This window comes from Streptomyces sp. NPDC002566 (assembly GCF_042889585.1).
Taxonomy (GTDB): Bacteria; Actinomycetota; Actinomycetes; order Streptomycetales; family Streptomycetaceae; genus Streptomyces.
In genome coordinates this window covers 849,853-964,349 of the sequence record NZ_JBIARD010000001.1, presented here as the reverse complement: position 1 = coordinate 964,349, position 114,497 = coordinate 849,853, and the positions used below count along the sequence as shown (strand labels likewise).

The 114,497-nt window shown below is 71.8% G+C and carries 96 protein-coding genes, 1 tRNA gene, 4 pseudogenes and 1 riboswitch; of the genes and pseudogenes, 38 read left to right on the top strand and 63 right to left on the bottom strand.

Annotated elements, in window-relative coordinates:
• Positions 1 to 137 precede the first annotated feature (137 nt).
• Entirely contained in the window at positions 138 to 1,028 is an 891-nt protein-coding gene (locus tag ACFYXA_RS04145; protein ID WP_389027986.1) for a Cof-type HAD-IIB family hydrolase, read from the bottom strand.
• Positions 1,029 to 1,207: 179 nt separating this feature from the next.
• Between ACFYXA_RS04145 and ACFYXA_RS04140 the strand changes: the two genes are divergently transcribed.
• The 6 genes from ACFYXA_RS04140 to ACFYXA_RS04115 all read left to right on the top strand — a co-directional run bounded on the left by ACFYXA_RS04140 (position 1,208) and on the right by ACFYXA_RS04115 (position 6,095).
• Complete coding sequence (locus tag ACFYXA_RS04140; protein ID WP_352253504.1) at positions 1,208 to 2,023, top strand: SAM-dependent methyltransferase; 816 nt, start codon at positions 1,208 to 1,210, stop codon at positions 2,021 to 2,023.
• 89 nt (positions 2,024 to 2,112) lie between these two features.
• A complete protein-coding gene (locus ACFYXA_RS04135) occupies positions 2,113 to 3,516 on the top strand; it encodes a glutamine synthetase family protein (RefSeq protein ID WP_352253502.1) in 1,404 nt (467 codons plus the stop codon).
• 1 nt (position 3,517) lies between these two features.
• Positions 3,518 to 4,651, top strand: a complete 1,134-nt coding sequence (locus tag ACFYXA_RS04130) for an amidohydrolase family protein (protein WP_389027983.1) — start codon at positions 3,518 to 3,520, stop codon at positions 4,649 to 4,651.
• A gap of 15 nt (positions 4,652 to 4,666) precedes the next feature.
• Positions 4,667 to 5,206 (top strand): NUDIX hydrolase family protein, encoded by a 540-nt coding sequence (locus ACFYXA_RS04125; RefSeq protein ID WP_130442979.1) that lies wholly within the window; start codon positions 4,667 to 4,669, stop codon positions 5,204 to 5,206.
• A 23-nt stretch (positions 5,207 to 5,229) separates the two neighbouring features.
• Positions 5,230 to 5,643, top strand: coding sequence for a (2Fe-2S) ferredoxin domain-containing protein (locus ACFYXA_RS04120; protein WP_389027981.1), 414 nt, complete (start codon positions 5,230 to 5,232; stop codon positions 5,641 to 5,643).
• 17 nt (positions 5,644 to 5,660) lie between these two features.
• Entirely contained in the window at positions 5,661 to 6,095 is a 435-nt protein-coding gene (locus tag ACFYXA_RS04115; protein ID WP_352253495.1) for a VOC family protein, read from the top strand.
• A gap of 31 nt (positions 6,096 to 6,126) precedes the next feature.
• Here the strand turns inward: ACFYXA_RS04115 and ACFYXA_RS04110 are convergent.
• From ACFYXA_RS04110 to ACFYXA_RS03990, 25 genes are all read right to left on the bottom strand, one after another.
• Positions 6,127 to 6,203, bottom strand: a tRNA-Pro gene (locus ACFYXA_RS04110).
• 91 nt (positions 6,204 to 6,294) lie between these two features.
• Positions 6,295 to 6,654 (bottom strand): MmcQ/YjbR family DNA-binding protein, encoded by a 360-nt coding sequence (locus tag ACFYXA_RS04105; protein WP_352253493.1) that lies wholly within the window; start codon positions 6,652 to 6,654, stop codon positions 6,295 to 6,297.
• 38 nt (positions 6,655 to 6,692) lie between these two features.
• Complete coding sequence (locus tag ACFYXA_RS04100) at positions 6,693 to 7,604, bottom strand: LysR family transcriptional regulator (protein WP_389027978.1); 912 nt, start codon at positions 7,602 to 7,604, stop codon at positions 6,693 to 6,695.
• A gap of 39 nt (positions 7,605 to 7,643) precedes the next feature.
• Complete coding sequence (locus ACFYXA_RS04095) at positions 7,644 to 8,861, bottom strand: glycine C-acetyltransferase (RefSeq protein WP_389027976.1); 1,218 nt, start codon at positions 8,859 to 8,861, stop codon at positions 7,644 to 7,646.
• Between the two features lie 37 nt (positions 8,862 to 8,898).
• Complete coding sequence (gene tdh, locus ACFYXA_RS04090; RefSeq protein WP_352253487.1) at positions 8,899 to 9,927, bottom strand: L-threonine 3-dehydrogenase; 1,029 nt, start codon at positions 9,925 to 9,927, stop codon at positions 8,899 to 8,901.
• 221 nt (positions 9,928 to 10,148) lie between these two features.
• Complete coding sequence (locus ACFYXA_RS04085; protein WP_389027973.1) at positions 10,149 to 10,718, bottom strand: GAF domain-containing protein; 570 nt, start codon at positions 10,716 to 10,718, stop codon at positions 10,149 to 10,151.
• Entirely contained in the window at positions 10,715 to 11,440 is a 726-nt protein-coding gene (locus ACFYXA_RS04080) for an ATP/GTP-binding protein (protein ID WP_389027971.1), read from the bottom strand. Before ACFYXA_RS04080 ends, ACFYXA_RS04085 begins: the two co-directional genes overlap by 4 nt.
• Entirely contained in the window at positions 11,418 to 11,789 is a 372-nt protein-coding gene (locus ACFYXA_RS04075; protein ID WP_130443121.1) for a DUF742 domain-containing protein, read from the bottom strand. The genes ACFYXA_RS04080 and ACFYXA_RS04075 overlap by 23 nt, the downstream gene beginning before the upstream one ends.
• Positions 11,790 to 11,791: 2 nt before the next feature.
• Positions 11,792 to 12,226, bottom strand: coding sequence for a roadblock/LC7 domain-containing protein (locus ACFYXA_RS04070; protein WP_351096144.1), 435 nt, complete (start codon positions 12,224 to 12,226; stop codon positions 11,792 to 11,794).
• A 71-nt stretch (positions 12,227 to 12,297) separates the two neighbouring features.
• Positions 12,298 to 14,472, bottom strand: a complete 2,175-nt coding sequence (locus tag ACFYXA_RS04065; RefSeq protein WP_389027969.1) for an ATP-binding protein — start codon at positions 14,470 to 14,472, stop codon at positions 12,298 to 12,300.
• Positions 14,473 to 14,794: 322 nt separating this feature from the next.
• Positions 14,795 to 15,013, bottom strand: coding sequence for an acyl-CoA carboxylase epsilon subunit (locus ACFYXA_RS04060; RefSeq protein WP_389027967.1), 219 nt, complete (start codon positions 15,011 to 15,013; stop codon positions 14,795 to 14,797).
• Between the two features lie 9 nt (positions 15,014 to 15,022).
• Positions 15,023 to 16,624: an acyl-CoA carboxylase subunit beta gene (locus ACFYXA_RS04055; protein WP_352253408.1), complete on the bottom strand. Its 1,602-nt coding sequence runs from the start codon at positions 16,622 to 16,624 to the stop codon at positions 15,023 to 15,025.
• Complete coding sequence (locus ACFYXA_RS04050; RefSeq protein WP_352253410.1) at positions 16,621 to 17,487, bottom strand: 4'-phosphopantetheinyl transferase superfamily protein; 867 nt, start codon at positions 17,485 to 17,487, stop codon at positions 16,621 to 16,623. Before ACFYXA_RS04050 ends, ACFYXA_RS04055 begins: the two co-directional genes overlap by 4 nt.
• Before the next feature lie 129 nt (positions 17,488 to 17,616).
• The gene (locus tag ACFYXA_RS04045; protein ID WP_351096134.1) at positions 17,617 to 18,495 is read right to left on the bottom strand and encodes an alpha/beta fold hydrolase; all 879 of its coding nucleotides are present in this window, start codon (positions 18,493 to 18,495) and stop codon (positions 17,617 to 17,619) included.
• 4 nt (positions 18,496 to 18,499) lie between these two features.
• On the bottom strand, positions 18,500 to 20,242 hold the full coding sequence (locus ACFYXA_RS04040) for an FAD-dependent monooxygenase (protein ID WP_389027964.1): 1,743 nt from the start codon (positions 20,240 to 20,242) through the stop codon (positions 18,500 to 18,502).
• Positions 20,160 to 21,656 carry an FAD-dependent monooxygenase gene (locus tag ACFYXA_RS04035; protein WP_352253414.1) on the bottom strand — a complete coding sequence of 499 codons (1,497 nt, stop codon included), beginning with the start codon at positions 21,654 to 21,656 and terminating at the stop codon, positions 20,160 to 20,162. The genes ACFYXA_RS04040 and ACFYXA_RS04035 overlap by 83 nt, the downstream gene beginning before the upstream one ends.
• A 2-nt stretch (positions 21,657 to 21,658) precedes the next feature.
• Entirely contained in the window at positions 21,659 to 22,609 is a 951-nt protein-coding gene (locus tag ACFYXA_RS04030; RefSeq protein ID WP_389027961.1) for an aromatase/cyclase, read from the bottom strand.
• 63 nt (positions 22,610 to 22,672) lie between these two features.
• Entirely contained in the window at positions 22,673 to 23,461 is a 789-nt protein-coding gene (fabG, locus tag ACFYXA_RS04025; RefSeq protein ID WP_351096128.1) for a 3-oxoacyl-ACP reductase FabG, read from the bottom strand.
• A gap of 199 nt (positions 23,462 to 23,660) precedes the next feature.
• Positions 23,661 to 23,936 (bottom strand): acyl carrier protein, encoded by a 276-nt coding sequence (locus ACFYXA_RS04020; RefSeq protein WP_351096126.1) that lies wholly within the window; start codon positions 23,934 to 23,936, stop codon positions 23,661 to 23,663.
• A 70-nt stretch (positions 23,937 to 24,006) separates the two neighbouring features.
• A complete protein-coding gene (locus ACFYXA_RS04015; protein ID WP_352253419.1) occupies positions 24,007 to 25,218 on the bottom strand; it encodes a ketosynthase chain-length factor in 1,212 nt (403 codons plus the stop codon).
• Positions 25,215 to 26,486: a beta-ketoacyl-[acyl-carrier-protein] synthase family protein gene (locus ACFYXA_RS04010; RefSeq protein ID WP_389027958.1), complete on the bottom strand. Its 1,272-nt coding sequence runs from the start codon at positions 26,484 to 26,486 to the stop codon at positions 25,215 to 25,217. Before ACFYXA_RS04010 ends, ACFYXA_RS04015 begins: the two co-directional genes overlap by 4 nt.
• A complete protein-coding gene (locus ACFYXA_RS04005; RefSeq protein WP_130443015.1) occupies positions 26,483 to 26,812 on the bottom strand; it encodes a TcmI family type II polyketide cyclase in 330 nt (109 codons plus the stop codon). Before ACFYXA_RS04005 ends, ACFYXA_RS04010 begins: the two co-directional genes overlap by 4 nt.
• 107 nt (positions 26,813 to 26,919) lie before the next feature.
• Complete coding sequence (locus tag ACFYXA_RS04000; RefSeq protein WP_352253423.1) at positions 26,920 to 27,093, bottom strand: hypothetical protein; 174 nt, start codon at positions 27,091 to 27,093, stop codon at positions 26,920 to 26,922.
• Positions 27,094 to 27,116: 23 nt separating this feature from the next.
• Positions 27,117 to 28,889, bottom strand: a complete 1,773-nt coding sequence (locus ACFYXA_RS03995) for an acetyl/propionyl/methylcrotonyl-CoA carboxylase subunit alpha (RefSeq protein WP_389027955.1) — start codon at positions 28,887 to 28,889, stop codon at positions 27,117 to 27,119.
• Between the two features lie 377 nt (positions 28,890 to 29,266).
• The gene (locus ACFYXA_RS03990) at positions 29,267 to 29,998 is read right to left on the bottom strand and encodes a response regulator transcription factor (RefSeq protein WP_389027953.1); all 732 of its coding nucleotides are present in this window, start codon (positions 29,996 to 29,998) and stop codon (positions 29,267 to 29,269) included.
• A 549-nt stretch (positions 29,999 to 30,547) separates the two neighbouring features.
• Between ACFYXA_RS03990 and ACFYXA_RS03985 the strand changes: the two genes are divergently transcribed.
• Entirely contained in the window at positions 30,548 to 31,264 is a 717-nt protein-coding gene (locus ACFYXA_RS03985; RefSeq protein WP_352248293.1) for a ScbR family autoregulator-binding transcription factor, read from the top strand.
• Here the strand turns inward: ACFYXA_RS03985 and ACFYXA_RS03980 are convergent.
• Both ACFYXA_RS03980 and ACFYXA_RS03975 read right to left on the bottom strand, forming a co-directional pair.
• Entirely contained in the window at positions 31,210 to 32,268 is a 1,059-nt protein-coding gene (locus ACFYXA_RS03980) for an NAD-dependent epimerase/dehydratase family protein (protein ID WP_389027950.1), read from the bottom strand. The two genes, ACFYXA_RS03985 and ACFYXA_RS03980, sit on opposite strands and share 55 nt — an antisense overlap.
• On the bottom strand, positions 32,265 to 33,356 hold the full coding sequence (locus ACFYXA_RS03975) for a ScbA/BarX family gamma-butyrolactone biosynthesis protein (protein WP_389027948.1): 1,092 nt from the start codon (positions 33,354 to 33,356) through the stop codon (positions 32,265 to 32,267). The genes ACFYXA_RS03980 and ACFYXA_RS03975 overlap by 4 nt, the downstream gene beginning before the upstream one ends.
• Before the next feature lie 119 nt (positions 33,357 to 33,475).
• Here ACFYXA_RS03975 and ACFYXA_RS03970 point away from each other — a divergent pair, with 119 nt between their 5' ends.
• The gene (locus ACFYXA_RS03970) at positions 33,476 to 34,204 is read left to right on the top strand and encodes a ScbR family autoregulator-binding transcription factor (protein WP_389027946.1); all 729 of its coding nucleotides are present in this window, start codon (positions 33,476 to 33,478) and stop codon (positions 34,202 to 34,204) included.
• Between the two features lie 273 nt (positions 34,205 to 34,477).
• Here ACFYXA_RS03970 and ACFYXA_RS03965 read toward each other — a convergent pair whose 3' ends face one another.
• Positions 34,478 to 35,212: a response regulator transcription factor gene (locus tag ACFYXA_RS03965; RefSeq protein ID WP_351100162.1), complete on the bottom strand. Its 735-nt coding sequence runs from the start codon at positions 35,210 to 35,212 to the stop codon at positions 34,478 to 34,480.
• Positions 35,213 to 35,275: 63 nt separating this feature from the next.
• Positions 35,276 to 35,968 (bottom strand): antibiotic biosynthesis monooxygenase family protein, encoded by a 693-nt coding sequence (locus ACFYXA_RS03960; protein ID WP_352248285.1) that lies wholly within the window; start codon positions 35,966 to 35,968, stop codon positions 35,276 to 35,278.
• A 230-nt stretch (positions 35,969 to 36,198) separates the two neighbouring features.
• Here ACFYXA_RS03960 and ACFYXA_RS03955 point away from each other — a divergent pair, with 230 nt between their 5' ends.
• From ACFYXA_RS03955 to ACFYXA_RS03945, 3 genes are read left to right on the top strand one after another with little or no spacing between them, the layout of a single operon-like run.
• The gene (locus tag ACFYXA_RS03955; protein ID WP_389027944.1) at positions 36,199 to 36,642 is read left to right on the top strand and encodes a nuclear transport factor 2 family protein; all 444 of its coding nucleotides are present in this window, start codon (positions 36,199 to 36,201) and stop codon (positions 36,640 to 36,642) included.
• A complete protein-coding gene (locus ACFYXA_RS03950; protein ID WP_352248281.1) occupies positions 36,639 to 37,949 on the top strand; it encodes a cation:proton antiporter in 1,311 nt (436 codons plus the stop codon). Before ACFYXA_RS03955 ends, ACFYXA_RS03950 begins: the two co-directional genes overlap by 4 nt.
• A 13-nt stretch (positions 37,950 to 37,962) precedes the next feature.
• Positions 37,963 to 38,514 (top strand): flavin reductase family protein, encoded by a 552-nt coding sequence (locus ACFYXA_RS03945; RefSeq protein ID WP_352248279.1) that lies wholly within the window; start codon positions 37,963 to 37,965, stop codon positions 38,512 to 38,514.
• A 19-nt stretch (positions 38,515 to 38,533) separates the two neighbouring features.
• On the opposite strand, the gene ACFYXA_RS03940 is transcribed toward ACFYXA_RS03945, so the two are convergent.
• Positions 38,534 to 38,953 (bottom strand): helix-turn-helix domain-containing protein, encoded by a 420-nt coding sequence (locus ACFYXA_RS03940; RefSeq protein WP_352248277.1) that lies wholly within the window; start codon positions 38,951 to 38,953, stop codon positions 38,534 to 38,536.
• 188 nt (positions 38,954 to 39,141) lie between these two features.
• On the opposite strand from ACFYXA_RS03940, the gene ACFYXA_RS03935 reads away from it, so the two are divergent.
• The 5 genes from ACFYXA_RS03935 to ACFYXA_RS03915 all read left to right on the top strand — a co-directional run bounded on the left by ACFYXA_RS03935 (position 39,142) and on the right by ACFYXA_RS03915 (position 46,310).
• On the top strand, positions 39,142 to 40,632 hold the full coding sequence (locus tag ACFYXA_RS03935; RefSeq protein WP_389027940.1) for an MFS transporter: 1,491 nt from the start codon (positions 39,142 to 39,144) through the stop codon (positions 40,630 to 40,632).
• Between the two features lie 16 nt (positions 40,633 to 40,648).
• On the top strand, positions 40,649 to 41,044 hold the full coding sequence (locus tag ACFYXA_RS03930) for a TIGR03618 family F420-dependent PPOX class oxidoreductase (RefSeq protein WP_351100178.1): 396 nt from the start codon (positions 40,649 to 40,651) through the stop codon (positions 41,042 to 41,044).
• Positions 41,045 to 41,233: 189 nt separating this feature from the next.
• A complete protein-coding gene (locus tag ACFYXA_RS03925; RefSeq protein ID WP_352248273.1) occupies positions 41,234 to 42,694 on the top strand; it encodes an FAD-dependent monooxygenase in 1,461 nt (486 codons plus the stop codon).
• Positions 42,695 to 42,901: 207 nt separating this feature from the next.
• Positions 42,902 to 44,629: an NAD(P)/FAD-dependent oxidoreductase gene (locus ACFYXA_RS03920; protein ID WP_389027937.1), complete on the top strand. Its 1,728-nt coding sequence runs from the start codon at positions 42,902 to 42,904 to the stop codon at positions 44,627 to 44,629.
• Between the two features lie 163 nt (positions 44,630 to 44,792).
• Positions 44,793 to 46,310, top strand: coding sequence for an FAD-binding oxidoreductase (locus ACFYXA_RS03915; protein ID WP_389027935.1), 1,518 nt, complete (start codon positions 44,793 to 44,795; stop codon positions 46,308 to 46,310).
• Between the two features lie 163 nt (positions 46,311 to 46,473).
• Here the strand turns inward: ACFYXA_RS03915 and ACFYXA_RS03910 are convergent, their stop codons facing one another.
• Entirely contained in the window at positions 46,474 to 47,079 is a 606-nt protein-coding gene (locus ACFYXA_RS03910) for a TIGR03086 family metal-binding protein (RefSeq protein WP_130443049.1), read from the bottom strand.
• A gap of 65 nt (positions 47,080 to 47,144) precedes the next feature.
• Between ACFYXA_RS03910 and ACFYXA_RS03905 the strand changes: the two genes are divergently transcribed.
• The 4 genes from ACFYXA_RS03905 (at position 47,145) to ACFYXA_RS03890 (ending at position 50,598) form a co-directional block, all read left to right on the top strand.
• Positions 47,145 to 48,110, top strand: a complete 966-nt coding sequence (locus tag ACFYXA_RS03905; RefSeq protein WP_389027933.1) for a helix-turn-helix transcriptional regulator — start codon at positions 47,145 to 47,147, stop codon at positions 48,108 to 48,110.
• Between the two features lie 100 nt (positions 48,111 to 48,210).
• Positions 48,211 to 49,056: an SDR family oxidoreductase gene (locus ACFYXA_RS03900; protein ID WP_389027931.1), complete on the top strand. Its 846-nt coding sequence runs from the start codon at positions 48,211 to 48,213 to the stop codon at positions 49,054 to 49,056.
• A gap of 138 nt (positions 49,057 to 49,194) precedes the next feature.
• A complete protein-coding gene (locus tag ACFYXA_RS03895) occupies positions 49,195 to 49,962 on the top strand; it encodes a hypothetical protein (RefSeq protein WP_389027929.1) in 768 nt (255 codons plus the stop codon).
• Between the two features lie 99 nt (positions 49,963 to 50,061).
• Positions 50,062 to 50,598 carry an AAA family ATPase gene (locus ACFYXA_RS03890; protein ID WP_389027927.1) on the top strand — a complete coding sequence of 179 codons (537 nt, stop codon included), beginning with the start codon at positions 50,062 to 50,064 and terminating at the stop codon, positions 50,596 to 50,598.
• Between the two features lie 34 nt (positions 50,599 to 50,632).
• On the opposite strand, the gene ACFYXA_RS03885 is transcribed toward ACFYXA_RS03890, so the two are convergent.
• Entirely contained in the window at positions 50,633 to 51,481 is an 849-nt protein-coding gene (locus ACFYXA_RS03885; protein WP_389027925.1) for a LysR family transcriptional regulator, read from the bottom strand.
• Positions 51,482 to 51,585: 104 nt separating this feature from the next.
• On the opposite strand from ACFYXA_RS03885, the gene ACFYXA_RS03880 reads away from it, so the two are divergent.
• The 6 genes and pseudogenes from ACFYXA_RS03880 to ACFYXA_RS03855 all read left to right on the top strand — a co-directional run bounded on the left by ACFYXA_RS03880 (position 51,586) and on the right by ACFYXA_RS03855 (position 57,033).
• Complete coding sequence (locus ACFYXA_RS03880; RefSeq protein WP_389027923.1) at positions 51,586 to 52,329, top strand: SDR family oxidoreductase; 744 nt, start codon at positions 51,586 to 51,588, stop codon at positions 52,327 to 52,329.
• 118 nt (positions 52,330 to 52,447) lie between these two features.
• A pseudogene (locus ACFYXA_RS03875) lies at positions 52,448 to 52,756 on the top strand (HAD family hydrolase); the annotation flags it as partial.
• A gap of 310 nt (positions 52,757 to 53,066) precedes the next feature.
• Positions 53,067 to 53,666, top strand: coding sequence for a GNAT family N-acetyltransferase (locus tag ACFYXA_RS03870; RefSeq protein WP_389027921.1), 600 nt, complete (start codon positions 53,067 to 53,069; stop codon positions 53,664 to 53,666).
• A gap of 8 nt (positions 53,667 to 53,674) precedes the next feature.
• On the top strand, positions 53,675 to 54,004 hold the full coding sequence (locus ACFYXA_RS03865) for a YciI family protein (RefSeq protein ID WP_389027919.1): 330 nt from the start codon (positions 53,675 to 53,677) through the stop codon (positions 54,002 to 54,004).
• A 253-nt stretch (positions 54,005 to 54,257) separates the two neighbouring features.
• A complete protein-coding gene (locus tag ACFYXA_RS03860; RefSeq protein WP_389027917.1) occupies positions 54,258 to 55,049 on the top strand; it encodes a hypothetical protein in 792 nt (263 codons plus the stop codon).
• 67 nt (positions 55,050 to 55,116) lie between these two features.
• Positions 55,117 to 57,033, top strand: a complete 1,917-nt coding sequence (locus ACFYXA_RS03855) for a TerD family protein (RefSeq protein ID WP_389027915.1) — start codon at positions 55,117 to 55,119, stop codon at positions 57,031 to 57,033.
• 186 nt (positions 57,034 to 57,219) lie between these two features.
• Here the strand turns inward: ACFYXA_RS03855 and ACFYXA_RS03850 are convergent, their stop codons facing one another.
• Positions 57,220 to 69,573, bottom strand: coding sequence for an amino acid adenylation domain-containing protein (locus ACFYXA_RS03850; protein ID WP_389027913.1), 12,354 nt, complete (start codon positions 69,571 to 69,573; stop codon positions 57,220 to 57,222).
• 329 nt (positions 69,574 to 69,902) lie between these two features.
• Between ACFYXA_RS03850 and ACFYXA_RS03845 the strand changes: the two genes are divergently transcribed.
• The 6 genes from ACFYXA_RS03845 (at position 69,903) to alr (ending at position 76,343) form a co-directional block, all read left to right on the top strand.
• Positions 69,903 to 70,139: an MbtH family protein gene (locus ACFYXA_RS03845; RefSeq protein ID WP_352248242.1), complete on the top strand. Its 237-nt coding sequence runs from the start codon at positions 69,903 to 69,905 to the stop codon at positions 70,137 to 70,139.
• A 100-nt stretch (positions 70,140 to 70,239) separates the two neighbouring features.
• Positions 70,240 to 71,277: a TauD/TfdA family dioxygenase gene (locus ACFYXA_RS03840; RefSeq protein WP_389027910.1), complete on the top strand. Its 1,038-nt coding sequence runs from the start codon at positions 70,240 to 70,242 to the stop codon at positions 71,275 to 71,277.
• 1 nt (position 71,278) lies between these two features.
• Positions 71,279 to 73,012 carry an amino acid adenylation domain-containing protein gene (locus tag ACFYXA_RS03835; protein WP_389027908.1) on the top strand — a complete coding sequence of 578 codons (1,734 nt, stop codon included), beginning with the start codon at positions 71,279 to 71,281 and terminating at the stop codon, positions 73,010 to 73,012.
• Between the two features lie 12 nt (positions 73,013 to 73,024).
• Positions 73,025 to 73,795, top strand: a complete 771-nt coding sequence (locus tag ACFYXA_RS03830) for a thioesterase II family protein (RefSeq protein ID WP_389027906.1) — start codon at positions 73,025 to 73,027, stop codon at positions 73,793 to 73,795.
• A gap of 40 nt (positions 73,796 to 73,835) precedes the next feature.
• A complete protein-coding gene (locus tag ACFYXA_RS03825; protein WP_389027904.1) occupies positions 73,836 to 75,089 on the top strand; it encodes an MFS transporter in 1,254 nt (417 codons plus the stop codon).
• Positions 75,090 to 75,131: 42 nt separating this feature from the next.
• Positions 75,132 to 76,343, top strand: a complete 1,212-nt coding sequence (gene alr, locus ACFYXA_RS03820) for an alanine racemase (RefSeq protein WP_389027902.1) — start codon at positions 75,132 to 75,134, stop codon at positions 76,341 to 76,343.
• On the opposite strand, the pseudogene ACFYXA_RS03815 reads toward alr, so the two are convergent.
• Positions 76,340 to 76,539 (bottom strand): annotated as a pseudogene (locus tag ACFYXA_RS03815) (IS5/IS1182 family transposase); the annotation flags it as partial. The gene alr and the pseudogene ACFYXA_RS03815 sit on opposite strands and share 4 nt — an antisense overlap.
• Before the next feature lie 513 nt (positions 76,540 to 77,052).
• On the bottom strand, positions 77,053 to 77,796 hold the full coding sequence (locus tag ACFYXA_RS03810) for a 2OG-Fe(II) oxygenase (RefSeq protein WP_389027900.1): 744 nt from the start codon (positions 77,794 to 77,796) through the stop codon (positions 77,053 to 77,055).
• Positions 77,797 to 78,253: 457 nt separating this feature from the next.
• Between ACFYXA_RS03810 and ACFYXA_RS03805 the strand changes: the two genes are divergently transcribed.
• Positions 78,254 to 78,481, top strand: a complete 228-nt coding sequence (locus ACFYXA_RS03805) for a hypothetical protein (protein ID WP_389027898.1) — start codon at positions 78,254 to 78,256, stop codon at positions 78,479 to 78,481.
• On the opposite strand, the pseudogene ACFYXA_RS03800 reads toward ACFYXA_RS03805, so the two are convergent.
• Positions 78,478 to 78,782, bottom strand: a pseudogene (locus ACFYXA_RS03800) (hypothetical protein); the annotation flags it as partial. The gene ACFYXA_RS03805 and the pseudogene ACFYXA_RS03800 sit on opposite strands and share 4 nt — an antisense overlap.
• A 403-nt stretch (positions 78,783 to 79,185) precedes the next feature.
• Here ACFYXA_RS03800 and ACFYXA_RS03795 point away from each other — a divergent pair.
• A complete protein-coding gene (locus tag ACFYXA_RS03795; protein ID WP_352248228.1) occupies positions 79,186 to 80,073 on the top strand; it encodes a YceI family protein in 888 nt (295 codons plus the stop codon).
• Positions 80,074 to 80,260: 187 nt separating this feature from the next.
• A pseudogene (locus ACFYXA_RS03790) lies at positions 80,261 to 80,873 on the top strand (HEAT repeat domain-containing protein); the annotation flags it as partial.
• A gap of 605 nt (positions 80,874 to 81,478) precedes the next feature.
• Here the strand turns inward: ACFYXA_RS03790 and ACFYXA_RS03785 are convergent.
• The 3 genes from ACFYXA_RS03785 to ACFYXA_RS03775 form a co-directional block, all read right to left on the bottom strand.
• Positions 81,479 to 81,757 carry a hypothetical protein gene (locus ACFYXA_RS03785; protein ID WP_389027895.1) on the bottom strand — a complete coding sequence of 93 codons (279 nt, stop codon included), beginning with the start codon at positions 81,755 to 81,757 and terminating at the stop codon, positions 81,479 to 81,481.
• A gap of 104 nt (positions 81,758 to 81,861) precedes the next feature.
• On the bottom strand, positions 81,862 to 83,415 hold the full coding sequence (locus tag ACFYXA_RS03780; RefSeq protein WP_389027893.1) for an alpha/beta hydrolase: 1,554 nt from the start codon (positions 83,413 to 83,415) through the stop codon (positions 81,862 to 81,864).
• Positions 83,416 to 83,670: 255 nt separating this feature from the next.
• Entirely contained in the window at positions 83,671 to 84,864 is a 1,194-nt protein-coding gene (locus ACFYXA_RS03775; RefSeq protein ID WP_389027891.1) for an MBL fold metallo-hydrolase, read from the bottom strand.
• Between the two features lie 233 nt (positions 84,865 to 85,097).
• Between ACFYXA_RS03775 and ACFYXA_RS03770 the strand changes: the two genes are divergently transcribed.
• Entirely contained in the window at positions 85,098 to 86,276 is a 1,179-nt protein-coding gene (locus ACFYXA_RS03770; RefSeq protein WP_389027889.1) for a Glu/Leu/Phe/Val dehydrogenase dimerization domain-containing protein, read from the top strand.
• An 89-nt stretch (positions 86,277 to 86,365) separates the two neighbouring features.
• On the top strand, positions 86,366 to 86,968 hold the full coding sequence (locus tag ACFYXA_RS03765; protein WP_352248218.1) for a TetR/AcrR family transcriptional regulator: 603 nt from the start codon (positions 86,366 to 86,368) through the stop codon (positions 86,966 to 86,968).
• A 93-nt stretch (positions 86,969 to 87,061) separates the two neighbouring features.
• Here ACFYXA_RS03765 and ACFYXA_RS03760 read toward each other — a convergent pair whose 3' ends face one another.
• The 4 genes from ACFYXA_RS03760 to ACFYXA_RS03745 form a co-directional block, all read right to left on the bottom strand.
• The gene (locus tag ACFYXA_RS03760) at positions 87,062 to 87,847 is read right to left on the bottom strand and encodes an SGNH/GDSL hydrolase family protein (RefSeq protein WP_389027887.1); all 786 of its coding nucleotides are present in this window, start codon (positions 87,845 to 87,847) and stop codon (positions 87,062 to 87,064) included.
• 126 nt (positions 87,848 to 87,973) lie between these two features.
• Positions 87,974 to 88,696, bottom strand: coding sequence for a DUF6250 domain-containing protein (locus ACFYXA_RS03755; RefSeq protein ID WP_389027885.1), 723 nt, complete (start codon positions 88,694 to 88,696; stop codon positions 87,974 to 87,976).
• A 175-nt stretch (positions 88,697 to 88,871) separates the two neighbouring features.
• Entirely contained in the window at positions 88,872 to 89,885 is a 1,014-nt protein-coding gene (locus ACFYXA_RS03750) for a peptidoglycan DD-metalloendopeptidase family protein (protein WP_389027884.1), read from the bottom strand.
• Positions 89,886 to 89,889: 4 nt separating this feature from the next.
• Positions 89,890 to 90,048, bottom strand: a riboswitch (cyclic di-AMP (ydaO/yuaA leader).
• A 306-nt stretch (positions 90,049 to 90,354) separates the two neighbouring features.
• Complete coding sequence (locus ACFYXA_RS03745; RefSeq protein WP_389027882.1) at positions 90,355 to 92,448, bottom strand: alpha-galactosidase; 2,094 nt, start codon at positions 92,446 to 92,448, stop codon at positions 90,355 to 90,357.
• A 719-nt stretch (positions 92,449 to 93,167) separates the two neighbouring features.
• Here ACFYXA_RS03745 and ACFYXA_RS03740 point away from each other — a divergent pair.
• Positions 93,168 to 93,965 (top strand): tyrosine-protein phosphatase, encoded by a 798-nt coding sequence (locus ACFYXA_RS03740; RefSeq protein ID WP_352248208.1) that lies wholly within the window; start codon positions 93,168 to 93,170, stop codon positions 93,963 to 93,965.
• A gap of 33 nt (positions 93,966 to 93,998) precedes the next feature.
• Here ACFYXA_RS03740 and ACFYXA_RS03735 read toward each other — a convergent pair whose 3' ends face one another.
• From ACFYXA_RS03735 to ACFYXA_RS03645, 19 genes are all read right to left on the bottom strand, one after another.
• On the bottom strand, positions 93,999 to 94,118 hold the full coding sequence (locus tag ACFYXA_RS03735; RefSeq protein WP_352248206.1) for a DUF6126 family protein: 120 nt from the start codon (positions 94,116 to 94,118) through the stop codon (positions 93,999 to 94,001).
• On the bottom strand, positions 94,115 to 94,738 hold the full coding sequence (locus tag ACFYXA_RS03730) for an XRE family transcriptional regulator (RefSeq protein ID WP_352248204.1): 624 nt from the start codon (positions 94,736 to 94,738) through the stop codon (positions 94,115 to 94,117). The genes ACFYXA_RS03735 and ACFYXA_RS03730 overlap by 4 nt, the downstream gene beginning before the upstream one ends.
• A gap of 59 nt (positions 94,739 to 94,797) precedes the next feature.
• Positions 94,798 to 96,183: an aspartate aminotransferase family protein gene (locus ACFYXA_RS03725; RefSeq protein WP_389027879.1), complete on the bottom strand. Its 1,386-nt coding sequence runs from the start codon at positions 96,181 to 96,183 to the stop codon at positions 94,798 to 94,800.
• On the bottom strand, positions 96,180 to 98,078 hold the full coding sequence (gene dxs / locus ACFYXA_RS03720) for a 1-deoxy-D-xylulose-5-phosphate synthase (protein ID WP_389027877.1): 1,899 nt from the start codon (positions 98,076 to 98,078) through the stop codon (positions 96,180 to 96,182). Before dxs ends, ACFYXA_RS03725 begins: the two co-directional genes overlap by 4 nt.
• Positions 98,079 to 98,134: 56 nt before the next feature.
• Positions 98,135 to 99,157 (bottom strand): adenosyl-hopene transferase HpnH, encoded by a 1,023-nt coding sequence (hpnH, locus tag ACFYXA_RS03715; RefSeq protein ID WP_352248197.1) that lies wholly within the window; start codon positions 99,155 to 99,157, stop codon positions 98,135 to 98,137.
• A gap of 5 nt (positions 99,158 to 99,162) precedes the next feature.
• Positions 99,163 to 99,804: a 1-hydroxy-2-methyl-2-butenyl 4-diphosphate reductase gene (locus ACFYXA_RS03710; protein ID WP_352248195.1), complete on the bottom strand. Its 642-nt coding sequence runs from the start codon at positions 99,802 to 99,804 to the stop codon at positions 99,163 to 99,165.
• Positions 99,804 to 101,846, bottom strand: coding sequence for a squalene--hopene cyclase (shc, locus tag ACFYXA_RS03705; RefSeq protein ID WP_352248193.1), 2,043 nt, complete (start codon positions 101,844 to 101,846; stop codon positions 99,804 to 99,806). Before shc ends, ACFYXA_RS03710 begins: the two co-directional genes overlap by 1 nt.
• Before the next feature lie 119 nt (positions 101,847 to 101,965).
• Positions 101,966 to 103,030 carry a polyprenyl synthetase family protein gene (locus tag ACFYXA_RS03700; protein WP_389029046.1) on the bottom strand — a complete coding sequence of 355 codons (1,065 nt, stop codon included), beginning with the start codon at positions 103,028 to 103,030 and terminating at the stop codon, positions 101,966 to 101,968.
• Positions 103,031 to 103,110: 80 nt separating this feature from the next.
• Positions 103,111 to 104,523 (bottom strand): hydroxysqualene dehydroxylase HpnE, encoded by a 1,413-nt coding sequence (gene hpnE / locus ACFYXA_RS03695; RefSeq protein ID WP_389027873.1) that lies wholly within the window; start codon positions 104,521 to 104,523, stop codon positions 103,111 to 103,113.
• Positions 104,520 to 104,624: a DUF6380 family protein gene (locus ACFYXA_RS03690; RefSeq protein ID WP_389029043.1), complete on the bottom strand. Its 105-nt coding sequence runs from the start codon at positions 104,622 to 104,624 to the stop codon at positions 104,520 to 104,522. The genes hpnE and ACFYXA_RS03690 overlap by 4 nt, the downstream gene beginning before the upstream one ends.
• 35 nt (positions 104,625 to 104,659) lie before the next feature.
• Entirely contained in the window at positions 104,660 to 105,610 is a 951-nt protein-coding gene (gene hpnD / locus ACFYXA_RS03685) for a presqualene diphosphate synthase HpnD (protein ID WP_389027871.1), read from the bottom strand.
• A complete protein-coding gene (gene hpnC / locus ACFYXA_RS03680; RefSeq protein WP_352248187.1) occupies positions 105,607 to 106,509 on the bottom strand; it encodes a squalene synthase HpnC in 903 nt (300 codons plus the stop codon). The genes hpnD and hpnC overlap by 4 nt, the downstream gene beginning before the upstream one ends.
• Before the next feature lie 360 nt (positions 106,510 to 106,869).
• Positions 106,870 to 107,655, bottom strand: a complete 786-nt coding sequence (locus ACFYXA_RS03675) for an ABC transporter ATP-binding protein (protein ID WP_388483091.1) — start codon at positions 107,653 to 107,655, stop codon at positions 106,870 to 106,872.
• On the bottom strand, positions 107,642 to 108,571 hold the full coding sequence (locus tag ACFYXA_RS03670; RefSeq protein ID WP_351097143.1) for an ABC transporter permease: 930 nt from the start codon (positions 108,569 to 108,571) through the stop codon (positions 107,642 to 107,644). Before ACFYXA_RS03670 ends, ACFYXA_RS03675 begins: the two co-directional genes overlap by 14 nt.
• A gap of 196 nt (positions 108,572 to 108,767) precedes the next feature.
• Positions 108,768 to 109,652, bottom strand: a complete 885-nt coding sequence (locus ACFYXA_RS03665) for a glycosyltransferase family 2 protein (RefSeq protein WP_130437614.1) — start codon at positions 109,650 to 109,652, stop codon at positions 108,768 to 108,770.
• On the bottom strand, positions 109,649 to 110,428 hold the full coding sequence (locus ACFYXA_RS03660) for a CDP-alcohol phosphatidyltransferase family protein (protein ID WP_352248184.1): 780 nt from the start codon (positions 110,426 to 110,428) through the stop codon (positions 109,649 to 109,651). Before ACFYXA_RS03660 ends, ACFYXA_RS03665 begins: the two co-directional genes overlap by 4 nt.
• Positions 110,406 to 111,467 (bottom strand): iron-containing alcohol dehydrogenase family protein, encoded by a 1,062-nt coding sequence (locus tag ACFYXA_RS03655; RefSeq protein ID WP_351097139.1) that lies wholly within the window; start codon positions 111,465 to 111,467, stop codon positions 110,406 to 110,408. Before ACFYXA_RS03655 ends, ACFYXA_RS03660 begins: the two co-directional genes overlap by 23 nt.
• Complete coding sequence (locus ACFYXA_RS03650; protein ID WP_130437617.1) at positions 111,455 to 112,207, bottom strand: sugar phosphate nucleotidyltransferase; 753 nt, start codon at positions 112,205 to 112,207, stop codon at positions 111,455 to 111,457. The genes ACFYXA_RS03655 and ACFYXA_RS03650 overlap by 13 nt, the downstream gene beginning before the upstream one ends.
• Positions 112,204 to 114,084, bottom strand: a complete 1,881-nt coding sequence (locus tag ACFYXA_RS03645) for a DUF5941 domain-containing protein (RefSeq protein ID WP_389027866.1) — start codon at positions 114,082 to 114,084, stop codon at positions 112,204 to 112,206. Before ACFYXA_RS03645 ends, ACFYXA_RS03650 begins: the two co-directional genes overlap by 4 nt.
• Positions 114,085 to 114,497: the final 413 nt, after the last annotated feature.

Here is a 114,497-nt window from a genome sequence, read left to right as displayed (position 1 = left end):
GCCCCCCCAACCCCCCGGGGGGCCCCCCGTTTCGACGCCGCCCCCCCCCCCCCCCCCCCCCCCCCCCCGGGGGCCCCCCCCCCCCCCCCCGGGCGGGGGGGGGCCCCCCGCCGCCCCCCCCCCACCCCTCGTCGTCGTCAGCGCAGGTCGCTCACCGGCAGGTCGAGCAGCCGGGCGATCGTGCGCAGCACGCCGTTGTCGTTGTTGGACGGGGCCACATGGCGGGCCCTGCCGACGACCTCCGGGTGGGCGTTGGCCATGGCGAAGGACCAGTCGGCGGCGTCCAGCATCTCCAGGTCGTTGAGGTAGTCGCCGAAGACCATGGTCTGCGCGGGCGTGATGCCCAGCTCCCCCTGGAGCCGGCGCAGCGCGGCGCCCTTGGTGGCGGTGCGGTTCATGACGTCCACCCAGTGCTCGCCGGAGACGACGACGTTGTGGGTGCCCGTGAACGCGGCGAGGGCCGGGGCGGTGATGCGCTCGGCGGAACCGAAGTCGTAGAGGGCCACCTTGAGGACGTCGTCGTCGACGGCGGCTATGTCGTCGACGACCACGTTGCGCCGGTAGTAGCGGCGGACCTCGGCCAGGAACGCCTCGTCGGTGCGCTCCACGTACGCGGACCGCTTCCCGCAGACGACGGCGCCGACGTCCGCGCCGCCCGCGACGAGCCGCCGTACGCACTCCACGACCTGGGCGACGACGTCCGGGTCCATCGGGTCGGAGCTCAGCTCCTCGCCGTCGCGGACCACGTACGTGCCGTTCTCGGCGATGAAGACCATGCCGTCGGCGAAGCCCTCGAACTCGTGCGCCAGCGTCGCGTACTGCCGGCCGCTCGCCGGGCTGAACAGCACCCCGCGCTCCCCCAGCAGCCCGAGCACCTCCCGCAGCCCCGCCGGCGGCCGCTTGTGGTCGTCGAGCAGGGTTCCGTCCATGTCGGTGACGATCAGGCGGACGCCGGCCGTCGCGGCCGACGGCTCCGGGACGGACGCAGGCTCCGGGACGGGCAGAGGGGCGGCTTCGGAGTAGGGCATGTCCTGCTTCCTGTACGAGGGCGACCGGGTCGTCACCCTACCGGGGGACCCCGCGCGGCCCTCGAACACGGACCCGGCCGTCCGAATCCCGGGACACCGGTGATCACCCGGCGGCACAATGACGGCTGACGGGCTGGATGCGACGAGTACGCGACAAGAGCGCGGGAGGGAGCGGTCACGTGAGCGAGGTCCACACGCCGACGGGCGGACCGGCGGCGCCGCTGAACACCGGGGTGGCGCACAACGCGCGGGTGTGGAACTACTGGGTCGGCGGCAAGGACAACTACGAGGTCGACCAGCGGGTCGGCGAGCACGTCGCCGGGATGTTCCCGCTGATCCGGGAGATCGCCCGCGCGGACCGCTGGTTCCTGGGCCGGGCGGTGCGCTTCCTGGCCGAGGAGCGCGGCGTCCGGCAGTTCCTCGACATCGGCACCGGGCTGCCGACGGCCGACAACACCCACGAGATCGCCCAGCGCGTCGCCCCCGACGCGCGGATCGTGTACGTCGACAACGACCCGATCGTGCTGGTGCACGCGCGCACCCTGCTGACCGGCACCTCAGCCGGCGTCACCGACTACGTCGACGCCGACGTCCACGACCCCGACGCGATCCTGCGGCGCGCCGCCGGCACCCTGGACTTCACCCGGCCCGTCGCGGTGATGATGCTGGGCATCCTGAACTTCGTGCTGGACATGGAGGCGGCGCGGGACATCGTGCGCCGGGTCATGGCGGCGGTCCCCTCGGGGAGTTTCCTGGTGCTGACGCATCCCACCCACGACAGCGAGGTGGGCGGCGAGGGCCAGATCCCCGCCATGAGGTTCTGGAACGAGAACGCGACCCCGCCGATCACCGCCCGCAGCGGCGAGGAGATCGCCGCGTTCTTCGACGGCCTCGAGCTCCTCGAGCCGGGCCTGGTGTCCTGCTCGCGGTGGCGTCCCGAGCCGGGCGCTCCGGCCGTGGTGCCGCAGTACGGCGGGGTGGCCGTGAAACCCTGACGGCGCGCGCCGCCCGCGGGCACCGGCGGGGCGGACCACCGACGACGCCACTGACCTGGAGGCCGTATGAGCACCCTTGCGGAGGCCCTGTGAGCGCCCTCGACGACCCCGTGCCCGGCGGCCGCCCCGGCGACGTGGAGCGGGCGAGAGCCCTGGCCGGCGAGCTGTCCGGGCGCGGTGTGCACGGGGTCGTGCTGGCCTACGTCGACACCGCGGGCGTGGGCCGGGTGAAGACGGTCCCGGTGGCGCGGCTGGCGTCGGCCGCGGCCTGGGGCGTCGGCATGTCCCCGGTGTTCGACACGTTCCTCGCCGACGACCGGATCGTCTCCACGGACGTGCTGGGCTCCCCCGACGGCGACCTGCGGCTGTACCCCGACCTGGACCGGCTGGTGGTCCTCGCCGCGCAGCCGGGCTGGGCGTGGGCGCCGGTCGACCGGATCACCCAGGACGGCGAACGGCATCCGGGCTGCTCGCGCACGTTCCTGCGCGGCGTCGTCGCCGACGCCGCCCGGACGCACGGCCTGACCTTCCGGGCGGCCGTCGAGATCGAGTGGTCGTTCGGCCTGGACTCCGCGCCCGCCGGCGAGTTCGTCCCGGCGACCACCGGGCCCGCGTACGGCGCGATCCGGCAGGTCGAGCTGAGCGACTGCACCGCCGACCTGCTCGCGGCGTGCGCGGCGCAGGGCGTGGACGTCGAGCAGGTCCATCCCGAGTACGCGCCCGGCCAGTTCGAGATCTCGGTGGGCGCCCTGGACCCGGTGGCCGCCGCCGACCGCAGCGTCCTGGTGCGCCAGACCGTGCGCGCGGTGGCCCGGCGGCACGGGCTGCGGGTGTCGTTCTCCCCCGCCGTCACCGCCCAGGGCGTCGGAAACGGCGGTCACCTCCATCTGTCCGCCTGGCGGGACGGGGTCAACCTGCACACGGGAGGGGACCGCCGGCACGGGATGACGGCCGACGCGGAGGCCTTCGCGGCCGGTGTGCTGGCCCGGCTGCCCGCCCTGACCGCGGTGACCGCGCCGAGCCCGGCCGGCTATCTGCGGCTCAAGCCCTCCCAGTGGGCGGGGGTGTTCACCGCGTGGGGCCTGGAGACCCGCGAGGCGGCGGTACGGCTGGTGCGGGGCACCGCGGGCCGGCGCGCGGAGCTGGCGAACCTGGAGGTCAAGCCGGTCGACCTGGCCGCCAACCCCTACCTCGCGCTCGGCTGTGTGATCGCCGCCGGCCTGGACGGGATCGCGTCGGGAGCGACCCTGCCGGAGGAGACCGCGGGCGACCCGGCCGCGCTGGACGCGCCCACGGCCGAGGCCAGGGGCGTGCGCCGGCTGCCGGCCTCGCTGGCCGAGGCCGTGGAGCGGTTCCAGGAGGACGAGGTGCTGCGGGCCGCGCTGGGCCCGGTCCTCGCCGACGCGGTGACCGCCGTACGCCGGGGCGAGATCGAGGCGGTCGCCGGGCTGGACGACGAGCAGGTGGCGGCGGCCTACCGCTGGGCGTACTGACATGCGCGCCGGGCCGGTCCACGAGGCGCTCGCCGCGCTGGCGCTGGTGGACCACCACTGTCACGGGGTGGTCGCGGGCCCGCTGGACCGGGCGGGGTTCGAGGAACTGCTCACCGAGGGCGACCGGTGGCCCGGCAGCTCGTCGTTCGACACCCCGGCCGGTGTGGCCGTACGGCGGTACTGCGCGCCGCTGCTGGACCTGGACCGGCACGCCCCGCCCGAGGAGTACCTGGCGCGGCGGGCCGAACTGGGGCCGCGGGAGGTGAACCGGCGGTTCCTGACGGCGGCGGGGACGGGCCGGTTCTTCGTGGACACCGGATTCGACGCGGACCGTCTCACCCCGCCCGCCGAACTGGCCGCGCTGGCGGGCGCGAGCGCCCACGAGGTCGTACGGCTGGAGACCGTCGCGGAGGCGGTGGCCGCGCGGGGCGTGGACGCGAGCGGGTACGCGGACGCGTTCCGGGCGGCGGCGCTGGACGCCGTGCGGGCGCCGGGGGTGGTGGCGGTGAAGTCGGTGGCCGCCTACCGCACGGGCTTCGGCCTCGACCCGGCCCGGCCCTCGGACGCCGAGGTGAGCCGGGCGGCCCGGACCTGGCTTTCGGCCGGCGGCAGGCTGGCGGATCCGGTGCTCGTACGCCATGTGCTGTGGACGGCCGTGGACCTGGGGCTGCCGCTGCAACTCCACACGGGCTTCGGCGACCGGGACATCCGGCTGCACCGCGCGGATCCCGCACTTCTGACGGACTGGTTGCACAGAATCGCGGGCACGATCCCGGTGCTGCTCCTGCACTGCTGGCCCTACCAGCGGCAGGCCGCCTTCCTGGCGGCCGTGTTCGAGCAGGTGTACCTGGACGTGGGACTCACCCTGCACCATGTGGGTCCCGTACGAGCGCGGGCGGTCCTGGAGGAGGCCTTGGAGATCACACCGTTCCGCAAACTGCTGTACAGCTCCGACGCCTACGGTGTCGCCGAGTTCCACGCACTCGGCGCGCTGGCGTTCCGCCGGGGGCTGGGGGACCTCCTCCAGGACCGGGTAGACGCCGGCGAACTCAGTCTGGCCGACGCGCTGCGCCTGGCGCGGTGGGCCGGGGCGGACAACGCCCTCGGGGTCTACCGGCTTCCCGACGGACACTGAAAGTATGATCAAGCAATGTCTGACCTGACCGATACCACGCCCGGTTGGCTGAGCGCCGACGAGCTCGAGATGGCCCGCGCACGGATGCCGATCCTGTATGTCGAGGCCGTCCCCGTGCGCGTCGACGACAGCGGTGAAGTCACCAGCATCGGCCTGTTGCTGCGGATCGGACCGGACGGCAACGTCAACCGGACCCTGGTCTCGGGCCGGGTCCTGCACCACGAGCGGGTCCGCGACGCGCTGCTGCGCCACCTGGAGAAGGACCTCGGCCCGGTGGCCCTGCCGCGGGTGCCGACCTCGCTGCAGCCCTTCACCGTCGCCGAGTACTTCCCGACGCAGGGCATCACCCCGTACCACGACCCCCGCCAGCACGCGGTGTCCCTCGCCTACATCGTGCCGGTGACCGGTGACTGCCGGCCCCGGCAGGACGCGCTGGACCTGGTGTGGTTCGACCCGCAGGAGGCGGCGTCGCCCGCGGTGCAGAGCGAGATGCCGGGCGGGCACGGGTTCCTGCTGCGGCAGGCCCTGGCCCACGTCGGCCTGTCGGCCTCCTGACCGGGGTGGGACCGCGTCGCACGGTGCCCGGTCAGCGCGCGGTGGCGATCGGCGCCGCCGCGCGCCGGCCCTGCACCCTCGTCGTGTGCCGGGGCTGCTGCTGCGGGGACGCCCGCAAGCATCCCGGCTTCGACCACGCCTGGCAGCTCGACCGGCTGCGCGCGGCCGCCGCGTCCGACGGGGGCTTCGCGGTCCGTACGACGGACTGTCTCGGCCCGTGCGACCAGGCCAACGTGGTCGTCGTCCAGCCCTCGGCGGCCGGGCGGCGGGCGGGCGGCCGGGCCACCTGGGTGGGGTTCGCCATGGACGACGACTGCACGGAGGAGCTGATCGGCTGGGCGGCCGCGGGCGGCCCCGGTGTCGCCGAGCCGCCGCTCACCCTGGAGCTGCAGTTCATCGCCGCACCGAGGGGCGCGCGGACGCGCGGCCGACGGTAGAGACAGGGGTGGCGGACATGCGCGGACGACCCGGCCCCGACTCGGGCACCCCTCGCACGGCCAGGCACGACTGGTGGGGCGTGGTGCTGGAGGCCCCCGACCCTCGGGCGCTCGCCCGCTTCTACGCGGAGCTGCTCGGCTGGGAGATCGTCAAGGAGGACGCGGACGGAGCGGCCGTCGTGCCGCCCGAAGGCGTGGGCTACCTGGGCTTCCAGTTCTCGGAGGGCTATGTCCCGCCGGTCTGGCCGGCCCTGGAGGGCGCCCAGCGGATGACGATGCACCTGGACTTCGAGGTGGTCGATCTGCGGGCCGCCGTGGCGCACGCGCGGGAGCTCGGGGCGCGGGAGGCGGACCACCAGCCGCAGGCGAACGTCCGCGTGCTGCTCGACCCGGCGGGCCACCCGTTCTGCCTCTACGTCGACACCGACACCGGACAGGCCGCCTCCTCGTAGTCGAGAAGACGGCCTGCGACCTGCGTGAAGCTGGTCGGGACGACAGGATTTGAACCTGCGACCCCTTGACCCCCAGTCAAGTGCGCTACCAAGCTGCGCCACGTCCCGGTGCCCGTCTGACCTGGGGTTTCCCCCGGCAGAACGTGCATGGAAACCATACCGCACTCGCGTCGGTGGTCGCGCATCCGTTTCGGCGCGCTCAGCGCTCCCCGGGGAGCCCCAGCCCGGGGTGGGCCTCCAGCAGGCGCGGTGGGGCCGCCTGGCGCCAGGAGTCGGCGAGGATGTCGCGCAGCTCGCCCTCGTCCTCCAGGGCGGCCAGCCGGACGCGCACCCAGGCGAACTGGGCCTCGTGGCCGGCGATCCAGAACTTGCCGGGCTCGGCGAGGACCAGCTCGTCGCGCTCCTCCTTGGGGCAGCGCACGGCGAGGGAGGTCTCGTCCTCGGGCAGGGTGGCGAACATCTTCGTCCCGACCCGGAACGTGGGCATGCTCCAGGCGATCTTCTCCGTGGTGTCCGGCAGGGACAGGGCGATACGGCGTACGTCTTCGGCGTCCGGCATGCTCCGCACGGTAGCCGCTGCCACTGACAACGCGGGTGTCACGCCGTCTGCGCCCGTGCCGCCTGACCGAGCGCCTCCAACACCGGCCGGATCAGAGGGTGTTCCTCCGCGCCCCGCCGTACGGCCGCGAAGACGCGCCGCGTGGGGGCCGCCCCGTCGACCGGGCGGACGACCACGCCGGCGAGGTCCATGCCGCGCAGCGCCGAGCGCGGGACGAGGGCCACGCCGACGTCCGCCGAGGCCAGCGCGACGACCGCGCGGAAGTCGTCGGAGGAGTGCTCCAGGCGGGGCTGGAAGCCGGCGTGCTCGCACGCCAGGACCACCACGTCGTGGCAGGGGTTGCCGGGGTACGGGCCGATCCAGGGGTCCTTGGCCAGCTCGGCGAGCGGCACCTCCGGGAGGTCCGCGAGCCGGTGGGTGACGGGGACGACCGCGTCGAAGGGCTCGGCGTACAGCGGGAGGTGCGCAAGACGGGGGTCGTCGGCGGCCGGCGCCCCCCGGTACTCGACGGCGACGGCCACGTCGACCTGCCGGTCCAGGACCATCCGCAGGCTGGCGTCGCCCTCGGCGTCCTGGACGCGGATCCTTATCCCCGGGGCGGCGCCGGCGAGCCGGGCCACGGCGGGCGCGACGACCAGGGCGATGCCGGTCGCGAACGCGGCGACCGTGACCGTGCCGGCCGCCCCGGAGCCGTAGGCGGCGAGTTCGGCCTCCGCCCGCTCCAGCTGGGCGAGGACCGCGTGGGTGTGGGCGAGCAGGATCTCCCCGGCGGGGGTCAGCCGCACGCCCTTGGCGCCCCGCTCGACCAGCCGGTGCCCGGTCTCCTGCTCCAGCGCCGTGAGCTGCTGGGACACCGCGGACGGCGTGAGGTACAACGCGGCGGCGGCCGCCGTCACCGTACGGTGGTCGGCCACCGCCCGAAGGATGTGCAGCCGCCGAGCTTCGATCACCCCACGATTATCGCAGGCCACGGGGCCGGGGCGGGCCCATCAGGCGGAGGCCGGTTCCGCGTCCCCCAGCTCGGCCCGGGCCGCGACGAAGGCGTCCACCGCGCGGTCGACGTCCTCCGTGGAGTGCGCCGCGGACAGCTGGACGCGGATCCGGGCCTGGCCCTGGGGGACGACCGGGTAGGAGAAGCCGATCACGTACACCCCGCGCTCCAGCAGGAGTTCCGCCATCCGGCCGGCCCGCGCCGCGTCGCCGATCATGACGGGCGCGATGGCGTGGTCGCCGGGGAGGACGTCGAAGCCCTCCGCCGTCATCCGCCGGCGGAACAGGGCCGTGTTCTCGGCGAGCCGCACGCGCAGGTCGTCGGCCGACTCCAGCAGGTCGAGGACCTTGAGGGAGGCCGCGGCGATGACCGGGGCGAGGGTGTTGGAGAACAGGTACGGGCGGGAGCGCTGGCGCAGCAGGGCGACGATCTCGGCGCGGGCGGCGACGTACCCGCCGGAGGCGCCGCCGAGCGCCTTGCCCAGCGTGCCGGTGATGACGTCGACGCGGTCCATGACGCCGTGCAGCTCGGGTGTGCCGCGGCCGCCGGGGCCGACGAAGCCGACGGCGTGCGAGTCGTCGACCATGACCATGGCGTCGTAGCGGTCGGCGAGGTCGCAGATCTCGCGCAGGGGCGCGACATAGCCGTCCATGGAGAAGACGCCGTCGGTGACGATCAGCTTGCGGCGGGCGCCGCCCTCGGTCGCCTCCTTCAACCGGGCTTCCAGGTCGGCCATATCGCGGTTGGCGTAGCGGAAGCGGCGCGCCTTGCACAGCCGGATGCCGTCGATGATCGACGCGTGGTTGAGGGCGTCGGAGATCACGGCGTCCTCGGGGCCGAGCAGGGTCTCGAAGACGCCGCCGTTGGCGTCGAAGCAGGAGGAGTAGAGGATCGTGTCCTCCTGGCCGAGGAACGCCGACAGCCTGGCCTCCAGCTCCTTGTGCACCTCCTGGGTGCCGCAGATGAAGCGCACGGAGGCCATGCCGTAGCCCCAGCGGTCCAGGGCCTCGTGGGCGGCGGCGATCACCTCGGGGTGGTCGGCGAGCCCGAGGTAGTTGTTGGCGCAGAAGTTGAGGACCTCGCCTGGGCGGCCGCCCGCGGTCACGGCGACGGTCGCGGACTGCGGGGTGCCGATGACGCGCTCGGGCTTGTGCAGTCCGGCGGCGCGGATCTCGTCGAGGGTGGCGCGCAGGTCGTCGCGCACGGAGTCGAACATGGGGGAAGCTCCTGAAAGTGTCTCGCCGGTGAGGGAGTTACGCGGTCCAGTCGAGGATGACCTTGCCGCCGCGGCCGCTCGCCGCGTCCGCGAAGGCCGCCTCGAAGTCGCGGTGGCCGTAGCGGCCGGTGATCACGGGGGCGAGGTCGAGCCCGCCCTCCAGCAGCACCGACATCGCGTACCAGGTCTCGAACATCTCACGGCCGTAGATGCCCTTGATCGTGATCATCGAGGTGACGATCCGGGCCCAGTCGACGGGGAACTCCTCGGCGGGCAGGCCGAGCATGGCGATACGGCCGCCGTGCGTCATGTTGGCGATCATGTCGCGCAGGGCCTCGGCGCGGCCGGACATCTCCAGTCCGATGTCGAAGCCCTCGCGCAGGCCCAGCTCCCGCTGCCCGTCGGCGATGGACTCCCGCGAGACGTCGAGGGCGAGGCTCGCGCCGATCTTGCGGGCCAGTTCCAGCCGCTCCTCGCTGACGTCGGTGACGACGACGTTGCGGGCGCCGGCGTGCCGGGCGACGGCGGCGGCCATCAGGCCGATCGGTCCCGCGCCGGTGATCAGGACGTCCTCGCCGACCAGCGGGAAGGACAGCGCGGTGTGGACGGCGTTGCCGAACGGGTCGAAGATCGCCGCCACGTCGAGGTCCACCGGCACCCGGTGCACCCACACGTTGGACGCGGGCAGCGCGACGTACTCCGCGAAGGCCCCGTCGCGGCCGACGCCGAGGCCGACGGTGGCCCGGCACAGATGGCGGCGGCCGGCCAGGCAGTTGCGGCACTTCCCGCACACGAGGTGCCCTTCGCCGCTGACCCGGTCGCCGACGGCGATCTCCGTGACGTCACGCCCGGTCTCGACGACCTCGCCGACGAACTCGTGTCCGACCACCAGCGGGGTGCGGATCGCCTGGCGCGCCCAGCCGTCCCAGGCCCGGATGTGCAGGTCGGTGCCGCAGATGCCGGTGCGGAGCACCTTGATCAGCACATCGCCCGGTCCGACGGCGGGCTCCGGCACGTCCGCGAGCCACAGCCCGGGCTCCGCCTTCTCCTTGACCAGCGCCTTCACGCTACGGCTCCTGTGGTTCGGTCCCCCGGGTCCGGGCACGCCGAAGGGGCCGCCGGTAGCCGGGGAAGGGGTGGAATCCCGTAGCAATCTGCCGTACGGCGCGGGTGCGGTCCATCGAGAGTTTCTTAAGCGGCTCCACAGTTCCGCTTCACACGCCGGCGCTCACCGGGCCGACGCCTCTCACCGCGCCTCGCAAAAAGGCCGACGCCTCTCACCGCGCCTCACAGAAAGCTTCCCTCGGCGTTCCGCCGTTCCAGCCGGCCGGCGAGGTCGGCGGCGGTCGCCTTGATCGTGTCCAGACCGGTCCGGCCCCAGGCGCGGGGCGCGAGGTCGGCGACGCACACCGTGCCGAGCGCCATTCCGGTCGAGTCGATGAGCGGGGCTCCCAGGTAGGAGCGGACGCCGTACGCGTCGACGACGGGGTTGCCCGCGAACCGCGGGTAGTCGCTCACGTCCTCCAGGACCAGCGCCTTGCGCCGGACGACGACGTGCGGGCAGTAGCCGTGGTCGCGGGGCAGGGTGCGGCCGATCTCGGGCTTGCCGCCGCGGGCCTCCCGGCCGCCGGGCGGGGTGTGCAGCCCGGCGAAGAACTGCCGTTCCCCGTCAGGGAAGTTGACCATGGCGTACGGCGCCCCGGCCAGCTCGGCGAGACGGTCCGCGAAGACGTCGAGGGCGGGCTCCGGCCACACCCCGAGGCCCAGCCGGCGCAGTCTGCGGGTGCGGGCGGGGGCGTCCCTGTCCTCGGGGGTGAGCAGCAGTCGACCGGCCGGGCGCGGCGGGTCGTAGCTCATGAGCGGGCTCCGTCCCCGTGGACGCTCGGCTGGGGTGTCGCCGAGGCGTGGGTGATGAGGTGCCGGACGAGGGTGAGCAGGGTCTGGATGCCGGAGGCGGAGATCCGGGCGTCGCAGCGCACGACCGGGACCTGCGGGTCCAGGTCGATGGCCGCGCGGACCTCCTCGGGGTCGTAGCGGTGGGCGCCGTCGAACTCGTTGACGGCGATGATGAATCCCAGGCCGCGTTCCTCGAAGAAGTCGACGGCGGCGAAGCACTCCTCCAGCCGGCGGGTGTCGGCGAGGATGACCGCGCCGAGGGCGCCCTCGGAGAGTTCGTCCCACATGAACCAGAACCGCTCCTGGCCCGGGGTGCCGAACAGGTACAGGACGTGGTCGGCGTCGAGGGTGATGCGGCCGAAGTCCATGGCGACGGTCGTCTCGACCTTGTTCTCGATGCCGTCGAGGTTGTCGGTCGCGGCGCTGACCGTGGTGAGCAGTTCCTCGGTGCTCAGCGGCGCGATCTCGCTGACGGTGCCGACGAACGTGGTCTTGCCGACCCCGAACCCGCCCGCGACGAGGATCTTGAGCGCGGTGGGGAAGGGCTCGGGGCGGTCGCGGCGTTCGTCGTAGGGGGCGGCGTGGGCGGCGCGGGCACCCTGGCCGGCGCGGTTCGGGTCGGGTGCGTCGCGCCCTTCTCGGGCGGCGCGGGCGTCGCTCTCAGAGCTGTCGTCGTAGTCCATCGAGCACTGCCTCCAGTAGGGCCCGGTCGGTGGGGATGTGGTGGTACTCGGGTGGCTTGGTGGTCAGTGCCCCGCAGTCGACGAGGTCCGACAGCAGCACCTTGGTGACCGCGGCCGGCAGCTTCAGGCAGGCGGCGACCTCGGCGACCGGGACGGGTCCCCGGCACAGGTCCAGCGCCTGCGCGTGCTCGGGGCCGAGATAGCCGAGGGGGGTCGACCCGGTGGCTCTCACCTGTGACATCAGATCGAGGGCGACACTGGGCTCGGTCCGGCCGTTGCTGACCGTGAAGGGGCGCACCAGCCGGCCGGCCGCGTCGTCGAGCCACGGGCCGTCGCCGGCCGCCGCCACGCTCAAGGTCCCGTCACCGACGGTTCGACGGCGTGCCGGCGGGGCGCGGTCTCCAGGTAGGGGCGGACGCTCTTGACGAGCATCGCCATCTCGTAGCCGAGGACGGCGGCGTCGGCCTCGCGGCCGGCGAGGACGGCGAGGCAGGTGCCGGAGCCCGCGGTGGTGACGAACAGCAGCGTCGAGGCGAGCTCGACGACGACCTGGCGCACCTCGCCGCCGTCGCCGAAGCGGACGCCGGCGCTGCGGCCGAGCGAGTACAGGCCGGAGGCCAGGGCGGCCATGTGGTCGGCGCTGTCGTGGTCGAGGCCGTGGACCGACTTCACCAGGCCGTCGCAGGAGAGGAGGACCGCGCTGGTGGTGTGCGGTACGCGCTGCACGAGACCGCTCATCAGCCAGTCGAGGTCGGATACATGGCCGGTCGGCGCTTCGCTCGCCATGGTGGATCGACTCCTTGGGGTACGCGGGTCCGCGGGAGCGGCGGGGGTGGGGGTGGTGAGGGCGGTGCTGCTCATCCGGCCGGCGGGCTCCCGTCGTACGGGCCGGTGGGGTACGACACCCGCCCCGGGGGTGGGGTCGGGGTGGAGTACCGGGGCGTTTCCAGGTCTTCCGGCTCCAGGCTCTGCTGGGCCTCGGCGAGGCCCATGCCGCGCTGGAAGGCGGCCATGAGGCCGGGGTCGTGCGCGACGGGCCGCTCCGTGTCCTGCCGGGGGGCGGGGCCGCCGCGCAACTGGGGCGCGATGTGCTCCTGGGCGCGGCGGCGGGGCAGCTGCGGCTTGCCCATGGTGCCGCGGACCGCCCCGGCGCGGGGGGTGGGTGCGATGCCCGAGTGCTCCTCCAGCACGGGCCGGTCGGCGGGCCGGATGCCGGGTACCGCCTCCGCAGGGGTGGGCCGTTCCTCGTGCGCCCCGCGCACGGGCAGCGGAGCCAGACCGTGACCGTCCGGGCGGGGGGCGTCGTGCCGGGCGCCCTGGCCCCGGGGCCGCGCACGCGGCGAACCGGGCGGGACGGGGGCGGACACGGTGGCGGGACCGGCCGGCCCGCCGGGGGGAACGGGACCGGGGCGAACGGGATCGGGGGGAACGGGCCCGTGGGCCATGGCCGCGTCCAGGGCGGAGGGCGGGGCCGGCGGTGGTGCCGGCGTCCGGGGCGGACCGGGCGGGTGGGGCGTGCCCGGCGGACGCGGTGGCAGGGCGGGTGGCCTTTGTCGGCTCTGCGCCCCCGCCGCCGAGGGCGCCGGGCCACGCCCCTGCCCGCCGCCCTCCGACGGCACTCCTCCCCCGCCGGCCACGCCCCCGAGAGACGGAGTCCCGCCTCGCGTGACCGCGCCTGCCCCCGACGGCACCTCGCCCAGGCCGACCGCGCCTGCCCCCGGCAGCACCTCGCCCAGGCCGACCGCGCCTGCCCCCGTCGGCGAAGCCCCGGGCTGCTCCCCGGTGGCTCCCGCGGCGCCCTCCTCCCCGGCCTGCGGCAGCCCCTGCGCCGAGCCCAACAGGGCCTGCGGTACGACGAGTACGGCCTGTACGCCGCCGTAGATGTTGCCCTGGAGGCGGACGTGGATGCCGTGGCGGCGGGCGAGTTGGGAGACGACGTAGAGGCCGATGCGGCCGTCGGCGAGCAGGCGGCCGACGTTGACCTGGTCGGGGTCGGTGAGCAGGGCGTTCATCCGGCTCTGCTCCTCGGCGGGCATGCCGAGTCCGCGGTCCTCGACCTCGACGGCGAGCCCGGAGGTGACGAGGTTGGCGCGCAGCAGGACGTGGGTGTGCGGGGCGGAGAACACCGTGGCGTTCTCGACGAGTTCGGCGAGGAGGTGGATGACGTCGGCGACGGCGTGCCCGCGCAGGTCCCCGGCGATGGGCGGGACGAGCTTGACCCGCGAGTACTGCTCGACCTCGGCGATGGCGGAGCGCAGCACCTCGGTCATGGAGACGGGATTGCTCCACTGCCGCCGGGAGACGGCGCCGCCGAGCACGGCGAGGTTCTCGGCGTGGCGGCGGATGCGGGTGGCGAGGTGGTCGACGTGGAAGAGGCCCTTCAGCAGGTCGGGGTCCTCGATCTCGTTCTCCAGCTCGTCCAGGATGGAGATCTCGCGGTGCACGAGGGACTGAAGGCGCCGCGCGAGGTTGACGAACACCTCCAGTTTCTGTTCGTTGCCGGCCTGGCTGGAGAGCTGGGCGGCCTGGACGACGGCGGTGACGGCCCCGTCGTGGGCGCGGGCGAGGTCGGCGGCGAGGAGCTCGAAGTCGTCGGCGTCGCCGGGCGGTCCGCCGCGTGTCCTGCGGGGCGGCGGGGCCTCGCCGCGGCGCAGGGTGTCGAGCAGCGCGCGCAGGTCGGCCTCGCCGCGCGCGGTGCCGGCGCGCAGGGCGGCGATGCGGTCGCTGACGGAGCGGGCGGCGCGGTCGGCGGCCACGGCTGCGACGAGGATGCCGACGGCGGTGACGCCGACCGCGCCGGTGAGGACGGCCCACAGGGTGGGGCTGGGCCGGGCGCCGGTGGAGCGCACGGTGAACAGCACGGCCGCGCAGGCGCTGAGGGCGACGGCGGTGGGCGGGAGCACGGCGAGCCGGACGAGCTGTGGCCGTATGTGTGTCTCGGCCGGCGCGGGTGCGGGTCGGGCGACCGGTCGTCCGTGCCGTCCGCCCTCGCGGCGGTCTGCGCGTGGGGCGGGTGCGCCAAGGTGAGACATCGGTGTCCTCGTACTGTCGGTCCGTCGGGCGTACTCGGCCGCGCGGGTGCGCGTCCCGGGCATGCGCCATCGCGGTGTCGGTCGAGAGGGCCGGGAATTCGGCCGCGCGTCGTCCGACGGACACTCACAGTAGTCGCCAACGCATCATGTGCGGTGGGCAGTTGACAAACTCCCCCGGAGAGGGTCCCGCTCTGGTATGAGGCTTCGCACGACAGACCGATAAGGACCGCAATGCCCCCGTTCGCAGAGCGCCCCGAAACAGCGAAGGAACGGTCGACGTCGATCAGAATCGGTCACTGTCGGTGAACACCCCGGGGCCGCCTCAACCGTGCCAGGCCCTCGGGGAGCTGTAGGTCCCGAGGCGGTCCGGGCGGGTCCAGCCGGCTGTGGGGGGCCGCTGCGGAGCGGGTTCGTCGGGGCTCGTCAGGAGCAGCGTCAGGACGACCGTCACCGCCGCGAGTTCCTCGGCGCTCGGCTCGCCCCGCAGGACCCGCAAGGACGTGGCGGCGAGCAGGTCGGAGGGTGTCGGCGTCGCTGTCATGCGGTCTCCTCACTGGGGCGGGTTGCCGTGCTTGCGGGTGGGCAGGGCGGCGGACTTGGCGGCGAGCATCGCCACGGCGCGGCTGAGGACCAGCCGGGTGTCGCGGGGGTCGATCACGTCGTCGACGAGTCCGCGCTCGGCCGCGTAGTAGGGGTGGACCAGTTCGTTCTTGTACTCCTTGATCTTCTGGCGGCGCATCGCCTCGGGGTCGTCGGCGGCCGCGATCTCACGGCGGAAGACGACGTTGGCTGCGCCCTCCGCGCCCATCACCGCGATCTCGTTGGTGGGCCAGGCGAGGGCCACGTCGGCGCCGATGGAGCGGGAGTCCATGACGATGTAGGCGCCGCCGTAGGCCTTGCGCAGGACCACCGAGACACGCGGCACGGTGGCGTTGCAGTAGGCGTAGAGCAGTTTGGCCCCGCGCCGGATGATGCCCTCGTGCTCCTGGTCGACGCCGGGCAGGAACCCGGGCACGTCCACCAGGGTGAGCAGAGGGATGTTGAAGGCGTCGCAGAACTGCACGAACCGCGCGCCCTTCTCACTGGCCCTGATGTCGAGCACACCGGCCATGGACGCGGGCTGGTTGGCGACGATGCCCACGACGTGGCCGTCGAGACGGGCCAGCGTGCAGACGATGTTGGTGGCGAAGGCGGCGTGGACCTCCAGGTGGTCGCCGTCGTCGACGATCTCCTCGATCACCTTGCGTATGTCGTAGGAGCGGTTGCCGTCCTCGGGGACCAGGTCGAGCAGGGCGTCGCCGGGGCGGTCGGCCGGGTCGCCCGTGGGGTGGGCGGGCGGCAGTTCGCGGTTGTTGGAGGGGAGCAGGGTGAGGAGGTAGCGGACCTCTTCGAGGCAGGTGCGCTCGTCGTCGTAGACGAAGTGGGCGACTCCGGAGGTGCCGCCGTGCACGTCCGCGCCGCCCAGGCCGTTGTGGCTGATCTCCTCGCCGGTGACCGCCTTCACCACGTCCGGGCCGGTGATGAACATCTGGGAGATGTCGCGTACCGCGAAGACGAAGTCGGTGAGGGCGGGCGAGTAGGCCGCGCCTCCCGCGCACGGGCCCAGCATGACCGAGATCTGCGGGATCACCCCGCTCGCCTTGGTGTTGCGCTGGAAGATGCCGCCGTAGCCGGCCAGGGCCGAGACGCCCTCCTGGATGCGGGCGCCCGCGCCGTCGTTGAGGGAGACCAGGGGCGCGCCGGCCGCGATCGCCATGTCCATCAGCTTGTGGATCTTCTGGGCGTGGGCCTCTCCGAGGGCGCCGCCGAAGATGCGGAAGTCATGGGCGTACACGAAGACCGTACGGCCCTCCACCGTGCCCCAGCCGGTGACGACGCCGTCGGTGTACGGCTTCTTCGCCTCCAGGCCGAAGCCCTGGGCCCGGTGCCTGCGCAGGGCCTCGACCTCGGTGAACGAGCCGGGATCGAGGAGGAGTTCGATGCGTTCGCGGGCGGTGAGTTTGCCCTTGGCGTGCTGGCGCTCGGTGGCCTTGGGGTCGGGGCCCGTGCGGACGAGCTCCTTGATGGTGTGCAGTTCCGTGAGACGGTCCACCTCGTCGAGGGTGTCCGGGGCGGTGTCGAGCACGATGGCTTCGGGATCGGTGAGGGTCATGATGCCTGGGCCCTTTCCTTCCTGTTCCTTGTGTCGATGAGGGCGTGCGGGCGCACGGAGAACGGGTCGTGGGCGCGCAGCATGGTGCGCAGGCCCGGTTCGACGGCGGAGATCCGCTCGACGGCGTCCCGGGCGTACAGCGACTCGGCGGGCACCGGGTACATGGCGGCCCGCCAGTCCTTGCCGCCGGCCAGCGCCGCGGCGCCGACATGGCCGTCGCACAGGGGCGCGTTGCGCACCGTCCAGCCGGCCGGGCGCCAGGACTCGGCGGCCTCGCCGAGGTAGTCGAGGTCGGCGGCGCGGGCGAGCCCGGTGCCGAGCCCCTTCAGGTAGGCCTCCTTCCGGGACCACAGCCGGGCGAAGGCCGTCTGCCGCCCGTCGGTGGGGAGTCGGGCGATCTCCTGGCGCTCGGCCGGGTGCAGCAGGGGCAGGCAGGCGTCGACGGTCTCCTGCGACGGCAGCGCCTGGACGTCGACGCCGACCCGGGCGCGGGCCACCGCGACCAGGGCGAGGCCGTGGCTGTGGGAGAGCGAGAACTGCGGGGCGCCCGGCAGGTCGACCAGCACCGGCCGGCCGTGCCGTTCCCCGCACTCCTCGCACCACTCCCGGCCGATGTTCAGCCGCCGGGGCTCCACGCCGGTGTACACCGACAGCACCCGGCGCAACCCCACATGGGCGGCGATGTACGTCTGCCGGTCGCCGGGCCGACGGTAGGCGGCCGCGCGCCGCCGCTCGTCGGGGGCGAGTTCGCCGACCGGTACGTCACGCGGCGAGGCGGGGGACGGGAGCAGCCAGAGGTGCAGGTTCGACGGGCCCAGCTCCCTTGCAGGGTGCGGGCTGTTCGGTACGAGGGGGACGTTCACGTACGGCTCCTGGTTCCGGTCGTGGGTGCCTGCGGTCGCTCTGCGGGAGCCGCCGGCCGCGTGGCCCGGTCCCGCGACCGCCGGCGTGAACCGGGGCGCGGTCCCCGTGGCGAGTGCGGTGCCGAAGTCTCATGGCCCGTCCCGCTCCGGCAGGCACTCCTCGAAGAAGGCGAGTGCGCGCAGGTGGTAGGCACGGGCCGTGCGGCCCAGGCTGATGTTGTGCCCGGCGTCCGGCTGCCGGTCGACGACGACCCGCGGCGCGGCGCTCAGCCTCGCGCGCAGGTCGTCGAGGGTCTCGGTGTCGTGCCGCCACCACAGTTCGTGCTCGGCGAACGTCAGGCGCACGGGGACGCGTACACGCGGGGCGAGCGCGTCGAACGCCTCCGGCCAGCCCGAGGCGCCGCGCAGCTCCTGTTCCGGGATGGGTTTCACCAGGTCGGCGCTGCGCTGGAAGGTGGCGGGCGGGTAGAGGCCGAGCCGGCCCCAGTTGTGGCGCCACCGGGCCCGGTCGGGGCCGGCGAGCAGTTCCGCGGAGCGCGGGGCGTAGCGGTGGCCGCAGCCGGAGATGTCCAGGCCCAGCAGATCGTCCGGCGGGGCTTCGGCGGCCAGGGTCAGGGCGAGTTTGCCGCCGAAGGAGTGCGCGAGCAGGAACGTGCCCGTGCCGACGGCATGCTCGGCGTGGAAGTGGTCGAGCCCGGCCCGCAGGACGCGGGCCTGTCCGGCGAGGTCCAGGCCTTCGGGGAGCCCGACGGCCGAGTCGCCGTAGCCGGGCCGGTCGACGGCGAGGACCGCGAACCCCAGGTGCGCTCCCAACGCGCACATGGAGGCGTCCGGCTGGGCCCCGCCGTCGAAGTACCCCGCGCTCATCCCGGCCCCGTGCAGCGCGACGACGGTGGCCCGCGGAGGCGTGTCCTGGGGCGCGCTGAGCAGGGCGGACAGGGTGTGCCCGGCGGCATTCAGGGTGATCCGCCGCACGCGGGGGCCGACGGTCGAGGGCGCGGTGGTCATGGTGCTACGCCACCTCCGGAGTGCCGAACCAGCGGTGGAGGGCGGTGACGAGACCGTCGATGCCGGCGGCCACCTCGGCCTCGGTCGGCTGGGGGACTTCGGGGGTCGCCGCGGCCGGTGCCTGCGGGGCTGTGTCGTGCGGGTCGGCCATCGTGCGGGAGTCCTTTCCTCCGGCGGCCCAGGCCACGTGGCCGTCCGGGCGTACGAGCAGGGCGGTCGCGCCCGAGAAGACCTCGGGGCTCTCGGGGGTGGCCGTGACGACCGTGACCCGGTCGTTCCACCCGGCGGCGTTCGCACGGAGGTCGGGGTCCTCGGCGAGATCGAGCAGGACGCCCCGGGCCGGGTGCAGCAGGTCCGTCGTGGTGGTCCGCGTGCCGTCGGCGAGCGTCAGCGGGCGTGGGGGCAGGCGCCGGCCGAGGAGGGGGTGGGCGCCGGGGGCGGGGCCGTAGGCGATGTCGAGGTGGCTGACGACGCCGGCCAGCAGGCGGCGGACCTCCTCCAGTTCCATCAGCTCGCCGAAGACCTTGCGCACCGGGTCGGCCTCGGCTCCCCCGAGGAAGATCATGCCCTGGGCGCGGGTGTTCATCAGCAGCCGGGCGCCGACGGGGTGCCGTTCGTCGTGGTAGGTGTCGAGGAGCTCGTCGGGCAGGTCCCCGCGGACCACCGCGGCCAGTTTCCAGCCGAGGTTGACCGCGTCCTGTACGCCTGTGCTGAGCCCCTGGCCGCCGGCCGGGAGATGGACGTGTGCGGCGTCCCCGGCGAGCAGCACCCGGCCCCTGCGGTAGGCGGAGACCTGCCGGGTGGCGTCCGTGAAGGTGCTGACCCAGTCGGCGCCGCCGCCGGCCAGCGACTCTCCGGTGATGCGTTCCCAGGCGGCCGCGACCTCGTCGAACCCGACCGTGCGCGGCCGGTCGTCGGCGGGCGTGCCGTCCTCGCACACGATGATCCGGTCGACGCCCGGCGCCAGCGGCGCGGCCATCACCATGCCGTTCTCCAGCCGCTCCCCCAGGAAGCGGGGGCGGATCTCGCAGCCGGTGACGTCGGCCAGGTACATCAGGCGCGTGGCCGGCAGCCCGGGGAAGTCGAAGCCGGCCGCCTTGCGCACGACGCTCTGCCCGCCGTCGCAGCCCACCAGGTACGCGGCGCGCACCCGCTGTTCGCCCTCGGGCGTGGCCACCACGATCTCGACGCCGTCCCCGTCGTCGGCGAGTTTGGTCAGCTCCCAGCCCCGCCGTATGTCCGCGCCCAGCTCGCCGGCCCACTGCTCCAGGACGGCCTCGGTCTGCGACTGCGGGATGCCGCGCGCGCCGAAGTGGGCGTCCTGGAGGACGGTGTAGTCGAACTGCACGCCGCCGAAGTGGCCCATCGGGCTCTTCTCCGGCGTGCCGAACCGCGGCAGCAGCCCGCGCTGGTCGAACACCTCCATCGCGCGGGCCGTGAATCCGAGCCCCCGGGACTGCCCGGTCGGCTCCGCCAGTCTCTCCACGACGACGACCCGGGCGCCGCCCAGCCGCAGTTCCCCGGCGAGCATGAGGCCCGTCGGCCCCGCGCCGACGACGATCACATCCGTGTCCACAGCGCTTCCCTCTCTGAGCCTCGCTGAAAAATTTCGAGTCCTGTGGCGGCAGGACCGGCCGCTCGCGGCGTCCTGCCGTGCGTGTCCCTCACAGCCCGGGGTCGGGCCGCCCGAACCAGTGGCGGAACGCCGCCGTCGCCGCCCACGGGTCCGAGCCCGCCCAGGCGACATGGCCGTCGGGGCGGACCAGCAGCCCCTCGGCGCCGTGCAGCGGCTCGGCGCTGTCCGGTCGTACCGCCACCGAGGTGACCCGGTCCGACCAGACCTTGCCGAGCCAGCGCAGTTCGGCCCGGGCCGAGTCGGAGACGATCAGCAGCCCCCGGCCGTCCCGCAGCGACTTCGCGACCTCCACCGGGCCGTCCGGCGCGGGCAGAGTGCCGAGCGGGAGCCGTGCGCCGAGCAGGGGATGGGCGCCGCCGCCCGTGGGGTACCGGACGTCGAGCCCGGTGATCATCGCCGCGAGGTGGTCCCGCGCGGGTCCCGCGGCGATGAGTTCGGCGAGCAGGGTGCGCGCCGCGTCCACCTCCGGTCCGCCGAGCAGCAGGAGCGCCTGGGCCCTGATGTTGGCGAGCACCCGGCGTCCCACCTCGCGCCGCTCGTCGTCATAGGTGTCGAGCAGCCCCTCCGGGCTCCGGCCGCGAGCCACCGCGGCCAGCTTCCAGCCGAGGTTGGCGGCGTCCTGGAGGCCCAGGTTGAGGGCCTGCCCGCCGCTCGGCATCTGGCGGTGGGCGGCGTCCCCGGCGAACAGCACCCGCCCGTGGCGGTACCGCTCCAGCTGCTGGTTGGCGTCGCCGAAGGCGTTGAGCCACACCGGGCGCCCGGCGCCGAGGTCCTCGCCGGTGACCTGCCGCCACGCGTCGAGGACCTCGGTGAACGCCGGCGGTCCCGTCCGTCGCCGGGCCGGGCGGCCGAACACGTGCACCATCACCCGGGTCACCCCGCCGGGCATCCGCGCGGCGATCGCCAGTCCGTGCTCCCGGCGCTCGAAGCGCCGGTTCGGGATGTCGATGCCGGCGATGTCCGCCCGCAGCAGCTCCCGCCCCGCCGGGGCGCCGGGGAAGGCCGCTCCGGTCAGCCGCCGTACGGTGCTGTCCTCGCCGTCGCAGGCGACGACGTACGCCGCGCGCAGCCGCCGTACGCCGTCCGGGGTGTCGGCCGTGATCTCCACGTGCCCGTCCTCACGGCCGTCCTGCGGGCCGAGTTCGCGCACCTCCCAGCCGCGCCGGATGTCGGCCCCGAGGGCTGTGGCCCAGTCCTGGAGGAGTTCCTCGGTCCTGGTCTGGGGCACCTTCCACTGGCCCGAGTACGGGCCGGGCATGGTCAGGTCCATCGGTACGCCGCCGAAGTGGCCGCGTGGCTCGCGCGGCGGGTCGCCGAGCGCGTCCAGCAGCCCGCGGCAGTCGAACAGCTCCACCGTGCGGGCGTGCAGCGTGGAGGCGCGGGACTCCGTGGTGGGGGTGCGCAGCCGTTCCAGTACGACGACGTCGGCGCCGCCGAGGCGGAGCTCGCCGGCGAGGAACAGGCCGACGGGGCCCGCCCCCACCACGACGACCCGGGCGGCGGCCTGGGAGGTGTCGGTGGCCATGGTCAGCGGCTCTTCTCCGCGTGATCCCTGGCGTGGCCCAGCGTGGCACGGCTGTTGGTGCTCAGTGCGCCCTGGACGTACTCGCGGGCGTCCTCCACGGTCGCGTCGGGGCCGAGGATCCGCTGGATGTTGTCCGGGTTGAGCACGACCGTGTGCTGCGAGGTGGCGGCGACCCCGCGCGGGTACTCCTCGAACGTCCACAGTCCGGTGTGCAGGGTCATCAGGGCCGGCAGGGTGACCTGCTTGTAGGCGATCGCGCGGTGCGGGAAGGTCACCCGGTACGACTTCGTGGTGTGCGTCGAGCCGTCCTTGGCCCGGGTGTCCATCTCCAGCTCCTGGAGGCCGGGCGTGGGCTCCTCGAACCGGACGCGGGCCACGTGCGGCAGCCGGTCCACCCAGCGGTCGGCCTCGTTGACGAAGTCGTAGACGTCCTTCGCCGAGCCCTCGATCAGAACGGTGTCCTCGAAGGAGAAGGTCAGCTCACGCGTCGCGTGGGCCCGCTCGACGTTCTCCTTCAGGGCGGCCAGCTCCGAACGGGAGTTGCGGTCGACGGCCTCGTCGATCCAGGCGAGGCCCTCGGGGTCGTCGTCGATCGCGCGGTAGTCGTGCAGCAGCCGTACCAGCGAGTCGCCGTCCGGCAGCTCCTCGATCACCCAGGTGCCGCCCATGGCGGCGACCGGGGGCGCGGAGACCTCCTGGCGGAAGGTGATCCGGCGGTTGTCGGGGTCCAGGGTGCGGTGCGAGGTCCAGCTCTTGGGGGCGCCGCCCGCGGTGGCCCAGATGCGGATGCGCTCCTCGCGCTCGCCCTTCTCCAGGTGGTCCACGTGGATGGTGGGCGGGAAGATCCGCGGCCAGTTCTCCACTTCCGCGATCAGGCGGTAGACGGCGTCGGCGGGGGCCGAGACGGTGATCTCGTGCGCCACCTCGCGGGTCGTTGCTTCCGTCGTGGTCACGTCCTTGTCCTCTTCTTCGTCGGGTGCTTGCCGGGGTGCGCCGCGGGAGGGGTGCGGGCGGGGTCAGAAGTTGCCGAGGCCGCCGCAGACGTTGATCGCCTGAGCGGTGACGGAGGCGGCGGTGTCGGAGGCGAGGTAGCCGACCATCCCGGCGACCTCCTCGGGCGTGGAGTAGCGGCCGAGCGGGATCTTGGCCTGGAACTTCTCGAGGATCGCGTCCTCGGTGGTGTCGTAGGCGGCGGCGTAGCCCTGGCGGACCCGCTGGGCCATGGGGGTCTCGACGTAACCCGGGCAGACGGCGTTGACCGTGACACCGGTCGGCGCGAGCTCGTTGCCGAGCGCCTTGGTGAAGCCGACGACGCCGTGCTTGGAGGCGGAGTACGGGGCGCCGAGGACCACGCCCTGCTTGCCGGCGGTGGACGCGATGTTGATGACCCGTCCCCAGCCGCGCTCGCGCATGCCGCCGGTGGTGAGCACCTCCCGGGTCATCCGGAAGACGCTGTTCAGGTTGGTGTCGATGACGTCGTCCCACAGCTCGTCCGCGAGGTCGGCGGTCACCCCGCCGCCGCTGCGGCCGGCGTTGTTGACGAGGACGTCGACGGGGCCGAAGCGGTCGACGGCGGCCTGCACGAAGGCACGGACCGCGTCCCGCGAACGCACGTCCACGACGGCGCCGTCGGCCTCGATGCCTTCTTCCTGGAGCTGCTTGACCGTCGCGGCCACGTTGTCGGCGTCGCGCGCGCCGATGAACACGCGGTGCCCGTCGGAGCCCAGCCGGCGGGCGGCCGCCAGGCCGATGCCACTGGTGGCTCCGGTGATCAGCGCGACCCGCTGCGTCTGCTGCTGCGGCATGCTCTTTCAACTCCTCTGCGTGAAGGACTGCGTGGAGCGTGGGGGGACAAGGGGGAAGGGGGCGTGGGGGGGGTTTGGTGTGCGTGGGGGGGGTGGTGTGTGTGGGGGGGGCGTGGGGGGGTGCCGCCGCCGGTCCGGTGGGGGTCCGGCGGCGGATCACAGGCGCGTGGGGAGCCGATGCCCCGGGTGTGACGGAGTGTCAGGCTGCGGCCTGCGTCCCGTCCCCCAAGTGGGCGTTGACCGCGTCGATGAGGGAGCGCGGGGTGTTGCTCTCCGACAGGACGTCGTCGTCCAGGACGATGCCGTACTCGCGCTCGATGCGGCCGCCGGTCTCGAGCAGCGCCAGCGACTCGTAGCCGAGGTGCTCGAAGTCCTCGTCGAGGATGTCGCCGTCGAGGTCGACGGTCTCCTCGGCGCCGGCGCCCTCGATCAGGATGCGCTTGAGGTCGTCGAGGGTGAAGGCTTGCGTTTCCACGTGTGTTCCTCTCACGTCGTGTTCGTGTTCGTGTTCGTGTTCGTGTTCGGTGGTGCGGTGGTCCGGTCGGTCAGGCCGTCGCCCGTACGACAGCTGCCGAGTTGAAGCCGCCGTGGCCGCGGGCGAGCACGAGCGCCGTCCGCAGCGTGGCCGTGCGCGGCCGGTCGACGACCAGGTCGAGTCGGTAGTCGGGGGACGGCGTCACGTGCACCGTCGGCGGGATCACCCCGTCGCGCATGGACAGGAACGCGGTGGCCAGGTCCAGCGCCGCAGCGCCCGAGTAGAGCCGGCCCGTCATCGTCTTCGGCGCGGTGACCGGGACGCCCATCGGTCCGAACAGTGCCGTGATCGCCTCCGCCTCGATCCGGTCGCGCTCGGGATCGGCCGCCGCGTCGCAGAACACGACGTCCACCTGCTCGGCCCCCAACCCGGCGTCCGCCAGGGCGAGTTCGATCGCCCGGCGCAGCCCCGGCGGCCGCTCACTGCCCGGCGCGGGGTCGAACGTCGCGGCGTACCCGGCGATCTCGCCGTAGATCCGCGCGTCGCGCGAGCGCGCCGACTCCTCCGACTCCATGACGAGCAGCGCACCGCCCTCACCGGGCACGTAGCCGTCGGCCGCCCGGTCGAAGGGCAGGTACGCCTGGCTGGGCTCCTCGCGTGTGCTCAGCCGCTGCGCGGCGAGCTGGGCGACCCAGCCCCACGGGCAGATGGAGGCGTCCACGGCCCCGGAGACCACGACCGCGGTCCCCTTGCGGATCTGCCGGCGTGCCTGCGCCACCGCGTCCAGACCGCCGGCCTGGTCGCTGACGACCACGCTGCTCGGGCCCTTCATGCCGTGCCGGATGGAGATCTGGCCGCTGTTGACCGCGTAGAACCAGGCGAACGACTGGTAGGCGCTGACGTACTGACTGCCCTGGCTCCACAGCGCCTGCAGCTCGCCCTGGCCGAACTCGAAGCCGCCGGACGAACTCGCCGTGACCACGCCCATGCTGGACTCGGGCAGCTCCTGCGGCCGTATCCCGGCGTCCTCGAGCGCCCAGTCGGCGGCGACCAGCGCCAGCCGGGTCATCCGGTCGGTCTGCGGCAGCAGCCGGCTCGGCAGGTGTTCCTCGGCCGCGAAGCCGGGGATCTCACCGGCCAGCCGCGCCGGGTACTGCGACGGGTCGAAGCGGGTGATCCGCCCGATGCCGCTCTTGCCGGCGAGCGTGGCCTCCCAGTAGTCCTGGACGCCGAGGCCGTTGGGGGCCGTGATGCCCAGCCCTGTCACCACCACCGCGGTCATGCCGCACTCCTCTCGGGACGGGCGAGCACCATCGCGCTCTGGAAGCCGCCGAACCCGCTGCCCACCGTCAGCACCGCGTCGGTCAGCTGCTCGCGCGCGGTGACCGGCACGTAGTCGAGGTCGCACTCGGGGTCGGGGGTGTGCAGGTTCGCCGTGGGCGGCACCACGTGGTGCTCCATCGCCAGCGCGGATGCGGCGATCTCGATCGAGCCGATGGCGCCGAGCGAGTGCCCCACCATCGACTTGATGGAGCTCACGGGGGTGCGGTAGGCGTGCTCGCCCAGGCTCTTCTTGAAGGCGGCCGTCTCGTGCCGGTCGTTCTGCTTGGTGCCGGAGCCGTGGGCGTTGATGTAGTCGATCTGGTCCACGTTCATCCGGGCCTCGTCGAGGGCCACGGTGATGGCCTCGGCCATCTCCGCGCCGTCCGGTCGCAGCCCCGTCATGTGGTAGGCGTTGCTGCGGGTGGCGTAGCCGGCGATCTCGGCGTAGACGTGCGCCCCGCGCCGCCGGGCGCTCTCCAGCTCCTCCAGGACGAAAACCGCGCAGCCTTCGCCGAGCACGAACCCGTTGCGGGTGCCGTCGAAGGGGCGCGAGGCCTGCTCGGGGTCCTGCCTGCGCGGGGTCGTCGCCTTGATGGCGTCGAAGCAGGCCATGGTGATCGGTGAGATCGGCGCGTCGGACGACCCGGCGATCATCAGGTCCGTCGAGCCCTCGCGGATCAGCTCGACCGCGTACCCGACCGAGTCGATGCCGGAGGTGCAGCCGGTGGACACCACGGAGTTGGGGCCCTCCGCGCCGACCGTCCAGGCGACCTCGGCCGAGAAGGAGCTGGGGACGAAGTAGTTGTACAGGTGCGGTACCGCGTACTCGTGGTCGACCAGGTGCAGCCGGCCGCCGTCGCTGACGATCCGGTACTCCTCGTCCAGACCCATCGTGGCGCCGACCGCGCTGCCGATGGTGACGCCCACCCGGTGCGGCTCGTGGGCGGCGAGGTCGATCCCGCTGTCGGCGACCGCGCCGCGCGCCGCGACCACCGCGAACTGGGCGGCCCGGTCCATCCGGCGGACCTCCTGCGGGGTGAGCCCGTGCTCCTCGGGGTCGAAGTCCATCTCCGCGGCGACCTGCGAGCGGAACGGGCTCGGGTCGAAGAAGGTGATCCCGCGCGTGGCCGTACGGCCTTCGCTCAGCATGTCCCAGAACCGGTCCTTGCCGACGCCGCCGGGCGCGAGCACCTCGATCCCGGTGATGACGACTCGGCGGCCGCTCATCGGGAGGCCTCCCAGGAGTAGAAGCGCGTGGCCATCGCGTCGGCGGGAGACCGCCAGGTGGCCGGGTCGTACGCCTGTATGTAGGGCTTCAGGTCCTCGCTGATGCGCACGAAGCGCTCGTCGGACTTGGCCTTCTCGATCAGCTCGCCGCCGTTGTCCGCGTCGAAGTCCTGGAGGTGGAAGTACAGACCCCGGTACTGGAAGAGCTGGCGGCGCCGGGTGCCCATCAGATGCGGCATCTCGGACTCGTCGAACGCGCCGAACAGTTTCGCGACGTCGGCCGCCGAGCCCGGTTCCATCCGAGCCACGATCAAGGTGCTGTGCATGATCTTTCTCCTTGAAAAAGGGTGCGTGGGACCTGGGGGCGAAAGGGAATGTGTGCACGGAAGGGAATACGAGGGGGGATGGAAAAGCGGGGGGAATCCGCATTCGGTCAGTCGATGCCCCGGCAGATGTGCGGATGGTCGCTGACGTTCTCGTCGTCCTCGCCGGCCAGGAGCCAGGCGGGGGCCTGGGGCATGGGCGCGTCGCGCCCGTCGCGGGAGTCGGAACAGATCTCGGAATAATACGTCCGCGTGAACGGCTGGGAATGCGTCTTCGAGTACATCTGGGTCACACCTCCCCGGGAATTCAGTCCTTGATTTCGCAGATGGGTGCGCCGGAGGAGACGGAGCCGCCGACCTGGGCCGACAAGTCCTTGACGGTGCCGGACTTGTGGGCGTTGAGGGGCTGCTCCATCTTCATGGCCTCCAGGACGACGATGAGGTCGCCTTCCTGGACTTCCTGGCCTTCCTCGACGGCGATCTTGACGATGGTGCCCTGCATCGGGGAGGCGAGGGTGTCGCCGGAGGCGACGGGGCCGGACTTCTTCGCCGCGCGCCGCTTGGGCTTGGCGCCGGCGGCCAGGCCGGTGCGGGCCAGGGACATGCCCAGCGAGGAGGGCAGCGAGACCTCCAGACGCTTGCCGCCGACCTCGACGACGACCGTCTCCCGGCCGGGCTCCTCGTCGGTCTCCGCGTCCGCGGGCGCGGTGAACGGCTTGATCTCGTTGACGAACTCCGTCTCGATCCACCGGGTGTGGACCGTGAACGGGTCGGTGGAGCCGGTCAGCTCCGGCGCGAACGCCGGGTCCTGGACCACCGCCCGGTGGAAGGGGATCGCCGTCGCCATGCCCTCGACGCGGAACTCCTCCAGCGCACGCGAGGCCCGCTCCAGCGCCTCCTTGCGGGTGCGGCCGGTCACGATCAGCTTCGCCAGCAGCGAGTCCCACGCCGGGCCGATCACACTGCCCGACTCCACGCCCGCGTCCAGACGCACCCCCGGACCCGACGGCGCGTCGAAGAGGGTGACCGTGCCCGGAGCCGGCAGGAAGCCCCGGCCCGGGTCCTCACCGTTGATCCGGAACTCGAAGGAGTGACCGCGCAGCACCGGGTCGCCGTAGCCGAGCTCCTCACCGTCCGCGATCCGGAACATCTCCCGCACCAGGTCGATGCCGGCGACCTCCTCGGTGACCGGGTGCTCCACCTGCAGACGGGTGTTGACCTCCAGGAAGGAGATCGTGCCGTCCAGGCCGACGAGGAACTCCACCGTGCCGGCGCCGACGTAGCCGGCCTCCTTCAAGATGGCCTTCGAGCTGGAGTACAGCTCGGCGAGCTGCGCCTCGGACAGGAACGGCGCGGGCGCCTCCTCGACCAGCTTCTGGTGGCGGCGCTGCAGCGAGCAGTCCCGGGTGGAGACCACGACCACGTTGCCGTGCCGGTCGGCCAGGCACTGCGTCTCCACATGCCGCGGCTTGTCCAGGTAGCGCTCCACGAAGCACTCGCCCCGGCCGAACGCGGCGACCGCCTCACGCACCGCCGACTCATACAGCTCCGGCACTTCCTCCAGCGTCCGGGCGACCTTCAGACCGCGGCCGCCGCCGCCGAAGGCGGCCTTGATCGCGATCGGCAGGCCGTGCTCCTCGGCGAACGCCACGACCTCGTCGGCGCCCGAGACCGGATCCGGCGTGCCGGCCACCAGCGGCGCCCCGGCCCGCTGGGCGATGTGCCGGGCGGCCACCTTGTCACCCAGGTCACGGATGGCCTGCGGCGGCGGGCCGATCCAGATCAGACCCGCGTCCAGCACCGCCTGGGCGAAGTCGGCGTTCTCCGAGAGGAAGCCGTACCCCGGATGGACGGCGTCCGCACCCGACTCCCGCGCGGCGTTCAACACCTTGCCGATGTCCAGATAGCTGCTCGCCGGTGTGTCACCGCCCAGGGCGAACGCCTCATCCGCGGCGCGGACATGCAGAGCGTCCCGGTCCGGGTCCGCGTAGACGGCCACGCTCGCGATACCGGCATCCCGGCACGCCCGGGCCACGCGGACAGCGATTTCGCCACGGTTGGCGATGAGCACCTTGCGCACGGACGGCCCTCTCCTCGATCGGCGGGAATTGGCGGGATGATCAGGCGGGCCCGGGGTAATTCTGGTTTCGGGACCGGCGCCTGAACACTCGTCCATCCTCCGAGGAGAACAACGGTCCTTTCAACAGATGGCGATTAAGCCTTCGGACCAGAACCTCAGAAGGGATACGGCTTTGTTGGCGCAGCGCCAGGCAGATGTCAGAGAATCGTCAGAACGGCTGGAGGAATGCTCCCGGCTCGACAACAGGGCTGAGCAAGCGGGAAGCTTGCCGGCTCCGGGATCGTCGGGCGAACCCGGCCGCCCACGCGAAACGCCCGGCTGGGAAACCCAGCCGGGCGTCTGCGTGAACTGTTCACGGCACTGATCAACGGTGAGTGTCAGCCGTTTCCGAAGCGGAACCCCACTCCGCGCACGGTGACGATCCAGTCGCTGGCCCCTAACTTTCCTCTCAGACTGCTGACATGGGTGTCCACGGTCCGCCGGGACCAGGAACCGCCCCAGACCTGCTGCATGATGCGCTTGCGGGAGATCACGGTCTCCGGATGGCAGGCGAGCATGTAGAGCAGGTCGAACTCCTTGCGCGTGACCTCCACGACCCGGCCGTGCAGACTGACCTCGCGCGAGGCGGCGTCGATGCGCAACGGCCCGTGCAACACGACCTGTTCGATGTGCGTCTGCGGACGTGAGCGGCGCATGACGGCGTCCATACGGGCCATCAGTTCCCTGAAGCCGTAGGGCTTGACGATGTAGTCGTCCGCGCCGGCCTGGAGGCCGAGGACGCGGTCCAGCTCGGTTCCCCACCCCGTGACGGCGATGAGGGGCACGTCGCTCAGGGACCGGATGGAGCGGCACACCTCCAGGCCGTCCACGTCGGGCAGTTCGAGATCCAGCAGAACGATGTCCGCCCGCTGGTAGGCCTGCAGAGCGGCGTTCCCCGTGCCCACTCCCTCGACCTGATGACCGTGCCGGCGCAACGCGGTGGCCAGAGCCTCCATGTCGCCGGGGTTGTTCTCGACGACCAGGACCCGCCAGGTCGTCGACGTCTTACGGGCCTGCGGCGGGACGGGCCTTCGCGACTCCAGAGTGCCGCTCGTTGCGTGTTGGCTCACTGCTCTCCCCCTGAACACGTAGTTCCCGCTCGAGCACCTTGGCTCGTCGAGCCTAAAAACCTACTCCTCGGTTTGTCAAAAAAAGGTTAGGTAAACTCACCCACCGTGATATTTGCAGTCACTTTTGCCGGAATTGTGGACTCATGAAGGATCAATTCCGCTCCGAAGCGTGACCGGCAGGGAAGCCCTCGGTCGAAATATCGACCCTGCCTCCGGCACAAACAGCCACTGACGGGCACTGCGGTCTGCTCTGGGCGGCCGGCGCCGCCCACGCCGGCTGGTTGACAGGGGCACACCGGTCACCTTTGTCCGATGCATTGCGCATCCCTCAGGGCGGTGGTAGACCGTCCAGCACGTCCCCAGCTGGCTGATTCCCTGCTTCCACTTTGCCCTTGCCCTGGTCACGAGGTGGGAAAGTGTGATCTTCTGGGCAGTATTGACGGAGCGTCAAAGCCGACGAGGGTGATCGACGGGACCGACTCCCCCCGGGGCGGGCACCCGTGATCCACAAACAAACCATCAAGTCCGTTTTTGGACGGGGGAGGATTCATGCCGGTGGGACTGCAACAGGAGCGGGCGATCCGCACACGACGGCTGCTGCTCAGGTCGGCGGCAGAGATCTTCGACCGGGAGGACTACTCCTCCGCGAGGCTCTGCGACGTCAGTGCGCGGGCCAACATGAGCACGGGCGCGCTGCACTTCCACTTCGCGAACAAGGAGGATCTGGCCCAGGCGGTCGTGAGCGAGGCGCGCGGCATCCTGTGGCGCGCCGCGCGCCTCGCGTACGAAAGGAACTCCAAGCCGCTGCAGGCCCTCACCGACATCTCGCACACACTGGGTCAGTTGCTGGCCTGGGACGTGGTGTCGAGGGCGGGGCTGCGTCTGGACAACGACCGCTCCCGCAAGGGGCGGTCGCAGTTCATCCATCCATGGCACGCCTGTGTCCAGCGCCTGCTGGACCGCGCGCGCCAGGAGAACGGGCTCGCGGGACACGTCCAGTTACGAGGGCTGACCTGCGCCGTCGTCGCCGCCACGACGGGCATGGGCGTACTGATCAAGGGCGGAGAGGGCGATCGGATCCGGACGGCGTTCACCGGGTTCTGGCAGGGCTTCCTGCCGGGGATCGCAGCGCCTGACACGCTCGGCGGGCTGAACCCCGGCGGGACGGACGACGTCGTCGACCACGCGGTGACCGCCTCGCGTTACCTGCCCTACGTCCCGGAGGACGGTGTCCGCAGGGAGGTGGTGGCCTCCCGGGCGAGGTGAGCCGGGCCCGCTGACGGATCCGGGACCGGCCGCGGGTCCCGGTACGGGCCGGCGTGGCGGCGGAACCGCTCGGCGAACCCCGCTCCGGGGTCGCAGCCGAGCTCGGTCCAGACCGTGTCGTCCGTGAACCAGTGGTCCGCCGCCAGCAGTTCGAAGTGATGCCGGGCGAGCGGGTGGTCGCGGAGCCGGGCTCGGGCGAGGTCGGCCGGGACGCCGGGCAGGGACTCCGGATGGAGACCGTGCGCCTCGGCGACCGCCGCGAGCAGGTGCTCACCGGGCACGGGATCCGGGTGGTTGATGAAGTGGACACGCCCCGCACGCCCCGCACCTCCCGCGCGGGCCGCCGGCGCCAGCGCGGCCGCGAGCAGCACGTCCCCCAGACTCGCGGCGTCGATCATCGACTGCCGTCCGAGCCGGCCGTGCGGCCGGCCCCCGAGCGCCCGCAGCACAGTCAGCACGCCGGGCGCCACCCAGCGGTCCCCCGCGCCGTACACCAGGTGGGGGCGCAGCACCGTGCCGCCCGCCGCGAGCACGTGGCGCTCGGCCGCCGCCCTCGTCCGGCTGGTGTCCGAGCCCGGCACGATCGGCGCCTGACCGGGCCGCACCCCGCTGAAGGGGCCCCGGCCGTGCACCGCCGCCGTGCTCAGGTGCACGAACCGTTCGACGCCGGCCCGCCGGGCCTCCTCGACCAGGGCGGCCGTGCCCAGGTCGTTGACCCGCCGCAGCTGCCGGGGGTCGCCGCCGACCTGGGCGGCGCAGTGGACGACCGCATCGACGCCGTCGCAGACACCCCGCAGGGAGGCGGGGTCGGCGAGGTCGGCCCGCACGTACTCGACCGGGACGTCGCCCTGGAGCGGCGGGCCGTGGGCCGGCGGCGGGTCGGCCGCGGGCGGCAGGGCACGGACCAGCAGGCGCAACCGGACGCCCGCCGCGGCGCGGGCCGCGGCGACCACGTGTCCGCCGACGAAACCGCCGGAGCCGGTCACCAGGAGGTGCCGGCTCACCTGCTTCCCCGTACGGCGCCGCCCAGGGTGGCGGTGAAGACGGGTTCCTCGTCCTGGACGCCCTGTACGCGCAGCACCGCCCCCTGCTCCGGGCACAGGTCGTGCCGGGCCAGGATCCAGCAGGGCTCGGCCAGTTCGCAGTACTTGTCGAAGGAGATCCGCATCGACGCGGGGTGGAAGTCGTGCCCGGGGGTGAGCGCGGTGGCGGCCTGGCGGGCGGCTTCCAGCAGCACCATGCCGGGGACGTGGTCGTTCGGGCGGGCGAAGAGGGTGGGGTGCGTGGTGTCGAGGCGGAGCCGCCAGCCGGGGCGGTGCTTGGACAGTGCGAGGACGACGTCCTTGCGGTCGTCGCGGCCGGCCTCGTGCGGGGCGACCGCGGGGAGCAGCGGCACCGGACGGCTCGGCACGGACATCTGCTCCCCGCGCAGTCTGCGGTAGACGCGGGCCGAGGTGCAGATCAGGATGCCCATGCTGGTGGCGAGCACGCGGCCCAGCCGCTGGAAGGTCAGGTCGACCCGCATGCCGACGAGGCGGCCGGCGCGCAGCCGGACGTCGGAGCACTCGACCACGACGTCGATCGTGCCCGAGGCGCTGTCCACGGTGAAGTCCGGCGTCTCGAGCCGGTATCCGATCTCGCGCATCACGAACTGGTCGTCGAGGGGGACGCCGAACTCGGCGTGGGCCAGCATCATCGTCGCCTGCCGGGTGGTCTCGGCGACGAGCAGCGGATCCTGGCGGCCGTCGGGCAGCGGGGCGAAGAAGCGGTGTGCGGCGGGCCAGTCGACCGAGACGAGGAAGCGGTGCTCGGCGAGGCGCAGCCAGTCGACGGGGAAGCGGTCCTCCGGGTCCGGGCGGTGGCAGAGCGGGCCGGTGGCCAGGCCGCCCGGCGTAAGAACCGGGGAGTCGGTTCGGTTTGTGGGCTGCGCGGCGGTGAGGTCGGAGGGGATCGTCGCGGATTGCCCGGCGAGCAGACCGGTCTGGGGTGCGGGGTGGGCCACGGTGGTGCGGTCGGAGCGCTCCGGGGCCGGGTCCAGAACGGGGTGAACACCGGCAAAACGGTTGACCACGGATATGACGCCATCAGACATGGTTTGCCCCCTGAGTCGATACATGCGGGGATCGCTCCCCTCTCGACAAAAGACTGGCAGTCCGGTTCTCTTTGCGCGGGGACCTGACCAAGCTCTGACATAGAAACAGGCACGGTGGCATGGCACGTCAAGCACGAGCAATCCAGACCCGCACGTCGATCCTGCTCGCGGCGGCCGAGGTGTTCGACGAACGGGGCTACAGCACAGCCACGATCACGGAGATCATCGCGCGGGCCGACGTCACCAAGGGGGCGTTGTACTTCCACTTCACCTCCAAGGAGGATCTGGCCCTCGGGGTGATAGCGGCACAGCTGGAGCTGGGGCCGTTGCCTCCGCAGCGGACGAAGCTGCAGGAACTGGTCGACCAGGGCCTGCTGTTCGCGCACCGGCTGCAGCACGACCCGCTGACCCGGGCCAGCGTGGGTCTGGCCATGGACCAGTGGAGCGAGAGCGCCGAGGGCAACAACCCGTTCCACGGCAGACCGTTCCAGTCCTGGGTGGAGCGGCTGACCGAGGTACTCGTCGAGGCGCGTGCGCGCGGGGAGTTGCTGCCGCACGTCGACCCGGCGGAGACGGCGGAGTTGCTCTCCGGGTCCTTCACCGGCATCCAGTGGACGTCCCAGGTGCTGTGTCAGCGCAAGGATCTGACGGGCCGGGTGATCGCCATGTTCCGCCACCTGCTGCCGAGCATCGCGTTGCCGCAGATCCTCCCGACGCTGGAGCTGACCCCCGACCGGGCCGCCTCGCTCCTCGCGTCCCGCGCCGCAGACCCGGAGGACGAGGAGCACGACTGCACCCCGGAAGGGGACGGCGGCGCCTCCCCGGAAGGGGAGGACAACGCCTCCTGACCGCCCCGCCGGGCGGTCGGCCGGCTGCACGGCAGGCTCGGTACGACGCGGCGGAACACGTCGGGGCACGGCGAACCGGCGCCCCGCCCCGCCGATCGGACTCCTGGCCGGGCCGGCGGCGGGCCGGCCAGGAGCCCGGCGGTGTGACGCAGGCGCCGGGTGAGTGCGAGCCGGACCGGTGCCCGCCGGCCGCCGCTCTTCGTGGAACCGCCTGCGAGACGCGGACGCCCGGCCTGTCCTGAGGCCGGGCTCCCGCGACAGCGCTGCCATCCCTCAACCCGCCATCCCCGCAAGGGGATCCGGCCGGCCGCCCCTCTCGCCGGGCCCCGCACGGCCCGGCAGCGAGGTGGTGCGGGACGCGTCCTCCAAGCGGTAGCCCACGCCTCGGACCGTGGTGATCCAGCCCTCGCCGAGTTTGGCGCGCAGGGCGCTGACATGGGTGTCCACCGTGCGGGTGGAGATGGCCCAGTCGTCCGCCCAGACCGCCGCGATCAGGTCCCGGCGTGAGATCACCGTCTCGGGCACCGAGGCCAGCAGCAGGAGGATGTCGAACTCCTTGCGGGTCAGCTCCAGGGGCTGCTCCGCCAGCCATGCCTCCCGCGCGCCGGGGTCCAGGCGCAGCGCCCCGCAGGACACGCCGGCCGGACCACCGCCCGTGGCGACGCGTCGCGTCACCGCGTTCATCCGGGCGATCAGCTCCCGGAACCCGTAGGGCTTCACCAGACAGTCGTCCGCACCCGACCGCAGACTGAGCACCCGGTCCAGTTCGGAGTCCCGGCTGGTGAAGGTGATCAGCGGTGTGTTGCCCCGGGCCCGGATCTCGGCGCACATCTCGAGTCCGTCGAGATCCGGCAACTCCAGGTCGAGCAGGACGACTTCGGCCTGCTCCCAGGCCATCAGGCCCGCCCGCCCGGTGCGGGCCCGCCGGACCTGGTGGCCGTTGCGCACCAGGCGGCAGACCAGCGGTTCGGCGGTCCTGTCATCGGGATCGATCACCAGTACGCGCATGTGCACCCCACACCGGGCCGTGCCCCGTCGGCGCCGCGCACCTCGGGCCGACGGCCCGGGCCGTCACTCGCCCGCCGAGCGGGTGTGCACCACGCGGTAGGTGTTGGAGTCCCGCCAGATGGCCAGCGCGTCCACCCGGGCGTCGGTCTTCTGCCGCTCCGCCGACCGCTCGGCGCCCGGCTGATCGAGGAACGCGTCGTAGGCCTCCTTGCTGTCCCACTGCGAGTAGACGACGACCCACTTGCCTTCGATGCCACGCCCGCGCAGGCCGCGCAGCACCGTGTGGCTGCGGTACCCCGGGACCTTCTGCAGCCAGTCCTGGGCGGGGCCGAGGGCCTCGACCAGGTCGTCCTGGTGCTTCTCGGTGACGCCGTACAGGTCGATGACCGTGTAGTCGTCGCGGTCAGGACCGATCTCGGTCTCGCCGGCGCCGGGCTTCTGCTGGGTGAAGACCGCCTCGTTCTGCAGCAGCCGGATCGCCGTGGTGATCTCACCGAACAGCGGCAGCGTGCGGTGCTTGAACTCCTCGCCGGCGTAACGGGCCTCCAGGTCCTCGGTGGAGCGCCACTGGATGAAGTTGGCGGTGCCGAACTTGGTCTGCCCGCTGTGCACGGTGCTGGACTGCCAGCCCTCGTAGGCCGCGGCGTCGACGATCTCGCGCATCGCGGCGAGCAGGCTGTCCTGCTTCTCGGCGGAGTCGGTCGAGAACAGGTTGAGGACGGTCAGGTTCTTACCATCGGCTGCGATCTTCGGCATTCTCTCTTCTCTTCCGGTCGATCGGTTGGTGAAAGAAGCAGAACTCGTAATTGCCGGGTCGGTGCTTCCCGATCAGCATGACAAGCCGACAAGTCGGGTTGAAGACCGTTGTGTTCAGGACTGCGCGTGGATTGTCAGGTCTTTGCCGCCCGCGTCAGATCTTCGGCAGCTACGTCAGGTCTTCGACAAGTGCCCTGGGCAACCAATGGCCCTCGGGCGATGATCGAGCGATGAATTCCGTCACGTCAGCAGCCGAAATCAGCACCCTGCTGGACCGATATCTCATCGATCTCGACGAGGAGAAACTCGATGACGCGTGGGCGCGGGCGCTGTTCAGCGACGACGCCCGCGTCGAGTTCCCGATGGCCCGGCACGAGGGCGTCGAGGGACTCGCCGACTGGCACCGCAAGGCGCTGGAGGCCTTCGCGCGCACCCAGCACCTCAACTCCCCCGCGGTCGTCGCCCTCACCGGCGAGGACAGTGCGGTCCTGCGCGCCAACCTGGTCTCCACCCACGTACACCACCCGGACACACCCGGCGATCCGCTGTTCGTCGCCGGCACCCTCGTGCACGGCGCGGCCCGGCGCACCGAGCGGGGCTGGCGGCTGACGGAGCTGTCGTTCCGGCTGGTGTGGTCGACGGGCAGCCCGCCCCTTCCGGGTGGCACCGGATGACCGCGCTGGCGGCCGGGATCAAGGAGCAGCAGATCGCGACCATGCTGCTGGACATCGGCGTGATCCTGCTGGTCGGCGCCGCTCTCGGGGCCCTGGCCCGGAAGCTGGGGCAGCCCAAGGTGATCGGCGAGATCACCGCGGGCATCGTCCTGGGCCCGAGCCTCCTCGGCCTGCTGCCCGGCGATCCGACGGGAGCGCTGTTCCCGGCCGACGTCCGTCCGTTGCTGTCGGCGGTCTCCCAGGTCGGTCTGGTCCTGTTCATGTTCGTGGTGGGCTGGGAGTTCGAGCGGCGGGTGATACGCCCGTACGCGCGCCTCGCGGCCGGCGTGTCGCTGTCGTCCATCGTGCTCGCCTTCGGGCTGGGCGTCGCCGCGGCGGTCGTCCTGTATCCGCATCACGACACGGTGGCCGGACACCACATCTCCTTCATCGCGTTCTCCACCTTCATGGGCACCGCGATGTCCGTGACGGCGTTCCCCGTGCTGGCGCGGATCCTGTCCGAGAACCGGCTGATGGAGACCCGGGTCGGCGCGCTGTCGCTGGCCAGCGCCGCGATCGACGACGTCCTCGCCTGGTGTCTGCTGGCGTATGTGTCGGCGCTGGTCAGCTCGGACGGCGACTACGCGGGCCTGGCCAGGATCGGGGCGCTCAGCGTCGTCTATGTGGCGCTGATGTTCCTGGTGGTGCGGCCGCTGGTGTCCCGGCTGGTGTGGCGGTGGGCCGCCATGGAGCGCTGGAACGTGCTGCTCGCGGTGCTGTGCGCCGGGGTGTTCGCCTCGTCGTGGCTGACCTCGTGGATCGGCATCCACCAGATCTTCGGCGCGTTCCTGTTCGGCTTCGTCATGCCGCGCGAACCCCGGCGGGTGCTCGCGGCGCACCTGCGCCGGCCGCTGGACGACGTCAGCGTCGTGCTCCTGCCGGTGTTCTTCATCGTCACCGGCCTCGGTGTCGACCTCGGCGCGCTGACGGCGACCGACTACCTGGCCCTGTTCCTGGTCGTCGGCGTGGCCTGCGCGGGCAAGCTGCTGGGCGCGATCGTCCCGGCCCGGCTCTTCGGTCTGTCCTGGCGCGAGGCCAAGGACCTGGGCGTGCTGATGAACACCCGTGGCCTGACCGAACTCATCATCCTCAACGCCGCCGTGAGCCTCGGAGTGCTGGACGGCCGGATGTTCACCATGCTGGTGATCATGGCCCTCGTGACGACGGCGATGGCGGCCCCGCTGCTGTCCCGGCGCGAGCACCTCACGGCCGGCGAGACCCGGAAGGTTCGTACGACCGCCGCGGACGCGACCGCGCCGCACACCTGACGAGGGGGCTCTCGTGACATCCGTCCAGCCATTGTCCCAGCACGGCAGACACCTGCCGCAACCGCCGGTCGACGGCCGTGCGCTGCGCACGGTGTGCGGCAACTTCGCCACCGGCGTCACCGTCATCACCACCGGCGGCCCCGAGGGCAGCGCCGCCACCACGGTGAACTCCTTCACGTCCGTCTCGCTGCAGCCGCCGCTGGTGCTGTTCTGCCTGCACCGGCAGTCCCGGCTGCGCCCGGTCCTCCAGCGCTCCCGAGGCTTCGTGGTGAACTTCCTGACGCACAGTCAGGCGGGGCTCGCCTGGAAGTTCTCGGGCCGCGAGTCGGCCCGGTTGGCGGACGTCCCGCACCACCGCTCCGCGAACGGGCTGCCCGTGCTCACCGACGCCCTGGCGTTCCTCGAGTGCCGTCTCGCCGAGGAGTACGACGGCGGCGACCACGCCATCGTGGTCGGCGAGGTCACCGCCCTGGGCTCCTCCGGGGAGGAGGCCGACCCGCTGGTCTTCTACAAGGGCGCCATGCGCGTCCTCGACAGCGACGTCCCGGAGCCCGCCCGTGGCTGAGGGCGGCGCCGGGCGCGTCTCAGCGCGTCGCCGGCATCTGCTCGTCGGCCTCGTCGAACTCCCGCCTGGCCCGCTCGACCTTGCGGAGGTTCTCCGTGGACCACTCGGCGAGGTGGGCGAAGATCGGCGCCAGGCTGCGGCCGAGCTCGCTGATCTCGTACTCCACCCGGGGCGGCACCTCGGGGTGGTACGTGCGCACCACCAGGCCGTCGCGCTCCATCTGGCGCAGCCGCTGGGTGAGCACCTTCGGCGTGATGGTGCGGATGTTGCGCTGGAGCTGGACGAAACGCTGCCGCCCGAACTCGTTCAACGTCCACAGGATCGGCGTCGTCCAGCGGCTGAAGACGATGTCGACCACCGGGGAGACCGGGCACGCCAGCTCCGAGTCGACCTTCCCGCCGAGCGTGGTGGCGCCCATGGCGCCGGTGCTGTCTGCCATTCGAACCTCCCAGGAAGTCACTTTCCTCTAGGTACCTACTTTACCCAGGATGCTAGCTTCCCAGAAGACGGTGAGCGGTCCCCCGCTCCCGGTCCCGCGCCATGTCCTTCCGTGCGGCCGTCCCGTCCCTGATCAAGCCGCACTTCCCGCCCTACGGAACCCTTCCTTCACATCCCCTTAGGAGCGACATGTCGACCCAAGAGTCGATGCGCCTTCCCCGCCACACCGCCGAAACGGAGCCGCCGCGCCGCCCGGGACTCATCCTGGCGTTCCTCTGCCTGGCCGGCTTCATGACCTTCCTCGACGTGTCGATCGTCAACGTGGCCCTGCCGACCATCGAGGACGAGCTGAACATCTCCCAGACGTCCCTGCAGTACATCGTCACCACGTACGGCATGCTGCTCGGCGGCTTCCTGCTGCTGGCCGGCCGGCTGGCCGACGCCTTCGGCCGCCGCCGGATGCTGCAGACCGGCCTGGTCCTGTTCGCCCTCGCCTCGCTGTTCGCCGGGTTCGGGCAGAGCGCGGCCATGCTGATCGTGGCGCGCGGTGCCCAGGGCCTCGGTGCCGCGTTCATCGCGACCGCCGCGCTGTCCCTGCTCGCCAACAACTTCGAGGAGGGCGCCGAGCGCAACAAGGCCCTCGGCGCCTGGGGCGCGCTCAGCGGTATCGCCGCCGTCGCCGGCGTCACCCTGGGCGGTCTGCTCACCGACGGTCCGGGCTGGCGCTGGATCTTCTTCGTCAACGTGCCGATCGGCCTGGTCTGCGCCCTGATCGCCCCCAAGATCGTCGCCGAGAGCCGTGCGGCCGAGCGCAGCAAGTCCTTCGACGTCGCCGGCGCCGTGACGCTGACCGCCGGTCTCGTGCTGCTGATCTTCAGCCTCGGCCAGACCGTCGACGACTCCGACGTGCCGATGGCCCGCGTCTACGGCGGCTTCGCCCTCTCCGCGGTCCTGCTCATCTCGTTCCTGCTGATCGAGCGCCGCGCCGAGGCTCCGCTGATTCCGCTCCAGGTGTTCAAGCGCAAGTCGCTGCGGGCCTCCAACGTCGTCGCCGTGCTGCTGCTCGGCACCTGCGTCACGCTGTTCTTCTTCGCCAGCCTGTTCATGCAGCAGGTCCTCAACTGGTCGGCCCTGAAGACCGGTCTGGCCTACGTCCCGCTCGCCGTGATCGTCGCCGTGGGCGCGGGCATCGCCTCCCAGCTGGTCACCAAGGTCGCGGCCAAGCCGGTGCTGATGACCGGCCTGACCCTGACCAGCGTGGGCATGTTCCTGCTGTGGCGGGCCCCCTCCGACGCCTCCTACGTCGTGGACCTGCTGCCCGCCTTCCTGATCTCCGGCCTGGGTCTCGGTCTGTCGTTCGTGCCGGTGCAGGTCGCCGCGTTCTCGGGCACCGACGAGGACGAGTCCGGTCTGTCCGCCGGCCTGATCAACACGGCGCAGGAGGTCGGCGGCGCCCTGGGCCTGGCCGTGGCCGCCACCTACGCCTTCCGCAAGGTCGACGAGCTGACGAAGTGGGCGGACGGGGTGCCCGCGCGGGTGACCGAGGCGCGCACCGAGGTCTTCCACGACGCGTTCCTCGCGGGCGCCTGCTTCGCCGCGGCGGGCCTGGTGCTCACGCTGATCCTGCTGCCCTTCACCAGGGCGTCGGAACAGCCGGCCGCCGGCCCCGCCCACGCCTGAGACAGGAAGACCCGCCATGCCGACGTCACCGCATCTGTCCTCCGCGGCCGAGGGCTTCCTCGCCGAGAACCACCTGTGCACCTTCACCACCCTCCGCCCCGACGGCACGCCCCATGTGACGCCCGTGCGCTTCACCTGGGACGGCGACGCGGGTCTGGCACGGGTCATGACCGCGGTGAGCCGGCGCAAGGCCAGGAACGTGCTGGCCGCACCCGGCGGCCGGGTCTCCCTCTGCCAGACGGCGGGGCCCCACTGGCTCACCCTGGAAGGCGCCGCCACCGTCCACGACGACCCGTTACGAGTCCAGGAGGGGGTGCGGCGGTACGCCAAGCGGTACTGGTCACCGCCGCCCGAGCCGCCGGGCCTGGTCGTGATCGAGATCCAGGTCGACAAGGTGATGGGCCTGATCTGAGCCCGGGCCGCCGATCCCGTGCCGAACCGCCCCGAGGGTGCCGGAAGTCTTCCGGCACCCTCGCCCTTTTCCGCCGCCCGACCCGGCTGCAGAACCTCTGACGCAATTTGTCACAGACCTGTACTTGCGGCCGTTCAGATTCCCTCACTCCCCCGGAATACTGGTGAAAAATCCACTGGGAGAGGAAACATGGACCGTTTTCATGCCGATGTGATCGTCGCCGGCGCCGGCCCTGCCGGCTTGATGCTCGCCGGTGAACTCCGCCTGTCCGGACTGTCGGTGGTCGTGCTCGACCGCCTGACCGAGCCCATGCAGCAGTCCCGGGCACTCGGATTCTCCGCTCGCACGATCGAGGAGTTCGGCCAGCGCGGACTTCTCGACAAATTCGGCGAACTCGAGACGATACCCTTCGGGCATTTCGGTGGACTGCCCATCGACTATCGCATCATCGAGGGCGGGAATTTCGGCGTCCGGGGTGTTCCCCAGTCGCGGACCGAGGCCATTCTCCACGCGTGGGCCGCCGGCCTCGGCGCCGAGATCCGCCGCGGGCACGAGGTCGTCGGCATGACCCAGGACGACACGGGCGTCACGGTGGAGGTCACCTCCGCCGCCGGCGTCGAGACGCTGCGCGCCCCCTACCTGGTCGGCTGCGACGGCGCCCGCTCCACCGTGCGCCGCCTGGCCGGCATCGACTTCCCCGGCACCAGTGCCACCATCGAGATGCTGATGGCCGACGTCGCCACCAACGAGCTGCGCATCCGCCCCACCGGCGAGGTCGGCGAGTCCGGCATGGTCGTGGTGCTCCCGCTCGGCCCGCAGGCCACCCGCGTCGTCGTCTTCGAACGCGGCGCCGGCGTCCGCCCGACCCAGGAGCCGCCCACCTTCCCCGAGGTCGCCGCCTCCTTCCAGCGCGTCACGGGCGAGGACATCACCGGCTACCGGCCGCTGTGGAGCAGCTACTTCACCGACGCCAGCCGCCAGGCCGCCGAGTACCGCAAGGGCCGGGTCTTCCTCGCGGGCGACGCCGCCCACATCCATCTGCCCATCGGCGCCCAGGGCATCAGCGCCGGCGTCGGCGACGTGGTCAACCTCGGCTGGAAGCTGGCCGCGGCGATCAAGGGGTACGCGCCCGAGGGGCTGCTGGACACCTACCACTCCGAGCGGCACCCCGTCGGCGCCCGCATCGTCGCCAACACCCTCGTGCAGCGCTCCCTGTACCTCGGCGGCCCCGAGATGCAGCCGCTGCGGGAACTCTTCGGTGAGCTGGTCGGCATCGAGGAGGTCCGCCGCCACCTGGTCGGTCTGGTCACGGGCCTGGACATCACCTACGACATGGGCGAGGGCGGCCACCCGCTGCTCGGCCGCCGGCTGCCCGACCAGGAGCTGCTGGCCGGGGACGAGAAGACGAGCACGTACGAACTGCTCACCCGAGGCCGCCCGTTGCTGCTGAACCTGCGGGGCGGCGAGGCCCTCACCGCGGCCGCCGCCGGATGGTCCGACCGTGTCGACGTGGTCGCCGCCTCCCGGCCCGACCCCGACGCCCCGGCCGCCGACCTGCTGGTGCGTCCCGACGGCTACATCGCCTGGGTCGGGACGGACGGCTCCGCCGAGGGACTGACCGAAGCCCTCCAGCGCTGGTTCGGCGCGTAAGCGCTCCGCGGGGAGGCCGCGACGGGAAGGCCGCGACAGGCCGTCGGTCGTCTGCGGATCCGTTGTGGCCGGTCGCGCCCACGCGGCGGTAGCCGCACACCGATACGGGCCCCGCGTCCCTTGAGGCGCTGCAGAACCGCAGCCCGTTCCCCCACCGACCGGCGCCGACGAGGTGCGCCGCCCGTTCGTCAGAAGAGGAGTTCCGAGTTGACCGGCAAGGCCGAGACGAAGATGCCCACCAAGACCGACACACAGAAGAGCGCGCCGAAGGCCGGCGAGTGGACCGAGTGCGACGTCGTCATCCTGGGCGCCGGGATCGGCGGCTCGATCACCGGCGCGATCCTGGCCCGGCAGGGCGCGAAAGTGGTGCTCGTCGACGCCGGCCAGCACCCGCGGTTCGCGGTCGGCGAGTCACAGAACCCGCAGCTCGTGGAGTGGCTGCACATCCTCGCCGTGCGCTATGACGTCCCCGAGATCAAGCACCTGCTCGACGTCAAGGCCGTCACCAAGTACATCGGCGCCCACCACGGCAGAAAGCAGAGCTTCGGATTCGTACGGCACGTGCCCAACCGGGAGCCGGACCCGCGCGAGGCGACGATGTTCGTCATCCCGAAGATGCTCACCGAGGCGACGCACATGTTCCGCCAGGACACCGACACCTACTACTTCAACGTCGCCGCCAAGTACGGCTGCACCCTGCGCCAGAACTGGCGCGCCACCGACCTCGACTTCGACGACGACGGCGTCACCGTCACGGGCCAGAGCGGCGAGGTCTTCCGCGCCAAGTACCTCATCGACGCCAGCGGTTTCCGCTCGCCGCTCGCCCAGAAGTTCGACCTGCGGGAGAAGCCCTCGCGGATCAAGCACCACGCACGCTCGCTGTTCACGCACTACGTCGGCATCAAGCCGTACGACGACGTGTGCAACTACCCCGAGGCGCTGCGGCCGCCGGCGGAGTCCCCGTTCCACGGCGGCACCCTGCACCACCTGATCGAGCGCGGCTGGTTCTGGATCATCCCGTTCGACAACTACGAGGACTCCCGCAACCCCGTCTGCAGCGTCGGCCTCACCTTCGACGAGCGGCTGTACCCGCAGCCCGAGAACATGACCCCGGACGAGGAGTTCAACCACTACCTCGACATGTACCCGGCCGTGAAGCGCCAGTTCGAGGGCGCGCGGCGGGTGCGCGAGTGGGTGTCGACGCCGGACCGGATCCAGTACTCGTCCAAGCAGACGGTCGGCGACCGCTGGTGCCTGATGTCGCACGCCGCCGGTTTCGTCGACCCGCTGTACTCGCGCGGCCTGTCCAACACCTTCGAGGTCGTGGACGCCCTGTGCTACCGCGTCCTGGAGGCGCTGCGCGACGACGACTTCTCCGCCAAGCGCTTCGAGTACGTCGAGCGCCTGGAGCAGGGGCTGCTGACGTACAACGACATGATCGTCAACAGCTCCTACATCGCGTTCTCCCACTTCCGGCTCTGGAACGCCGTGTTCAGGGTCTGGGCCTGCTTCACCACGCCCGCCACCATGCGGCAGATCCAGGCCCGCCAGGAGTTCTCCCTGGACGGCGACGACCGGCACTTCCGGGAGATGGAGAACGCCCCCTACCCGGGCCTGTGGTGGCCGGACAGCCACGCCTTCAAGCACCTGCTCGACGTCACGCACGAGACGTGCCTGAAGTACGAGGCCGGTGAGATCGACGGCGACAAGGCGGCCGACATCGTCTTCCAGGCCATCAACGACTGCGAGTCGGTCAACACGCCGTTCGGCTGGAAGGACGGCGAGGACCACCGCTTCTACCGGGCCACCACCCCCACGATGATCAAGTTCATGTGGTGGGCGAGCACCAACGGCCCCAAGGAGATGCGCGACCTGGGCCGCTCGATGCTCAAGGGCGTCGTCAAGTCCGCCGCGCGCGGCCGCAAGGTCTCCTGAACCCCGGGGCGTGTCGCGAGGCCCGCGACGCCAGGCACGCGCGCTGACCGCCCCCCTCAGACCGGCCCGCACGGGGCCTGGTGCCGACCCCCGTGCACCCGTCCCCGTGCGGGCCCATGCACCGACTTGCCAGCACCCGACCGCTTCGACTCTGGGACACCGTGTGATCAGTCGTAGAACCCTGCTCAGCGCCGGCACCGCCGCCGGCATCGCCCTCGTACCCGCGGCCTCCCTCGCCGCCGAAGGCTCGACGACGCCGTGGAGCCGGCTCGCGAGCAAGCTCTCGGGCAAGCTGGTGCTGCCCACCGACCCCTACTACACGGTCGCCCGCCAGGTGGAGCTCGGGCAGTTCGACTCCGTCAACCCGCAGGCGGTCGCCTACTGCGCGAGCGCGGCGGACGTCTCGGTCTGCGTGCGCTTCGCCCAGGATTACGGCGTCCGCACGGCGGTCCGCAGCGGCGGCCACAACTACGGCGGCTGGTCCACGACCCCCGGCATGATCATCGACGTGTCCCGGCTGAACGCCGTGACGGTGCAGAGCGCCTCGTCGGTGGAGATCGGCCCGGGCGCCCAGAACGTCAACATCCTCAACGCGCTCGCCCCGCACCACCTGGTGGTCAGCGAGGGCGGCTGTCCGACCGTGTGCGCCGGCGGCTTCCTCCAGGGCGGAGGCTTCGGCTTCCTGACCCGGCCGACGGGCATGGCCTGCGACGCGGTGACCTCCGCACAGGTGGTGCTCGCCGACGGGCGCGTGGTGACCGCGTCGGCACAGCAGAACACCGACCTGTTCTGGGCCCTGCGCGGCGGCGGAGGCGGCAACTTCGGCATCGTCACGAAGTTCACGGTCACCCCGCACAGCGGCGACCAGACGGCCATCAGCAACCTGATCTTCCCCTACGACCGGATGGCCGACGTCCTCGACGGTGTGGCCCGGTGGCTGGTGGACGCCCCGGACACGATCGGCGGCGGCGCCTACGTGGTGCAGCCCGACGCCGCGCCCGGTTCGGTGCCGCAGGCCAACGTCTTCCTCGCCTCGCGCGGCACACCCACCGAACTCGCCGGTGAGACGGCGCGGTTGCTCGCGCTGACCGGTGCCCCGCTGCAGCGTCAGGACGGTGTCATGACGTACCAGCAGCTGATGATGATGATCTTCGGCTGTGCCACTCTCACCGAGGCCCAGTGCCAGCGCTCCGGGAAGACCCCCGAGGGCACCCTGTCCCGCCCGGCCTACGGCCTGGAGCGCACCCGCATGGGCAGCGAGCCCTACTCCGCCGCCGGCTGGGCGGACGTGATGACCGCCTTCGACGCCAACCGCAGGGCGGGCCAGGCGCGTTACCTGGACTTCCACTTCTTCGGCGGCGCCGCCAACGACATCTCGCGCACCGCGACGGCGTACGTGCACCGCGACTCGCTCTTCTCGGTCAACTACCGGGTTCTGATCAACGACCCGGCCCAGGTGACCGACGAGGCCAAGGCGGTGGCGAACTCCTGGATCGACAACGGCTTCGCCACGATCGACCCGCTGTCTAACGGTGAGACCTACCAGAACTGGATGGACCCGTCGCTGACCGACTGGAAGGCGTCGTACTACGCCGAGAACTACGCGCGGCTGACCCGCGTCAAGGCCAAGTACGACCCGAACCGGTTCTTCCGCTTCCCGCAGTCCATTGGCACCGCCTGACGGCCCTCGTCCGACGATGCCGCACCGACCGCCCGCCCGATCCCGGGCGCCCCTCCCCCAGGCCTCCGCGGGAACGGGCGGGCACACGCGCGAGGCCGCCGGACAACGGGGTCCGGCGGCCTCGCGGGGCGTCCCTCCCGCGGGAGGGACGGATGCGACGGGCTCAGGGCTTCCGGCCGTACCAGCCGACCAGGCGGTCGATGGCCGGGGCGTCCTCCGGAACGTCCACGACGGGGCCGAACGGCACCTGGCCACCGCGCGGTTCGCGGGGCACGGCACGGTGCATCGCGGCCAGCGGGCCGGCCAGGACGCTCTCGTCCCACTCCGGGCTCTGGCCGGTCGCCTTGGCCAGGTCCCAGGCGTGCAGCACGAACTCGTTGGTGTAGATGACCGCGGCGACGGCGCCGGGGACGGGGCCCCAGGGCAGGCCGATCTCCCGGCCCAGGATCGCCGGGTCGCTCCAGACGGACGTCAGCTCCTTCGCACCGGCCGCCCAGGCCTCGTCCCAGGCGCCGTCGGCGACGTCCTCGGCGAAGTGCGGAACGCTGAAGAACTGCCCGCCGGCGCCGATGACGGCGACCCTGCGGAGGACCGAGACGAGGTGGTTGGAGAGCTGGCGCACCGAGTAGTCCGGACAGGGCGTGGCGTTGTCGTAGTGCTCCGGCCGCACGGCGGCGAGCACCTCGCCCGCCAGGTCGACGGCCTTCAGCAGACCGGTGCGGGGGTCAGCGGGGGCCGGCGTGGCAGGGGTGTTCATCGGGTTCGTCATGCCATCGAGTCTTCCGACCAAACAGGCCATCCCCCGGCCACTTTCCACGAAAGGCTGAATCACTGATGCGAGCTGACCGGTTGGTGGCGGCTCTGTTGTTCCTCCAGGCGCGCGGCCTGGTGACCGCCGCGGAGCTCGCCGCGGAACTGGAGGTCTCCGAGCGGACCGCACGACGCGACCTGGAGGCGCTGACCGCCTCCGGCGTCCCGGTCTACGCGCAGCGCGGCCGGGGCGGCGGCTGGCGGCTGGTCGGCGGAGCGCGCACGGACCTGACCGGACTCACCTCACCGGAGGTGCAGGCACTGTTCCTGGCCGCGGGCTCGTCGGGGGCCTCCGCCGAACTTCGTTCCGCTTTACGGAAGTTACTGCGCGCGGTGCCGGAACCACTGCGCCCGCAGGCCGAGGCGGCGTCCCGGGCGCGGATCGTCGACGAGCTGGACTGGTCGGGCACCGCCATGACAGCGGTCGGCCCGCACCGCACGGTCCTGGAGCGCGCGGTGCTGGACGGCGTACGGGTCCGGCTCGGCTACGCCCGCCCCGGCGACGAGCCGCGCGAGCGCGTCGTGGACCCGCTCGGGCTGGTCCTCAAGGCGGGCCACTGGTACATGGTGGCGGGCACCGCGGACGGCCTGCGCTCCTTCCGCCTGGGCCGGGTGACCTCGGCCGAGCCGACGGACGAGCCGGTCCGCCGTCCCGCCGACTTCGACCTGGCCGCCGCCTGGCGCTCGCTCGCCGCCCGCCTGGAGGACCGCCTGCTCGCGGCGACGGTCACGGCACACGCGGACCAGGACGCCCTGCCCGTGCTCCAGCGGCTGTTCGGCGGGCGGCTGAGCATCGGCCGGCTGCTGGCGGACGGCAGGCGGGAGATCGAGGCCGCGGGGCCGTCGCTGGAGGTGCTGGCCGCACAGCTGGCGGGTCTCGGGGCCCAGGTCGAGGTGGTGGGCCCGCCCCGGGCACGGGCGCACCTGGCCCGCCTCGGTCAGGCACTCATGGCGAACTACGGAGCGGCCCGTGAGGCGGTGATCCGATAGTCACTTTCCTCTAGGTACCTACTATACGGAAGATGCTAACGTCGCAGACACAGCCCCACCGGGCCCAACCACCCCTCTTCTCAACACCTTTGGAGTTGTCATGATCGTTGTCACCGGAGCCTCCGGAAACGTCGGCCGTCCGCTCGTCGAGGCGCTCACCGCGGCGGGCGAGAAGGTCACCGCCGTGTCCCGCAGTCCCCTCTCCTACGACCTTCCGGAGGGAGCGCGGCACGTCCGCGCCGACCTCGCCGATCCCGTCACCCTCGCCCCCGCCCTGGACGGCGCGGACGCCCTGTTCATCCTGCTGGCCGGTGAACTGCTCGGCGGCGGCGCACCCGCCGTCGAGGTCCTGGCCGCGGCGGCGCAGGCCGGCGTGCGGCGCGTGGTGCTGCTCTCCTCGCAGATCAACGGCACCCGCCCGGACGCCCTCTCGCACGGCCGGCTCCGGGAGTTCGAGGAGGCCGTACGCTCCTCGGGCCTGGACTGGACGATCCTGCGCCCGGGCGGCTTCGCCTCCAACGCCTACGCCTGGATCGAGACCGTCCGCACCCAGCGCGCCGTGGTCGCCCCGTTCGCCGACGTCGCCCTGCCGGTCGTGGACCCGGCGGACATCGCCGCGGTCGCCGCCGTGGTCCTGCGCGACGAGGGCCACTCCGGACAGACGTACGAGCTGACCGGTCCGGCCGCCGTCACCCCGCGCGAGCAGGCTGCGGCGCTCGCCGAGGCCCTCGGCGAGCAGGTGGGCTTCGTGGAACTGACCCGCGAGCAGGCCCGCGAGCACATGGCGCAGTTCATGCCCGAGCCGGTGATCGACGGCACCCTCGACATCCTCGGCGCGCCGCTCCCCGCCGAGCAGCGGGTCAGCCCGGACGTCGAGCGGATCCTCGGCCGCCCGGCCGGCACCTTCGCCGGATGGGCCGAGCGCAACGTCCACGCCTTCAAGTGACGGCGACGCCCTGACCGGCGCCGACGCCTTCGGGCAGCGCCGGCGGGCCCCAGCACCGCCCCGGATCCGGACATCCCCCGCACGGATCCGGGGCGGACCATCCGTGCGGACGCGGGTGCCGCACGGTAGCTTCTTGCGATGACCGCACACCCCGCACGCCCTGAGCGCCCCGGTCCCGGGACCGCCTCGGCCATGGATGTCGCACCGTTCGCACCTTCTCTCGTCAAAGCGGTGTTCAGGGACGTGACCCCGATGCACGTCTCCCGGACGGCCGCGTGGGCCGCCGCGTCGGTGACGCGGACAGTGCTGACGGAGATCATCGCCGGCGCGAGGAGCGCGGCGGCGGCGGAGGCCCGGAAAAAGCTGGTCCCCGGGGACCTTCTCTCGGCGATCGGCCGGAACGTCGAGGTCGATGTGGCGAACACGTGGTACGGCCACAGCCCGACGTTCAAGGACGGGACCGGTGTCCTGTACGACGCCGAAGGTGCCGTCGTGCCTTCTCCCAGGCGCAGCAGGTCACGCAGACCGAGTGCGGTGGCCGGCGCCCACAGGTTCGAGGCCGGGATCAAGAGGTTGCTGCGGAGCCAGGGGGCGACGGCCGTCCCGGTGATGCTCCGCGACCTGGACGGAATCGCGAGCGTGTTCCTGACGAACCTCGCCCGGGACGCGGCCATGGTCGTCCGCGAGGGCGGGATCAAGCGTTTCGGTACGGTCACCCTGGGGACGCCGGGCGAACCTCCGTCTTTCGAGAATCCCCTCCAGGACCTGTCCGACCGCAGCGGAGACAGGCGGACCATCGGCAGGGACGACGTCCTGGCCGCCACCACGATCCAGTTGTTCGGCGACATCAGGCAGCGAGCCCTCAGCGAAGCACGCGAGGCGACACGGAACACACCGGCCGGCTGAGCGGGTGGCCGCTCCCTTCCGGACGGAGCCGATACGGCTCAAGCCACCCGTCAGGCGAACACACGACATCCCCCGATCAAGTTCCGTAGCGTGAAGCCCGTGATCATATGGCTCAACGGCACCCACGGCGCGGGCAAGACGACGACCAGTGCACTCGTGCAGCAACTGATCCCGGACTCAAGGGTGTTCGACGCCGAGAAGGTCGGCGAGACACTCATGGACATCACGCCGGGTCTGCCCACGACGGACAACTTCCAGCACTGGCCGCCGTGGCGGCCACTCGTGGTCGAGACCGCCCGGCGCGTCCTCGAGTACACCGGCGGCACCCTCATCATGCCCATGACGGTCCTGGTCGAGCAGTACTGGCGCGAGATCAACTCGGGCCTCGCCCGACATGCCGTTCAGGTTCGGCACTTCGTCCTCCATGCCGACCAGGACACCCTCCGCGGGCGCATCGCGGGCGACACCGTCGTCGGCCCCGACTCCCCGTTCCGTCTCCAGTACCTCAAGCCCTACGCCGAGGCGGCCCGCACGTGGCTGCACGCCGAGGCGGAGGTCGTCGACACCACACACCTCACCCCCGTCCAGGCCGCCCGGCAGATCGCAGCGGCCGTCAAGAGCGGAAGTCACGCCTGACGAACGCACGGTTCCCGGCGTTCGCCGCCGTCGGTCACAGGGCGGTGGCGGCGCGGACCAGCCCCGCGACCGCCGTCGAGCGGCTGTGCGGGGGCCAGGCGATGACCGTGGTGACGTGCGGGGCGTCGGGGACCGGTACGGCGGTGAGGTCCTCGCGCAGGCCGGTGCGGCCCGACTCCGGCACGACCGCGCAGGCGCGGCCGAGCGCGATGAGCTGGGTGAGTTGCGTGTGATCGCGCACCTGCGGTCCGGGGCCGTCCGGGAAGGTGCCGTCAGGGCGGGGCCAGCGGGGCAGGGGCAGGTCGGGGATGTCCGTGATCTCGGCAAGCCGCACATGGGGGCGGGCGCTGAGAGGGTGGCCCGCCGGGAGGATCGCGACCTGACCCTCGCAGTGCAGGTCCTCGCTGTCGAAGCCGGCCGTGTCGTCGAACGGCCGATGCAGCAGGGCCACGTCGGCCCGGCCGTCGTGCAGCAACCGCGCCTGCTCGCCCGGCCCGCACAGCACGACGTCCACGGCGACAGCACCGGGCTCGGCGGCGTAGGCGTCGAGGAGTTTCGCCAGCAGTTCGCTGGAGGCGCCCGCCTTCGCGGCCAGGACCACGGCGGGGCGGCCGGTCGCCGCGAGGGCGGCCCGGCGGGTGCGCCGTTCGGCGGCCTCGACGGCGTCCAGCGCCGCCCGCGCCTCCCGCAGCAGCACCGCCCCTGCCCCGGTCAGGGCGACGCCCCGGCTGCCGCGCTCCAACAGGGGCGCACCCAGGCGCCGTTCCAGCCCGCCGATCGCCCGCGACAGCGGAGGCTGGGCGATCCCGAGCCGCTGCGCGGCCCGGCCGAAGTGCAGCTCCTCGGCGACCGCGACGAAGTACCGCAGCTCACGTGTCTCCACCCCGCCAGCCTAACCGTCCTGGCCAGGAGCGATACCCGGGCGGTATCGCCGTACACCCAGTCGGTCTTGGACGCCCTGCCCGGCGAGGGAGAAGTATCGATGTCATGAGTGAGACGAACACTGTGAACCACCACAAGGTCGCGCTGGTGACCGGGGCCAACAAGGGCATCGGATACGAGATCGCCGCCGGGCTCGGCGCCCTCGGCTGGTCCGTCGGAGTCGGCGCGCGCAACGAGGAGCGGCGCGAGGCCGCTGTGGAGAAGCTGCGCGCGGCCGGAGCCGACGCGTTCGGCGTACCGCTGGATGTGACCGACGACGACAGCGTGACAGCGGCGGCTCGGCTGATGGAGGAGCGAGTCGGGCGGCTCGACGCGCTCGTCAACAATGCGGGGATCACCGGCGGCGGACCGCAGGAGCCCACCACGGTCGACGTGGACCGGGTACGGGCGGCCGTGGAGACCAACGTGATCGGCGTCATCCGCGTCACCAACGCCCTGCTCCCCCTGCTGCGCCGCTCCCCGTCGCCACGGATCGTGAACGTCTCCAGCAGCGTCGGCTCCCTCACGCTCCAGACCACGCCCGGCGCCGAGGTGGGCCCCATCTCCGTCGCCTACGCTCCCTCGAAGACGTTCCTCAACGCCGTCACCGTGCAGTACGCCAAGGAACTGGCCGACACCCCCATCCTGATCAACGCCGTCTGCCCCGGCTACACGGCGACCGACCTCAACGCCTTCCAGGGAGTACGCACCCCCGAGCAGGGCGCAGCCGCCGCGATCCGCCTGGCCACCGCACCGACCGACGGACCGACGGGCCGCTTCTTCGACGACGAGGGGGAGGTGCCGTGGTGACGCGGTTCCGATAGCGGGTGCGCGTGGCGGTGCCTGCCTGAGATGTCCCGCAATGGCCTGCCCGCTGCCTGGCATGGTCGGCGCGTGACCGGTGAACCTGGGCGGCCGGGCCGCACGAAGGGTGCGTGGCCGTTTCCTGCGGACGGGTTTGCCGGTGCCGGGCGTGATCGTGGACGCGGCCGCCGTCGAGGAGGGCAAGCCCTCTCCCGTCCCCTGTCTGCGAGCAGCCGAGCAGCTCGGCGCCAGTCCGGGAGACTGCCTGGTCGTCGAGGACGCCTCGTCCGGAGTGCGGTCCGGGCTGGGGGCCGGGATGACGGTGTGGGGTGTGACCGCCACCGTCCCGGTGGAGGGCGTGCACCGCCACTTCGTCAGCCTTCGCGAGGCGGTCCCTCACATCCTGGCCCTCGCATCCGGTGTCACGGGATGAGAACGTCAGCACTGCCCCACTACCCACACCCCGAAGGCGCCCCTGACCTGGCATGATCGGCGCGTGACCGGTGAACCTGGGTCCGGTGAAGTGGACGAGGTACCTCCGTCCGTGCAGGTCCGGTACAGCGCGAGGCTGGTCGGCGTCCCGAGGGTGCGCCAGTACGGCCGCCGTTTGCTCGCCGTGCCGACAGGGCTCCGCGGACTCACGGCCCATGTGGCGCGTCCGGCATCACCGGGGACGTACGCGCCCCCTACCGTCCGGACAAACGGATGGTCGGGGGCGAGCGTGAGGCGGCAGGATCCTCCGCATGACATTGCCCACCCCAGAGCTGCACACCGCCCGCCTGCGATTGCGGCCGTTCACCGACGCCGACGCGGGGCCGCTCTACGCACTGCACAGCAGCGCCCACGTACTGCGCTACTGGGACTCCCCGCCGTGGACCGAACCGGCCCGCGCCCGGCACTTCATCGCGACCTGCCGGACGATCGAGGAGGAAGGCACGGGAGCACGGCTGGCCGTCGACCGGGTCTCCGACGGTGCGTTCATCGGCTGGTGCGGACTGACCGGCTGGAACCCGGACTTCCGCAGCGCGTCACTGGGCTACGTCTTCGACGCCTCCGCCTGGGGCCACGGCTACGCCACGGAGACCGCGCACGCCGTCCTGCGGTGGGCGTTCGACACCCTGGACCTGAACCGCGTCCAGGCCGAGACCGACACACGCAACGTGGCATCCGCCCGCGTCCTGGCCAAGCTCGGCTTCGTGCGCGAAGGCACCCTCCGCGAGGACTGCGTCGTCAACGGCGACGTCTCCGACTCCTGGGTCTTCGGCCTCCTGCGCCGCGAGTGGCACCCGACGGCCACGCCGACAGCCGACCGCCAGGCCCGCCGGTCAGCGCGGGTGCCATGATGCCCACCGTGCCCAACGACACGACGGAGGCCACCATGCTGCACCTGCTCCAACTCCACTACACCGCGACCGAACAGGACGCCGGCCCCTTCATCCCCGCTCATGTCGCCTACCTGGAGCGTCATCACGCAGCCGGAACGTTCCTGGTCTCCGGCCAGAGTGTCCCCACCCAGGGCGGCGGCGCGATCATCGCGCACGGCGTCGACCGTGCCACGATCGAGCAGATCACCGCCCAGGACCCGTTCGTCACAAACGGCGTCGCGAAGTACACCATCACCACGATCACCCTCGGCAGGGCCCACCCCGCCCTCGCGGACGTCCTGACACAAGGTCACTGACCGCTCCACGGGAAGACGCTCCAGCACCCCGACCATCTCGCCCACGCCGACAAAGCGGTAGCCGACCAGACCGCTGTCGTGCCGGTGTCCAGGAACAGCATGGTGGTCTTGCAGGCGGACTCAGGCCGGAGCACAGAGAGCCGCACAATGTTCACCCCGCCATCACAATTTCGTCACTTCCCTCTCGCGGTCACCTTGCCGACACTTCGCACCCCTTACGTTCATCTAGCAACTATCTCTTCATGGGGGACGCATGTCGTACAACCAGACGCCGCCTGCGGGACCGAAGTTCGTCGGGCCACCGTTCGGGCCGCCGCCTGTGCAGCCCGGCGGCAAGCCGAAGTGGGCGCGAAAGCGCATCGCGATTCCGGTCACGCTTCTCGTCTTCTTCGTCGGGGTCGGCGTCGGGTCCGCCGGCAACGTCGAGGCCGAGAAGACGAGCGTCAGCAGTAAAGGTGAGCCACAGCCCACCGTCACCGTGACAAAGACCGCCCCTGCCGAGCCCGCACAGAGCGAAGCTGCCAAGACCGCCGGCGACAGCAAGCCGGCTGCGGACAAGCCCAAGACTGCGACTGTCCCGGACTTCGTGGGTATGGGCCTGCAGTCGGCGCAGGACAAGGCGCAGGAAGCCGGTTTCCACGGGCTCACTTCGCACGACGCACTGGGCCGGGAACGTATGCAGGCGTTCGACCGTAACTGGAAGGTATGCAGTCAGAACGTGAAGGCCGGCACCTCCAGGCCGACCGACACCGACCTCGACTTCGGGGCCGTGAAGCTTGCGGAGGACTGCCCGGCGAAGGACGAGAAGCCTCCGACCGCCGAAGGCGGCAAGATGCCGAACTTCGCCGGCAAGTCGGTGAAGGCCGCGCGTTCCGCTCTGGATTCCGGTGTCTCCCTCACGGTGGAGGATGCCCTGCCGGACGACCGTTGGGTGCTGGTCGAATCGAATTGGCAGGTGTGTACGCAGGAGCCGGCCGCCGGCGCATCGCTCAACGGGCAGCCGGTCAAGCTAAAGGCGGTCAAGTTCGATGAGTCCTGTCCTTGACCGTCAGTCGCGCTGAGGCAGGAACACCAGGCCACTCACGTCACCGATTTGATTGGGCAACCACGCGATGAGTCTCGTCTCTGCCGGCCCGGACATGCCCGCCGTCGGTGACTACGCCTACGACTGGGCGCTGATCGACGTGGAGACCTCAGGACTCATACCCCGGCGAGACCGAGTACTGTCCGTCGCAGTGGTGACGGTCAGCCCGGAAGGGCGACAGACCGGGGAGTTCTCGACGCTGCTCAACCCGGGATGCGACCCGGGGCCGATCGAAGTGCACGGGCTCACCGCCGAGCGGCTGCGGGACGCTCCGACCTTCGCCCAGGTCGCCGGGCAGATCGGGGCGATGCTTCAGGACCGGGTCCTGGTGGCCCACAACGCCCAGTTCGACTACGACTTCCTCGCCCATGAGTTCGCGCGTGCGCGGATGTGGCTTCCGGTCTCGCAGCGACTGTGCACCCTGGCCCTCAACCGCCAGGTCGACCCCCCGACCGACGACCTGAAGCTCGGCACGCTCGCCGCCCATTACGGCGTCCCCCGGCAACGCGCTCACGACGCACTGGACGACACCCGTGTACTGGTCGGCGTCCTGCGGGCTTCCTTGCGCGAGGCGGCCCGGCTCGACCTCCCACTGCCACTCGTGACCTGCCCACCCCGGGCCGAGTCACAGTTCACGCCGAAGCCACCCAAGACTCCGTGCGCCTACCGCAACCCCGGCCCGATGACTCCCGGCGGACCACTCCGGCAAGGCATGAAGGTCGCGATCACCTGCGAAACCGCCCACGCCCGTGCGGAGCTGATCGGGCGAGCCGTTGCCGCCGGCCTGAACATGATGGCCTCCGTCAGCCGGCACACCGGCGTGCTGGTCACCAACGAGCCGGCGTCGGACTCGGCCAAGGCACGTCGCGCCCGTAGCGAGGGCGTACCGGTGATCGACGAGCACACCTTCCTGCGCCTGCTCGCAGACGTACAACCGGGGACAGTCTTCGAGACTTCTGTGGCCACGGCAGCGACGGCTGCAACCGAGTCCGAAGCTCAGCGAGCCACCCCCGCATCACCGGTCACTCCCGCAGCGGATGCCGCCCCCGACCGCCGGACAGCAACACCGAGCGCACCAGCTGCATCGACGGTGACCGCACCAGGGATACGCCGCGAGGAGCCGGCCGCAGAGGGCGTACCGGACAGACCGCTGGCCGGACACCGGGTCCTGGTCGTGGGTGGCGTCCACTCCGACGCCGCGGCGGCCCGCACCCACGTCGTCGCTCTCGGCGGTTCCGCCGCGATCAACCTGTCCGCCGGCGTCACCGACGTCGTAGTCCTGCCCGGCGGGGAAGGCGACCGGCGCATGCCCCGTATCAAGGCCCTCGAGCTCCCCGTACACGCACCGGAATGGCTCACCACTCCGACAACCGCCGTTCGGCCTCCGACGACTCCCCGCCCCCAAGGGCCGGCGGTGTTGCCCAGAGGAGGTGTCATCGATCTGCCCATGCCGTCCGGAGCACCCTTCCCCGTGTGGCACATCACCGCCGGCTGGACCCCGCAATACCGCTTCGACGTCGACGTCGTCGCCTTCCTCGTCGACGAGGACGAACAGGTCAGCTTCGACGAGGACTTCATCTTCTACGGAGCCCCGGAAAGCCCCGCCGGAACAGTACGTCTGCTCACCGGTGGCCCAGCCGAGCAGACGATCACCCTCGACCTGGCCTCACTGCCACCCACAACCCGCAAAGTCGTCGTAGCCGCAGCCATCGACGACAACGAGACATTCGGGACCGTCGGCGCGATACAGATCAGCGCGGCCCCCGGCAGCAGCGCGACACCACTTGCACGGGCCACCTTGGACGCCGCCACCACCGAACGCACGATGCTCCTCGCGGAGATCTACCGGAGGGGCCCGGTCTGGCGCCTACGTGCCGTCGGCCAGGGCTACGACCACGCCCTGGACGCGCTCGCACGCGGATACGGAGTCGACATCGCCGAGTGAAGGGAGCACGTTTGCGTAGCGGGCGGCAGCCCTAAGCTCCTGGCGGACACGGGTCATCTTGGTCGAGGACCCGTCCACCAGGAGCTTCGTCGTTCCGTACGACCCGTGCCTACCAACACCCGACACCACAGCCAGGTTCAGAGGAGAACCGCCGGCCGCCGTGGGTACGGCGGCCGCGGCTCCTGGTCAGGGTTGTCGGGTGAGGGTGGTGTTCACCAACGGACCGATGATCTTGAGGGCTTCGGGGGTCATGAGATGGAGATGCGCGAAGTCGACGACGTGGAAGTCGGGTTCGTCGGAGAGACAGGGCGCCCATGCCTCCGCGCCGACCGCGGTGGTGTCCAGTGTGGTGCTGGACGCGACCACGGTGGTGCGGCCGCGGAAGACTCCGCTGCTCTGCCGGTCGGCCAGCGCCAGGTTGCGGGCCATGATCTCGGCGAGATTGGCCACCTGGTCACGCGTGAGTTCGGACAGCGGAGTGGCTCGGGCGCGAAGGGCGGCGGTGAAGCCTTCGTACTCCAGCATCGAGTCGTCGATTTCGTCGCGGTCGAGGCCGAGCATGCCGAGGATGTCGACGTACACGTTCTCCCGGTGGTGTGCCGATTCGTTCGGGTTCGAGTCGATGATGGTCAGGGACGAGACCTCGATGCCGAGGGATTGCATGTGCACCGCCGTGGCGTGGGCCAGTTTGCCGCCGAAGGACCAGCCGAGGAGATGGATCGGGCCGCGGTGGGTGCGGGTGATGCGGTCCGCGTAGACCGCGGCCATGTGTTCCAGACTCGCGTACCCGGCCGGTGTCGTCGAGACGCCGTCCGCCTGGAGGCCGAAGACCGGAACAGTGCGGTCGACGTGCGGCAGCAGACCGGCGTAGGGCCAGCTGAGGCCGCCCGCCGGGTGGACGCAGAACAGGGGGGCGGCAGAGCCCTCCGCGCGCAGGGTGAGGACCGGGGCGTAGGCGTCGCGGCCGGTGGTGCCGTCGAGGTGGGCGGTGATCCCGGCGACCGTGGGCGTCTCGAACAGCACACGGACCGGCAGTCCGATGCCGAGGGCCGACTGGACCCGGCCCGTCAACCGGGCCGCCAGCAGGGAGTGGCCGCCGAGCTCGAAGAAACTGTCGTCGATGGTCACCTCGTCGATCCCGAGCACCTCGGCGAACAGTCCGCAGAGCGCGGCCTCGCGGTCGTCCCTGGGGCCGCGGCCGGCCTGACCGCTCGTGCGGCTCGGCTCGGGCAGCGCGCGCCGGTCGAGCTTCCCGTTCTGCGTGACGGGGATCGCCTCGATCTCCACCAGGGCCGACGGCACCAGATGCGCCGGCAGCCGTCGCTCCAGTGACCGGCGCAGCGCAAGGGTGTCGATCGATCCGCCCGGTGGGGGGACGACGTACCCGACCAGCCGGCGGTCTCCTGGCGCGTCCTCGCGGACGGTCACCGCGGCCGCGGCCACCGCCGGCTCCTCGCGCAGCGCCGCCTCGACCTCGCCCGGTTCGACCCGGAAGCCGCGGATCTTCACCTGGTCGTCCACCCGCCCCAGGAACTCCAGCTCGGCGGAGGCGTTCCACCGGACCAGGTCGCCGGTACGGTACATGCGCGAACCGGGCGGCCCGAAGGGATCGGCCACGAACCGGGACGCGCTCAGCCCGCTCTGCCCCACATAGCCGTTGGCCAGGGTCGTGCCCGCGATGTACAACTCCCCGACCACGCCGTCGACCACCGGGTTCAGCCACGGGTCCAGCACATACACCCGCACGTTCGCCATCGGCCGGCCGATCGGCACCTCGGGGCTCGACGGCGGCAGCTCCCGCCCGCGCCACGCGATGACGACGATGCCCGCCTCAGTCGGACCGTACTCGTTGTGCACGGTCAGTCCGCGGTTGCGGGCGAGGGCGCGGCGCAGCGACTCCGAGTGGGCCATGGCCTCGCCCGCCTGGATGACGTGGGTCAACGGGGCCAGGTCGTCCTCGGTCCCGGGGAGCGCGTCGACCAGCGCCTGGAGCGCGATGTTGGGCAGGTGCAGCTCGGTGACAGACCGACGGGTGACCCAGGCGCCCAGGGCCGCCGGGTCGCGCCGCACGTCGTCCGGACACAGCACCACCGTTCCGCCCGCCGCCAGCGTCGTGTAGACCTCCTGGAGGGACACATCGAAGCTGGCGGCCGCGAACTGGGCGACGCGCCGGCCGCGGGGCATCAGGGCACGGTACTCCTGCACGAGCTTGTGCAGTGCCCGGTGCGGCACCATGACGCCCTTGGGGCGGCCGGTGGAGCCCGAGGTGTAGATGATGTAGACGGTCTGCTCGGGGTGGCACGGCGCCGAGCCCAGGTCCTCGTCGGACTGCCCGGCCAGCGCCGTCACTGTCTCGCCGTCGTCGAGCGCGATCGTGTCCAGTCCGAGCAGCACGTCGGCGGGCCGCCCGGTGGTCAGGCACAGCCGGGGACGGGCGTCGTCGATCAGGTACGCCAATCGGTCGTCCGGGTACGCGGGATCCAGCGGCAGATAGGTGGCGCCGAGCTTCGTCAGCGCCGTCATCGCGACGATCAGGTCCAGGGTCCGGGTCAGGTGGACGGCGACGCGGTCCTCCGGGTGAATCCCGCGGTCCCGCATCAGTCGCGCCAACCGGTTCGCCCGGCTGTTGAGTTCACGGTAGGTCAGCACCGTGGACTCGTCCTCCACCGCCGGCGCGTCCGCCATCTCCCGGGCACGCTCCTCGATCATCGAGGCCACGGTCTCCTCCGGGTACACGACCTCCGTGGCGTTGCGCTTGCCGAGCAGCTCGTCCCGCTCGTCCGGCGAGACGATCTCGATCTTCGACAGCGTGGCCCCGGGGTGTTCCAGGACGAAGTCGAGCACGGCCGTCCACCGGGAGACGATCCGGTCGATGGTCGCCGCGTCGAACAGCTCCGTGCGGTACTGGACCATGACGTCGAGGCCGCCCCGGTCCGGTCGCTCGGAGACGCTGAAGAACAGGTCGAACACCGAGTTTCCGGTGGGAGCCTCCTGCACCTCCAGCTCCATCCCGGGCAGGGTGAACCGCTCGACCGGGCTGTTCTGCAGGAAGAAGGCGACCTGGAACAGCGGGTGCCGCGACGGCGAGCGCTCCGGGTTGAGCCTCTCCACCACCTGGTCGAAGGGCAGGTCCTGGTGCTCGTACGCGGCGATGCCGGTCTCGCGGGCCTGGGCGACCAGGTCGACGAACCGCGGGTCGCCCGCGGTGTCGGTACGCATGACCAGGGTGTTGACGAAGAACCCGACCAGGTCCTCCAGCGCCTCGTCCGTGCGGCCCGCGATGCCGGTGCCGATCGCGATGTCGGTGCCCGCGCCGTACCGGGTGAGCAGTGCCGCCATGGCCGCCTGCAACACCATGAACGTCGTCGCGCCCTGGCTGCGGGCCAGGTCCGCGAGCCCGCGGTGCACCTGAGCGGGCACCTCGATCCAGAGGGTCTCGCCCAGGTGCGATGTGGCCGCGTGCCGCGGCCGGTCGGTGGGGAAGCTGACGACGTCCGGCAAGTCCGCGAGCTGGGCCGTCCAGTAGCCCAGTTGCCGGGCGAACTCACTGTCCGGATCGCCGGGGTCGCCCAGCAGCCGCCGCTGCCACAGCGTGTAGTCGGCGTAGTCGACGGGCAACGCGTCCCACGACGGCGCGCTCTCGGAGCGGCGTGCCGTGTAGGCGGTCACCAGGTCACGGGCAAGCGGGCCCATCGACCAGCCGTCGGCGGCGATGTGGTGGATGAGGATCAGCAGCACGTGTTCGTCGGGGCCGGTGTGGAACAGCCACGTCCGGATCGGGATCTCGGCGGCCAGGTCGAACTCGTGCCGGGCGGCCGCGGAGAGCCGTGCCGTCAGATCCGGGCCCGCCACCGTGACCTCGGTGAACGGCGCCACGGCGTCGGCGCCGGGGACGACCCGCTGTTCGGGGGTTCCGTCCCACACGGGGAAGGTGGTGCGCAGCGGTTCGTGCCGCGCGACCAGGTCGTCCAGGGCGGCGCGCAGCGCCTGAGTGTCGAGCCCGCCGGTGAGACGGAACGCGAACGGCATGTTGTACGTCGGGGACGGGCCTTCGAGGCTGTTCTCGAACCAGATCCGCTGCTGCGCGTATGACAGCGGGAGGACCTCGGGCCGGTCGGCTCGGACCAGCGCCGGCCTGGCCCTCTCCCCACCGGTCAGGCGCTGGGCGAGTTCGGCCACGCTCGGCGCCTCGAACAGCGCCCGGACCGGAAGTTCGATGCCCAGGGTGGTGCGGACCCGGCTGACCAGCCGGGTGGCGAGCAGGGAGTGGCCGCCCAGGTCGAAGAAGCTGTCGTCGATGGTGACGCGGTCGACGCCGAGCACCTCGGTGAACAGGTCGCAGAGCATGGCCTCACGGTCGTCGCGCGGGCTGCGCCCGGAGCCGTCGCCGGTGTAGGCGGGGGCGGGCAGAGCGCGACGGTCGACCTTGCCGTTGGTGGTCATGGGGATCGTGTCGATCAGCATCAGGGTCGAGGGCACCATGTACTCCGGCAGCCGCTCGGCCAGCCTGGTGCGCAGGACCTTGATGAGCTTGCCCGCCGCCATCGTCCGGGTCGGCGTGTTGACCAGGGCGCCCGGGCACGGTTCGGCCTGCCAGGTCCCGTCGAGCGGCGTGGTCGCCAGGTCTCCCGGCAGGACCACGACGTCGAGCAGGTCGGAGCGGTCCCCGGAGTAGGTGGTGACGACCGTCCGGCCGGTCGCGGCACCCCATTCGTGCAGCGTTTCGGGATCGAGCGCGTGCCGGATGTCGGCCGGGGGAAGGTCCGCGAGCCGGGCTCCGGGCGCCGCGTCCTCCAGCGACCGCAGGGTGTGCCACTCCGCCGCCACCCGGGCGTTGTGAACGCCGCGGATCCGGACCGTGCCGTCGTGGGCCGCGACGATCGCCTCGACGGTGTCGAGACCACCGCCGGGCCACGGCACCTCGGGCAGGTCCGCCACCGGGTGCGACCGGACGGGAGCCTTGTACAACGTCACGTCATAGCGGTGCAGGGACATCTCGTTGTGGCCCCGAGCCCGCTTCAACCGGACGTCGACACCGCCGACGTCGGAGCGCCCGGCCAGCTCCGTGAAGAAGCCGGGGGCGACGGTGAGCTCCCGTTCCAGTCGCACGTCCGAGTCGGCCGCCTCCAGCACACGCTTGGCGTCGGTGTCCTGGCCCAGTCGGCTTGCCTGGACCGCGACGTGGAACGCGCGCACCGACATCTGGTTGCGGACGTCCCCGACGAAGATCCGCCCGCCGGGCCGCAGCAGTGCCAGGGCGCCTTCGAGCACGCGGGCGAGGTAGTCGCCGGACGGGAAGTACTGGATCACGGAGTTGATCACGACGGTGTCGAAGTGCCCGGCCGGCAAGCCGTCCAAGTCGTCCGCGCCGCGCGCGGACAGGTGGGTGCGGTCGGCCCACTCGGTGTCGCGCAGCTGACGCGTCAGCCGGGCGATCACCGAGGACGAGAGGTCCGTGGCCCAGTAGGACTCCACGTGCGGCAGCAGCTCGCTGAGCAACAGCCCCGTGCCGACGCCGATCTCCAGCACGTTCCCCGGGGGCAACTCGAGGATGCGGCCGACGGTGGCGGCCTGCCACTCCCGCATCTCGTCGAGCGGGATCGGCCCGCCGGTGTAGGAGCTGTTCCACCCGGAGAAGTCCGCGCCGAACCCGGCGGCGTCCTCGTCCCCGTAGAGGGTCTCGTAAGTCGCCTCCCAGTCGGCCACGAAGTCGCTCGTGTCGGCGTCCGCTTCCGGCATGGGCACGACGTAGCCGACGAGCCTGCGGTCCCCCGGCACGTCCTCGCGCACCACCACGGTGGCGGACAGGACCGCCGGGTCCTCCCGCAGCACCGACTCGACCTCGCCGGGCTCGATCCGGTGGCCGCGCAGCTTCACCTGGTCGTCGGCCCGGCCGACGAACTCGATCTGCCGCTCGGCGGACCACCGGACCACGTCCCCGGTCCGGTACATCCGCGACCCGGGCGGCCCGAACGGGTCGGCGACGAACCGCTCGGCGGTCAGTCCGGCCCGCCCCAGGTAGCCCCGGGCCAGGCCCGCGCCCCCGACGTACAGCTCGCCCGTGACGCCGTCCGCCACCGGTTCCAGCGCCCCGTCGAGGACGTACACCCTGGTGTTGGCCAGCGGCCGGCCGACCGGGACGCCCGCCGCGAGGTCGAAGTCGGCCCCGATCGGGAAGCGCAGGACGAACGTCGTGGTCTCGGTCGGCCCGTAGCCGTCGACGATCCTGGTCGCCGGCGCCGCCGCGCGGACCAGGGCGACCGCCGAGGCCGGTACGACGTCGCCGCCCGACCAGATCTCGGTGAGGGTGCGCAGGCGCTCCGGGTACTCCGCGGCGACCACGGTGAACAGCGCCGCCGTCATCCACACCGCGGTGACGTCGTTCTCCTCGATGCACCTGGTCAGCACGCCGGGGTCGGAGGCGCCCGGCGGAGCGAGCACCACCGTTCCGCCCGTGCAGAGCGGGACCCAGATCTCGTACGTGGAGGCGTCGAACACGTGCGGGGAGTGGGCCAGGACCCGGCTGTGCCCGCTGTCCCACACCGGATCCTGCACCAACTCGGCGATGTTGCGGTGCGTCGTCGCGATGCCCTTGGGCCTGCCGGTGGAGCCGGACGTATACATGACATAGGCCAGCTGGCCCGGCCGGACCGGCTGCGCGACCGGCCGGCCGTCGTCAGCGGGGTCGTCCAGGACGGACCGGGCCGAGGCCGCGTGCGCACCGGGTACCAGCCCGGCGAACCTGGTGACCGCGTCGGTGGCCGTGATGGTGCACACCGGACGCGCATCGGTCACCATGTCGTGGATGCGCCCGTCCGGATAGGCGAGGTCGACGGGGAGGTACGCGGCCCCGGCCTTGAGGACGCCGAGCAGAACGGCGAGCAACTCCGCCGAGCGAGGCAGGGCGACCCCGACCAGATCCTCCGGCCGCGTGCCGCGGGCGAGCAGCCACCTCGCGACCCGCTCGGCCTGCTCGTCCAACTGCCGGTAGGTCCACTCCCCCCGCTCGGACACCACTGCGACCGCGTCCGGGACCCTGCGGACCTGGGCGGCGAACAGCTCGGGCAGCGCGGCGTCCACGATCGGGTGGGCGGTGTCGTTGCGCTCGACGAGCAGCTCCGCTCGTTCGGCGGCGTCGAGCAGGGGCAGTGCGCTCAGGCGCGTGTCCGGGGCGGCCGCGGCCCGGGCGAGCACTCGTCGCCAACGCTCGAAGAGACGGACGACGGTCCCGGCGTCGTAGAGGTCGGTCGCGTAGTCGATGTTGCAGGTCAGGCCGGCCGGCTGACCGCCGTCGTCGAACCGCTCGAACAGGTCGACGTGCAGGTCGAACTGCGTGCGCCCGGTCGGCGGCGCGTCGAAGGCGACGTCCAGGTCCGCCAGGGCGAACTCCGGCTCCTTGTTGTTCTGCACGGCCAGGATGACCTGGAAGAGCGGGTGGTGCGCGGCCGACCGGCGCGGGTTGACCCTCTCCACCAGGTGGTCGAACGGCACGTCCTGGTGCTCGTAGGCCACCAGGCAGGTCTCCCTGACCCGCCGCAGCAGTTCGGCGAAGGTCGGGTCGCCGCTGGTGTCGGTCCTGATGACCAGGGTGTTCACGAAGAACCCGACGAGGTCGTCGAGGCCGTTGTCGAGCCGGCCCGCGATCGGCGCGCCGACGGCGGTGTCGGTGCCCGCGCCCATCCTGGTCAGCAGGGCGGCCATCGCGGCCTGCACCACCATGAACAGGGTGGCGCCCGAGCCCTGCGCCAGAGCGACCAGGTCGCGGTGCAGCTCGGCGGGCAGCTCGAAGCACTCCATCGCGCCCTCGTAGGAGGCGATCGCGGGTCGGGGCCGGTCCGGCGGGTACGTCACGACCTCGGGAAGCCCTGCGAGGTGCTCGGTCCAGTAGTTGACCTGCCGGGACATCACGCTCGTCCGGTCGTCGCCGGAGCCCAGCGTCTCCAACTGCCACAGGGTGTAGTCGGCGTACTGGATCGGCAGGGGCGCCCAGTCGGGCTCGGTGTCCGCCCGCCGCGCCGAGTACGCGGCCATCAGGTCCCTGGCGAGCGGGACCAGCGACCAGCCGTCGCCGGCGATGTGGTGAACGATGATCAGCAGCACGTGCCGGTCCTGCGCCACGTCGAACAGCCAGGCGCGCAGCGGCAGGTCCTTGGCCAGGTCGAACATGTGCTTGGACGCCGCCAGCAGCGCGCCCTCCAGGTCCTCGGCGCTCACGTGCCGGCAGTCGAGCTCGACGAGCGCCTCGTCCGCCGGGACGATGAGCTGTTCCGGGGACCCCTCGAGGTCGGGGTAGACGGTCCGCAGGGATTCGTGGCGACGGATGATGTCGCCGAGGGCGCCTTCCAGCGCGGCGGGGTCGAGCTGCCCGTCGAGCCGCAACGCGAGGGGCATGTTGTACGTCGCCGACGGTCCCTGCAACCGGTCCTGGAACCACAGGCGGCGCTGGGCGTACGACAGCGGGATGCGGTCGGGGCGGACCCGCGGTGCCAGCGGCTCGCGGGCCGGTGCGCCGTCCCGCAGCCGGGTCACGAGCTCGGCGACCGTGGGCGCCTCGAACAGCTGACGCACCCGCAGTCCGGCACCGGTGACCGCGCGGATCCGGCTCACCAGCCGGGTGGCGAGCAGCGAGTGGCCGCCGAGCGCGAAGAAGTTGTCGTCGATCGACACCCGGTCGACGCCGAGGATCTCGCCGAACAACCGGCACAGCAGCGCTTCCTGGCCGTCACGCGGGGCTCGGCCGGCGCCCGCAGGGGCGTGGTCCGGCGCGGCCTCGCTCGTCGGCACCGGCAGACCCGCGGGCTCGTCCGCGCCGAGCGCGGCGAACTCGCCGACCCGGATCGCGGGGTGCCCGGCGGCCTGTTCCAGGACCGCGATCCAGCGGTGGAGCAGGGTGCGGACCGTCTCGGCCTCGAACAGGTCCGTGGCGTAGTGCGCCACTAAACGGACACCGGCCGGCCGCGCGTCGCCGGTCCAGGTCTCGGTGATGTCGAAGTGCACGTCGGTCAGCAGCTTGCCGGTGGGCAGGATCCCCCCGGTGACCTCCGCGCCGGGAAGGGCGATCCGGGCGTCCGGCATGTTCTGAAGCGTGAGGCTGACCTGGTACAGCGGGTGGTGCGCGGTCGAGCGCGCCGGGTTGAGCACCTCGACGAGCCGGTCGAAGGGCAGGTCCTGGTGCTCGTCGGCGCCGATGCACGTCTCCCGCACCCGGTCGAGCAGGTCGACGAACCGCGGGTCGTCCGCGGTGCTGGTGCGGATGACCAGGGTGTTGACGAAGAAGCCGATGAGATCGTCGACCTCTTCCTCGGTGCGGCCGGCCGCGACGGTGCCCACCGCGATGTCGGTTCCGGCGCCGGAGCGGGTGAGCAGGGCCGCCAGGCTCGCGTGGAGGATCATGAACAGGGTGGTGCCGGTGCGGCGGCCCAGGTCGGTGAGGCGCTGGTGCAGCTCGGCCGGGATGTTCAGCGGCACCGTCGCGCTGTCCTGAGATGCCACGGCCGGGCGCGGGCGGTCGGCGGGGAAGCCGACGCGCTCGGGCAGGCCGGCCAGCCGGTCCTCCCAGTAGCGGACCTGGCGGTGCAGAGGGGCGCCGGGGGCGTCCGCCGCGCCGAGGGTCTCGCGCTGCCACAGGGTGTAGTCGGCGTACTGGACCGGCAGCGGCGCCCAGTCGGGTTCCCGGCCCGCGCACCGGGCCGCGTACGCGGTCGTGAGGTCGTCAGCGAGCGGTCGCATCGACCAGCCGTCGCCCGCGATGTGGTGGACGACGATCAACAGGTGGTGGTGCTCCGGGCCCGACTCGAACAGCCATGCCCGGAAGGGGACTTGCGTGGCGAGGTCGAACGCGTGCCGTGCGGCCGACCGGACGGCCGCGTCCAGCTCTTCGGCGGGCAGGCGCACATGCCGGACGAGGTCGGCGACGGCCGGGGCGGCGACGATCCGCTGGGCCGGCACCCCGTCCTCGGCCACGAACACCGTACGGAGGGACTCGTGACGGACTACCAGGTCCCGCAGGGCGCCGATCAGCGCCTCGGTGTCGACCGGCCCGGTGATCCGGAAGCTGAACGGGATGTTGTACATCGCCGACGGCCCGTTGAGCTGCTCGATGAACCAGAGCCGTTGCTGTGCCAGGGAGAGCGGCAGCGGGTCCGGGCGCTCGACCGGCGTGAGGGGCGCGCGGCGGCTCCCGGCCCGCCCTCCGACCCTGGCCGCGAGCTCCGCGACGGTGGGTGCGTCGAACAGGGTCCTGATCGACAGCTCCGCGTCGAACCGCGCCCGCAGCCGCCGGACGAGCCGGATTCCGTGCAGCGAGTTCCCGCCGAGGTCGAAGAAGCTGTCGTCGATACCGACGCGGTCGATGCCGAGCAGCTCGGCGAAGAGCGCGCACAGCTCCTGCTCCGTGGAGTCCCTCGGTTCCCGGCCGCCCGCGGCCGTGTACGTGGGCGCCGGCAGCGCCTTCCGGTCGACCTTCCCGTTCGGACTGATCGGCAGTGCGTCCAGGACCACGATGGCGGACGGCACCATCTGCTCGGGCAGCCAGGTGCGGACCGCGCGCCGCAGCGCCGCCGGGTCGACCTCGGCGCCGTCCCGCGCCACCACGTAGCCGACCAGGCGGCGTTCACCGGAGGTGTCCTCCCCGGCGACCACCACGGCCCGGGCGACCGAGGGGTCCTCGCGGAGCACGGACTCGACCTCGCCGAGCTCGACGCGGACTCCGCGGATCTTGACCTGATGGTCGATCCGCCCGATCAGCTCCACCAGGCCGTCGGGGTGGAACCTGGCCAGGTCGCCGGTGCTGTAGAGGCGCTCCCCCTGTACCGGGCCGTGCGACCACTCGAAGAACTTGGCCGCGGTCAGCTCGGGGTTGCCGTAGTACCCCTGGGCAAGGCCGAGGCCCGCCATGTGGATCTGCCCCGTCACACCGACGGGGACCGGCTGGCGTTCCGAGTCCAGCACGTAGAGCCGCTGGCCGGCCATCGGCCGCCCGAACGGGATGCTGGCCCAGCCTGGCAGCGGATCCCCTGCCAGGAACCACGTGGAGGAGATGGACACCTCGGCGAATCCGCCGAAGACGAAGACCTTGATGCCGGGGGCAAGGGGCTCGAGGCGCTGGGGGAGGTCCGGCATGCTCCAGTCCCCGCCCAGGATCACGGTCCGGATCCCGGTCTGTTCGCCGAGGGACCGCACGTGTTCGACGTAGAGCTCGAGGAGGGAGGGCGCGGAGTTCCAGACGGTGACGTCGTGCTTGTGGACCAGGTCGTGCCAGTGCGCCGGGTCCTTGGTGCGGCCCGGGTCCGGGAACACCACCGCGCCGCCGGCCACGGCGATCCCCAGGAGCTCGTAGACCGACATGTCGAAGCTCGGTGAGGACAGAGCGATCACCCGGTCCTCGGCGCCGACCCCGGCGGTGGCACTGATGTCCAGCAGGTTGTTGACGACGCCCCGGTGCCGGATGGCGATCCCCTTGGGCCGGCCGGTGGAGCCGGAGGTGAAGATGATGTAGCAGAGGTCGTCCGGACCGGCGACCTCCTCGGGGGCGTGGTCGGGCAGTTGCTCGAGTTCCGCGGCGTCCCGGTCCATGAGGATCACCGGGACGCCGGACCGGGGCAGGCGCGGCGACAGCGGGGATTCCGTGACGAGGACGTGGGAGTCGGAGGCCTCCATCATGAACGCCAGGCGTTCGACGGGGTAGTCGGCGTCCAGGGGTACGTACGCGGCGCCCGCCTTGAGGATGCCCAGGATCGCGACCATCAGGTTCGGGCCCCGGTCAAGGCACATCGCGACACGGCCGCCGCGGCCGACACCGAGGGCCCTGAGCCGGTGGGCGAGCCGATTGGCCGCCTTGTCGACCTCGGCGGCGGTCCAGGTCGTCCCGCGGTGGATCAGCGCCACACCGTCGGGATCGGTCTCGAGCCGCTCGGCCACACATGCGTGCAGGGTGCGGTCGTGGTCGAACTCGGACGCGGTGGCGTTCCACTCCACCAGCATCCGCTGCTGCTCCGCCGCCGTGAGCAAAGGCGCCTCGGCCCGCGGGCGGATGCCGGGATCGGCGACGCAGGCGGTCAGCAGGGTGGCGAAGTGCCCGAGCAGGCGCTCGACCGTCCCGTGGTCGAACGCCCCGGCGTCGAAGGACACGTCGAGGTGGACCTCCTCGGACGACTGCCGGACCTCGACGACCAGTTGGTGCTCCGACGGGTCCGCGGTTCCGTCCGCCTGTCGGAACACCGCGTCAGCGGCCCGGTACCGGTCGTCTTCGACCTGCTGACGACCGGTCAGCCGGACGGTCCGGACGAGGTCGGCGAACGTGTCGTCGCGGCCGGGCGTGACGGCCAGCAGCTCACCGGGCGCACCACCGAGCTCGATCCGCTCGGCCTCGCCGTACCTGGCCAGGACCGCCACGAAAGCGGCCGACAGCACGGAGAACAGCTCCGCGTCGTGTTCCGCCGCCACCGACCGGGCCGCGTCGACCAGGTCCGGAGACAGAGTGCGGGTCGCGCTTCCCGCTCCGGACGGCCGATTTGCGTTCGCTCCGGCGGTCTCCCTCACCGTGCGCTGTGTTTGTGGCAGCCTCGGCAGCCTGGCCATCGCCTTCACGTCCTTACCCCGAAGTAACGGACGCCGACCTCAGGCACGCCGAAATCGGTTTCAACGATGCGTGCGGTCGACGGCTGACATTTCGCCAGAAGTGGCTGTTCAGGCCTCACATGCCCAGGGCGCGCCATAGGCAGGTTTGCGGAAGCCATGGCCTCTGACTCCGAACTCAACGTAAGGACCCGAATCGATAACGTCAAGATCAATAAAGTGGTTGCCAGATGAAGTTGGTTGTGCCTAGTGTGAGTTGCGAAAGCGACGTCCCTCGACAGAGGAAAGCCAAGTTGACGAATCCTTTCGACAGTGCGGACGGCCAATTCCTGGTGCTGGTCAACGACGAGGGGCAGCACTCACTGTGGCCCCAGTTCGTGGATGTTCCGGCTGGTTGGAGCGTGGTCCACGGACCTGACGCGCGGGACACCTGCCTCGGCTACATCGATCAGAATTGGACAGACCTGCGGCCGAAATCGCTCCTCCACGCTCTGCGTGACGACGACCGGAGAATTAGCCGGGCGATTTGAGGGCTGCCGCCCCTTCGGCGCATGCCGACGATTTCACGCCACGGCCCGTTTCAGGCCACGCCCATGCGAGTTCCCCCACTCCGGAAGGGTTCGGCATCAGATGAATAATGCTCCCGATCAACGGGGCGCAAAGCAACTCGACCGCAAGCTCGACATCCGACTCGAAGCCGGGGCGCCGCCCATGGTCGTCACCCCTGAGCTGTCCACACTCGCCGACGCGCTGGACTGGCTGCGCTCGGTCGACGACGAACTCCGTGCCGCGATGCGGTCCCAAGGGGTGCTGTACCTGCGCGGCCTGCCGGTGCGCGACGTGCAGGACTTCGGCGCTGTCCGCGACCAGCTCGTTCCGCAGCGCACCCCGTACCGGGAGAAGGCCACGCCGAGGCACAGCTATGGCGATGACGTGTTCTCCTCGACCGACCTGCCGCCGGCACAGCCCATCCGGATGCACAACGAGAACAGCTACACCCTCGACTTCCCGGGAACGCTGGTGTTCTGCTGCCTCACCGCACCGGCGGAGGGCGGCGCGACCCCGGTCGCGGACTGCCGGGCGGTGTTACGCGACATACCGGAACACCTGGTACGGCGCATGCGCTCCTCGGGCTGGGCCCTGCGCCGCAACTACTCCGACCTGGTGTCCCTGGACTGGCGCACCGCCTTCGCCACCGACCGGAGCGCACAGGTGGAGGCGTACTGCGCCGAGAACCTGATCGCCGCGCGCTGGTCAGGCGACGACCTGAGCACCAGCCAGATCCGTGCCGGGGTGATCACCCACCCGCACACCGGCGACGAAGTGTGGTTCAACCACATGGCGTTCTGGAACTCGTGGTCGCTGGACGAGGAGATCCGCGAGTCGCTCGTGGACGAGTTCGGCGCGGACGGACTCCCGTTCGAGACGTCCTTCGGCGACGGCGAACCGGTCACCAAGGAGGACCTCGCGGCCATCGACGCCGCGTACGCGGGCGCGACCATGCGGCGGTCCTGGCAGCCGGGTGACGTGATGATGGTCGACAACATCCTTGCCGCACACGGAAGGGAGCGGTTCCGGGGCGACCGGCGCATCGTCGTCGCCATGGGCGATCCGGTCTCCGTGCGGGACTGCCTGCCGACCGTTCCGGCCGAGGCGAGGTTCGTCTGAGATGACCACGAACCTCATCGCACAGGATGACGACCCGCTGGCCCGGTTCCTGCAGTCCGTCGAGGCGGCGCCGGACCGTGCCGCCGTCCGGTCCGCGGACGCGTCCGTCACGTTCGCCGACCTCGCCGCGTGGGTCGCGGGCCTCGCCGGCGCCCTACGGGACCGCGGTGTGCGCCGTGGCGACCACGTCGGCGTGTGCCTGGAGCGGGGCGTGGACCTCGTCGCCGCACTGCTCGCCGTGTGGAGCGCGGGCGCGGCGTACGTCCCGCTCGACCCGCGGTACCCCGGCGAACGGATCGCCTTCATGATCCAGGACTCCGGCCTGCGGCTGGTGGTCGCGGCGGACGACCGGCCGACCCGGCTCGCGGACGTCGACGTGATCACGCCGGTCGCTTCGGGAAGCGCTGCCGAGCCGGTGCCCGTGACACCTGCCGACGCTGCCTACGTCATCTACACCTCGGGCTCGACCGGCGTGCCCAAGGGCGTGATCGCGACCAGAGGCGGGGTGGCGTCCCTGCTGCACCGGCTCGAGGCGGTCGGCGCCTACCCGGACGGCCACCGCGTGGTCGGCTGGAACGCGAGCGCGTCGTTCGACGCCTCGGTCCAGCAGTGGGCCAGGGTCTGCCGCGGCGACACGGTCGTCGTCCTCGACGAGGAGCAGCGGCGCGATCCCGCCCGGTTCGGCGCCGCACTGGCCGAGCACGGGATAACCGACATCGACGCCACCCCCTCGCACTGGGAGGCCGTGGAGCAGGGGGTCACGACCCCGCTGCATCTGTACCTGGGCGGCGAGCCCGTCTCCACCGCGCTGTGGCGGCGACTCGACGCGGCCAGGCGGGCGGGGCGCGTGGAGGCGTTCAACCTCTACGGACCGACCGAGTGCACCGTGGACTCCACGGCCGGGCCGATCGAGGGCGCCGAGCCGCACATCGGGCCGCCGCTGCCCGGTGTCGAGGTCCACGTGCTGGACGACCGCCTGGCGGAGGTGCCGGTGGGCGTGACCGGCGAGCTCTACATCTCGGGCCCCGCCGTCGCGCGGGGGTACGTGAACCGCCCCGGCCTGACCGCGGAACGGTTCGTCGCCGACCCGTTCGCCGGTGCCGGGCGGCGGATGTACCGCACGGGTGACGAGGTCAGGCGCCGGGCGGACGGCACGCTGGAGTTCGTCGGGCGGGCCGATCGCCAGGTCAAGGTGCGCGGCTTCCGGATCGAGCCCGGCGAAGTCGAGGCGGCCATCGCCGGATACCGCGACGGGTGTGCCGCCGTCGTGGTCGCGCGGGCGGACGACCTGGTCGCGTACTGCGTGGGCGACCCGGACCTCGACGAGCTGCGCGACCACGTGGCCGCGCTCCTGCCGGCCCACATGGTCCCGGCACGGTTCGTTCGGATCGCCGCGTTCCCGTTGACCGTCAACGGGAAGATCGACTTCTCCCTCCTCCCCGAACCCGACGCCGGTACCACGCAAGCGGACGGGCGGCTCCCGGAGGGCGAGTACGAGGAGCTCGTCGCCGGGGTGTGGGCGGAAGTCCTCGGCCAGGACCGGGTGTTCGCCGAGGACGACTTCTTCGCGCTGGGCGCCCACTCGTTGATGGCCATCCGGGTCGTGGCCCGGGTCAAGAAGGAGCTGGGCGTCGCACTGTCCATCCGGGACGTGTACCAGCGGCCGATGCTGCGGGACTTCGCGGAGTTCGTCCAGTCGGCGCACGCCGGCGTGACCTCGGCAGCCGGCCGATAGAGGAGACAGCACGTGTCGAACCAACTGGGACCAGCGCGGCAGAACACCGCCGTGATCCGCCCGAAGCAGCTTGACGGCGCGACCAACACGCTGGTGTGCCTGGGTTTCTGCGGCGGTGGGACCGGGCCGTACCACCCGTGGGCCGAGGTCGTGGCGCCGGACGTGGACGTCGCACTGATCTGCTACCCCGGCCGCGACGGCCGCTTCCTGGAGGACTTCGCCACGACCTGGGACGAGCTGGCGGAGGACGCCACCCGCACGGTCGTCTCAGCGGTCGGCGACCGGCCGTACGTCCTGTTCGGACACAGCATGGGCGGCTGGATGGCCTTCGACGTGGCGAGCCGGCTGGAGGCGCGGGGCACGTCCGTCCCGGACGCCCTGGTCGTGTCCTCGTGCAACGCTCCGGCGCGTGGCCTCACGCCGCGGGACATGTTCCCGGCCCACCAGGACACCGACGAGGAACTGCTCACCTGGATGCGCACGCACGGGCTGATCGCCGCGCACGTGCTGGAGGATCCGGACCTGCTGGAGATGGCGGTGGAGATCATGCGCGCGGACATCGCCGTGCGGGACACGTTCCGCCACAACGGCGCCGCGGGGGTCACCATGCCGCTGCAGGTCCTCGCCGGCGCCGACGACGAGGTGATCGAACCGGACGCCCCCGCCCAGTGGCGGGAGTTGGCGTTGGGGCCGTACCGGCACGATTCCCTGCCCGGTGGCCACTTCTACACACCCGAGGTGTGGCGGGCCTTGCCGACCCACATCGCCGCGATCAACCGGTAGACACGGTTCGGCCCAGGAGAGTTTCGGGAGCATCCTGCTCATGATCGATCAGTTCGCGACGAAGGCCACCTATGGCCAGGTCTTCGCGGTCGCCCAGTTCCGAGCCGTATTCGCAGGTCGGCTGCTCGGCGTCATGTCCGATACGCTGCGGTCCGTCGCGCTGGCGGTGCTGGTGTTCGACCAGACCGGCTCTCCGCTGTTGACGGCGATGACGATGACGATCGGCTTCCTGCCCCAAGCCGCAGGCGGCCTGTTCCTTGCCGCGATGGCGGACCGGTTCTCGCCGCGGACCCTCATCACCACCGGCTACGCACTCCAGTGCGCGGTCGGGCTGCTGCTCGCGTTCGGGCACCTCCCGGTCGCGCCCAGCCTGCTCCTGGTCGCAGCCGTGGCCTGCCTGACACCGGTCACCACCGGGGCCACGGCCCGCGTCCTGGCGGCGGTCCTCACCGGCGACACCTACGTGCTCGGACGTTCGCTGTCCTACATCGTCGCGGTCTCGGCGCAGATGGTGGGCATGGCCGCCGGCGGGACGCTGGTCGTGTGGCTGGGCGTGGAGCGGACGATGCTGGTCACCGCAGGGGCGCACCTGCTTGCGTCGGTGATCAGCCGCCTGTTCCTGTCGCACACCGACGTGGTCCGCGCGAGCGGGTCGGCTGTGGCGGGCGGGTCGACAGTGGAGGGCCGGTCCGCTGTGGAGGGCGGGTCGATCGTGCGCAAGACCCTGCAAGGCAACGCAGCGCTCGTCGCCGCCCCCGGGGTCCTCAAGCTGATCATGGTCCAGTGCCTGCCCGCCGCGTACCTGGCCGCGGCGGGAAGCCTGCTCATCCCGTACTCCGCGCAGCGCGGGTTCAACCCGACGGAGACCGGCATCCTGTTGGCAGCCACGTCGGTCGGAATGCTCATCGGAGACGTCGTCATCGGGCGGGCGTTCACCCCCGCCACCCGGGAACGGCTCGTCCTGCCACTGCTGTTGGTGATGGGCACGCCCTCGATCACGCTCGTCCTGGACCTGCCGTATCCGGCGGTCACCGCAGCGTACGTGGTCACCGGCATGGGATCCGCCTACTTGCTCGGCCTGCAGCGACGCTTCCTGGAGGCGCTCCCGTCCCATCTCCAGGGACAGGGTTTCGCGCTGCTGAACACCACCACCATGAGCATCCAGGGGGTCGGACCCCTGGTCTTCGGCGTGTTCGCGGAATTCCTCCCGGTCGGCCTCGCGATCGCCCTGACCGGGGTGAGCAGCGTGACCACCACACTCCTGCTGCGCGACGTGGCCCGCCCACGCAAGTAGAGCAATGCGAGGTGAACCCATCGGGGCTTCGATGGAGTCGACATGCGTCTTTCGCGAGTGGACCTGACTATGGAGGCTTGGTCGAACATTCCGCGCCGATATCTGAACGTGCTCGTAGACCTGTCCGCCGTTGAACACAACACGCGCGTGGTTCGACAAGCCGTCGGCGGGCCGACTGCCGCCGTCATGGCCGTCGTGAAGGCCGACGCATATGGACATGGCGCGATTGACGTCGCGCGTGCGGCGCTCAGAGGAGGGGCGACATGGCTTGGCGTCTGCACAACACCGGAAGCACTGGAGCTTCGCCGGGCCGGCATCGATGCACCGATCCTCGCGTGGTTGCACAATTCGGCGGAGAGCATGCGATGGGCCACGGCGGCCGGCGTGGACGTGTCAGTCCAGTCGGCTCGCACGCTGGCGTTCGCAGTGGACGCGGGTCGAGCTGTCGGCCGCCCGACGAGAGTCCACCTCGAGGTTGATACCGGACTGGGTCGCGGCGGAGCGGCGTTCGATCATTTGGCATCCCTTTTGAATGCCGCGAAGTCCGCGCAATCACAAGGCCTGATCAGTGTTGCATCTGTGTGGTCACACCTGTCGCACGGTGAAGTCAGGGGCCATGACACGCTGGACGAGCAAGCAGAGTTCCTCACCAGTGCCTGGCGTCAGGCAAAAAAAGCCGGCCTCGACGTTCGACGGCATCTGGCCGGATCACTATCAGCGCTCACACGGCCTGATCTTCATTTCGACATGGTTCGGACAGGCTCGGCGCTCTATGGACTGCTGCCATATACGGAGCGTCATAGCTTCGACCTTCGACCGGCCATGCGGGTCACAAGTCACGTTGCGCTCACGAAGAGGGTTGAAGCCGGGCAGGGTGTTTCCTATGAGCACGATTGGATTGCACCGAAAGCACTTAATTTGGCTCTGGTCCCCGTCGGCTACGCCGATGGGGTGCCACGGTCGTCGAGTGGACAGATGGCCGTTTCCATTCGAGGTCGACGTTACCCGGTAGTGGGCCGCATCTGCATGGATCAGATGATCGTCAACTGTGGCGACGAGAAAGTAGGGGAAGGAGAGGAGGTAGTTCTCATCGGGGACGAACCGGACGGTGACCCCACTATTCACGAATGGGCATTGGCTGTGAACACCACGCCCTGTGAGATCGCGACGAACTTCTCGCGCTCGCACGTCAACCGGCAGGTCGTGTCGGCATCCTCCGGCCTTCGCGATGCTGATGATTCCCATGACCTTTAAGAGGTCATCTCAATTGCGAGTCTGCGGTAGCAGATGAGGGTGCGGGCCGGGTTGGTGAGGGCGAGGAAGCGTTCGGCCTTGCGTTCGTCGCGGCGGTGGAGGCGGCGGTAGCCGGCGAGCCAGGCCATGGTCGTTCTATGGTCCAGCGGTGGCGTCCGAGCCGCTGCGAGGACTCGATTCCCCTGCGGGCGATGCGGTGGCGGATGCCGCGCTGGCACAACCTCGCGGGCGCACCTTCTGGCGCTGCCGTACATCCTCGCCCGGGCCGCGGCCGGCAGTCAGGCCGGAGGCGGACCGGGCCGCGGCCGGCACTCGGCACCTCGGTGCAGGGTGACTGCCGATGGCCCGCCACGGTGGTCATGGACGGAGCGCGGGCCCGGTCAGGGATGCTTTGGGGAGAAGACCCGTAGGCATCCAGACTGATTCTGCTCCCGTTCAGGTAGGCCTCCCATGCCGCCTCCGCCGTGGGCTGATCGCGCCAATCGACCACGGGGATCTCCACGGAGGACCGCGCCACCCACGGGCCGCCGGTACTCGCGCGCACCTCCTGCGGTGCGGATCATCTCGGCCGGCACGCCGTCCCAGTTGAAGAACCTCCGGATCGGAAGGCCCCCCGTCGCAGAAACGATCTCGAAGTCGTAGTTGCCCGGGCTGCCCAGGTCGTCGGTCTCCGGGGCGAGGGACAACGCGATGGTGGCCTTGCCGCTGCTCAGGGCACATCTACGGGCTCGTAGAGCACGTCGGTTCTGAGTATTGTTTTCGTACCCTCAAGAAGCGGGGCCGAGTCGTGAAGCGTCCGATGCCAGAAGAGGAGCGCATCGCCCGGTTCGGGGCGGTGGGCACTCAATATTTCCTCAGGCTTCGCGAGCCGCGGCCAGTCAGAGAAGTCACGTTGCACAAAGGGAAGATCGTTCTGCTTATCGGCGATGAACCGCGTTTCTCCGCCCACGGCCTCATACGACAGGTAGACGACGACCGTCAGGAGAGTGCGCCTTCCGTCGGGGGCGAAATAGGGCGAATCGTAGTGCGGGACAATGAATCCGCCGTGTTCGTACGTGACGAAGCGCATACGCGGATTGACGGCCGCCGGTCTCCAGGGCCTTCCGTCCGAATCCGTCGGATCGTCCGATCCCACTTCAAGCGATAGAAGCCTCCGCAGCCTGCGGTAGAATTCTGCCGCCAGGGATGTGGATTCGGCCGTGGCGCGGAGATGAGCGACCGGATCTCCCACTGCATAGTTGGCGGCAATGCCGTCTCGGCCCACCGGGGCAAAGCGCTGGGCGGCCAGTTCGGTCGCGAATGCCTCCACTTCGGCCGGAGTGAGGAAATGGCGAATCACCTTGGCGTTGGCCTTTGCGATCTCCGATTCGATCGGGCTCCATGAGTCATCGGCAGATATTCGGCTCAGCGTTTCTTCGGAGAGCTCAAAGGGATTCACCGGCATTTCGAACATGATCACTTCTCCGTGCTGAGGCCGTCGTCGATCCCAACGTGGCCGTGGGCCCCACAGCCCGGAACGGCCGCGGGCAGCGCATTGAGGTGGACGGCGGGACCGCGGGCCACGTACTGGTGCGCTTCGAGTCCGTGGAGGGACTCGAAGCCTCTGGAGTCAATGCCTGCAGGGAGCGGGGACCACCGGGCGGTTATCGTCACGATGACGATATTAGGTCGGGGTGAGCCCACAAAGCAAGCAGGACGTACCCAACGCGGCGGAGAGGGCCGGGAGACGGGGCGGGGACCGGCTCAGGGACTGCCGAAGCGAGGTAGTCCCACGCGGCGCTGGGCTGCTCCGTACCGCAGCGGCTGACGCCATCGAGGGCGTCGACCTTGCCGGGCACCGACCAGGTGCGAGTTCCCTCCGCGGGCGCCCTTCGCGCGCCAGGGTCGTAATGCCCGCCGGGCCACGGGAGTTGAAAGAGGCGGCATGCTGGACGAGTTGGCAGCGGCGGCAGCGGCGGCGGGCCGATCTGCAGTGGTCCAGGCAGCGGGCTGACCTGTGGAACGGTTTTCGGGGCCGGGTCGCCGAGTGGTTCGGGCGTGGGGACGCGGTGCGGGAGAGCCGTGAGCTGGAGCGGCTGGACCGCAGCGCGTCCGAACTGTCGACGGCCGGCCAGGACGAGGTGGAGCGGCTCGTCTAAGCGGCTCCGGCGCCTGGTGTGTCCCACGCGCGGCTGCCGCCACACCTTCCGTGAGCAGGTGAGGGTTTGCAGCGTTGCCTCTCGACGTGAGGACGGCTTTGGCGATGACCGTCATGCGGTTGGGGCTGCAGCGGGCTCTGCGGAAGATCCGCCAGGACTTAGCCTCGCGATGCTCCCCGATGCAGGCGCGGTCGGCGAGAACGGGAACGCCGTGGCGTTCGCAGATCCGGATGATTCGGCGGGTGCGGGCTGCGGTCAGGTCGTGGGTGCGTCCGGGCAGTGTGGGCGAGATCCACAGCAGCTCTGATGAGTCGAGACGTCGAACACCTCTCTCCAACGGCACGGGAGCCTCGTGCGTTGTGGGACACCGGCCCGTCACCCGATCAGTGGCCACGCAGAAAGAGCCCAGTGAACATCGCCCGGAGATTGTGTGAGCAAAGGCGAGCCGACGAGACCGCGCGTGCCCGTGCAGCCGGGCGTCGTCCCTGGTCGCAGGGGTCGGGAGGCCCCGACCCCACTGAAGTGCCGGGTGGGGACTCGATTGCCTGTGCGAAGTTACTCGCTCATACCGGTCTATGCTGGCGCCGGGCTGCGCAGGGTGTCGGCCGATTGCCTTTCCGTCCAGCAGTTTTGACAGGAGCGGGGCGCGCCACCGCTCGTAGAAACGTTCGTACAGGGACAGGCGAAAATTGATCAGGCACTTGTTGGGCAGAGGAAAAGTCGCGAACCAGACGAAGGGCGCGCTCGCCGGCCTCTCGGTGCCGCAGAGTGCGGGCCTCGTCAGCTTCCGCGTCATCGACCCGGTCGGTGAGCCCTTGGTGCAGGCGCAGTACACGCTGAACGACAGCCAGGGGCGCAAGGTCGTCGGAGGGGAGACGGACCCGTACGGCTGGGGCGTCGTCGTGGTCCCCGTCGGCGAGTACCGCATGTCGGTCTCGGCGGACGGTTTCGCCGCGCACCTGGGACACGCGTCCGTGCGAGAGGGGGGTGCGCCCGTTGCGCTCGGCGACCTCACCCTGCATTTCGCGCCCACGCTGCCCCTGCCCGAACCGGGCGAGTGGGAGATCGAGGCCGCGCACACCCGAATAGGCTTCACCGCCCGCCACATCGGTCTCGGCCGCGTTTACGGCGGCTTCGGCAACTTCGCCGGGGCCATCAGGGTCGGGAGCACCATGGAGCACACCGCGATGCACGTCGTCATCGACGCGGCATCGATCGACACCAACGTCAAGATGCGTGACAACCACCTGCGGTCCGGGGACTTCCTCGATGTGGAGAACTTCCCGACCCTGGAGTTCTACAGCGACCGCTTCGTGCACCGCGGCGGCCAGAACTGGGTGATCACGGGCGGTCTCACCCTCCACGGGGTGACCCGCACGGTGGCCCTCGACGCGCAGTACAACGGCGTGCGGGTGGGCATGGAGGGCGAGACCCGCGCCGCCATCCACGCCACGACAGAACTGCACCGCGAGGACTACGACATCAACTGGCAGACCATGCTGGCGCGCAACATCGCCGTGGTCGGCTCGAACATCAAGGTCGACCTGGACATCCAGATCGTCCCCAAGGGCACCGAGCTGGAATTCAAGTAACGCAGAGGCGAACTCCCCAGAGCCGTGTACGGACCCGACCGGTCCCGAACGCGGCTCACCCGCGTTCAGGGCCGGGCACCAACAGCAGGTGCGAACACAATGAGCTCTTGGAAAGTGGTCATCGATCGGGTGACGGACGGGTGGGCCGCACTGTGTCCGGCTTCTGGTGGGCGAGGGCTGCACGGCGGCCCGGTACGTCGTGCGGCAGCTGGGAGGGGACCCGGCGGCCTGGCACCGGGAGCGGTGCACGGCACCGGACGATACCGAGGTGCCGCCGGGTGCGGTCATCGGGCTGGCCGAGTGCGGGAACCATGCGGACGCCGGGCTGCTGCGTCCGCTGCTTGTGCACCCGGTGGCCGGGGTGCGGGCCGGAGCGGTGGCGGGGCTGCGGGAACTGGACTGTGTTGATGCGAAGCAGTTGCAGCCGCTCCTCGACGACCATGCCCCCAGGGTCGTCCGCGAGACCGTCGCGGCCCTGCTGCCCTCGGCCAAAGAACTGCCCCGCCGACTGGCTGTTGCAGCGCGCCAGCTCTGACAGGCCGCGACACCCCCGTGTCGGCGCGTTCCGGCTGCTTGACGCGCGCGGCGGCATCGTGGCGCTACGGGCGGCGGTCGGACTGCTCGACGACCCGGACACCGAACTGCGCACCTGGGCGGCGCAATCAATACAGCGCTGGCATCCGTCTCCGGACGAGCGGCGCGGCGACGCGGAGGTGGGTGAGCTGCTCGACCAGAGCCGACACCTCTTCAGCGACCACGTGCTGCGCCGGCGCAAGTGGGAAGCCGAGGTGGACAGCTGAGACTGCACCGTGTTGCCGATGCGGGCACGGAGCCGGGCTCACTTTCACCCGCGAGACGCAACTGCCGATGACCGGTTGCCAGTTGGGACAGATTGCTGACCTCTCCGACCGACCACTGCCGAACTCCTCACGGAAGCTCAACTCACCGGCACTCAGGACTTCTTCGCCGCCGGCGCATGCCACGTGCTCGCTGCGGCGCGGAGCCAGTCGCAGCACCCCGTCGGCATCGACGACGAACGTGAACGGCTCGGCCAACTCCTCCGGGGTCAACGCGGAGGCCCACTCGACGAAGTCCGCCGACGATCGCATGCCCCGACCCTCACCACCGGCCCGGACGAGCTCCTGCAACTCCACCGGCCCCACATACCGGTACATCCGCCCCCGTGTCTCCACGTCACCAACCTAGCCCCCGGCGACGTCCAAGAGCGCCAAGACCTCGATCGCGCGGCCTGCGGTGCCGACGCCCAGGCCGACGAGCCCGCGTCGCGTGTGGTGGGCGTTGACGAGTGCCCCGTAAGGGCCGCTGCTACGTCAGCGTTTTCGTCGGCGTCGATCAGAACAGCCTGCCAAGGCCAGCTGACTCCGTCTGGACGGGCCCGGAGCCCTTATGAGGTGGCAGGACGGCCCATATGCTTCGTGTCGGAATCGTGGACCAGTTCGGCGAGCTGGATGAGAAAGCCGTACGCCGCCATGCGGTTTCGGAGGCGGATGAAGTAGGACCTGCTTGAGCACTTGAAGATCTCGCGGCGGCGAACTTTCCAGAGACCATGCTCGTATGTGTGCGCCGCCTGCAGAAGTGCCGCTTCCGCCTCGTCCGTGCTGCCTTCGAACTCCGCGACGGTCTGCCCGTCACGATCTGAATCCGACACGCCGCTCACAGGCACGGCCAGGACTATCCATCGTGGCATCTTGCGATCAGTTCCTTACCCCCTCGACGTCGCATGCCGCGACGCGTACGGCGTCAGTGTGGCACGCGGCGGCAGCGGCCTCAGGACATGCTGCCTCGGCACACCTTCCCCGGGGTCGGGGTGCGGCCTGTGCGGAGGTATTGGTCGACCGTTTCCGTGACGCAGCGGTTCTGGGGGTAGGTGCCGTGGCCCTCCTCCTCGGCCGTCAGGAGGACGCCGACGCCTTCGCCCAGGGCGTGGGCCATGTGGCGGGCGCCGGGGTATGGGGTGATCGGGTCGCCTGTGCCGCCGACCACCAGGACGGGGGCCGCGCCGTCGGCGTTCACCTGGGGTGTGGGGCGCTCGCCGTCGAACGGCCAGTCGTAACAGAGGTAGACGCCGGTGGACCAGGCCGCGCCGAAGACGGGTGAGGCGGCTTTGACGCGGGCCTCGTCCCTGTCGAGGCGTTCGAAGTCAGGGCGCAGGCTGGAGTCCGCGCAGGTGATCGCGGTCTGGGCGGCTCGGCTGCTGTCGTGCGGGGTCTCCGCGCGGTCGGCGGAGCCGACGTCGTCCGCGCCCTCGCTCAGAGGACGGCCGTCGTTGTGGTCGATCAGTGCGGTGAGGGCCTTGGCGAGCGGCGACCAGCCGTCCGTGCCGAGGACGAGATGATCGCTGACGGTGTTCGCGAGGTCGTCGGCGTCCAGGTTCCTTCCGCCGCCGGCCGGGGCGGGCTTCTTCTCCAGGCGGTCGGCGAGGCGCGCCATGCGTCGCGCGGCCTCCTCGGGCCCGTCGCCGGTCGGGCAGTCGCGGATACGGGCCGCGCAGTACGCGGCGAACCGGTCGAACGCCGCCTGGACCGCCTTGACCTGCGACACCTTCCCCTCGGTGAGGTCCTCGGTCGGATCGACGGGCGCTTCGAGGACGAGCCGTCCGACGTGCGACGGGTAGAGGTGGGCGTAGACCGCGCCGAGCGTCGTTCCGTACGAGACACCGAAGTAGTGCAGGCGCTCGTCGCCGAGGAGGTAGCGCATCAGGTCGAGGTCGCGCGCGGTGTGCGAGGTGCCGATGTACGGGAGGAGCGCCCCGGAGTGCTTGGCGCAGGCGTCGGCCCCCTCATAACCGGTGTCGTCCACGGTTTTGCCGCAGCGCACGGGGATGGTCGCGCCGACGCCGCGCGGGTCGAAGGAGACCAGGTCGTAGCGGTCGAGGAGCGGCTCGTACTGGCCGAGGTGTTCGGGCAGTCCGCTCACGCCGGAGACGCCGGGGCCGCCGAAGTTGAGGACGAGTGAGCCGATGCGCCGGCTGTTCGGGCCGGTGGCCTTGCGGCGGATCAGGGCGACGTCGATCGTCCTGCCGTCCGGTTTCCGGTAGTCGAGGGGGGCCTTCATGGCGGCGCAGTCGTAGCCCGTGCGCGCGGATGACGGCGACGTGCAGCGGGACCAGTCGAGGTGCTGGCCGGTGGTGAGCGCGGTGGGCAGACCGGCGGGCGGGTTGTTCGCGGTGAACTCCGTACGCGGTTCCGCACTCCGGCCGGGAGCGTCGTGCTGGAACCAGGCGCCGATGGCCCCGATCACGGCGAGGACGACCCCGGCGATGATGAGCGCACCGGCCGAGAGGACCGGTCTGCGGCTTCGTAACGGACGTGCGTCACGCATCGGAATCCCCCCGCTCCCGTCCCTGGACGCCCGTCCCCCGTGCCCGCATGCCCGTCCCCGTGATCGTCCGGTCGTCGAATGAGTGCAGGGTACTAGCCGCCTCCGACAGCTCGGCGCGCGAGAATGCCCCGGCTTTTCGATCACCCCGTGCTCACGCGACTCCCCCTGCGGTCCGGGCCGCCGCGTGTGCCGGACGCCGGCCTGCTGGGTGAGCCAAGGGGGCGCGAGGCCGTCACCGGGGCGAGCTGCGGCCGTTCACCGCTCACCCGCGAGGTCGAGATCACCGCTGCCTGTTTCGGCCGCGTCCTCGATACCTCGGGGGCGGCGCCATGGGCGGGTGATCGGGCCGGACACCGCCTGCCACCATGCCTCCGCGGGCACCTTGCCCGCCGGTTCGAACGGCTCGCCCGGGCGGGGCAGCGCCACCGCCTGGCCGGCCTCCTCGGCCGCGTCCTTCGTCCACTCCCCCGGCTCCGCCCAGGCGTGCATCGCCAGGTTGAAGGTGGCCCAGTGGATCGGCAGGAGCACGCCCGTCGGCTCGCCGCCCTGGAGGTCGAGGTGGGCGCGGAGGCCCTCCTCGGGCGTCATGTGGATGTCGGGCCAGAACTCGGAGTACGCGCCGATCTGGATCATCGTGGCGTCGAACGGGCCGTGCTCCGCGCCGATCTCGCGGAAGCCGTCGAAATAGCCCGTGTCGCCGCTGTGGTAGATGCGGTGCTCCTCGCCCGTGACGACCCAGGAGGCCCACAGGGTGTGCTGCGTGTTGCGCAGGCCCCGGCCGCAGAAGTGGCGGGCCGGGGTGGCGGTGAGGGTGAGGCCGCCGACTTTCGTCGACTCGTGCCAGTCCAGCTCGCGCACCCGGTCCGCCGAGACGCCCCAGTGTTCGAGGTGGGCGCCCACTCCGAGCGGCGCCGCGAACAGGGTGTCGGTGCCGGCCAGGGCCTTGATCGTGGGCAGGTCCAGGTGGTCGTAGTGGTCGTGCGAGATGACGACGACGTCGACCGGGCCCAGGGCCGCGAGCGGCAGCGGGGCCGGGTGCAGCCGCTTCGGGCCGGCGAAGGGGAAGGGGGAGCAGCGCTCGCCCCACACCGGGTCGAAGAGCACCCGGTGTCCGTCGATCTCCGCCAGCACGCTGGAGTGGCCGAGCCAGGTCAGCCGCAGGCCCGTCGCGGCTGGCTTGGCCAGGTCGGCGACGGTGGTGGCGTGCACGGGGAGCGTGCCGGCCGGGGCGCGGCGGGTGCGGGTGTCCTTGTCGAGGAACGCCTTGGCCAGGTCGAGTGTGGAGCCCGAGGGGCGGGTGCGCGCCGGGCCGCCGGGGTTCTGGAAGACGCCGTCGGCGAAGTGGGGCGATCTGCGGATGCGCGCCAGGCGCTCACCGCTCGGATCCGCGCCGAAGGCCTCGGGCCGGAGCGCGCGAAGCCCTGTGCGCGGGGAACGGGAACCGGCCACGGTACCTCCAGGGTGGAATCGCTGAGGGTTCCATTATGGGCGGCCCCTGTGACAACGCCGGGGCCGACCCCGGCGCGGGCCCGCCCTCGCATCGACCATGAACGTCCGCCCCCGCGCCGACACCGACGTCCGGCGTACGCCCTCTCCGGCACCCCCGCCCGCGTTGACACAGCAGTCCGCCACTCCCGATACTGACCTGCCGTTCAGTAATGGCCCCAGGTCGAGGAGCCCGTATGACCGCCCCCCTGCTGTCCCTCACCTGGACCGACGACGTCACCGGCCGGCAGGGCTTCCTGGTCGTCGACCGGCTGGTGCGCGGCGTGTGCAGCGGAGGCCTGCGGATGCGGGCGGGCTGCACCCTGGAGGAGGTGACCGGCCTCGCCCGCGGCATGAGCTTCAAGGAGGCGCTGCACTACGACCCCGAGGCCCGTTACGTCCCCCTCGGCGGCGCGAAGGGCGGCATCGACTGCGATCCGCGGGACCCTGAGGCGTACGGGCTGCTGGTGCGCTATCTGCGGGCGGTGCGGCCGTACGTCGAGAGCTGCTGGACCACGGGTGAGGATCTGGGGCTCACGCAGGACGTCGTCGACCGGGCCGCCGCCGAGGCGGGTCTGGTGTCGTCGGTGCAGGCCGTCTATCCGCTGCTCGACGACGAGGAGGCGGCCCGGCGGCGGCTCGCCGACGCCTTCGCCGTCGAGGTGGACGGCATCGGCCTGGACGAGCTGGCCGGCGGCTGCGGGGTCGCCGAGTCGGTGCTCACGGCGCTGGACCGGGCGGGAGTGCCGTACGCCGGGACGCGGGTCGCCCTCCAGGGGCTGGGCACCATGGGCGGGGCCACCGCCCGCTTCCTCACGCGCGCGGGGCTGACGGTGGTGGCCGTCGCCGACGCCAAGGGGACGATCGCCAACCCCGAGGGCCTGGACGTGGAGGCGCTGCTGGCCGCGCGGGACGCGTACGGCACCGTCGACCGCGCCGCTCTGCGCCCCGGCGACCGTGAACTGCCGGGCGAGGCCTGGCTGTCGGCGGACGTGGAGGTGCTGGTGCCGGCGGCGGTGTCGTACGCGATCGGGGTGGAGGAGCAGGGGCGGATCACCGCCCGGTGGATCGCCGAGGCCGCCAACATGCCCGTCCTCTCGGCGGCGGAGGAGCTGCTCCACGCGCGCGGGGTGTGCGTGCTGCCGGACGTCGTGGTCAACTCCGGTACCAACGCCTGGTGGTGGTGGACGCTCTTCGGCGACATCGGCGCGGACGCGGACGAGGCGTTCGCGCACATCCGACGCTCGATGCGGGCGCTGGTCGAAGGCGTCCTCGCGCGCGCGGAGAGCGACGGCACGACCCCTCGCGCCGCCGCCCACGCCCTGGCCGCCCAGCGCCTGCCGGCGATCACGCGACGGTTCGGCAGTCACCGCTGAGGCGGGGCGCACCGGGTGACGGCGCGGGCCTGTGCGGAGGGGGCTGCGAGCACGTCGGTGCAGGTCGCGGGGGTGTGTAGGGTTGCCGCGTGGCGAGAGTCCGGTTGAGCGTGGCCGAGCGGCGTGAGGAGCTGCTGCGGGCGGCCATCGAGCAGATCGAGGCGCGGGGCGTCGCGGCGGTCAGGATCGCCGACGTGGCCGCGTCGCTCGGGGTGAGCAACGCGCTGGTGCTCTACCACTTCGAGACCAAGGAGAAGCTGGTCGCCGCCGCCTTCGCGCACGCCGCCCAGGACGATCTGGCCCGGCTGCGCAAGCTGCTGGGCCGCCGGACCACGGCCCTGGCCCGGCTGCGGTCGGCCGTGCGCTGGTACGCGCCCACGGGCCAGGCCAAGGGCTGGCGGCTGTGGATCGAGGGCTGGGCGGTGTCGCTGCGCGAGCCCGCGCTGCGGGAGGTCGCGCGTGATCTCGACCGGCAGTGGAAGGCGGCGCTGGCCGAAGTGATCGCCGAGGGGGTGGCCGCGGGCGAGTTCCGCTGCCCCGACCCGGCCGGCACCGCCCTGCGCCTGACGGCCCTGCTCGACGGTCTCGCCGTACAGCTGACGTCCTACCGGGGCGGGGTGTCCCGGGCGAAGGCCCACGACTGGGTCGAGGAGACGCTCACCCGGGAACTCGGTCTGCCGACAGGGAGTTGAGCAGCAGGCAGCGTCCGGGTGGACGCGCCCGCGCACGGCCGGCCGCACGGAGGGGCCGCTCGCGCCGACGCGGTCCCTCCGATGGACGGCCTCTCACGCCACCGACTGGATCCACACCTTGATGTCGTCCGGCGACAACGCGCCCTTGGCCGTGACGTGGTCCCCGGAGGACTCCCCGCGCAGCCTGCGGCCGATCCACGGCACGAGGTACTCGCGCGCCCAGTGCACGTCGTCGCGGCGGACGTCGAGGGCGCCGCGGGGCGGCAGCGGCGGCCAGGGCTGCTCCGGGTCGGCCGGGACCTCCAGGCCGAGCACCTGGCCGGCGCGCAGCGCCACGCGCGTGTGCCCCTCCGGGGAGAGGTGGAGCCGGTCGTGGTCCCAGGCCCGCCGGTCCTGCACGGACTTCAGCGACCACAGGTCCAGCACCGGACAGCCGTGGCGGTCGGCGATGGCGCGGACGTGCCCGTTGTAGGTGGCGATCTTGCCGCGCAGGTGTTTGAGGACGGGGACGCCTCGGGTGTCGAACCCGGTCGTCACCATGACCGTGCCGCACACCGCGGTGAGTCGGGCGATCGCCCGCTCGAACCGCTCGGCGACCTCGTCGGGGTCGGTGCCGGGACGGAGGATGTCGTTGCCGCCCGCGCAGAAGGAGACGAGGTCGGGCGCGAGTTCGACGGCCCTCGGCAACTGGTCGGCCATGATCTGGTCGAGCAGCTTGCCGCGGACCGCGAGGTTCGCGTACCGGAAGTCGCCCTCCGGGCGCCGGTCCGCGAGCAGTACCGCGAACCGGTCGGCCCAGCCGACGAACGCCCCGTCGGGCCCGGGGTCGCCGACGCCCTCGGTGAAGCTGTCCCCCACCGCCACGTACGACCCGATCACTGATCTGCTGTCATTCTTCGAATCGTCTGCCACAGCAGTGCATGATTCACCGTCGAATGTGACCTACGCGACCGTAGGCAAGGGTTGACTGGCGGTGAGAAAGGACACCCCTAAAGAATTTGCCAATCAAGGAATAAGGGACCACACGCGGAAGTCGTCGATGCGGAAGTGGCTCCACGTGGTGCGGAACGCGAAGTGCCCGCCGGTGTAGGGCTCGGGGTCGGTGTGGTCGAACACGAGCCGCCCGTTGTTCCACCACTGGACGGTGGAGCCGTCGGACACGATGCGGACGTGGTTCGGCTCGCCCGCGACGAGCAGCGGCTCGGTGTAGTCGTACAGCAGCGGCCGTTCCCCCGGCCGGCCGACGTAACGGCGCATCCGGGTCGTGGTGTTGGAGTTGGCGCCGTAGCCGACGTAGTACGTCGTGAGGTGGTCGTACTCCGCGAGGGCGCCGCCCCTGGGCGTGGCGAAGAGGTCGTCCGGGGAACGGACGTCGACGGCGTTCCAGAAGTTGTTGAGGTCGGAGACGCGGTCGTTGGCCCCGCCGGCGGAGACGGGGGTCGCCGTGTACTGGAGGACGTACGGTCCTTCGAGCCGCTCCCGGTACCAGATCGTCGCGCCGGCGGGCACGTCCACCTCGAGGGTGCCCCGGGAGGCGGTGACCGTGCCGCCGTTCTCCAGTTCCACGGCCCACCGGCACAGGCCGTGCCGGAAGTCGTCGTGGGCGACGAGCCGACGGCACCGGGGCGCGCCGCCTGCGGGGGCGGCGTTCGCGGTGGCCGCGGGGGCGATCGCGGCAAGGGCGGCGCCGGCGGCCAGGGCGCCGAACGCTCTGCGCGAGGTCGTCATGGGGGAACGGCTCCTTCGTGACGCGCGGAGTACGGCGGACAGCGCGGAAAGCGCTTGCCCGCCGACGGGCGGAGCTCACTGTGCCCTCGCCCCGCCACCGCTGTCGACACCCCGGGAGCCCTGCCACGAGACCGCAATACGACGATCACGGACTCGTGGCGGCCACGGGGGCCCGTCAGCCGACGGAGACGCCGCGCGCGCGGAGGTAGGCGACCGGGTCGACGTCGGAGCCGTAGTCCGGCGTGGTGCGGATCTCGAAGTGCAGGTGCGGTCCGGTCACGTTGCCGGTCGAGCCGGAGAGGCCGACCTGCTGGCCGGGGAAGACGCTCTGGCCGGCCGAGACGGAGAGCGCGGAGAGGTGGGCGTACTGGGCGTAGTGGCCGTCGGCGAGCCGGATGACGACCTGGTTGCCGTACGCGCCGCCCCAGCCCGCGGAGACGACCGTGCCCGCGCCGACGGCCTTGAGGGTGGTGCCGGTCGGGACGACGAAGTCGACGCCGGTGTGGTAGCCGCTGGACCACATGCTGCCGGACATCCGGTACGGGGTGCCGACGGACGCGTCGGACACGGGGAGGCGGAAGCCGGAGACGTTGCCGCCGCCGCGGGTGGTCTGGCCGGCCGACGCCTTCGTGGCGGACCGCGAAGAGTGCGACGACTTCGAGGAGTGCGAGGAGTGCGAAGACTTCGAAGAGTGGGAGGACTTCGGGGCGGACGACTTCGAGGAGTGCACCGAGCGCGAGCTCTTCGACGCCGTGTCACCGGAACCGGCGGCGCCCGCGGAACCGGCCGCCGCCCGCTTGCCGATCGACAGCTTCAGACCGGGGTGGATGAGCGAGGGGTCCTCACCGACGGCCTCGCGGTTGTCGGCGTACAGCTTCTGCCAGCCGCCGCGCACGTGCTGCTCGTCCGCGATCCGGGAGAGGTAGTCGCCGGACCGGACCGTGTAGGTCGTGGTGTTCGCCGCGGCCGGGGCCTCGGCCGCGGCGGAGCGCTGCGCGACCGGGACGGTCTGCACGGGCTTGTCCGAGACGGAGGAGACGGACTGGGCCGCCGACTGGGCGGGAGCCGCGTGGGCGCCGGCGGCGCCTATGAGCGGGAGGGCGAGTGCCGCGCCGCCGGTGCCGGCGGCGGCGATGGAACGGCTGAAGCGCGGGGCCTTGGGACGGCGGTGCTTACCCTTCGCGGGCATGGCGGGTTCCTCTCCGGCGCCTGCGAGGTGAGCTGTCGGGTGCGGGCTGGAGATGCCCGGCCGCGCCGGAGCGCGGCTTTACCCCAAGCCTGTTCCGGAGACCGGAACAGGCGGTCGTGCCTGTGGGTCCCCCGCTCCTGCCGTGGACGGGTGAGTGTCTGCGGGTTCCGGTCGGCGGCAGGATTCGGCGTCCGTCCGGATTGGCGTGAAACCTAAGCGACCCGGACACGCGGCGACAAGCGACACGTGCCCCGGTGACGTCCGCGTCGTGATCCGCTGCGCCGCGCTCCCGTCACACTCCGTGCACCAGGTGACGGATTCTGCGGGAAACGCCCATGAAAACTCCACGAATTACGTGAACATGGCTAATGACGCACGGTCACGAATATGACGCTGCTCACGCCGCACCGTTCCAGCGCCCCTTATTCCAGACCGAGTTGAACGAAGAACTCCAATGCGGGTAGAGCGCTCAAATGCGACGCAGACGGACAACCGTCGCATCGAGGTCACCACGCAGTCCCGTGCGCAACCCGTGATGCAACAGCACCGCCCCTCGGTGCACTTCGCCCGTTTCGAGGCATTCGTACGACGCCTTCGGGTCCAGGCCGCGCAACCGCACCGCCGGCGCCGGCTCACCGTAGCGCTGCGCCTGGAGCCAGGCGAGGACGACGCTCTCGTCCCCGCGCACGTACTGCACCGCGCTCAGGCCGCCCTCGGGGGCGCGCAGCCGGTGGAGGTCGCCGTGCTGGACGAGGGGCCGGATCTCCTTGTAGAGATCCACCCAGCGCCGGGCCTCGGCGAGTTCCTCCTCGGTCCACTCGGACAGGTCGCCGCCGACGCCGAGCACTCCCGCCATCGCGCTGACGAACCGGAACCGCAGCGAGCTGACGCGGCCGTTGAGCTGGGTGTTGGGACTGTCGGTGACCCAGGCGGCCATCACCCGCGCGGGATGGATCTGACTGAAGCCGTGCTGGATGGCGAGCCGGTCCAGCGGGTCGGTGTTGTCGGAGGTCCACACCTGGTCGGTACGGCTCATGATCCCGAGGTCGATCCGCCCGCCGCCGCCCGAGCAGGACTCGAAGGCGACACCGGGGTGTGCCTCCCGCAACCGGTCCAACAGGGCGTACAGGCCGCGCACATGGTCCACCCAGAGCCGCTGCGGATACGGGTCGTCCGGCCAGCCGGCGTCGGTGAAGCAGCGGTTGAAGTCCCACTTGACGTAGTCGATCGGCGCACTGGACAGCAGGGTGTCGAGCCGCTGCCAGAGGTACTCACGGACGTCCTCGCGGGCGAGGTTGAGGACCAGTTGGTTGCGCAGTTCCGTCCGCTTGCGGCCCGGCTGGAACTGCACCCAGTCGGGGTGCGCCCGGTACAGGTCGCTGTCCGGGTTGACCATCTCGGGCTCGACCCAGATGCCGAACTGCATGCCGAGCGCGTGCACGTACTCGGCGAGCGGCTTCAGGCCCTTGGGGAAGCGGTCCGGGTTGGGCGTCCAGTCGCCGAGCCCCGCGTGGTCGCCGGTGCGCGCGCCGAACCAGCCGTCGTCGACCACGAACAGCTCGACGCCGACGGCCGCGGCGCGGCGGGCGAGAGTGGCCTGCTGCTCCTCGGAGATGTCGAAGTAGGTGGCCTCCCAGGAGTTGAACAGCACCGGCCGGTCGCGCTCGGCGTCGGGGATCACGTGGGCGCGCTGGTAGGCGTGCCAGGCGCGGCTGGCGCCCCCGAAGCCCTCGTCGGTCCACAGGCCGGCGAAGACGGGCGTGGTGAACTCCTCGCCGGGAGCGAGCAGCAGCAGGCCCGAGTCGTCGTGGCCGGCGCCGCCGGTGATCTGCACGCGCGCGTCGGGCAGTTGGGCGACGGAGATCCGCCAGGACCCGGACCAGCCCAGGGCGCAGCCGTAGACCTCGCCGCGCTCCTCGGTGGCGTCGGCGTCCAGGGCGACCCAGGGCAGGTGCTGGTGGCTGGTGTGGCCGCGGCGGCTGCCGATGACCTTCTCGCCGTAGGTGAGGGGCGCGCGGGTGAGCCGGGACTCCGCGGCCCAGCGGCCGTGCAGCTGGGACAGCCGCCAGCCGTCGCGGTCGGGGAGCGTCCAGACGGCGGAGTCGGCGCGCAGCAGCTCCAGCGGCTCGTCGCCCTGTCCGCCCTCGTGGCGAAGGGTCGTCCAGCGCTCCACGACGTCGCCGCGCATCCGGTAGTGCAGGGTGACGGCCAGTCGGCCGTCGCGGAAGCGCAGCCGCAGCTCGTCGCCCTCCTCGCCGGCGTCCGTCTCATGGCCGACGAAGGTCCACTCGGTGCCGCGCCGTCCGGTGGTGCGCACCGACAGGGCGGGCCGCACGAAGCGGGCCCCGCCCTCCACGGGGTACTCCTCGCGGCCGTCGAGGGGGGACTCGAAGGCCCAGTAGTCCGGCAGCGGGCGCACGGCGAGCGCCTGCGCGTCGGCGAGCTCGATCCGGGGGCCCCAGTGCAGGTGCACGAGCTCGTCGGTCTCGGTGACATGGACGGCGTAGCTGCTGGCGGGCCCGGAGAGGAGCCAGGTACGGCCGTCGGCGTCGGACTCGGGCATCAAACCCCCACTGATTCGAACAGGTGCGATCAATCGCCGACATCATCCGACGTCGAGGTTCACTGAGCAAACGTCAGGGGGGCGCTTCGCGGAACGGGGGGGACGTCGGAGGGGGTCGGCCTCGGGCGGACCGGGGGATGTCGAGTGAGCCGGGGCTGGGACGGGGCTGGGCGGACGCCGGCTGAGCGGGCCTCGGGCGGACCTAGGGGACGTCGGATCTGCTGGGCCTTGTAGGGAGCTCGGCGGACGCCGGGACGGCAGCGGCAGCACTCCGTGGAAGGCGCGGATTCGTCGCCGGGTGCGGGGTGCGTTGTGGCTCGTCGCGCGGTTCCCCGCGCCCCTGAGGCCTGCCTCGTAGGAGGCGGGAGCGCTCGTGAGCGGCCTCATGGCCGGGGCCCGCGGCGCGCGAGCCGGGCTCGCACGCACCTGGCAGGAGCCGCGTGGGCCGGGTGTCGCGCGGGGCAAGGAAGACCCGGCGGGACGCCCGGCCTCCGTGCCCGGGTCGGCGGCGCGTGAGCCGGTCCTCGCAGGGGGTCGGGCAGGTCCCGCGTGAGCGGCGGCCTCGGGACCCGGCCCGCCCGGCGCGTGAGCCGGGCTCACGTGGGCCCGGTGGACGCAGGGTCAGCGGCTGCCGGGGGTGTGAATCGATGTCGTATCGTCAAGGAAGTTCCGTCGGGCACCGAGCCGCGCCGACGGGGACCGACCGGGAGGGAGCCCCCGTGACGCAGCAGATCCCGTCGACCGAGCCCGAGCTGGCCGGGGTGCGCAACTTCCGCGACGTGGGCGGTCTGCCGACCGCCGACGGCCGCAAGGTGCGGCGCGGCGTGCTGTTCCGCAGCGGCCACCTCGCGCACGCGACCGGCGAGGACGCCGCGTTCCTGGCCACCCTCGGCCTGCACACCGTCTTCGACTTCCGCAACGCGGCGGACCTCAGGCTGGAGGGCCCGGACGTCGAGCTGCCGGGCGTGCGCAACGTGAACCTGCCGCTCTCGGACCCGGCGGACGGCGCGGAGTTCTGGAAGATGGTCCGTGACGGCGACATCGAGCAGCTGCGCCAGATCCTCGGCGACGGCAAGGCCGCCGGCCGGATGATCGCCTCCTACCGCTCGATCATCACGCAGCGCACGGCCGAGCACTCCCGGGTGCTGCACGCGCTGGCCGAGGACAGCGTCCCCGTGCTGATGCACTGCGCGGCAGGCAAGGACCGCGCCGGACTGTCCGTCGCGGTGACGCTGCTCGCAGTGGGCGTGGAGCGCGACGCGATCCTCACCGACTACCTGGAGTCCAACGCCAAGCACCGCCGCTACAAGGTGCGCCGCAGCGGCACCTCCGCGGACGCCTACTCCCCCGAGGTCATGGAGCTGCTCGGCCCCCTGTTCGACGCCCGCGCGGAGTACCTCTCGGCGGCGCTGGAGACCATCGAGACGACCTGGGGCGGCGTCGACGCCTACCTGGAGCAGGGGCTCGGGCTCACGGAGCAGACCCGGGAGCGGCTCCGGGAGCGGCTCCTCGACTGAGGGGCCCTCGCCCCGCCCCTCCGGGCGGCCCCGCTACTTCGCCCCGACCTCGAACAGCAGCCAGATGAACGCGGCGAGGAGGTGCCCCACGGCGATGTAGATGATCAGGCGGATCCAGAGTCCGCGCGGGAACCTTTCCTCGATGTCACTCATGACGTCTCTCCAGGGGTGGGGCCGAGGCACAGGGCGGCCGTCGGGCTCTGCAGCAGGGTGTGGACGAAGAGCAGGTCGACCCCGTCGGGGTCGCCGGCCGCGATGCGGTGCGGGGTCAGCGAGTCGAAGTGGGCGCTGTCACCGGGTCCGAGGCGGTGGGTGGCGTCACCGAGCCGGAGCACCAGCCGGCCGCGCAGGACGTGCAGCCACTCCTCCCCGGGGTGGACGCGCACGATGTCGCCCTGGGAGCCGTGGGGGACGTGGACGCGCAGGGCCTGCATGCCCCGACCGGACGCGCCGGCCTGCCAGTACGTCCAGCCGCCCGCGCGGGTCGGTTCCATGTCGCCGGCGCGCACCACGGCGTCCCGGTCGGCGGCCGTCTCGCCCAGCAGGTCGGAAACCGTCGTACCGTAGACACGGGCGAGTGCCAGCAGCATCGGCAGCGAGGGCTGTCGCCGCCCGGTCTCCAGGCGGGAGAGATGGGCGGGCGAGAGCCCGGCGGCGCGGGCCGCGGCCTCCAGGGTGAGACCGGCCAGGCGGCGCAGGGAGCGCAGCCGGGGCGCGACGACCGGCAGGACGTCGCCCTCGCCCTCGCCGGGTTCGGCGTCGGAGGGTGTCATGCCTCCATTCAGCCCCAGTTTTGCCTCGGTGGCAAACTTCTTGCCTCAGAGGCAAAAGCTCACCGCTCGGTGACCGCCTGCTTGACGAGGGTCTTGCCGAAGTCCCACATCAGCCCGCCCCCGTTGTGCGCGTCGTCCATCACCTCGGTGAAGGCGGCGACGAACCGGTCGACCTCCCGCTCCCCGATGACGAGCGGCGGGATCAGCTTGATCACCTCCAGGTGGTCGCCGGAGACCTGGGTGAGGATCCGGTGCCGCTGGAGCAGCGGTACGACCACCATCTGCGCGAACAGCCCCTTGCGGGCGGCCTGGAGCATGGCCCACCGGCTCCGCAGCTTCAGCGACTTCGGCCGCCCGAACTCGATGCCGATCATCAGCCCCCGCCCGCGGACGTCGGCGAGCAGCTCGTACTCGCCGGTGAGCGCCGCCAGCCGTGACTTCAGCAGCTCGCCGGTGGCGCGGGCGTTGGCGACGATCTGCTCGTTCTCCATGACCGACAGCACGGCGAGGCCGGCGGCCATGGCCTGGGCGTTGGACCCGAAGCTCGCCGAGTGGACCAGCACCCGGTCCATGGAGGAGTAGACCTTCTTGAAGATCCAGTCCTTGCCGAGGGTGGCCCCGACCGGCACATAGCCGCCGGAGAGGGCCTTCGCCACGCACACCAGGTCGGGTTCGACGCCGTCCTCGTGCTGGTGGGCGTAGAAGTCGCCGGTGCGGCCGAGGCCCGTCTGCACCTCGTCGGCGACGAGCAGCGCCTTGTGCCGGTGCAGGAGTTCCTGGGCGGCGCGCAGATAGCCGGGCGGGGCCTCGTGCACGCCCTTGCCCTGGATCGGCTCGACGATGAGTGCGGCGACGTCGCCCTTGGCCAACTCGCGGGCGAGGGCGTCGAGATCGCCGAGGGGCACGGCCGTGTCGGGCAGCAGCGGGGCGAAGCCGTCGCGGAAGCCTGACTCGCCGTTGACGGAGAGGGAGCCCGTGGTCAGTCCGTGGAAGGCGTGGTCGCAGTAGAGGACGCGGGGTCTGCCGGTCGCGTACCGGGCGAACTTGAGCGCGGTCTCGACGGCTTCCGTGCCGCTGTTGCCGAAGAACACCCGGTCCAGGTGCGGGCTGTGGGCGAGGAGTCTCTCCGCGAGCAGTCCCGGCAGCGGCTGGCAGTCGAAGCGGGTGAGGTCGGCGAGCTGCGCGTCGAGCACGTCGTGCAGCGCCCGGCGGACGACGGGATGGTGCCGGCCCAGCCCCATCACGCCGAACCCGGCGAGCATGTCGAGGTAGTCGTGGCCGTCGGCGTCCCAGAAGTAGGCGCCCTCGGCGCGCTCGTAGACCTTGTCGAAGCCGATGGTGTGCAGCATGCGCGGCAGTTGGTGGTTGAGGTACCTACCGTGCAGTGCGTAGCGTTCGGCTCCGCGCTCGGCCAGGAGCGCGCCGAGGTCGAACTCCTTGCTCATGGGCTCTCCTTGGCCGGGCCGGTGAGGTCCCTGACGGCCGCGCTCGCGCCGATCCGTCCGGCGATCTCGACGGGCGTGAGGCCGATGTCGGCCAGCACCTCCGAGCGTTTGGCGTGGGCGAGGAACTGCTCGGGGATGCCGAACCGCCGTACCGGCACGTCGACTTCGGCGTCGCTCAACGCGAGGGCCACGGCCGAACCGACGCCCGCGGCACGGCTGTTGTCCTCGACGACGGCGACGAGCCGGTGTGCGGCGGCGAGTTCGGGCAGCGCCGGGTCGACGGGCTTGACCCACCGCGGGTCGACCACCGTGCAGTGGACGCCGCGTGCCGCGAGCAGTTCGGCGGCCCGCAGGCACACCGGCGCCATGACGCCGACCGCGACCAGCAGGACGTCGGGGCGTTCGCCCCGGCGCAGGACGTCCATGCCGCCGGCCCGGTCGACGGCGGGGACGGACGGGCCGACGGACTCCTTCGGGAAGCGCACCAGGGTCGGCGCGTCGTCGACGGCGACGGCCTCCCGCAGCTGGGCGCGGAGCTGGTCGGCGTCGCGGGGCGCGGCGATCCTCAGGCCGGGGACGACCTGGAGGACGGACATGTCCCACATGCCGTTGTGGGAGGCCCCGTCGACGCCGTTCACCCCGGCCCGGTCGAGGACGAACGTGACCCCGCAGCGGTGCAGGGCGACGTCCATCAGCAGCTGGTCGAAGGCGCGGTTGAGGAAGGTGGCGTAGACGGCGACGACGGGGTGCAGGCCGCCGGTGGCGAGGCCGGCGGCGCTCACGGCGGCGTGCTGTTCGGCGATGCCGACGTCCCAGACCCGGTCCGGGAAGCGCTCGGCGAACGGGCCGAGGCCCACCGGGTGCAGCATGGCCGCGGTGATCGCCACGACGTCGTCGCGTTCCTCGCCGATGCGTACGATCTCCTCGCCGAACACGGACGTCCAGGACGGGCCGCCGGCCGGTACGAGGGGCGCGCAGGTCAGGGGGTCCATCACGCCGACGGTGTGGAAGCGGTCCTCCTCGTGGGCGAGGGCGGGTTCGCAGCCGCGGCCCTTCTCGGTGAGGCAGTGCACCAGCACCGGGCCGTGGAAGCGCTTGGCGCGGCGCAGCGCCGACTCGACGGCCCTGATGTCGTGCCCGTCGATCGGGCCGACGTACTTCAGGCCGAGGTCCTCGAACATGCCCTGCGGGGCGAACGCGTCCTTGAAGCCCTTCTTCGCGCCGTGCAGGGACTCGTAGAGCGTGGGGCCGACGACAGGGGTCCGCTGCAGGACGTCCTTGCCCCAGGCGAGCACCTTCTCGTAGCCGTCGGTGGTGCGCAGGGCGGCCAGGTGGTTGGCGAGGCCGCCGATGGTCGGCGCGTAGGAGCGTTCGTTGTCGTTGACGACGATGATCAGCGGCCGGTCCCTGGCGGCGGCGATGTTGTTGAGCGCCTCCCAGGCCATGCCGCCGGTGAGCGCGCCGTCGCCGACGACCGCGACGACGTGCCCCGTCTCCCCCAGCACCTGGCGGGCCTTGGCCAGTCCGTCGGCCCAGCCGAGTGCGGTGGAGGCGTGGCTGTTCTCGATGACGTCGTGCTCGGACTCCTCCCGGGAGGGGTAGCCGGACAGACCGCCCTTGCCGCGCAGCTTGGAGAAGTCCTGACGGCCGGTCAGGAGTTTGTGGACGTAGCTCTGGTGGCCGGTGTCCCACAGGATGCGGTCGGCCGGCGACTCGAAGACGCGGTGGAGCGCGACGGTCAGCTCCACCACGCCCAGGTTGGGGCCGAGGTGCCCGCCGGTGCGGGCGACCGCGTGCACCAGGAACTCCCTGATCTCGTCGGACAGTTCACCGAGTTCCGCCTCGGACAGCGCCTTCAGGTCACGTGGTTGCCGGATGTTCTCCAGGATGGTCACGCTCGGGCCCCCTCTCGTTGCGTACGGCTGCTCTCACGGCGCCGGCCGGCCCGCCCTCACTCCCGGTTGCCGGAGACGGTCTCGCGCATCGCGCGCAGCGACTCCTTCAGCGAGCCCATGGTGGCGAGGACGGCGGTGGGCTCGTAGCCGCAGTGGGCCATGCAGTTGGCGCAGCGCGGGTCCTTGCCGCGGCCGTAGCGGTCCCAGTCGGTGTCCTCGACGAGCTCGCGGTACGTGGGCACGTATCCGTCGCTCATCAGGTAGCAGGGTCTCTGCCAGCCGAACAGGGAGTAGTTGGGGATCGCCCAGGCGGTGCAGGGGAAGTCGACCCTGCCTTCGAGGAAGTCCAGGAAGAGCGGGGAGTGGTTGAGCCGCCAGCGGCGCCGGTTGCCGCCCGCGAAGGCCTTCCTGAACAGCTCGCGGGTCTGTTCCACGCCGAGGAAGTGCTCCTGGTCGGGGGCCTTCTCGTAGGCGTAGGCGGGCGAGATCATCATCTCGTCGACCTTGAGGTCGTCGTTGAGGAAGTTGAGCACCTCGACGATGGTCTGCGGGGTGTCGGTGTTGAAGAACGTGGAGTTGGTGGTGACCCGGAAGCCGCGCCGCTTGGCCTCCTTGATCGCCGCCACGGCCTCGTCGAAGACGCCCTCCTTGGCCACCGACTCGTCGTGGCGTTCGCGCAGTCCGTCGATGTGCACGGCGAAGGCGAAGTAGGGGGACGGGGTGAACCGGTCGATCTTCTTGCGCAGCAGCATCGCGTTGGTGCAGAGGAAGACGTACTTCCGTCTCGCCACCAACTGCCGCACGATCTCGTCGATCTGAGGGTGCATCAGCGGCTCGCCGCCGGCGATGGAGACCATCGGGGCGCCGGATTCGAGCACCGCTCCCACGGCCTGGGCGACCGGCATGCGCTGCTTGAGCACGCCCGCCGGGTGCTGGATCTTCCCGCAGCCCTCGCACTTGAGGTTGCAGGCGAAGAGGGGCTCCAGCTCGACGATGAGCGGGAACTTGTCGCGTTTGCGGAGCTTTTGTTCAGCCAAGTATGTAGCGACCTTGATGGACTGGCGCAGCGGCATGGCCATCTGGCTCACCTCCGGGGGAGCAGCACGTTTCGGTGCCATTCGAAGAATGCAGGCAGGACGGAGCGAAGGACGCGGAAAGCCGATATTCCACCGCGCACCGTGCCGATCCGGACGAGTTCATGTTCAGGAGCGTCCACGACCACCCGGACGGCCGCAACCGGGCGCATCGAAGCGCGCAGGGCGCTCAGGAGCGTGGCCGCGGACTCCATGTCGGCGGCGATCGCGCCGGTGCCGAGCAGGTCGGAGCGCTCCGGGCCGCGCACCACGTGGTCGGAGCCGGTCAGCGGGCCGGTGTGGACGGTGCGGCCGGGCAGGGTGCGTGTGAGTTCCTTGACGAGCAGTTCGGTCCCCACGCACGCCACGGTGCCGCGCGGGTCGCGGGTCTCCTCGGCGACGACCAGGTCGCCGGGGTGCATTCCGGGGGCGAGTCCGGCGCAGAAGCCGGTGGCGATGACCGCCGCCCCGCCGAGCGGCGCGCCTGACAGGGCATGGGTGACGGAGCGTTCGGCCGCCTTCGGTCCCATCCCGGTGCGCAGGACGGTGACCGGCCCGCCGGCCCCGCCGCGGTCGCCCATGCGCAGGGCGAGGTGCTCGATGCCGAGGGCGCAGGCGATCAGCAGCGGGGCGGAGGCGGGCCGTGCGTTCATCAGCGCCCCTCGGCCTTCGCGGCCACCGTGCCGGCCGTGTCCTCGGCGGCCGCCCGGGCCGTCTTCTCGGCGAACGGCTCTCCGTGGACATAGCGGCCGAGCGCCGTCAGGGGGAACACCTGCCGGTAGAGGTGGTAGTTGATGGAGAAGTCCCAGGGGAAGCCGGTCCCGGTGAACTGCGGCTCGTCCCAGGAGCCGTCCTCCCGCTGGGTCGCGGCGAGCCAGTCCACGCCCCGCCGGACGGCCTCGGACTCGCGCTCCCCCGCCGCGAGCAGCGCCATCAGCGCCCAGGCGGTCTGGGAGGCGGTGGAGGCGCCCCGGCCGCTCCAGCGGGCCGGGTCCTCGTAGGAGCGCAGGTCCTCGCCCCAGCCGCCGTCGTCGTTCTGCACCCGCTCCAGCCAGGCCACCGCCCGCCGGATCGCCGGGTGCTGGGCGGGCATCCCGGCGGCGGTCAGCGCGGGCACCACCGAGCCGGTGCCGTAGATGTAGTTGACGCCCCAGCGCCCGAACCACGAGCCGTCCGGCTCCTGTTCGGCGAGCAGCCAGTCGACGCCGCGGCGGGTGCGCGGGTCGCCGGCGAGTCCCTCGACGGCCAGCATCTCCACGACGTGCGCGGTGACGTCGGCCGAGGGCGGGTCGATGACCTCGCCGAAGTCACAGAACGGCAGCCGGTTGGGGAAGGGGCTGGTGTTGTCGACGTCGAAGGCGCCCCAACCGCCGTCGCGGGACTGCATCCCGAGGTTCCAGCGCACTCCGCGCTCGACGGCCTTCTCCAGCCGCTGCGGGTCGTGGTGGCGGACCCGGCGCAGTGCGAGGACCACCTCGGCGGTGTCGTCCATGTCGGGGTAGTTGTCGTTGTGGAACTCGAACGCCCAGCCTCCGGGCGGGAGTTCGGGTCTGCGTACGGACCAGTCGCCGGGCCGTACGACCTGCTCGCCGAGCATCCAGTCGGCCGCCTTGACCAGTTGGGGGTGGTCGGCGGGCACCCCCGCGTCCGCCAGCGCGATCGTGGCGAGGCAGGTGTCCCACACGGGCGACTGGCAGGCCTCGATCATCCGGGCCCCGTCCTCGCGCCGGACCGCGTACCGGTCGAGGGACTCGAGGCCCGCCCGCATCACCGGGTGCTGGAGGTCGTAGCCGAGCAGGTGCAGGGCGATCACGGAGTACACGGCGGGCGGCTGGATGCCGCCCCAGCAGCCGTCGTTCTCCTGCCGTTCGATGATCCAGCGCGCGGCGGAGTTCAGGGCGGCGCGGCGCAGCCGGCGCACCGCGACCGTGCGGTAGGCGCGCACCACCTTGTCGAGGCGCTGGAAGAGGCCGTCCCAGGTGTGCAGCGGCGCCGGCGGCCGGGGCGGGTTGGGCCGGGCGGGGTCGGTGTGCAGCTCGTCGAGCGGGAAGGGCGCCGGGCGCACCGGGCGCTTGGCCGAGACGACGGTGAGCGGGACGATCGTCTGCCGTGCCCAGCAGCCGAAGTTGTAGATGCTGAGCGGGAACCACTTGGGGAAGTAGAGGAGTTCCGGGGGGAGTTCGGGCAGGTCCTCCCACTTCCACCAGCCGAACAGGGCGAGCCAGATCCGGGTGAAGACGCGGGCGGCGGCGATGCCGCCGTGCGCGCGGACCCAGGCGGAGGCTCTCGCCATGTGGGGCGCGTCGGGCGGGTCCCCGGCCAGGCGCAGGGCGACGTAGGCCTCGACGGTGGCGGAGAGTTCGCCGGGGCCGCCGTGGAAGGTGGCCCACGTCCCGTCCTCGCGTTGCTCGCCGCGGATGAAGAGGGCGGCGGCCCGGGTTGTCGACTCGTCGCGGATGCCCAGGAACTGACGGAGCAGCAGGTCCTCGGCGTCCATGCTGACGTTGGTCTCGAGGTCGCCCTTCCACCAGCCTTCGGCGTCTTGCCGGGCGAGCAGGAAGTCTCTGGCGCGCCGCATGGCGCGCTCGGCGGTCTGCTGTGCCCCGGCCGCCTCGGGGGTGTCGCTGTCGGTGTCGCTGGCCGCCGCGGCCCGGGGCGGCAGGGCCCCGGGGCTCGGGTCGGTCGTCGCTGTCATGGCTTCCCCTTCGTGCAGTGTGCATGGCGTTGCGTCTGCTGTGGGTCCGCCGTCGGCCGGTGCGTCTCTTCCCTCGACACCGGCCGGCGACTACGCGAGGGCTATTCGACCGATGGGGATCATCTCTTGCGCACGACGACGAAGTCGGCGAGCGCCGTGAACCGGTCCCGCACCTGCTCGGGCATGTCGACGGCGTTCAGCGCGTCGAGGGCGATCGTGTGCTGACGGCGCGCCTCCTCGGCGGTCCAGGCGCGTCCGCCGGCCTCCTCGATGAGGGCGGCGCGGGCCGCGAACTCCTCCTCGGAGAAGTTCTCGACGTCGCTGCTCTTGGCGTCGGCGGCGAGCATCTCGCCGAGCCGCTCGGAGGCGGGGCCGCCCGCGGCGAGCGCCGCCACGACCGGCAGGGACTTCTTGCGCTGGCGCAGGTCGCTCCAGGTCTGCTTGCCGGTGGAGACCGGGTCGCCCCAGATGCCGAGGAGGTCGTCGATGGCCTGGAAGGCGAGGCCGAGGTGGTAGCCGTAGCGCTCCAGGGCGTCGGCGGTGGGGTCGTCGGCGCCGCCGAGCACGGCGCCGACGGAGCTGGCGCAGGCCAGCAGCGCGCCGGTCTTGTTGCCTTCCATCTCCAGGCACTCCTCGACGCTGACCCGGTCGCGGTGCTCGTAGGAGATGTCCTGCGCCTGACCGTCGATCAGGGCGCGGGTGGCGGTGGTCAGCCGCCGGGTGGCCCGTGCGGCCTCGGCCGTGCCGAGCTCCAGCAGGACCTCGCCGGCGAGGGCGAACAGGGCGTCGCCGACCAGGATCGCCTGGGCGGGGCCGTGCACCTTCCAGACGGTGTCGCGGTGCCGGCGCTGCTCGTCGCCGTCCATCAGGTCGTCGTGCAGGAGCGAGAAGTTGTGCACCAGCTCCACGGCGACGGCGCCGGGCACGCCCACCTCGGGGCGGGCGCCGGCGACCTCCGCGGAGAGCACCGCGAGCGCGGGACGCACGGCCTTGCCGCCGTCGCCTTCGGTCGGGTTGCCCTGGGCGTCGATCCAGCCGAAGTGGTAGGCGGCGACGGTGTCCATGGGGGCCGCCAGCCGGTCGACGGCCGCCCGCAGCACCGGTGTCGCCAGGGTCCGGCCGCGCTCGAGGAGCGCGGCGACGTCCACCGCGGTCTTACGAGCGGCCGTCGTGGCCGTGGGCACAGGGGGCACGGTTTCTCCTCTTGTCGCGGTGCCGGAGGGGGTGCGGGAATGTGCCGAGCCGTGCTGATCTCGTTCGAGCGTCATGCGGCCTCCTCGATGGCGAAGAGGTGGCGGGGGCGGGACCGGCCGAGGGCGCCGAGCGCGGCGTCCGCCGCGCCGACGCCGCTGCGGACCGCACTCTCCATGGTCGCGGGCCACCCTGTGGCGGTCCACGCTCCGGCCAGATACAGGCCGGACGCCTTGGTGCGGGCGCCGGGCCGCAGACGCCCGACGCCGGGGGCGGGGGCGAACGTGGCCGTGCGCTCCCGGGTCACGAAGAAGTCGTTCACGCGTGCGCCGCGGGCACGGGGCAGGAGCCGCTCCAGCTCGGGCAGGTAGCGCTCGCGCAAGGCTGCGACGGGCTCGTCGATCTCGTCCTGCGCGGCCGACTGCGACAGCGCGAGGTACTGCCCCTCGCGCAGCCCGGAGGCTTCGGTGCGGTCGAAGACCCACTGCACGGGCGTGCCGAGCGCGGCGAGGAACGGCGCGGCGAGGACCTCGCGGTCGTAGACGACGTGCACGTTGAGGATCGGGGCGACACCGATGTCCAGCAGCCGCTCGGGGGCGTCGAGCGCCCCTTCCGGCAGCAGGTCGTAGGTCTCGCGCTGGGGTACGGCGAGGACGACGGCGTCGGCGCTCAGCGTGCCGTCGGCCGTCCGCACGGTCCAGCCGCCCTGGCCGGCCGGGGAGACGGAGGTGACGCGGGCGCGGACCTCGGTGCGCACGCCGGCCGCGGCGAGCGCCTCGCGGGCCAGCCCGTCGTGCAGGTCGCCCAGCGGGACGCGCGCCCAGCCGATGTCGGCGGCGCCCGGTTCGGACAGCAGGCCGGTCTTGAAGACCATCGCGGCGAGCTGGAGGGAGGCGTCGCGGGCGACGGCGTTGAGGGTGGCGACGCCGACCAGGTCCCACAGGGCCTCGACGGCGCGCGGGGACTGGCCGTGCGCGGCGAGCCAGCCGCCGAAGTCCTGGTCGTCCAGGGCGGGATCGGCGGGGTCGAGCCGCTTGAGGGCGAGCGCGGCCCGGCCGACGCGGGCGCGTTCGGCGAGCGAGAGGTGCGGGTAGGCGGCGAGGCCGCGGCCCAGGTGAAGGGGGACGGGCAGGGCGTCGCGGCGCAGCCTGCCGAGCCGTCGCCCCTCGGGCCGCGCCAGGTCGAGAACGGGCACGTCGAGACGTTCCTGCAGGGGCGCGAGCGCCGTCGCGCCGATGCGGTCGAGGAACCAGCGGTAGGCGGTGCAGCAGCGCAGGTAGACGTGCTGGCCGTTGTCGACGGTGAGGTCGCCGCGCCGGAAGGAGAAGGCGAGGCCGCCCAGCCGGGGCCGGCCTTCGAGCAGGGTGACGCGGACGCCGGCGTCGGCGAGCGCGAGCGCGGCGGTCACCCCGGCGAGCCCGCCGCCGACCACGACCGCCTCGTGCGGCGCGTCCGGGCGGGGACGGCGCAGCGCATCGTCGCTCATCGTGCCCCCTCCCCCGCACGTCCGCCGTGACGTGCCCGCCCGCGGCGGGCCGTCGCAGTCAGGGACGCCGCGGCGCGCCGGAGGGTTGCGTGCCGCCGCATCCGGGTCGCCTCGCCGCGGTCCGGCGCGCCGCCCGTCACAGCGGCCTCCTGACGGTCAGCCGGGACGCGTGGCGGGCGTCCAGGCCGGACAGTCCGCGCACGGCGACGTACGCCTTCTCGCGGCCGGGAAGGGAGACCCGGCCGCGCAGCACCGCCTCGGGGTCGCGTTCGATGCGGTCCAGCAGGCGGCGGTAGATGCCGGCCATCGCCGCGACGCACGCGCCGCTGCGCCGGTCGAGCAGGGGCAGCAGGCGGTAGCCCTCGGCGAAGAGGGCGCGGGCGCGCCGTACTTCGAAGTGCACGAGGCCCGCGAAGTCGGAGCCCTCCGGCGGCGTCGGCCCGTCGAACCCGGCCGAGCAGCCGAACTTGGCGAGGTCGTCGGAAGGCAGGTAGGTCCGGCCGCCCGCGGCGTCCTCGCGGACGTCCCTGAGGATGTTGGTGAGCTGGAGGGCGAGCCCGAGGGTGTCGGCGTACTCCGGCGCGCGTTCGGCGCCGCGTGCCCCCGGTTCGGTGCCGAACACGCCGAGCGAGAGGCGTCCGATGGCGCCCGCGACGCACCGGCAGTACGCCTTCAGGTCGTCCCAGGTCTCGTAGGTCTCGCCGCGGACGTCCATCAGGACGCCGTCGATCAGCTCGTCCAGGCCGCCGAGCGGGATCGGGAAGACCCGCGCGGCGTGCGTGAGGGCGACGGCCACGGGGTCGGTGTCGTCCTCCTCCACCTCGCCCTCGCGGACGCGGGTGAGCAGCGCGCGGGTGTCCTCCAGCCGGGCGGCCTTGACGTCGTCGTCGAGCGGGCCGTCGCCGATGTCGTCGACCCGGCGGGAGAACGCGTACAGCGCCGACATCGCGCGCCGCTTCGGCGTGGGCAGCAGCCGGATGCCGTAGGCGAAGTTGCGGGCCTGCTGCCCGGTGACCGCCTCGCAGTAGCCGTAGGCGGCGAGTACCGGTGCCGACGCGTGTGGCGCGGAGTCCACTGCCTGGCTCACCCCTCTCCTCGCAGGGTCGCGCCCGTCTCGCGCAGCAGCCGGAGTCGGCCGGGGCGGGGCGGGCCGGGAAGGACGTCGTACTGGGCGGCGGCGATCGCGTGGAGCGCCGCCCTCCCTCCGGCCACGAACCCGGCGAGCAGCAGCCTGAGCCTGCCGTGGACGCTGTGCACGAGCGGGGCGCCCTCGGCGAGGAGGTCGTGGGCGCGCTGGGCCTCGAAGGCGATCAGGGCGCGCACCGAGGCGCCGGCGGTGGGCGCGGCGAGGTCCGCCTCCTGGACGTGGAAGCGCTTCATGTCGGCGGCGGGCAGGTAGACGCGGTCGCGGTCGAGGTCCTCGGCCACGTCCTGGAGGTGCTCGACGATCTGCAGCGCGGTGCAGATCGCGTCGGAGCGGCGGATCCGCTCGGGGGTCGCGGTGCCGGTGACGGCGAGGACGAGCCGGCCCACGGGGTTGGCGGACAGCTCGCAGTAGGCGAGGAGGTCGTCGTAGGTCTCGTAGCGCGTGACGAGCTGGTCGCGGCGGTTGGCGGCGATCAGGCCGAGGAAGGGCTCGGGGGTGAGCTGCCGGCGGCGGACGACGGGCTGGAGGCGGCGCAGCAGCGGGTGGTGCGGGGCGCCGTCGAAGACGCGGCGCAGGTCGGCCTCGAAGGCGTCCAGCAGGGCCGGCCGGTCGTCGGCGTCCGCGTCGTCGACGCCGAGCAGACGGGCGTCGGCGCCGCCCGGGGCCAGGTCGCCGTCGCCGATGTCGTCGACGAGACGGGCGAAGCCGTAGACGGCCATGAGGTCGTCGCGCCAGGCGCGCGGAAGGAAGAAGGGGGCCACGGGGAAGTTCTCGTCCGCGGCCTTGGCGAGGGTGTCGCGCTCCGGGTGCCCGGTGCGCGACGCGGTCGGCGCCGTCACCGTCGGCTGCCCCGGACGGGAACGGCACGTGCTGCGCTGAGCTGGGGAGTTTCCGTAGCCATTGCCGTCACATCTCCCGTTCTACACCGACAACCCGATACCCACTATTTCGGACACGCCGCCCAGCCGCCGCACGGCGGCCCGCGTGAGGATGTCGCGCCTTATCGCCACACTTGCACGTGTTTCGGGACCGGTACAGCTTACGTTGTACAACGCCGTACGGTTCGCGGGGGTGTCCCGCAGATCACAACAACACACCGATCGGCGTCAAGCATCCTGCGGCGCACCGGAGTTGACGCTTCCTTTGCAGACGCCGGGCCCCGCCGGGCAGGTTCCGGCGGGGCCCTGACGGACCGGCGGCTATTTGGCCGTGAACTTCTCGTACTCCTTGAGGACCTCTTCGGTCGGACCGTCCAGGCGCAGTTCGCCGCGCTCCAGCCAGAGCACGCGGTCGCAGGTGTCCCGGATCGACTTGTTGCTGTGGCTGACGAGGAACACCGTGCCGGCCTCCTTGCGCAGCTCCCGGATGCGTTCCTCGGAGCGCAGCTGGAACTTGCGGTCGCCGGTGGCCAGCGCCTCGTCGATCATGAGGACGTCGTGGTCCTTCGCGGCGGCGATGGAGAACCGCAGCCGGGCCTGCATGCCGGAGGAGTAGGTGCGCATCGGCAGCGTGATGAAGTCGCCCTTCTCGTTGATGCCGGAGAAGTCGACGATGCCCTGGTAGCGCTCCTTGATCTGCTCCCGGGACATGCCCATGGCCAGACCGCCGAGGATGACGTTGCGCTCACCGGTGAGGTCGTTCATCAGGGCCGCGTTGACACCGAGCAGCGAGGGCTGGCCGTCGGTGTAGACCTTGCCCCGCTCGGGCGGCAGCAGTCCGGCGATGGCCCGCAGCAGCGTGGACTTGCCGGAGCCGTTGGAGCCGATGAGGCCGATGGCCTCGCCCCGGTGCGCGACGAAGGAGACGCCCCGCACCGCGTGCACCTTGCGCACACCGCGTTCCTCACCCCGCCTGAGGATGCGGCTCAGCGCCGCGGTGGCGCTGCCCTTGCCGGTCTTCGCGCCGTTGACGCGGTAGACGATGTGCACGTCGTCGGCGATGACGGTGGGGACCCGCTCGCCCGGAGCCCGCTCAGCCACGGCCATACCTCTCCTCCGCCTTCCAGAAGTACACGAAGCCGCCGACGGCGAACAGCACCGCCCAGCCGCACGCGATCGCCCACACGTGGTCCGGCAGGTACCGGCTGCCGTACTCGTCGATGAGCGCGAAGCGCATCAGGTCCATGTAGACGGCGGCCGGGTTCCACTGCAGCAGGGTCGACAGCCACTGCGGACGGTCGGCGAGGAAGACCGGGATGGAGAACATCACGCCGGACGCGTACATCCACGTCCGCATCACGAACGGCATGAGCTGCGCGAGGTCGGGGGTCTTCGCTCCGGCCCGGGCGAAGATCAGCGCCAGACCGGTGTTGAAGCAGAACTGCAGCAGGAGCGTGGGCACGATCAGCGCCCAGGACGCGGACGGGTAGCTGCCGAAGGCGATCGCGACCAGGAAGAGCACGACCATCGAGTACAGCAGCTGCTGGAGCTGCTGGAGGGCGAAGGAGACGGGCAGGGAGGCGCGCGGGAAGTGCAGGGCGCGCACCAGGCCGAGGTTGCCGGAGATCGCGCGCACGCCGCTCATGACCGAGCTCTGCGTGAAGGTGAAGACGAAGACGCCCGTGACCAGGAACGGGATGTAGACGTCGCGGGGCATGCCTCTGCCGGCGTCGAGGATCACGCCGAAGATGAAGAAGTAGACGCCCGCGTTGAGCAGCGGGGTGGCGACCTGCCACAGCTGCCCCAGCTTGGCCTGGCTGTACTGCGCGGTCAGCTTCGCCTGGGAGAAGGCCAGGATGAAGTGCCGGCGCCCCCACAGCTGCCGGACGTACTCCCGCAGCCGGGGCCGCGCACCGCTCACGGCCAGCCCGTACTTGGCGGCCAGTTGCGCCGCCGTGAGGCCCTCGTCGGGCGACGGGGGCGCGCTCACCGCGACTCCGCCGTCATGCGTTGTCTCACTCACAGGTCGGAAACTTTCGTCTTCGGGGCGCCCGGCCGGAAGGGGGCCGGGCAACAGCCGTGGGGCCGCGGCAGGCTCCGGGGCCCTCGGATGGAGCTTGTCAGATGACCGGGAGGACGGCCCAGCCGGCCTGGTCGGACGACGGGGGACGGCTCGGCCTGCCTGGCCGGACGACGGGGGCCGGGCCGGGCCGGCCGGGTCAGATGACGGGGGGCCGGCCCAGCCGGGTCAGCCGCCACACCGTACGCCACTTCATCGGCCGGCGCGGTCCGCACGGGGTGGCCCAGCCTTCGCGGAAGCCGCCGAACCAGGCCTTGAGCGCGGGCCCCGAGGGGCGGCGCAGCAGGGTCAGCAGCAGCCACACCCCGAGGTACACCGGGACCAGCGGCGCGGGCAGGTTGCGGCGGGCCAGCCAGACGCGGTTGCGGGCGACCATGCGGTGGTAGACCGCGTGCCGCGAGGGCGCGGTCGTCGGGTGGTACAGCACCATGTCGGACCGGTAGTCGATCATCCAGCCCGCGTCGAGGGCCCGCCATGCGAGGTCGGTTTCCTCGTGCGCGTAGAAGAACTCGTCCGGGAGCACGCCGGCCTCGGCGAAGACCCGGGTGCGTACGGCGTTGGCGCCGCCGAGGAAGGTGGTGACCCGGGAGGAGCGCATCGGGTCCGAGGCGCGCAGCCGGGGCACGTGGCGGCGCTGGGTGACGCCGGTCTCCGGGTCGGCGATGCGGAAGCTGACGATGCCGAGCTTGGGGTCGGCGGCGAAGGCCTGCCGGCACAGCTCGGCGGTGTCGCGCCGGGCCAGCAGTCCGTCGTCGTCCAGGAAGAGGAGGATGTCGACGTCGCGGCCGCTGGGCCCGAAGGCCTCGATGCCGACGTTGCGCCCGCCGGGGATGCCGAGGTTCTCCGGCAGCTCGACGGTGCGCACGCCCTCGGGGACCTCCGGGACGGGCGAGCCGTTGCCGACCACGACCACCTCGACCCGGTCGCCGTCCTGCCCGGCGACCGAGTCGATCAGCGCGCGCAGCTCCTCGGGGCGGTTGCCCATCGTGATGACGACCGCGCCGACCTTCAGCGGCGCGCTCACTTCAGCCTGCTCGACGCGAGGATGGACACCAGGTGCAGCACCGTCTGGAGCAGCGCGATGCCGGCCAGCACGGCGACGCCGAGCCGGGAGAAGAACAGGTCGCCGCGGACCTGGTCCACGATCGCGAGGACCACGATCAGCAGGGACGCCTCGATGCCCAGGATCAGCCGGTGGAACTTGAGCGCGGCGGCGGCCTTGCGGGCCAGCGCCATGCCGGAGGAGCGCGGTTCGGACGCCGCCTCCTTGACCGGCGGCAGCCCGCCCTGGTGCCGGGCGACGCCGACCAGGTCCGTCTCGGCCTTGATCAGGATCGCGCCGAGCGCGGCCAGGGTGCCGAGGAACGCCCACAGCCAGTCGATACGGCCGCTGCCCCACAGGTCGGCGGCGCGCAGTCCGAAGCCGACGAGGACGGCGGCGTCGGTGAGGTAGGCCCCGACCCGGTCCAGGTAGACGCCGGCGAGCGAGTACTGCTTCTTCCAGCGCGCGATCTCGCCGTCGACGCAGTCCAGCAGCAGGTACATCTGGACGCACACCACGCCGAGCACGGCGCCCCAGATCCCCGGCACCAGCAGTGCCGGGGCGGCGAGGACGCCGAAGACGGTCATCAGGTACGTGAGCTGGTTGGGCGTGACCCTGGTGTTGACCAGGTAGCGGTCGACCCGCAGGGACACCTCGCGCATGTAGAGGCGTCCCATCCAGTGCTCACCGCTGCGCCGGTCCTTCACCCCCGGAGGGTGGACGACCGGTCTGAGTTCAGCTACCGATGGCCTTGACATAGTCGGCGTAGGTGTCCTTGATCTGTTCGGGGGTGAGGGCGAGGTGTTCGAGGATGGTGTACCGGCCGGGGCGGGTCTCCGGGGCGTACTCGACCGCGCGGACGAACTCCTCCACGGTGAAGCCGATCTCCTGCGCGAGCACCGGCAGCCCGTGCCGGCGCAGCACCCACGCCATGTGGGCGGACTCCTCGTGCGCGCCGCGCAGGTACATCGCGAAGGCCGCGCCCAGTCCGCACTGCTCGCCGTGGGCCGCGGCCCGGGTGGGGAAGAGCAGGTCGAAGGCGTGGTTGATCTCGTGGCAGGCGCCCGAGGAGGGCCGCGAGTCACCCGAGACGGACATCGCGATGCCGCTGAGGACCAGCGCCTCGGCGAGCACCTGGAGGAAACCGGTGTCGCCGATCCCGCCCGGGTGCCGCAGCACCGCCTCGCCTGCCTGGCGGGCGATCGCCGCGGCCAGACCGTCGATCTTCTCGCCCTTGACCCGGTTGGCCAGCTCCCAGTCGGCGATCGCGGAGATGTTGGAGACCGCGTCGCCGATCCCGGCCCGCACGAACTTGGCCGGCGCCTGGGCGATCACGTCCAGGTCGATCACGACCGCGATCGGGTTGGGCACGCCGTACGAACCGCGGCCGGCGTCGTTGTCCAGCGTCGCCACCGGCGAGCACAGTCCGTCGTGCGCGAGGTTGGTCGGCACCGCCACCAGGGGCAGCCCGACGCGCGCGGCGGCGAACTTCGCACAGTCGATGATCTTGCCGCCGCCCAGTCCGACGACCGCCTCGAACCGGCCGGCCCGCATCTCGGCGGCGAGCCGCACCGCGTCGTCCAGCGTGCCGCCGCCGACCTCGAACCATGTGGCGCCCGGCATCGAGCCGGCCAGCCGCTCCCGCAGCCGCGCGCCCGAACCGCCGCTGACCGCCACGGCCAGCCGGCCCGAGCGGGAGATCCGCTCGTCGGCCAGCACGCCCGCCAGGTCGTCCAGCGCGCCCGCGCGGATGTCGACGACGACGGGCGAGGGAATCAACCGCGTCAGTACCGGCACGCGATCTCCCTGCCCCGTGCGAGGTCGTCGTGGTTGTCGATCTCGACCCACGACACGTCGCCGATCGGGGCCACGTCGATGCGGAAGCCCCGGTCCACCAGCTCCTGGTAGCCGTGCTCGTAGAACTGCTGCGGGTCGGCGTTCCACACGGTGTGCAGCGCGTCCGCCAGCTCGGCCGCCGCGTCGCCCTCGATGAGGGTCACGCCGATGTACTCGCCGCTCGCCTCCGCGGGGTCCATCAGCTTCGTGATCTTCGTCATCCCCCGCTCGGGGTCGACGACGACCTTCATCTCCTCGTCCGCGAGCTTCTTCACGGTGTCGACGGCGAGGATGATCTTCTTGCCGTCGCCGCGGGCGGCGAGCAGCGTCTTCTCCACCGACACCGGGTGCACGGTGTCACCGTTGGCGAGGATCACACCGTCGCGCAGCGCGTCCCGGCCACACCACAGCGAGTAGGCGTTGTTCCACTCCTCCGCCTTGTCGTTGTCGATCAGCGTGATCTTCAGCCCGTACTTGGCCTCCAGCGCGGCACGCCGCTCGTACACCGCCTCCTTGCGGTACCCCACGATGACGGCGACCTCGGTCAGGCCGATCTCCGCGAAGTTGCCCAGCGTCAGGTCCAGCACCGTGGGCCCGTCGGCTTCGCCCTCGGGTCCCACCGGCACCAGCGCCTTGGGCAGGGTGTCGGTATAGGGACGCAGACGCCGTCCGGCGCCGGCGGCCAGCACGAGGCCGATCATGCGGGTTCTCCTTCGTCGTGTACGGCGGGCGCGCCACCCAGATGAGCGGCCACCCAGAAGCGGATGCTCTCGGTGAGCACCAGCAGGGCCACGGCCACGGCGAGGGCCGTGAACGCGACCGTGAACTGCGCGGCGGTGAGCAGCGCGGCCAGGACGGTGACGAGCAGCGTCCGTCCTTCGTGTCCCCCTGCGGCGCGCACCAGCCAGGCCGGTGGCGGCGCTCCGGTGTCTCCCCAGTTGCGGTACACCGTGTCGTAGTGATGGTAGGCGACGGCGGCCACCAGCCCGAAAGCCGCAGGCAGCGCTCCGTCCACGTCCGACCTGGCGGCCAGGAGGAGGACGGCGCCGTACTCGGCCGCGCGGAAGACCGGGACGACCAGCCAGTCCAGGGAGCCCGTCAGGGGGCGGGCGACGGCGACGGCGGAGCACAGGACGTACACGCCGGCCGCCGGGACGACCCACCAGCCGGGCCCCTGGAGCCAGGCGACGGTGAGAAGGACCACGGCTCCGGCGAGGGCGCCGAGCGGCGCGAGGCGGGGGACGGCGGGGACGCGTCCGCGCAGGCCGCGGGCGAGCAGTTCGGCGAGCGGTCCGCTGTCGGCGAGGGCGGCGAGCGAGCGCGCCTCCCGCTCGGTCGACGCCGTCCGGCGGCGGAGCGAGCGCAGCACCCGCCCGGCCGTGGTGTACAGGGCGGCGAAGGCGGAGCCGGCCAGCAGCGCGTAGAACGTGATGCGCGGGGTGGTCACGGCGGTGAGGACGGCGATCATGGCCCAGCGTTCGCCGATGGGCAGCACGATGATCCGGCGCGCCCAGACGGTCCAGCCGACGCGGGCCGGCCGGTCGGTGGGGGCGGGGGCGTCGGTGCCGGTGCCGGTCGTGCCGGCGGTCTTCGCGGCGGCGGTCTTTGCGGCGGCGGTCGCGGCTGCGCGGGCGGCGTCGCGTTCGGCTTCGTGGTAGGCGAAGTCGACGACGTGCCGGCAGGTCTGGAGCACCATGGCGGCCAGCGCGAGCGCCCATACGTCGTCGCCGTCGCGGGCCGCGCCGAGAGCGAGGCCGGCATAGAACGCGTACTCCTTGGCCCGGTCGAAGGTGGCGTCGAGCCAGGCGCCGAGGGTGGAGTACTGCAGCGAGTAGCGAGCGAGCTGGCCGTCCGTGCAGTCGAGGACGAAGGACAGGATCAGCAGCACGCCGGCTGCCACGAACCCGCCCCGGGTGCCGGTGGCCGCGCTGCCGGCCGCGATCAGCGCGGTGATCAGCGAGGCGGTGGTGACCTGGTTCGGGGTGAGGCCCCGGCGGGCGCACCAGCGGGCGATGTAGCGCGAGTAGGGGCTGACGAAGTAGGTGGTGAAGAAGCCGTCGCCGGCCTTCACGGCCGACTTCAGGCGTACGGCCTCGTCGTCGACGGCGCTGACGGCCTGCCGTGCCTCGGCGCGGGCCTGCGGGTCGGCGGGGACGGCGGCGACCAGGCTGCCCAGCTCGGGACGGTGGACGGCGGCGCCGTCGGCGTCCAGCGCGGTGACGACACGGTCGGCCACGCCCGCGAGGCTGCCGACGGCGAGGGCGGCCCCGCCGGCGGCGGAGTGCTCCCGGGCCATCGCGCGGGTCAGGGCCTGGCGGCCGTCGGGCTGCGCGGTGAGGGCGCCCGGGATCGCCGCGAGCGGGTAGCGGGGGTCGGTCAGGCCGAGGCGCAACGCGTGCGTGTGGCCTATGAAGCGGCTGTCGACGAGGGCGACGCGCTGGTCACCGGGCACCTCGGCGAGGAGTGTCTCCGCCTCGGCGGCGTCGGCGGCGGTCCGGACGTCGAAGCCGAGGGACCGCAGGTCGCCCTCGATCGACGATCCCGGAACCGGCTGACCGGTGAGGATGGCGGTCGGCAACCGAACTCACTCCCTGGTTCCCGGCGCGCCCGCGCCGGTCGTGTGCATGGTGGGGGACGCCCCTTGGCTGCACCAGGCGGGCGGCATGTCGGCAGAGGCTATCGGATACCCGGAAAGCGGTGCTCACCGGCCGTTCAGCCGCACTGGACGCACCGAGATCATCCCGGGTCATCTTGGGGGATCGACACCCCGCCCGACAAACCGCGCCCGGCTCCCGGCCGTTCGACGCCCGAGGACCGGTTCCGTGCGGGCGGGCCGACGAGGGCCGTGCGGCGCTGGACGGCGGGCCCGTGCGGCCCATGGCGGCGGGCCGGTGCGGCGCTCGACGGCGGGCCGGTGCAGCCTATGACGGCGGGCCCGTGCGGCCCATGGCGGCGGGCCGGTGCGGCGCCCTACGGCGGGCCCGAGCGGCC

Coding starts and splice junctions, on each gene's coding strand:
- ACFYXA_RS04145 (WP_389027986.1), bottom strand. CDS start 1,028: ATGCCCTACTCCGAAGCCGCCCCTCTGCCCGTCCCGGAGCCTGCGTCC.
- ACFYXA_RS04130 (WP_389027983.1), top strand. CDS start 3,518: ATGCGCGCCGGGCCGGTCCACGAGGCGCTCGCCGCGCTGGCGCTGGTG.
- ACFYXA_RS04125 (WP_130442979.1), top strand. CDS start 4,667: ATGTCTGACCTGACCGATACCACGCCCGGTTGGCTGAGCGCCGACGAG.
- ACFYXA_RS04115 (WP_352253495.1), top strand. CDS start 5,661: ATGCGCGGACGACCCGGCCCCGACTCGGGCACCCCTCGCACGGCCAGG.
- ACFYXA_RS04105 (WP_352253493.1), bottom strand. CDS start 6,654: ATGCCGGACGCCGAAGACGTACGCCGTATCGCCCTGTCCCTGCCGGAC.
- ACFYXA_RS04095 (WP_389027976.1), bottom strand. CDS start 8,861: ATGTTCGACTCCGTGCGCGACGACCTGCGCGCCACCCTCGACGAGATC.
- ACFYXA_RS04085 (WP_389027973.1), bottom strand. CDS start 10,718: ATGAGCTACGACCCGCCGCGCCCGGCCGGTCGACTGCTGCTCACCCCC.
- ACFYXA_RS04080 (WP_389027971.1), bottom strand. CDS start 11,440: ATGGACTACGACGACAGCTCTGAGAGCGACGCCCGCGCCGCCCGAGAA.
- ACFYXA_RS04070 (WP_351096144.1), bottom strand. CDS start 12,226: ATGGCGAGCGAAGCGCCGACCGGCCATGTATCCGACCTCGACTGGCTG.
- ACFYXA_RS04065 (WP_389027969.1), bottom strand. CDS start 14,472: ATGTCTCACCTTGGCGCACCCGCCCCACGCGCAGACCGCCGCGAGGGC.
- ACFYXA_RS04060 (WP_389027967.1), bottom strand. CDS start 15,013: ATGACAGCGACGCCGACACCCTCCGACCTGCTCGCCGCCACGTCCTTG.
- ACFYXA_RS04055 (WP_352253408.1), bottom strand. CDS start 16,624: ATGACCCTCACCGATCCCGAAGCCATCGTGCTCGACACCGCCCCGGAC.
- ACFYXA_RS04045 (WP_351096134.1), bottom strand. CDS start 18,495: ATGACCACCGCGCCCTCGACCGTCGGCCCCCGCGTGCGGCGGATCACC.
- ACFYXA_RS04040 (WP_389027964.1), bottom strand. CDS start 20,242: ATGTCGCCTGGGCGGGCTCGGACCCGTGGGCGGCGACGGCGGCGTTCC.
- ACFYXA_RS04035 (WP_352253414.1), bottom strand. CDS start 21,656: ATGGCCACCGACACCTCCCAGGCCGCCGCCCGGGTCGTCGTGGTGGGG.
- fabG (WP_351096128.1), bottom strand. CDS start 23,461: ATGCCGCAGCAGCAGACGCAGCGGGTCGCGCTGATCACCGGAGCCACC.
- ACFYXA_RS04015 (WP_352253419.1), bottom strand. CDS start 25,218: ATGACCGCGGTGGTGGTGACAGGGCTGGGCATCACGGCCCCCAACGGC.
- ACFYXA_RS04010 (WP_389027958.1), bottom strand. CDS start 26,486: ATGAGCGGCCGCCGAGTCGTCATCACCGGGATCGAGGTGCTCGCGCCC.
- ACFYXA_RS04005 (WP_130443015.1), bottom strand. CDS start 26,812: ATGCACAGCACCTTGATCGTGGCTCGGATGGAACCGGGCTCGGCGGCC.
- ACFYXA_RS04000 (WP_352253423.1), bottom strand. CDS start 27,093: ATGTACTCGAAGACGCATTCCCAGCCGTTCACGCGGACGTATTATTCC.
- ACFYXA_RS03985 (WP_352248293.1), top strand. CDS start 30,548: ATGCCGGTGGGACTGCAACAGGAGCGGGCGATCCGCACACGACGGCTG.
- ACFYXA_RS03975 (WP_389027948.1), bottom strand. CDS start 33,356: ATGTCTGATGGCGTCATATCCGTGGTCAACCGTTTTGCCGGTGTTCAC.
- ACFYXA_RS03970 (WP_389027946.1), top strand. CDS start 33,476: ATGGCACGTCAAGCACGAGCAATCCAGACCCGCACGTCGATCCTGCTC.
- ACFYXA_RS03965 (WP_351100162.1), bottom strand. CDS start 35,212: ATGCGCGTACTGGTGATCGATCCCGATGACAGGACCGCCGAACCGCTG.
- ACFYXA_RS03960 (WP_352248285.1), bottom strand. CDS start 35,968: ATGCCGAAGATCGCAGCCGATGGTAAGAACCTGACCGTCCTCAACCTG.
- ACFYXA_RS03955 (WP_389027944.1), top strand. CDS start 36,199: ATGAATTCCGTCACGTCAGCAGCCGAAATCAGCACCCTGCTGGACCGA.
- ACFYXA_RS03950 (WP_352248281.1), top strand. CDS start 36,639: ATGACCGCGCTGGCGGCCGGGATCAAGGAGCAGCAGATCGCGACCATG.
- ACFYXA_RS03940 (WP_352248277.1), bottom strand. CDS start 38,953: ATGGCAGACAGCACCGGCGCCATGGGCGCCACCACGCTCGGCGGGAAG.
- ACFYXA_RS03935 (WP_389027940.1), top strand. CDS start 39,142: ATGTCGACCCAAGAGTCGATGCGCCTTCCCCGCCACACCGCCGAAACG.
- ACFYXA_RS03930 (WP_351100178.1), top strand. CDS start 40,649: ATGCCGACGTCACCGCATCTGTCCTCCGCGGCCGAGGGCTTCCTCGCC.
- ACFYXA_RS03925 (WP_352248273.1), top strand. CDS start 41,234: ATGGACCGTTTTCATGCCGATGTGATCGTCGCCGGCGCCGGCCCTGCC.
- ACFYXA_RS03910 (WP_130443049.1), bottom strand. CDS start 47,079: ATGACGAACCCGATGAACACCCCTGCCACGCCGGCCCCCGCTGACCCC.
- ACFYXA_RS03905 (WP_389027933.1), top strand. CDS start 47,145: ATGCGAGCTGACCGGTTGGTGGCGGCTCTGTTGTTCCTCCAGGCGCGC.
- ACFYXA_RS03900 (WP_389027931.1), top strand. CDS start 48,211: ATGATCGTTGTCACCGGAGCCTCCGGAAACGTCGGCCGTCCGCTCGTC.
- ACFYXA_RS03895 (WP_389027929.1), top strand. CDS start 49,195: ATGACCGCACACCCCGCACGCCCTGAGCGCCCCGGTCCCGGGACCGCC.
- ACFYXA_RS03880 (WP_389027923.1), top strand. CDS start 51,586: ATGAGTGAGACGAACACTGTGAACCACCACAAGGTCGCGCTGGTGACC.
- ACFYXA_RS03870 (WP_389027921.1), top strand. CDS start 53,067: ATGACATTGCCCACCCCAGAGCTGCACACCGCCCGCCTGCGATTGCGG.
- ACFYXA_RS03860 (WP_389027917.1), top strand. CDS start 54,258: ATGTCGTACAACCAGACGCCGCCTGCGGGACCGAAGTTCGTCGGGCCA.
- ACFYXA_RS03855 (WP_389027915.1), top strand. CDS start 55,117: ATGAGTCTCGTCTCTGCCGGCCCGGACATGCCCGCCGTCGGTGACTAC.
- ACFYXA_RS03840 (WP_389027910.1), top strand. CDS start 70,240: ATGAATAATGCTCCCGATCAACGGGGCGCAAAGCAACTCGACCGCAAG.
- ACFYXA_RS03835 (WP_389027908.1), top strand. CDS start 71,279: ATGACCACGAACCTCATCGCACAGGATGACGACCCGCTGGCCCGGTTC.
- ACFYXA_RS03825 (WP_389027904.1), top strand. CDS start 73,836: ATGATCGATCAGTTCGCGACGAAGGCCACCTATGGCCAGGTCTTCGCG.
- alr (WP_389027902.1), top strand. CDS start 75,132: ATGCGTCTTTCGCGAGTGGACCTGACTATGGAGGCTTGGTCGAACATT.
- ACFYXA_RS03810 (WP_389027900.1), bottom strand. CDS start 77,796: ATGTTCGAAATGCCGGTGAATCCCTTTGAGCTCTCCGAAGAAACGCTG.
- ACFYXA_RS03780 (WP_389027893.1), bottom strand. CDS start 83,415: ATGCGTGACGCACGTCCGTTACGAAGCCGCAGACCGGTCCTCTCGGCC.
- ACFYXA_RS03770 (WP_389027889.1), top strand. CDS start 85,098: ATGACCGCCCCCCTGCTGTCCCTCACCTGGACCGACGACGTCACCGGC.
- ACFYXA_RS03755 (WP_389027885.1), bottom strand. CDS start 88,696: ATGACGACCTCGCGCAGAGCGTTCGGCGCCCTGGCCGCCGGCGCCGCC.
- ACFYXA_RS03750 (WP_389027884.1), bottom strand. CDS start 89,885: ATGCCCGCGAAGGGTAAGCACCGCCGTCCCAAGGCCCCGCGCTTCAGC.
- ACFYXA_RS03745 (WP_389027882.1), bottom strand. CDS start 92,448: ATGCCCGAGTCCGACGCCGACGGCCGTACCTGGCTCCTCTCCGGGCCC.
- ACFYXA_RS03735 (WP_352248206.1), bottom strand. CDS start 94,118: ATGAGTGACATCGAGGAAAGGTTCCCGCGCGGACTCTGGATCCGCCTG.
- ACFYXA_RS03730 (WP_352248204.1), bottom strand. CDS start 94,738: ATGACACCCTCCGACGCCGAACCCGGCGAGGGCGAGGGCGACGTCCTG.
- ACFYXA_RS03725 (WP_389027879.1), bottom strand. CDS start 96,183: ATGAGCAAGGAGTTCGACCTCGGCGCGCTCCTGGCCGAGCGCGGAGCC.
- hpnH (WP_352248197.1), bottom strand. CDS start 99,157: ATGGCCATGCCGCTGCGCCAGTCCATCAAGGTCGCTACATACTTGGCT.
- ACFYXA_RS03710 (WP_352248195.1), bottom strand. CDS start 99,804: ATGAACGCACGGCCCGCCTCCGCCCCGCTGCTGATCGCCTGCGCCCTC.
- shc (WP_352248193.1), bottom strand. CDS start 101,846: ATGACAGCGACGACCGACCCGAGCCCCGGGGCCCTGCCGCCCCGGGCC.
- hpnE (WP_389027873.1), bottom strand. CDS start 104,523: ATGAGCGACGATGCGCTGCGCCGTCCCCGCCCGGACGCGCCGCACGAG.
- ACFYXA_RS03690 (WP_389029043.1), bottom strand. CDS start 104,624: ATGCGGCGGCACGCAACCCTCCGGCGCGCCGCGGCGTCCCTGACTGCG.
- ACFYXA_RS03675 (WP_388483091.1), bottom strand. CDS start 107,655: ATGGCCGTGGCTGAGCGGGCTCCGGGCGAGCGGGTCCCCACCGTCATC.
- ACFYXA_RS03660 (WP_352248184.1), bottom strand. CDS start 110,428: ATGTCAAGGCCATCGGTAGCTGAACTCAGACCGGTCGTCCACCCTCCG.
- ACFYXA_RS03650 (WP_130437617.1), bottom strand. CDS start 112,207: ATGATCGGCCTCGTGCTGGCCGCCGGCGCCGGACGGCGTCTGCGTCCC.